We start from the raw sequence: 115343 nt of genomic DNA on the forward strand, positions 1-115343 counted from the left end.
CGGTTTATACAAATATCAGGTATATATTATCTAAGCCAAAGGAAAAACAAGAATCCCCAAAGAAAAACAGATAACAGTAAAACCAAAGGCTTCAAAACTTTATCGCAAAAATAGCTCCTTACTTTCTTTCGATCAGGAATATTTTCCACTGCGATAACACGATTCACCTTATTCGTCCTATCAAAATAGGAAGAATATAGAATCAATATATAAAAACCGAATATTTGCAAAAGAAATAGGATGGAGACTAATGGCTTTTCATATCTTTTCTGTTTCTCTTCTATTTTGAATTGCTTTAAATCAATCTCTTTTATAACCCGAATCAATGTTTTCTTTTCTTCCAATATTAAAGAATCTAGATTCTCTGAAAAAGAAGAATCTAGACTTTTTAAATTCTCATAGTACCGGACCATACTATCAATTCTATTTCTTTCTGTATTCAAAGAACTCAATTTCATACTTTCAGCAGTCATATCTATATATGATATAGAAAAAGGGAAAAGTAAGAAAGCTAAAGACAACACATTACCACTAATAACAACAAATGTTTTATTCAAGCCTCTGTTTAGTTCCTTCCAAAAAATATTTGTCAAAAAGAACACACTAAGCTGTATAATACAAGCAATACATAAAGTACGTATGGTATACCCCACTAATTGCAGCCAATTCTCCATCGCTTCTACATCTACAGTAATACCAAAGAGGGTCACCGCATAAATCAATGTTATAACCATCATTAATCTATGTTCTTTCTTTAATCCAAGTACCAGATCAAACATTCTTTCCCACATACTATCCTTATATTTTTTCGCCAAAGATACAAAGATTGCTTTAAGCACATGGTATATAATAAAAAAGTGGATAAGCCTTTTCTCATATCCACTTTTTTATTTGTTACTTGAATAAGAAGCTACTTCTTGCTATCGATTACCAATAACGGAGTATCGGTGTGGAATAACATCTTTCTCGCGATCGAAGGATTGAACATTCGGGCTAGGATATTACGGCGATATGTGCTTAGGGCTATAACATCAATTTGTTTATCACGAACAAATTTCTCGATGGCTAACAGCAAGTCACCATCGGCAAGCACCGTATGGGAAATATGGGCATGTGGATATTGTTTCTTGAAATATTCACGGACGCCTGTCAAACGAATCTCATTCCATTCATCTTTGCTGGTAGAGATATTGAATAGATGAATATTAAAATCAAAGCCTTTGATGATTTCCATGAACTCGTCGAAAGCGACCAAATCTCTCTGGTTAAACGATGTAGCGAAAGCGATATTCTTAGCGTCTCTCAAATCCGTGAAAGGAACATTCTCCGGTATCGCCAATACAGGAACCCGGTTCACCTCGATAACCTCTCCGGTCACGCTACCGATCAGATCCATATCTTTTTGGCTCTTACCTCTCGTTCCCATCACGATCAATGTCGGATGATACTCCTTGCTATAAGCGATGATCTCCTCTTCCGGCAAGCCTTCACGTAATACATAATCGTATTTTACCTTGGGTAATTCGCCAGAGGACATCTTCCGGTTGATATGCGTACAAATATTCTCCATATCGATACGGACACGTTGTAAGATATGCTGTACGGATTCCTCCTCGTTTACTTGGTAAGCTAATGTATCTCCCATCGGGATAGCAGATGGAAAATAGGGGCTGAAATAGGCGTGCATGATCATCACCTCCGCACCTACCGCATGAGCGTAATTAATTCCCAACTCACAAGCCTTGGCGGAATAATCCGAGAAATCAATCGGGATCAGAACTTTCTTGACCGCATTAACCTTCGCCTCTTCCTCCTTTGGTTCCTCAAACCACTTATTGTCTTCAATAATGCGTAAAGCATGCGGTAAATCACTCTCCTTAATACGCACACGCACTCCTGCCGAAACGACCGGCTGAATCTGGTTTACATTATGTATATAGACCTCTATGCCTTCTGTTTCGAGGATTGTCTTGAGAATCTGGGCTTTCTCGAACGTGTGGATAGCCAATGTCACTAATTTATCTTCCATACTCAATACATTTTTATAGATGAAACAATCGGGATTTATGAATTGTTGAATATAAAAAAATCCCAAAGCGTTCTTTCATTTAGCTATGGGATTTTTTATACGAATGAATTTCTCTTACGCTTTCTGTGCTTCGGCATCCTGACTCTCGGCCAGTATCTGCAAAGCACGCTCGAAAATAGTCGTATCATCTAAAACAACCAACCCTCCGTCTGGACCGGGCTCGATATGGAAACCACAACTCCGTCCATCTTGAAAATTATGTCCACCGAAATAGTTGCGAACTGTCTCAACCTTTAATCCCAACTCATCAGCGATGCGTTGTATACTTCCGTCAGGTAACGAATCTTTAATTCTTCTCAGTTCGTTAAATGTAATCGTCTTTGTCATGGCTTTCTTATTTTGAAGGTTAATACTTTTGTTTAATATTATGGCACTAACTTAGTCATTTAATAGCATTGAAACAAATTATTATTGAGAAAATCAGCTGAAAACAAATATGCTTTACGACATACTTAACGAAAATCTCTTATATTAAGCACGATACCAATTGCTCATTAAATAGAGCTATTAAAAGGATGGTCAACCAAATCGCATAGGTGATCAAACGTTTCCGGGTATCCGAGTAAATGGCCTCCGGACGTACCCAAGAATCTGCCGGAATCAATTTAGGCCTTATATAGAGGTATAACAGATATACAAGATACCCGAATAGCAGACCGGATAAAGCTCCCGGAATAATATCCGTGATAAAATGCACTCCTAAATAAATACGAGTATAGGAAGTCAAAATCGCCCAAAAGAAAATAGTCCATCCAAATAGCTTATTCCGGAAGATCAGCGCCATCAAGGTAGCGAAACCGAAAGCGTTCGCCGCATGGCTGGAGATAAATCCATACATACCTCCCCGATAACCGAACACCACCTTTACCTGATCCATAAAATCAGGGTGATGAGTCGGACGGAAACGGGTGAAGATGGGCTTACAAACATGCGAAGCGAACTGGTCGCATAGCGTGATCGTCAAGACTATGGCCAATAAGATCAACAACCACTCCTTCCAGTTCTTCTTATAGCACAATACCACCAATATAAAAAAGGCTAACGGTAGCCAAACCGCCTTGCCTGAATAGATCCACATAAAGCGATCTAAAAAAGCGGAGTCGCTACCGTTAAGCATAAAGAACGCATCACGTTCCCAAACCAATAATTGTTCTAGCATGTATCAGATTTTTTCTATGTCTTTACTAGGCATCCATCCTACGTTCCCATCCTCAAGCTCGATCTCGCTCCATTCGCCGAGCGTACTCTTCACGGTCACGTTCGTTCCCTCATGTAATACGAAAAGATCCGTACCGCTAGCGTCGGGCGAGCTTTTCACCGTAACGGTCGGGGCGAATACGATGGCATGTTTACGGTTTATCATCTCATCCTTCTGGTCGCTGGCGAATATATTGGCAAAAACAACCATGATAATAAATAGGACACCCAAATAGAAACCGATCTTCTTCAAGCGTACCCAACGGGAGAAAAAGAACAAGATCAAGCAACCGATAAACAACAGGAAGCACACGATACCTGTCTTCGCCCAAGAGTCTGCGGAACCGAGGTTCTCCACGCTCTTAAACCATTTGACCAAGAAAAAATCACCAACCGGCTCAATCTTATCGATCGTCTTCTGACGGGCCATCTGTAAATTGAAGCGAGCATCGCTATCACCCGGATCCAGCAGAAGACAACGTTCGTAGTTCAATATAGCCGGAGCGATCTTACCCGCCTTATAATAGGCATTTCCCAAATTATAATAAACGGCGGCAGACTCGCCATTGCTCTTCAAGATTCCCTCATATAGCTCGATCGCCTTCGCATAATCTTCTTTCGTATAAGCGACCTCGGCCTCCTTCAAGGCGGTATCTTGCGCATAAGCGGATCCTATCAGACATAGAGTCAATAAGAAAAACAATACCTTTCTTAAATTTATAGTCATCTTCATCTTCTTACTTTTTAATTGTATTCTCCATTTTACCAATAGCGTCTACCGTCAGCTCATACAGCTTATCCATAGCGTCTGACGCTTGGGACGGAGCGTAACGAGCGAACTCACAAGTATTCAAGATATCCATGAACTCATTCGTCAAGGATTCGTCTACACCGTATTTAGCCAATTCTGTCTCTACGTTATCCTTGGTCAGATCGGATTGCGGGATACTCAGCTTATCGCTCAAATAGCCCCACAACGCACGCAGTACCTCGTCGTAGAATTCTTCCTTCTTGTTCTCTTTCATCAGCTTGCCGGCGTTCTTCAGACGTCTAACCGCCATCTTGTTCGCCTTCTTGGTACGAACCAAGGCGATGTCGGCGTTTTCCTTCACCTGCTTACGATAAATAAAGAAGAATACGATAAACAAGATAGCCGGTACGATATAGCAAAGATAATACATAAAGGAACCGAAGAAAATACCATCACCTCCCTCGATAAAGGAGAAGCCTTTCGTCTTTAGGTAACGGATATCCTTGCCTAAGTATTTCACGCTCTCTTTATTACTGAAGTTCGATACGACCGGGGAAGAACCACTACCACCCTTGCCTTGCTCCACATGCAACTTATAAGGCTCGGACTTGATGGTCTTATAGGAACCGGACTTGATATCGAAATAGGAGAAAGCGATCGCCGGGATCTCGAAATCACCTGCGTAACGGGGTATCGCCATATATTCGATCGTCTTGCTTCCACTGACACCGGCAGTCGTGGTCTTGATGTCCATCTCTACTTTTGGGTCGTAGACATCGAAATCGTTCGGGAAAACCACTTCCGGGTTCTTCACCAACTTCACGTTTCCGTTACCCGTGATTTTCACCTTTATGGTTACAGCCTCGTCTGTCTTGACGTTGTTCGAGCTGATATTAGCCGTCATGGAGAACGTACCTACGGCACCGGAGAAAGAAGCGGGCTTACCGGAGGGCAAAGGCTTCACGTCGATAGTAACCGGAGAGGTGGTCAACACCTTGCTCACATCCCGATACGAGTCGAAGAAGCTATCGAAGATGCTACCGCCGCCCGCTTGTTGCATACGGACACGCACCACGGCATCATACTTTCCACCTTCGATCGTGATCTTACCGGAACGTTGGGGATACAGGATCACCTGACGCATCACGGCCGACTGGTAGTTACGCCCGTTGTAGTTTTCCAAGGTCAGTTGTTTCTCTTGCGGCAACTCAACCTCTTGTACCAAGAAACCCTCGAACTCCGGATATTTCAATCCCGTAATCGAGAAATTTTCCAAGGAATAGACCTTGAAAGTCACCAAGAAACCTTCTTGCTCGAACACGCTTCGTTTGGATACGTCCATCTTCACGAACAGCCGATCGTTAGAGATCGCCCCGCTCGCCGTCGTTGTCTCCGCCTCTTGCTTACCCGCCTTATCCGCCGGAAGCACCTTGATGGCCAAGCCATTCGATGTATAATTAGAGCCGTTCACCTTGATCGTTGCCGGAGCTATATTAAACGTACCTTCCTTCTTCGGCATCAAGACATACGTATACGTAACGGTTGTCTCGCTGGTACTCTTCCCGTTCACCCAGCTACTGCTATAGGAGGTGGATTGGGAGGGACCCATTAATACGTCAAAGTCTGGCATCTCCTGCACTCTCAAATCCTTGCCTTCGGCATTGACGGTGAAAGTTAAGCGAAACTGCTCTCCCATTACCACCGCTTGGGGCGCCGAGGCCTTGAAGGTCACATCCGCGGCCTTTGTCGCCACCCCAACCGTTAACATCAGGATGAATAAGAAAATTAATTTCCTCATTGTGTATCTCATTTTTTCGTTAATTATCCAGTTTACCACTCCTTCTCGGTCTTCCGGCGTTGTTGCTGTTGCATCTGCGCCTTCTTCACTTTCTCTTGAGTGTCTTTCTCGTCTTGCAGGAAGGCATCCAACATCTGCTGGGCATTGTCCTTGCTCATTTGCTCGTTGGATTGCTGTTGCTCTTGGGTCTTATCCTGTTTCTGGTCGTCTTGCGGCTGTTGTTGTTGCTGTTGCTGCTGATCGTCCTTCTGATCCTTGTTCTCCTGCTTGTCGTCGTTCTGTTGATCTTGGCTCTGATCCTGATTCTGCTGATCCGACAGCAGTTTTTGGGCCAAGGCCAAGTTATAACGGGTCTCGTCATCTTTCGGGTTCAAGCGAAGCGATTGCTTATACACCTCCACGGCCTTGCCGTAATCCTTGTTCTGCATGAAGATATTTCCCATGTTATGATACACCTCCGACAAGCGTGCCTTCCCTTCCGGCGTAGCCACCATCTTCTCCCCTTGCCCGGCGATCAATTGATATTGCTCGGCGGCCTCGGGGAACTTGCCTTGCTTGTATAGGGAGTTTCCCAGATTATAGGTTCCTTCCGTAGAGCGGGGATTCACCTCCAAGCTCTTGCGATAAGCGATCTCGGACTCGGTGTATTTCTCGCTCTCATAAAGTTTATTCCCCTCACGCACGTTCTTCCGTTCCGCTTTCTGAGCAGAGACCGCCCCGGCACTGAGCGCCAAGACCGATACCCATATCATAGATTTATATATACGTCTCATCACTTCGTCGAATTAAGAGAATAATTTTACTTTCCTAAATATACGGTTCTTACGATCCAAGGTCATGAAATCGGCGATCAAGAGGAACAAAGCTATCCAAGCGAAAATCTGGAACTGCTCGTCATACTCGGAATAGACCTTGCTATCCAGCTCCGTCTTGTTCATTTTCTCGATTTCTTTCTGAAGGGCTTTCAGGGCGGAGTTCGTATTGTCCGCACGTACGTACATACCGTTTCCGGCGGCGGCGATCTCTTGACCCATCTGCTCGTTCAGCTTCGTGATCACCACGTTTCCGTCCTTATCCTTCATATAATTATTACTTCCTTGGATGGGGATCGGAGAACCTTTCGGATCACCCATTCCCACGATGTTCACGTGGATGCCCTTCTCGGCGGCGGCTTTGGCGGCACCGATAGCGTCGTCCTCATGGTTCTCGCCGTCGGTGATCAAGATGATCGCCTTATCGGTCGTCTCGTCCGGGGTAAAGGAACGGGCGGCCAAGTTGATGGCGGCACCGATCGCCGTACCTTGCGTAGAGACCATCGACGGGTTGATAGAGGACAAGAACATCTTGGCGGAGATATAATCCGAGGTGATCGGCAACTGCGTGAAAGCGTCGCCGGCGAACACGATCAAACCTACCTTATCATTCGTAAAGCCGTCCGTCAATCGGGATAGCATCTGTTTGGCTTTATCCAAACGGTTGGGCGACACGTCCTCGGCCAACATGGAGTTGGATACGTCCAGACACACCATGATCTCTACTCCCTGACGCTTCACCGTCTCCAGTTTCGAGCCGAATTGAGGCCCCGCTATAATAAAGATAACCATGGTAATGGCTCCGAACAACAGCCAAAACTTCAGATGCTGGCGCTTGGTCGATACCTCGGGCATCAACTCGGCCAACAACGTAGGGTTACCGTATTTCTTTATCGCTTTCTTCTTCACGATCATGGCATACACGTAGAACGCCACCAATGCGGGAAGGAGAAAAAGCAAATATAAAAAGTCCGGATGCGCAAATCGAAACATAAGCCTTTTATCTTTATGGTATATTTCTCAACAATGTATTTCTCAATAAGATCTCCACCAGCAACAAGGCGAACACCAGCAAGGCCCAGTTCTTATACTCCTCCTGCTTCTTGCTGTACTCCTGTACGCTGATCTTGGTCTTCTCCATCTGGTCGATCTCGGAATAGATCTCCTTCAGGCTGGCGTTGTCCGTAGCACGGAAATATTGCCCGCCCGTGGTAGAGGCGATCTGCTTCAACGTAGCCTCGTCGATCTCTACCGGTATATTCTGGTACTGCACGCCGAAAGCGGTCTGGAACGGATACGGCGCCATGCCTTTCGTTCCGACTCCGATCGTATAGACACGCACGCCGAACGTCTTGGCGATCTCAGCGGCGGTAACCGGAGCGATCTCGCCGGCGTTGTTCGAACCATCGGTCAGAAGGATGATCACCTTCGACTTAGCGTGGCTGTCCTTGATACGGCTCACGGCATTCGCCAAGCCCAACCCGATAGCCGTTCCGTCTTGGATCATACCGCTTTGGATATCCTTGAAGAGATTCAGCAAGACCGTATGATCGGTTGTCAACGGGCATTGCGTAAAGCTCTCGGCAGAAAAGACCACGAGACCGATGTTATCGTTCGGACGGCCGTTGATGAACGACGCGGCCACATCCTTCGCCGCCTCCAAGCGGTTCGGTTTCAAGTCTTGCGCCAGCATACTCCCCGAGATATCCATCGCCAACATGATATCGATACCTTCCGTGGAAGAATTGGACCAACTATTCGTGGATTGCGGACGGGCCAAGATCACGATCAGCAACGCTACCGCTACCATACGCAACACGAAAGGCACGTGACGCAAGTACACGATCCATGATGTCGCTCCCGGCGCCTCGAACGCCTCCGACGAGGAGACCTGCAAGCTGGCCTGACTCTTGCTCAGCTTGTAGACGTACCATCCGATCATCGGAATGAGCAACAACAATAAATATAAATAATTAGGATTCGCAAATACCATCTCTTAATCCTTTAAATTAGTTGTATCGTTCGTAGATTCGGGCTCTTGCATCTCCTCCACCTTCGTCTGGTTCACGAACAAATACGCATTCATCATACTCAAATCATTCTCATCCGGCAGCGGGTTCATCTTGGCGAATTTCACGAAGTCGGCCAATTGCAGAATCTGCCTCAAGTTATCGTACACGCTCTGCGCCTCAGAGTTCTTGCGGATCAGCTCCAAGATCTCACCGGAAGTCATCTCCATGGCATTGATACCGAAACGTTCCTCGATATACTTACGCAGCGTATCCGTGATCAAGGTGTAATACTCCTTGCTTCGTCCTTGCTGCCAGAGTTTCTGTTGCTTGATCTCGTCCAGTTCCTTGATAGCCTGCTCGTGAGGCGGAAGTTTCGGCTCCTCTTTCTTGAATGGGATCAACGACTTCTTCGCACGGATCCGTTTCACGATATAGGCGATCACGCAAATCAAGAACAGGGCCAGCAAGATCCCGTAAATGATCGGATAATAATCGGCCCATACGAAAGGCGGCTTCCATACGGTCTTGATGTCGTTGAACTCCTCCGGCTTGTCCGCGTTCACGGGAATCGTGGAGACCTTCAAGGCGACTTGGTTGGAATATACGGTATCCACCCCGTCTATCACCTTCAACGGAGGTAATAGATAGAGTGACGAATCAAACGAGGTAATCAATACATCCTGCTTGATAACGAGCCGGTCGTTCTCGATCTCCGTGGAGTCCGCCTTGGAGAGATTCAACACCTCCACACCCGTCATCAAGGTATCGTTCGGGATCACGATCTGCACAGGGCGATCCTTATCCGCCGTTACCGTAAGGTGCAAGGTAGTCTGCTCTCCGATCAATATGGCGGCCGAGTCGATAGCGACATCGATCAACGGCCTTTGCGCATATGCCCTTCCCCCCACGAGGGAAGCGGCGGCGACCAGAAACAGGATACTTTTCTTTATCAATTTCATCTGCTTGCTTTAATTACGTTTGTCAAAAAGAGCAATCAATGCTTTCACATAATCATCCTCGGTACGGACAGAGACGGAGTCTACACGGCATTTCTTGAACGTATCGCTCATCTTCGCCTGCCGTTTCTCCCACCATTCCTTATAGGCCGCACGCACACCGGCGGAGGAACTGTCTATCCATTGCTCCTTCCCGGTCTCGGCGTCCTTGATCTTCATAAGGCCTACGGCGGGAAGCTCGGTCTCACGACGGTCGTACACCTGAATGGCTACCATGTCATGCTTGCGGTTGGCCACCGTCAAGGCGTCCTTGAAACCCTCCTTGTCAATAAAATCGGAGATGAGGAAAGCCGTGCAACGCTTCTTGATGGCGTTGGTCAAGTATTTCAACACTTGGCTGATATCCGTTCTTGTCTCCTCGGGATGGAAATCGATCAGCTCCCGGATGATATATAAGATATGTTTCTTTCCTTTCTGGGGCGGGATAAACTTCTCGATCTTGTCCGAGAAGAACACCACGCCGATCTTATCGTTGTTCTGTATCGCCGAGAAAGCCAAGGTAGCGGCGATCTCGGTGATCACCTCCTTCTTCATGACGTTGACGGAGCCAAAGTCACGGCTACCGGACACGTCGATCAGCAGCATCACCGTCAGCTCACGCTCCTCCTCGAACACCTTGACGTAGGGGCGGACGTAGCGGGCGGTCACGTTCCAGTCGATATCCCGGATATCATCGCCGTATTGATATTCCCTTACCTCGCTGAACGCCATACCACGGCCCTTGAAAGCCGAATGGTACTGGCCGGCGAAGATGTTACGGGAAAGACCACGGGTCTTTATCTCGATACGGCGTACCTTCTTTAATAATTCGCTTGTCTCCATTTAAGGAACTTCTACTTTATTCAAGATCTCGCTAATTACCTCCTCTGAAGTCAAGTTGTTCGCCTCGGCCTCATAACTCAAGCCGATACGATGGCGCATCACGTCGTGGCATACCGCACGGATATCCTCCGGGATCACATAGCCCCTGCGCTTGATGAAAGCGTACGCACGGGCGGCCAACGCCAAGTTGATAGACGCACGAGGGGAAGCGCCGAAAGAGATCATGCTCGCCAAGTTCGGCAAACCAGCCTCAGCCGGGAAACGGGTAGCGAAGACGATATCCACGATGTAACGCTCGATCTTCTCGTCCAAATAAACCTCACGAACCACGTTACGGGCGTCGAGGATCTCCTCTTTCGTTAAGATCGGCTTGATCTCCGGACGTTCTCCGGATATATTCTGGCGTATGATCAGTTTCTCCTCCTCCTTCTTCGGGTAATTGATGATCACCTTCAACATGAAACGGTCTACCTGCGCCTCAGGCAACGGGTACGTACCCTCCTGCTCGATCGGGTTCTGGGTAGCCATTACCAAGAAAGGCTTCGGCAACTTGTAGGTATGCTCGCTGATCGTGACCTGACGCTCCTGCATGGCCTCCAACAAGGCACTCTGTACTTTCGCCGGGGCACGGTTGATCTCGTCCGCTAACACAAAATTAGCGAAGATCGGGCCTTGCTTTACCTGGAACTCTTCGCTTTTCTGACTGTAAATCATCGTACCGATCACATCGGCCGGAAGTAAGTCCGGGGTGAACTGGATTCGGCTGTATTTAGCGTCGATCAACGACGACAATGTTTTAATGGCAAGTGTCTTAGCCAAACCCGGCACACCTTCCAACAGGATATGTCCGTCCGAAAGCAAACCGATCAACAAGGATTCAACCAAATGCTTTTGTCCGACGATTACTTTGTCCATACCCATCGTAATCATGTTCACAAACGAGCTTTTACTTTCAATTCGCTCATTCAACTCACGAATGTCTACTGTCTGACTCATAAGATTTATTCTATTATATTGTTATTATATTGTCCCAATTTTACGTTGATTTTTTAGGATGCACAAAATTAGAAATGTTAAATTCGTATCCTTCACTTTTGCAGTTAAATAATACTAACCAACACTTCCTCGTTTTGTTTTATTTTACTTAAAAAAGGGGGATTTCTCTTACTCCCCGGCAAGTATCTCTGTTTGTAGGGCGGCGGCTTTCTCCCGCGACTCACGGCTCTTGGCATCGATGCCATACGATTCCGGTGCGGGTATCTCGATCACGGTACCGATCGGGACGTTGTTCGGGTCTTTTATAACAGCCTTATTATGTTGGTAAATATACACCCAGAATAATTTATTGCCATAATATTCCAAGGCGATCACGGTGAGGCGGTCGCCATGCTTGATCTTCACCTGCCCCAATGGTTTTGGCGCCGGTTCCACATAAGGCTCCGGTTCCGTATGCGGGGTCTTCTCCGCTACCGAGTCCGGATGAAGCATCCAAGCTGATTCTTGAACCGTGTCCTTGGCCGTATTCTTGGCTTCCGTTATCACCTCTTCTTGGGCAGGCGCCGGTTTCCAATTATTTCTTCCCAGATAGAAGAATACAGAGATTACGATTATCAAAAAGGCGACGATCATTAATACCCCCTTTTCCTCCGGTTTCCTACGGGCTTGCTCTTCCGGTCTCTCTGGTATGGGAGATGGCTCCGCGGGCGGTTCCGGTTCCAATCCACGTTCCGGTTCAGATACCGATGACGGCTCCGGATCAAACGCTTGCTCTGGCTCAGGCAATGGTTCAGGTTCAGGTTCTAGTATCGGTTCGGGCTTCTCTTTGGGCTGAGTATTTGCCAAAGGGATTTCCTTATCCGGCATTACCTCCTCCACGGACTCGTCTTCCGTTTCCTTCTCCTCTACGGACTCATCCATGTCCGAGAAATCCACGTTCTCGTTGATCTCTGTCGTCTCAAAGATAGAGAAAGGCTTGTTTACCTGTTCCCGCAGGTCTTTATCCGGCAGGAAAGAGAATTTATAATGTTCGGGGATCAAGAAACGTTCACCGGTATTCACGTGGATACTCTCCCGCTTCTCCACAGAGATAATCTTGAAAGTACCCAAGCCCTTTACTTTTACGATCTTATCCGTATAGACCCCTTCGGATACCACCGAGATAAAATCTCTCAAGAAACGCTCTACCTCTCCTCTGTCCTTGCCGGTACGCTCCGATAATAAACCGGCTAAATCTTGTATATTCAGCCGGTTATTCATGATCACCCAATTCCTTTAAACGATTCTTCACGGTCGTTCCGGGCTTGAACACGGGAACTAATTTAGGGGGAACCAGATATCGCTTCCCGTTCGCCGGATTCACGGAAATACGTTCCGCTTTCTTTTTCACCTCGAACTGGCCGAAGCCTTGCAGATAGATCGTATCGTTATCCACTAATTTCGAACTTACGACGGAACTGAGCGCAGAAAGCATGTCGGATACCTCCTTCGAGGTCCAATCCATGCGATTCGCCAATTCCGTTATAAGTTCCTTGTTTTTCATATCTAATTCCATAACAGTTCGTGCTGCTATATTAGTTATTTTTTCGTTAACCGACAAATATATTGACAGTTTTTACATCAATTCAACACTTTACCATACAGATCAAACGCTTGTGCGTCAATCACCTTTACTTGGTAAAAGCTACCCGGACTCAAGGGAGTATCCTTGGAAATCAATATTTCCGGATCTACCTCGGGCGAGTCATATTGCGTACGTCCCACGTAGAAATCCTCCTCCTCCCGGTCTACGATCACTCGGAAGGTCTGCCCTACTTTCGAGGCGTTCACGTCGGCGGAGATGCCTTCTTGCACACGCATCAAGTAATCCAGTCGGTCTTGCTTCACCTCCTGCGGGATCTCGTCTTTATAATGCTGATAGGCATAGGTACCCTCCTCATGGCTATAGGCGAAAGCGCCCATACGCTCGAAGCGGATATCTTTCACGAAGCGGATCAACTCCTCGAAATCCTGTTCCGTCTCGCCGGGATGACCCACCATCAAGGTGGTGCGTAGATGGATGCCCGGCACTTCCCGGCGCATACGCTCCAGCAGCTCATACGTCTCGGCCTTCGTGATATTGCGGCGCATCATCCTCAACATCGGGTCGCTGATATGCTGGAGGGCGATGTCCATATACTTGCAAACGTTATCACGCTCACGCATCACCGGCAACAGGTCATAGGGGAAATGAGACGGATACCCGTAATGCAAACGAATCCACTCCACGCCCGGGATGTCGGATACCCGCTCCACCAGTTCCGGCAAGGCCATTCGCTTATAGCGATCGAGGCCATAAAACGTAAGATCTTGGGCGATCATCTGGAATTCTTTTACGCCTTGCGCCACCAAGCCACGAACCTCGTCTACGATCTCGTCCATCGGACGGGATTGATAAGCCCCGGTTATGATCGGGATCGAGCAGTAAGAACAAGTACGGTTGCATCCCTCCCCGATCTTCACGTAAGCGTAGTGCCTCGGGGTGGTGAGCACACGCTCGGTAGCCAGCTCTTGATGGTACGACTTGCCCAGATCGGAGATCAACTCCATCCAATTGAATTTCCCGTAGAAACGATCTACCTCGGGAAGTTCCTTCTCCAGATCTTTCAAGAAACGTTCCGACAAGCAGCCCATCACGAAGAGCTTCCCGATCCGTCCTTTTTGTTTTTGTTCGCCCAGCTCGAGGATCATATTGATAGATTCCTCTTGGGCGTCGCCGATGAAACCACAGGTATTCACCACCACGATCTCGCCATTGATCTTATGGGGATCATGCTCTACCGTATAGCCATTGGCAACGAATTGGCGCATAAGTTGCTCCGAGTCCACTAGGTTTTTCGAACACCCCAGCGTAATAATATCTACTTTATTTTTTCTCATTCTCCAAATAACGAATTGACAAACTCACGTTTGCGGAATACTTGCAAATCCTCCATCCCCTCGCCGAGTCCGATATATTTCACGGGGATACGGAAATGGTCGGAGATACCGATCACGACACCCCCCTTGGCTGTACCGTCCAGTTTGGTCACGGCCAAGGCGTTCACCTCGGTGGCGGCGGTAAATTGTTTCGCTTGCTCGAAAGCGTTCTGCCCGGTAGAGCCGTCCAATACCAACAAGATCTCGTGGGGGGCGTCCGGGATCACCTTCTTCATCACGTTCTTAATCTTGGTAAGCTCGTTCATCAAGTTGATCTTGTTATGCAGACGTCCGGCGGTATCGATAATCACCACGTCGGCATCGTTCGCCTTAGCGGAGCTCAGCGTATCGAAAGCCACGGAAGCGGGGTCCGAGCCCATGTTCTGCTTCACGATAGGTACGCCTACCCGCTCGCTCCAGATCACCAGTTGCTCCACGGCGGCAGCACGGAACGTATCGGCGGCGCCCAGATAGACCTTCTTGCCGGCTTTCTTGAACTGGTAGGCCAGCTTACCGATCGTGGTCGTCTTACCCACCCCGTTCACGCCTACGACCATGATCACGTAGGGTTTCTTGCCCTCCGGAAGCGCGAATCCCTCGGCATCCTCCGTATTGTTCTCTGTCAGCAAGCTAGCGATCTCGTCACGCAGCAGGGTGGTCAATTCTTGGGTGGTGACATACTTGTCACGGGCCACACGCTTCTCGATACGGTCGATGATTTTCAACGTGGTATCTACACCGACATCCGAGGTAATCAGTACTTCCTCCAAATTATCCAACACATCGTCGTCCACCTTACTCTTACCGGCGATCGCCTTGGTAATCTTGGAGAAAACACTTTCTTTTGTCTTCGATAGACCTTTATCCAAGGTTTCCTTCTTGTCTTTACTGAAAAAGCTAAAAATACCCATATTTATTTTGTTTCTGTTTTTATTTACTTCAAATCACACTTATCAAGTAGTTTCCGGATCTCCTTAACGGACATAGACTCAATCTCGCTCTTATCATACATCGTCACAAGATAAATTGTTCCTTCATCAACGCTGACAAGTACCGTAAAAGTTATCACCCGAGCTCCCCCTCTCTTGCCCTGTGATTTCGAGTGGATGGACATCCGGACCTTACGAAGGCCACCTCCCAAATCCGTTCCCGACAAAGGGTTCTCCAGCAGTTCGTCCCTCAACCTTAGGATATCTTCTTTCAACGACTTATATCGTTTCGCCAAATATTTCACCTCCTTAGCGAAGGGCGGTAATGCCTCAATCTTATAACTCATTCAATAGATCCTCTAATGGGCGAGAGGTTATTTTTCCCGCCTTCAAGTCTTTTACGCTCTGGAAAGCCTCTTCCAGCACCTCCCGCTCGCTTCGCTTGGCAGGCGAGAAGGTCTTCTCTTTTAAGTTCCGCAAGAGCGATAAAGCCTTACGCATAAGCTCCTCATTATCCAAGATACTCATGGCTTCCTCCATGTATGTATATTTCAACTCATTCGCTGTCATGGTCATATTCCTCCCTTTGCTTGTTTTTAATCCATCCTGTTCTTATAATCCTCATAGTCGAACGTACGGTACATCACCAGCTGGTCGTCCTTGTTCCAAAGGGCCAAGGAAGGGTGCGGTATGCCGTTGAACATATTCGTCTTCACGATCGTGTAGTGGATCATATCCTCGAAAATCAGCTTGTCGCCGATCGCCAAAGGCTTATCGAACGACCAATCCCCCATATAATCACCGCTCAAACAGCTATTTCCCCCGATCCGGTAGGTAGGTTTCCCTTCCACGGCATCCGTAGCGAAACGGATAGCCGGTTTGTAGGGCATCTCCAAGCAATCCGGCATATGGCAGGTGAACGAGGCGTCGATAATCGCCGTCTTGATACCGTGGTTCTCCACGATATCCACCACGGTTGTCAGCAAGAACCCGGTCTGCCAAGCGAAGGCGCTACCCGGCTCCATGATCAACTCCAAGTTCGGATATCTCTCCTTAAAGCCTTTCAGTAAAGCGATTAAATGCTCCACGTCGTAATCCTTACGGGTCATCAAATGACCACCTCCCATATTCAGCCACTTGACGTGAGGCAGGAAACGGCCAAAACGCCTCTCCACCTCGGCCAGCGTCCGCTCCAGATCATAGGAAGTGGACTCGCACAAGGTATGGAAATGCAGCCCCTCGATACCCTCCGGCAACGTGTCTCCCAGCAAGTCGCCGGTCACCCCCATCCGGGAACCCGGAGCACAAGGATTATACAAGTCCGTCTCCACGTCCGAGTATTCCGGATTGATCCGCAACCCACAAGACACCCGGTTACCATCCGCCCGCACCATCGGATAAAAACGATGGAACTGAGAGAGCGAGTTGAACGTAACGTGACTACTGTATCTCAAGATCAACGGGAAATCAGCCTCCGTATAAGCCGGGGAATAGGTATGCGCCGGACTTCCCATTTCCTCGAAGGCCAACTGGGCCTCAAATTTAGAACTTGCTGTCGAAAAAGGAATGTACTCACGTACGATCGGGAACGCTTTCCATAAAGCGAAAGCCTTAAAAGCCAATATGATATTCACTCCCGCACGTTCTTTTACGCTCTTGATCAAGGACAGGTTGTTTCTCAGTAATTTCTCCTCCATCACATAGCAAGGCGAGGGTATCTTGTTGATGTCTATCATGCTGTATCTCAATATTTCATATTAACATGCAAATATAAGAAAAACATTCTGATATTACAACTATTATCGGGGTAATTCATTGAATATGTCGCAGAAAAAAGACAGTTGTGTTAACTTGCGAATACTACTGTGTTCGTAGACAAATACTATAGTACTTGGGCACAAGCACTATAGTATTTCTGGGTTCTTTTCATTCTCTTTTTAATCGAAAAAAAAGAAAGGAGGCATCTTGCCTCTATTCTTTATATTTTTATTATAATATCTATTTATATCTTATATGATGCGAAAGTGAGTTCGAAAGCCCATTCGAAAATAAACCTTTCCTTTTCTGCCAATCATTAAAATCCAACGACTTAGCTTCAAAAAGCAGTGTTCGATTCGGCATTCGAAAATGAATTCGAGCAAAAACGCACTTAGCCTAACACGCTGAGTTTGGCAAACTTAAGCAAAAGTCGCCTTTCTCCGAAATTCTTGAAGGCGACCGTCACTTTCGCATCACCTCCCTCACCTTCCATCGAGACGATCTCGCCATCGCCGAAACGGTCGTGATTGACCTTCTGGCCCACCCTCAAAACAGAGGCATCCGTGGCCGGAGCCGCCGAAAAGGACGATTCCATCGTGTTTTTTAACTTCGTAAGATGCCCTTGACGCTGTGCCGCTTGCTTCACCGGCGACACGAAATCATCCTCAACCGCCCTTGGTTGCCGGAATGGAGAGGCAAAAGCCGGGCGCCCGTAGCGTTCACGGGCCGAGGCGAATGCATCTGAAGCGCCGGCATCCGAAGGCATATCCAGATACTTAGCGTCTATATCCTTCAAGAAACGGCTGGGCGTACACATATCCGTCTTCCCGTTACGATAGCGGCTCTTCGCATAGCTCAATACGCAATTTTGCTCCGCACGGGTAATCGCCACGTAGAACAAACGACGCTCCTCCTCTACCGCTCTCGGGTTATCTTTCGATAGGGACGAGGGGAATAGGTCTTCCTCCAAGCCTACCACGAAAACATTCGTGAATTCCAATCCCTTGGCGGCATGTACGGTCATCATCGTGACCTTATCGGAGTTTTCCTCTTTATCGTTATCTTGATCGGTGAGCAAGGATACCTCCGCCAAAAAGTCGGACATGGCGACTTGCTCCATGCCCTCCTCACGCCGGATCTCGCAAAACTCGGCGATACCTTTCAGCAACTCCTGCAAGTTCTCTTGCTTGCTCACGCCCTCTACGGAACGGTCTTGAAACAGGTCGGAAACGATGCCGCTACGCTTCACCACCAAGGTAGCCAATTCCTCTGCGGAGAGTTTTTTATTCTCTTCAATGAAAACTTCAATCAAACTACGGAAATCGCTCAGTTTCTTAGCTGTACCGTTATTTATCGGTAGCGAATATTCTAAGGGGGCTTGAAGCACGGTCCATAGACTTACCCCGTATTCGGTAGCGGCACCGACAAGCTTACCTACCGTCGTATCCCCGATTCCCCGGGTGGGATAATTGATGATTCGCTTCAAGGCCTCCTCGTCGTGCGGGTTCACGATCAGGCGGAAGTAAGAGATCACGTCCTTGATCTCTTTCCGCTGGTAAAAAGACAAACCGCCGTAAATCTTGTAAGGGATGCCCCGCTTTCGCAACGCCTCTTCCAAGATACGGGACTGGGCGTTGGTACGATACAGGATAGCGAAATCGGCATACGAGAATTTCCCTAATATCCCGTGCATCTCGTTGATTCGGGCGGCTACGGTGTAGCCCTCCTCATAATCGGAGTACGAGGTGAAAACACTCACCTTGTTGCCCGCCTCCTTCTCGGAATAGACCGTTTTGGGTATCTGACGTGTATTCTTGTCGATCAAGCTATTGGCGGCGTTCACGATATTCTGGGTGGAACGGTAATTCCGTTCCAGCTTGAAGATACGGCAACCGGTATAAAGATTCTTGAATTGCAGGATATTATCTATATTAGCGCCTCGGAAAGAATAGATGCTCTGGGCGTCATCCCCTACCACGCAGATATGGCCGTGTCTCTCGCAAAGCCGTTGCACGATCAAGTGTTGGGCGAAGTTCGTATCTTGATACTCATCCACCAATACATACCGGAAGAAGTTCCGGTATTTCTCCAAGACGGCCGGATGATCCCGGAACAGGATATTGGTTTGCAGCAACAAGTCGTCGAAATCCATGGCTCCCGCTTGCAGGCAACGGCTCTGGTAACGTTTGTAGATTTCCCGGAGCAAGGGGACCTTGGCATTCATATCGCTTTCCACGAGCTCTTTATTTTGCTCGTAGGCCGTATAAGTTATCAAGGAGTTCTTCGCGTTGGAGATCCGGCTCTGCACCATTCCTAGGCGGTACACCTTATCGTCCAATTGCATTTCCTTGATGATGGATTTCAGTAAGCTCTTGGAATCAGTGGCGTCATAAATCGTGAAATTGGAAGGATAACCGATATGCTCCGCCTCGTTCCGTAAAATACGGGAGAAGATGGAATGGAACGTTCCCATCCATAGCCGACGGGCCGTTTGGTCACCGGTGATGGCCGCAATACGCTCTTTCATCTCCCGGGCCGCCTTATTGGTAAAGGTCAGCGCCAAGATACTATAGGGAGGCAATCCCAATTGCAGTAAATAAGCGATCTTATAGGTCAGTACCCTTGTCTTACCGGAGCCAGCCCCGGCCACGACCAAGGATGGCCCCTCATTGTAAACCACCGCTTCCCGCTGGCTCTCATTCAGTTGATTCAAATACTCTTCCACATTCATCCGTTTTAGGGATACAAAATTAGGGAAAATAAGCGATTCCACATAAAAAAGTTGGGCAGGTCGCCGATAATATATACATTTGCCTACATATAATCAGTAGTATTAACCAAAACAAGGGACTATGGGAAATTGGGAGAGACAACAGACAATGAGGAAAGAACGGGACAAGGTCCGAAGGGAGACTTTAGGGAAGTTCTTTTTTGACTTGGCTAAATTAATGTTTACGACGATGGTATTAGGAGAAATGCTCCTATTAGCAAAAGACATCGGCGACATTAATAATTGGGGTATGTTAAATATAGGGATTTTAGGTACTTACCTATTAGCCCGAGTTGGAAATAGAATATTAAAATAATATGATCATGATAAAAGATTTAAATGGATTGACAGTGTTGATGCTCGTTGTTACCATTTTAGCCGCTATCTTCTTAGCTTGGCTTTACACAAAGCCCGGCAAGAAATGGTTGGATGAGTTATGATACCGTAGGTGGTGTGCCATATTGTGGATCATGGCACACCATCTTCTTTATTTAGCGTCCAACAGATCATCATTCCTTATGCTCCTCCCCGCCTTCTTCACGCTCGCTTTTAAATCACCGATCCGGTAGCTAATGGCGATGCCGAAACCACGGCTAAACATACGCTCGGTCTGCCGGATATGAAAGTCCGGATATCGCTCGTTAATCTGTATCGTCTTATGATCTCCCAGAAAATCTTGCGCCCGCAGCGTACAAGTCAATTTATCCTTCAAGAAGCTCTTTACCACACTCAAGCCGTAAAAATAAAAGCCGTACGAGTCCATCCCCACATTCGGCTCGGAACGCACGTATCCACCCGACAGGACAAAACGCCACCCGTACTTAAACTTCTGCGAGAAATCGACAAAAGCAGAGCCACAAAAGCCGGAATTACGCACATCCGTATCGTAAACCTCATTCCCCTCCTGCGCCCGTAAATCCAGATAATGCAACATGCTGTTCAGCGACACGCTTGTCCGGGGCGAAGGATTATAGCTTAGATAAAGGTTTCCTCCCGCTGCTTTCACGTCCACGAGATTATCATACGTACTATTCACCACATTCGCCGAATCAATGAACAGATACTCATCAATCACCCCTTTTCCCAAGGTGCAGAGCACGGAAGCCTGCACATTCAATTTCGTTCCGTAATAACTGTATGACGCCGAAAGACGATGATGTTTCTCCGATACCAATCCCGGATTTCCATACGAGATAGAGGTCCCAGACACGAACACCGTAGGATTCAAATAGCTGATATTCGGGCGACGTAAACGTAAGTTGTAAGCCAAGCGAAACAAATTCCGGTCGTCCAAGCGGAAAGCGGAGGTCCAAGAAGGAACCCAATCCGTTACACGATAATTAAAATCCTTGCCTTCGCCTTGTTTATAAGTCACGTCCTGCCAAGTATGTTCCATACGAATGCCCGGGTTCAAGCTCCATTTACCATACTTAAATCCATATCCCGCATAGGCGGAGCCTATATTCTGCACATGCCGATATTCCACCAAAGGTTGTAAATCAGCGGGTAACCAGACACCCTCACCCAACTCCTTTACCTCCGAAGTAGCGTGGCTCGTACTGTTACGCCGAATCAGCTTCAAACCGCCCTCGATGGAATGCGTACTTGTAAAAGGATTCACGTAATCAAGCTGGGCCGTATGCTCATGGGTGCGGGCATGACTGATTTGCCGGGTATAATCGGCCTCCAGTTGGGGTAACGAGACATTGCCCATCTTGTCCTTATCATGAAACACGCTATAAATATCGTTCGGGATATAATCGTACTGATAGGAAAGCGTTAGCATCTCTTCCTTATTTCGTTTGAATAAACGCTGATAATCCGCTTTTAAGGAGGCACTACCCCATTCGTTCTTCTTACTCATATCCTCGTTATAAGCATAGATTTCTTCCCCCTCTTTATCAAACCTGCTATAATGGCTATTCCAAATAGAGTTGCTGTTTCCGATATTCAAGTTTCCGGACAAGGAGATCAAATTCAATGTATCGATCTCGAAACTGCCTTCCAGACTTCCATAATGGGCCGGATATTTCACGTCTACGTCCGAGAGCATCCGGAGCTTCGCACCGTCTCCCGACTGAGTACGGAGATAATCCGACTCGCTCTCGGACGATTGTTGGCTAAACGTATAATTTCCGGAAAGCGATAATCGGCCATATTTCAGCGTAGCGAAACCACCGACACTCTTAAATAAGTTCATCACCGTAGTGTTTATACTCGCGTTATATCCCTCGAACTCCGCTCCTTTCGTCACGATATTCAAGATTCCGCTGACACCCTCCGCATCGTAACGGGCACCGGGATCTGTTATCACCTCCACTTTCTTGATCATGCTGGCGGGGATACTACGCAAGACCTCCTTGGGATTATTGGAGAACATATTCGAGGGACGCCCGTTCATATAAATCTTAAAACTGGATTGTCCGTTTACCTTCACGTTATCCTCGCCATCCACGGTCACTAGAGGGACTTTCCGCAACATCTCCAGCAAGGTATAGGTTCGGGAATCCGGGTCCTCGGCGATACTGTAAGTAGTCTTATCCGCCTCTGCCTTTATCAAGGGTTTCACGGCGACAATGTTTATCTCGGGCAAGTCCTCGTTCAAATACAATGAATCGGGAGAGACGAGTTGGGCAGTCAACGTCGAGTTCCAGTTTCCCACAAGCCCTATCAAGGCCATCATCATCAGAAATCTTTTCATATCCGTATCTTATTTGATTTGTTTTCGGGCAAAAGTAGAGGCAACAGACAACAACAACGTAAATAATCGCCGGATAAGTAGCTGACATTTCCATGACATTTCCATGACATCCGGTCATTTAGCAGGATTTAGGTCTATTTCATCCCGAATCCTATCGAAAAGGATACTTTCCTTCTATAATATTTAGTACCTTCGAGCGTTCTTTTTATGTTAATTCTAATCTAGCGAATAATGAATACACGACTATCGGCCAATCTATCCGTTTTGGGTACCTCCTTAATGCTGATCCTCTCGTTCAGCTTCGGTTTCCATAGTTATACGGAAGCCAAGAAAACGATCGTGACAGACTTGAATCAAGCGTTGCAACAAACGATCCTGCAAAACTCCCACCTATGGATGAGCCAAGATTCCATACGCACCTATGCCAATCTATCCAAGCTTTTCGGCAATCCGGTATCCATAGAAAGTTATAACAAGGACTTTTCCGACGCATTGAGTTATACGCCCGACAAGAAGAAAACGGGAATCGTGATCCACGTACTCAATAAAGATCCTCAAACCGAAAACGCTCCCGCTAATACCAACAAGAAACTCAACGAATATTATATCGCCAGCGATACGATTATCTGGGCATCATCCATAGCGAACAGCCCCAATACTGCCACGGATCATATCGGGATCTCATTCCAAGGGTACGCCAATTGCTCCACCCTTGCGGTTATCGGGCTATCGGACAAATCTTTGCCCGGCCTATTCCTCGGGCTTGCCTTTTTATCCGCTACCCTGCCCCTATTGCTTAAACGTTATAGAAAGGAGTTGATAATGCCTCAGCCTATCCATCCGGGAAAGACCATCTCTTTCGGTAATTTGAACCTTTCTTGCGAGACCGCCTCCTTCTATAAGGAGAATGAGGAGAAACTAAAACTCACCCCTCAGCAATATGCCTTGATGGAGATGTTTTTCCTATCGCCTACGCATATCTTGAACCGCTCGGATATCTGCGAAAGTTTATGGCCGGGAAAGATCAACGCCGACGAGACCTTGAACACCTTGATCCGAAGGCTACGGCCTTTAGTGGAGGAAAACAGTAACCTAAAGATCACGACAGACAGAGGACGAGCTTATGCGCTTGAAATAAAAAAGAGCGACCATCTCTGATCGCTCTTTCCTTTTTATCTAGATAGAATTAATATCTTCCACCATCCCGGTTAGAACCATAACCGCCACCTCTGTTAGAGCCATAGCCACCGCCTCTGTTGGAACCGTAACCGCCACCTCTGTTGTTATTGAAACGACCACCTCTGTCGCCTCTATCCTCTCTAGGTCTGGCTTCTGTTATATTGATGACTTTGCCGTCATAACTTGCTTGGTTTAACTCCTCGATAGCCTTTTTAGCTAGCTCATCATCGCTCAGCTCAACGAAACCGAAGCCTCTTGAACGGCCGGTTTCTCTATCCATAATAACTTTTGCTGAAGTAATCTCACCGTAATCAGCAAATAACTGTCTTAAGTCCTCATCAGAGATGTTGTAACTTAGATTTGAAATGTAAAGATTCATTTTGTAAACTTTAATTAAATGGTTAATTGAGCTGAGTATGTCGACTAAAAAAGTTTACCTAACAAATCAAGTTGTGAGCAAATACTTTCTAATACAAACTTAAATCAATCTCAAATATGCTGCGAATGTAATGGTTTTATTCGAGCATACAACTATAAATCCAATAAATTTCGAAAAAATATAAGGGCGGGGTCTGCCCGCCCCCCACGAAATTAGAATACGGTAACTTCTTGTCCCGCGGTATTCGCACGGATTAAATAATCGTACATCGCCTCGCAATACACCGGAGGCAGGTAGAAGCGGCCCGGGTAGACTGCGCAAAGATTGATCTTCACGGTCACTTGACTGCCTGCCGGCAGACGGTCTATATAACTATAAACACGGTCGTCACGAATATCCTGATAATTCACTCCGGCGCTCAAGCTGTCCGTAGCGGACTCATTCAAGAAACGGGTATTCAGTATTTCCCATCCGGCAGGGAAGATCTCCGATAATACCAAATTATTATATCCCCGGGCCGAAGGGTTCTTTACCGTAACCACGGCGGAGAAATTCGTACCTTGCTCCAATTGGGCGACATTGACCGGACGTCCGTTCAAGTCCACATAGCTAACCGCCAACGAGACACCGTTCGCATACGCTTTTTCCTCTCCCTGCTCCGGTATTCCCTCGGTTATGATACGGGCGAAGAGCGTAGATTTACCCGTGTTCTTCAACTCGACGCTCGCCGAGGTCCCCGCCTTATCCAATAAGGTCTCGGACCATATATTCTTATCCGTTTTCACCTGTCCATCCTTTCCGCCACAAGCGTACGTGAAATCCATGACCCCGTCTACCCGATATTTAGCTAGGTAGTCCGACAAGGCAACTAAAGCGAATGCCGTAGATTGTGTGCTCAACCAATCATCCGAAGAAAGCTGTTTGGACAACTCTTCCACCAAAGTAGCGGCCTCCTTGCCTTTATCCAACAAGCAAAGCGTCATTAACTGGATGGATTGATCCCGGACATCACTGCCGAACGTCTCGTCATACTCGGAATAACCGGAAGGAAGAGCCGTCGTCTTACTGATCAGGTCTTGAGCGACATCCTCACGGCCGACCAAGGCATAGGCGGAAGCTAGCGACCAGCGACTCATGGAGGCCAAGTCTTTCATCTCTTTCAAGCGGTTCATGGCACCCATCTCCGGCGACCCGGCCAAAGCCAATACATACAGGCGATAGGCTTGGGTAGTCTCTTCCGAATCCATATAATAAGAGGTAGCCGGCTTCCAATTACGGGCTACCCGGCGTAGATTATTCAATACGCTTTGTTTCATGGCCTCGGGAACCAAGTAGCCTTTCTTCGAGGCTTCCAGCAAGAAATGAGTAGCGTAAACCGTACCCCAGCCATTGCTGCTCGTTCCACCCGGCCAATAGGCGAAAGCCCCATCTACGGTCTGGTAAGAGCGCAGACGGCGGATCACCTCTTTCACGGCCTCCTCCGTGGATTTCGCCTGTTGAGGGGTCAAATCCGTAAACGAGGAGATATAAAGCTGCGGGAATCCTTTCGAGGTGATCTGTTCCAGACATCCGTGAGGATAACCCAACAAATAAGATAGACGTGAGGATAAGTTCACGGGGGCGATATCCGACACTTCCAAAGTCAACTGGTTCGTACCCGTGGCACCCGGCATCGCAACCGTCTCTTTCCAAGACTTGCCGGCCTCCAAGGTAGCGGCGGTAACTTTCACTTGCGGGCGGCGTACCGTACGGATCTCCAGTTCCGTCTCATAAACGGATTTATCCCCTTTACCCGTAGCGGTTATCGTTACCTTCCCGATACCCGGGTTCTTCTTCACCCGGATACGGAACGAGGCTTGCTGATCCCCTTTCCGCTCGAAGCTCAAGCTCCTCGTCGCCTCGCCGACCACTTCCATATTCGAGCTGCAAGCGATAGATACATTCACGGCCCCTACGCCATCCTCGGTAGCGAATACCGTAGCGGGTACTACCATCTCCTCGCCCACGCCGATCACCCGGGGCAAGGTTCCTAGCAGCATTACGGGCTTACGTACCATCACGCTCTTATCGGCATGTCCATAAGCCTCCCCGTTTCCGGCTACCACCATGATCTTGACACGCCCGTTATAATTCGGCATCTGATAGGTATGCCGGGCGGTCTTCCCCTTCTTCAGCAAGAACGGGCCGTCAAATCGCACCACGGGCTTGAAGCGGTTCACGATCGCTTTCGGGCCTTTGTTCAGCGCATCGTCGCCGCCGATACTGAACAATTGCTCGATACGGCCGCCGTAAGCGCCAACCACGTAGTTATACAAATCCCATGTATTCACGCCCAACGCTTCCCGGGCGTTAAACGCCTTCCAAGGCTCCGGCGTACGGAAACGGGTCAGGTCCAGCAAGCCCTCGTCCACGACCGCCAGCGTGTAAGCCATCTCCTTTCCATTCTTCTCGGAGACGGAGACGGTATAAGAGGCATCCGGTTTCAACTCGGCGGGAGATTGGATAACCGGAGTCAGATGGCTCTCCGGAGAAGTTACCGTGAACGGGACCACGCCATACAAGCGGATCGGCAAATCGTTCTTCGTGATGCCATGAGGCTGCAAAAGGGTGATATAGACGTAAGCGTTCGGCTGCATATCTTTCGTCACATCCAGTCTCACGGTCGTTTGTTTATCCTCGCACGTATGTTCCGTCAAGGAAAGGACACGCACGCCGTTCTCTATACTGATAATCGCACGGCTTCCTTTCGTAGAGGGGAAGGTGACTACCATCTTCTCGCCGGGCGTATAACTATCCTTATCGGTCTTGAAACTAAGCATCGTGGCGGACTCGCTGCCATCGGTGTTACGTCGGCCCTCGTTATAAGGCCAGTCGAAATAACTCATCACTCCCGTAGAGTGCTTACTCTCCTTATCTTTCACGGAGATGAAATACGTTCCCCACTCCTTATCCGGGAAAGAGAGCTGGAACGTACCCCGGCCGTCCCCATCCGTACGGACGGTAAATGTCTTTACCGGCTTATTGTAGGAATCCGATACGTAATTGGCCAGACCGCTACTGTTGGAATCCCACCACCAATACCAATAGACCTTATATACTTTCACGTCTAATTCCGTATTCGCTTGCGGTTTCCCTAAATAATCAACAGAAGCGACCTCGTAGGTATAATTGGCTCCGGTATTTAGTTGTTCCTTATCTTTCTGCGGAGATTTGATACCGGCATACCGGCGATAAGGCGAGTAAAGCATCCGGTCCGCGTCGATACTGAAATCTCCGGATTCCTCATAGACCCGGGTCACTAGGTTTGCCAGCAACATTCCGGGAGCGGTAGAACCCAGCTCGAAGCGGGCTTGTACCGTGGCATCGCCCCGCTCATTGGTAACGCCGGAGATCAGCTTGCTCTCTTCCGTATTAAATACACGGGAAGGATCGTCGAAATAGAAACCCTTATAGCCCTCGAAGGTAGTCGGGGTAGCGATAAAGGTTCCTTGTATATCATATTTCAAGTTACGGGCGATAGCTCCTTGCAGCCATTCCACATGCAGGCGGGCATCCATAGGCTCACCACGCAACAAGGTCTTCTCCGGCATGGATAAGGCGATCTTCAGGCGGTTTGGCTTGATGGACTCGATGCGTAAGCGCTTCGAGAAAGAGACACCACCCACTTGTACCTTCACGTTCCAAGCGCCTGTAGGAGCGTCCGCCTCGGTAACGAAATCGAAGACATAAAGCCCCAGCTCGCCACGGGTCTGCGTCTTACGGGCATACATTTGCCCTAACGGGTTGTACAGCTCCATCACCACCGGATGCTCTGCCGGCAATTGCTTCGCCCGGTCGTTCAGCATAAAACCCAGATGCAACGTATCACCCGGACGCCATACGCCCCGCTCACCATAGATAAAGCCCTTGATCCCTTTCTGGACGACCTCGCCCGATACATCGAACGAACTGAGCGAGAGAGCCGATCCGTTATCCACCCGCAGATAGGAACGTTGGGTTCCCTGTGAGGCGATCAGGTAGAACGGACGTCCCGAGGAGAGATCCAGCCGTACCTGCCCCTTGTCATCGGTCGTGCCCGAGGCCAACGCTTGGTGTTGGTAATTATAGGCGGTAACCGTAACTCCTCGCTCCGGCTCCGTATTCTGTATATTATGCACCAACACGGTCATATCATTATCCTGCCCCATCAAGGCGACCAGTCCCAAATTGGTAGCCAAGATATTCTTTCCCTCTACCTTATTAAAGTAATAACTATCCGAGCAAGGATCGTTCCATTCTTTCCAATTATAACTAGACCAATCGTATTGACGGTAATAATACGCTCCCTCGTCAAAACGGGCGGACTCTTCCTTGAAACGGATCTCGTCCGAGGCCAAGATCTGCTCCTTCGAGATCTTCACCGTATCATTCCCGCAAGGATAGGCCGACAAAGGCCGGTCAAACGAAAGCTCCAGACGGTAGATAGCGCCCGGTTCCGGCTCGATCAACCGCTTTAAATCGACCGCAAACGTATTCCACCGGGACAGGTCAAGACCCTCCTCATCCAAGAAGATCGTCTTACGGGCGATCAAGCGTCCGACACGCATCAGCTCCCCGGACTCATCCAAGTTGTTCGATTGCAGGAACTGACCGATATTCTGCTCCAATATCTTGATAACGCTCACCGTAACCCCTCGCAAATAAATCGCTTGGAAAGGAACGGATAATTGCGTGGATTGCGGGATGATCACTCCTTTCCCGATAAAACGGACACCGGGTTTCTGCTCATCTAGGATTATTTGACGCACGACAGCCTCTTTCAGGTTCAAGCCGCTCTTGCTGCGGATGCCTTGGTTCAGGTGGATATTCATCACGCCCTTTTGCCACAAATCGGCATCCGGATATAGGCGTAGCTTGTTTCCGTCCACGGTTACGGTCTCCGACGTATTCTCGGCGATAAAGGCCAAGCCTCTCATATCTTGGCCCACATCCAATAACTTCGTGAAAGCGACCTCCACGTAACGCTCCGGCTCGGACACATACGTCACGTCGTACACCGAGAAATCATTCTGATCCGGAACGCTCACTGTCACGACATCGGCCTTTTCCACGCCTAGTTTATTAGAAGATACGGAAAGCTTGAGTGTCCGTTCCCCCTCCATCCCGGCGGAGACATTGAATAAGGTCACCTCATGTTTCTTTCCATCCGGGCTGTGTTGCCAAGTAGCGTCTACCTTCTCCGAGAAATCCACCAACGACTCCACGGTCTCCGGAGATTCCTTATCCGGCGTGAAAAGCACGGCGGTCAGATCGTACCCATTCTCGTTTTTCTTGTTGATATCCATCGATTCCAGATTCCCCCGAAGGGCTAAAGGGAGCGTGGTAAAACCAAAAGCGAACCACTTATCCTTACCTTCCGCCTCAAACCATTCGGACAAATCGGCGTTCACCTGATAAGAGGTGTTTCGCTCAAAGCCTTTCTCCGGCTTGAATACCAACGTCCGGTTATTCTCGAAAGCCCATTTCCCCGGCACATCGGGCTTGAGGCGCACGAGTTTCCCCAATCGGTCCGCCTTTAATCGATCCGCCGGGATCTCTTGATTAAAGATCAGGTAAACGGGAGAATACCGGGAAATCTTCCCGGTAGTAAACGCCTCTACATTCGGATTATAAGGGGGGAGATCTTGATCCGTGGAGCTTGTCGTATGACAACTTGTCAAGATAGACAAGAGACAAAGTACGCAGAATAAACCGATAGACCGTATCATACACATGAATGTTTAAATGGTTAATCCACAAATGTACATAAATAGAAGGATTTCTCTCCTATACTTTCAGACAAACTGATAATTTTCGTACATTTGTCTTAAATATGGAGCGACCAGTATGCCACCAAAGAAGTACAGGAGTCGCTAAACAAGAGGAAAGAAAAGTATATGGCGAAGAAATTCGAAATTCGAAATAGCACGGCGGAATTCCTTATCTTCATGCTAGAAGGTAAGGAAGATGGCATACAGGTAATGTATCATAACGAAACCATCTGGTGCACGCAGAAAGCGATGTCTACCCTGTTTGACTGCTCTACAGACAATATCGGATTACACCTAAAGAACATCTTTACATCCGGTGAATTACGGAAAGATTCAACTACCGAGTTTTTCTCGGTAGTTCAAATCGAGGGCGGACGGCAAGTATCCCGAAAAACATTGTTTTATAACCTTGATGCGATCATTTCTGTCGGTTATCGTGTAAACAGCGTTCGTGCTACACAATTTCGCCAATGGTGCACATCGGTCATCCGTCAATTCGCTATCCGTGGTTATGTGATAGACAAGAAGCGTATGGAGAACGGCTCTTTCATCGGTGAAGATTATTTTGAACATCTACTAGCCGAGATACGGGAGATACGGTTAAGCGAGCGTCACTTTTACCAAAAGTTGACCGATATCTATGCTACCGCTATTGACTATAATCGTGACGCACCAACCACCCGCCTCTTTTTCCAAAAGGTACAAAATAAGATACATTATGCCGTACACGGTCATACCGCCGCCGAGTTAATCGTGAACCGAGCCAACTCGGAAAAAGAACATATGGGACTGATCACATGGGAAAATGCGCCTAAAGGGAAGATCGTAAAAACAGATGTGGCCATTGCCAAGAACTACCTTAACGAGATGGAGTTGGACGACATGGGACATTTAGTCAACGCAGTTCTGGATATGGCAGAGCGCATGGCTAAACGACATATACCCATGACCATGGAAGACTGGGCAAAACGTATCGACCTGATACTCGAAGCCGGAGGTAATGACTTATTGACCAACGCCGGCAAGGTGACAGCCGAATTAGCCAAAGCTTTCGCAGAAGCCGAGTTCGAGAAGTATCGGGTCATTCAAGACCGTCTCTTCCAATCGGATTTTGACCGTTTCGATAGCGAGACCTTGTTCCCGACAGATTTCAATCCCGATAATACATAAATAGCAACATCATGACCAAGAAACTACACAAGGAAATCCCCATCGACTACGCCGTCTGCCAGCAACAAGATTGCCCTCGGGCCGGAAAGTGCCTGCACCAGATCGCCTACCAACCGCTCATCGAACAACCGGCAACCGTATTACGGCTGCTGAACCCCACCCTCTGTACCCGGGATGGGGCTTGCCCCTACTTCCGAGACTCCGCTCCCGTCACCTACGCACGGGGTTTCACCGGAATACAGAGCCGGATGTTCCCGGCGCAATACCAGCAATTCATGTCGATACTCATGTCCCATTTCGGACGTAACCCCTACTTCGAGCGGCGAAGGGGCGAATTTCCACTCTCACCTAAAGAGCAAAGGATCGTGCTAAACGCCTTGCGAAGGGTCGGAGTGACGGAAGAGCTAAGGTTCGATCATTATGAGGAGAGTGTCAATTGGTATGATTGAGGCAGTACTCTTTATAAAGTACCGCAATACTCAGCCGGACAGTACCGCAGTACTTCTTAAGGAGTACCGCAGTACTTTGCGCACAGTACTACAGTACTTCCTACGGAGTACTGGCAGATGCCTCAGCCATCTATCCAAGTCGCTACTACCGAGGCCGGGACGAGTGCCATGGCGCCTCCTCGCATCCCTCTTGGGGATCGGCGTGACGGCGTGGTGTATCCTGTATGGCATCGTGCCCCGGCAATTATTTCCCGCCCCCTGCTCTACCTTATTATATTCGGCCGAGGGCGAGCTTTTAGGCGCACGTATCGCACCGGACGGGCAATGGCGTTTCCCGGCGGCGGATAGCTTGCCTGATAAATTCGTGGATTGCTTGCTCACGTATGAGGATAAACGGTTCTTTTACCATCCCGGTATAGACCCCGCCGCCATCTTCCGGGCGATCCGCTTGAACGGGAAAGCGGGGCGTGTGGTGAGCGGAGGAAGTACCTTGACCATGCAATTGGCACGCATAGCGAGAGGGAACCAAAACCGGACCTTCTACGAGAAAACGATCGAGATGTGCTGGGCGCTCTTTCTAGAAACCACCTATAGCAAACAAGAGATACTGAACCTCTATGCCTCGCACGCTCCCTTCGGGGGAAACGTAATCGGGCTGGAGACCGCCGCATGGCGTTATTTCGGGCGAAGCGCCTCCGAGCTATCGTGGGCCGAGAGCGCTACGCTGGCCGTCCTTCCCAACTCCCCCGCCTTGATCCACCCCGGGAGAAACCGGAAACAACTGAAGGAGAAGCGGGATCGCTTATTGGCTTCCCTTCAAAAGAAAGGTATATTGGAAGAGACTGAATACGAACTGGCCTGCATGGAGCCACTTCCCGAAGCCCCTCTCCCTTTACCTAATGATGCCCCGCACCTGTTAGAAAGACTGGCCGCGGAACAACCGGGGCAACGCATCCAAACCTCCGTCCGCCAAGCCCTGCAACGGCAGACACAGGCCCTCGTAAACCGTTATGCCCGTGAATACAGTTCCAACCATATCCATAATCTGGCGGCGATCGTAGCGGACGTGGAGACCGGGGAGGTATTGGCCTACGCCGGAAACGCTACCTATCCGGCCGACGAGCGGCGAGGGAACCAAGTGGACATCATCACCTCGCCCCGCAGCACGGGAAGTATTCTCAAGCCCTTCCTGTATGCCGGTATGCTGCACGACGGGCTGTTGCTCCCCTCCATGCTGGTATCGGACGTGCCCTTGAATATAAACGGCTTCTCCCCCCATAATTACAACAAGACATTCTACGGGGCGGTACCGGCCCATGTAGCCATAGAGCGCTCCTTGAACGTGCCCTTGGTACGTATGCTCTCCCAGTATAATACCGGACGCTTTATGTCTTTACTGAAATCGTGGGGAATGACTACCTTACGTTTCTCCGAGGAACATTACGGGGCCTCCTTGATCTTGGGAGGGGCCGAGGGAACCTTATGGGATCTTTCCGGTATGTATGCCTCCATGTCTCGTGTGCTTAAACATTACCGTACTTACAACGGACGCTATAATCCCGCGGATATCCATCCGCTGACTCCCTTTCCGGCGGAGAGGAAGGAACCCATCCGTTCCCTTACCGATAGCCGGCTCACCGATAAGGCTCTCCTTTCCTCCGCGGCCCTGTGGTACACGTTCGAGGCGATGTCCGCACTGAACCGTCCCGAGGAAGAGGCCGACTGGCAACAATTCGAGTCGATGAAACGGATCGCATGGAAGACCGGGACGAGTTACGGGGGACGAGACGCTTGGGCGATCGGCATGACTCCCCGCTACGTCGTCGGCGTATGGGCAGGTAACGCTTCCGGCGAGGGCCGTCCGGGACTTACGGGTGTCGGCAACGCCGCCCCGGTCCTTTTCGATCTCTTTTCCCTATTGCCCGGTGGCGAATGGTTCGACCTGCCCTATGATGAGACGCTTCCCATGGCGATCTGCCGGAACAGCGGACATAAAGCCTCGCCCTACTGCGAGCAAACGGACACCTTATACATGCCGCTGTCCGGCAATAACACGGGGATTTGCCCCTACCATAAGCTCGTGCATCTATCGGCGGACGGACGGTACAGGGTCAATAGTTCCTGCGAGTCTGTCGACCGGATGATCAGCCGCCCGTGGTTCGTGCTTCCTCCCGCGCAGGAGTATTACTACCGCAACTATCACATCGATTATATCCCGCTCCCTCCGGTAAAACCCGGCTGCGGGCAAGACCTGAACCGCCAGATCGAACTGATCTATCCCGAGCATAACGCCATTCTCTACCTTCCGAAAGGCTTCTCCGGAAAGTCCGAGAAATTTATCTTCAAGGCCGCCCACGCCCGCCGTGACGCTACGATTTACTGGCATCTGGACGAAAGCTATCTGGGAGAGACCACCGAGAATCACCAGATCAGTTGCTCCGTGAGCCAAGGAAAACATCTCCTTACCCTCATCGACAACGAGGGGAACCAGAAGAAAATACAATTCGAGGTCAAGTAAAGCATCCGTTAAGCCTTGACCTTGCCCCAAACAGCCAATTTGCCTCCCTTGACAAGGAAACAGCCTTTCCCTTCCTCATCAATCGTCACGGTATCTTTTACCGAGCCTGTGATCTCATGCCATACCTCGCCTTTCCGGTTCTCCCCCACAGACATTGTTTTCTCTCCATCTTCCCCGTTCGAGATAACCACCGCCAAGCCCGAATCAGCATGTCCCGGATCTCCCAAGCGTACGAAACCGATCGTGTTCGGATGATCAAAATAATCCACCTCTTCCCCGTACGCATATTCTTTCCGGGTACGCAATAGCATATCCAATACCTTACGATGGGGAGATTTCTTCCCTTTTACGCCATAATAATCCCCATAAAAGATACACGGATACCCTTTCTTCATCAACAGGATCAAACCGTAGGCGGAAGGTTTGAACCAATCCTTCACCTGCGACTCCAAAGAACTGTTTTTCTGGGAATCATGGTTATCCACGAAGGTGACGGCTTGATCCGGGCATATCTCGACCAAGGTCCCTTTTAATAGATCGCGTAAATCATAGTCACGACCTTTCTCGGAAGCCTCATTCAAGTTATAATGTAAGGCTACGTCAAACAAATCCACGTTATATTCTACTTGCGACAGGTAAGCCTCCAACGATTCGGTATCGTTTTTCCAATATTCCCCGACAGCGTAGAAGCCCTCTCCCCGATCCGCTCTCACCGCCTCCAGAAAATGCTTGATAAACTGGTCGTTCATATGCTTGATCGCATCGAGTCGCATACCGTCCAAGTTTAGTTCGTTCGATACCCAGATCCCCCATTCCTGCATCTCACGCACGACTTCAGGGTTATCGAAATCCAGATCGGCGAACATGAGATAGTCGTAATTTCCATTCTCATCATCGACTCCCTCACTCCAATGTTTTCCCTCTCCCAGAATCTGGAATATACCTTCCTTCTTGCGGGACACATCATAGTCCGTCCCGGAGAAATGAAACCAATGCCATTTAAAATTAGAATACATATTGCCACGCCCCGGGAAGTCGAAGCCGGTCCATCCCTCTATCTCATGGGGTTCGCTGGTAGCGTTTTCCCGTTGCCCAGGATCTACCTCTTGCGCCATAAACCACTCGGTATAATCGGCTCCCGCCTTATGGTTCATCACGGCATCCAGATATACGCCAATCTGGTTCCGGTGAAGTTCCTCGATCATTTCTTGAAGTTCCTGTTTAGTTCCATACTTGGTGCGTATGGTCCCTTTTTGGTCGAACTCCCCCAAATCATATAGATCATAGGTTCCATACCCCTCGTCCGCTTGCTCATGGCCTTTGTAAGCGGGTGGAATCCATACGGCGCTGATCCCGATCTCATGTAAATGCGAGGCGTCATCCTTCAGCCGTTTCCACAGCATTCCATCGTTCGGCAGATTCCATTCGAAATACTGCATCATTACTCCATTTTCCATATGTTTCTTCTATTTGTTGATAAAACAACACTTCCTAAGCGTCATAAGTTGCTGAAACTAACCACCACATCCTTTTGTTATAGTAAAAAACTAAAGAATAATAAGATGGATTCAAAGCATGTTACAGAGAGTACGTCCGGTCAAGAGGACATTCAAAAGACTTGGTGGAAAGAAGCGATTATATACCAAATCTATCCCCGTAGCTTTCAAGACAGCGATGGCGACGGAATCGGTGACTTAAACGGTATCACCTCCCGCTTGGATTATATACAAAGCTTGGGTGTGGATATCATCTGGTTAAACCCGATCTTTCTCTCTCCCAACGATGATAATGGTTACGACATCAGCGACTATCGGGAAATCATGCGGGAATTCGGTACGATGGAAGATTTCGACCGCCTCCTGAAAGAGATTCATAAACGGGAGATGCGACTGGTACTGGACTTGGTAGTAAACCATACCAGCGACGAGCATCCTTGGTTCGAGGAAGCCCGTAAATCCAGACATAATCCCTATTATAATTATTACCATTGGTGGCCGGCCGAGAAAGGTGAGCCTCCCTTGCGCCTCAGCTATTTCGACGAGGAAGGCAACGCTTGGACGTATAACAAGTCAACCGACTCGTATTACCTGCATTATTTCTCCCGGAAACAACCCGACTTAAATTGGGAGAACCCGGAGGTACACCAAGAGATTTTCGATATGATGCGCTTCTGGTTCGATAAAGGGATAGACGGTTTTCGCATGGATTCCATCTCTCTTATCGCCAAAGATCCCTCATTCCCTCTCATAGATTCCAAGAAATATCCGGATATATTTTCTTTCTATGCCAAAGAGCCTCGCCTGCACCTCTATCTTCACGAGATGAATCGGCAGGTATTAAGCAAATACGATTGTATGAGTGTTGGAGAAGGTTCGGCCGTGATGGTAGATGATGTCGCTAAATTTGTCGATCCGGCCCGGGAAGAGTTGAATATGCTTTATCATTTCGACGCCGCCCGCATCCGGAATACAACCCTACCGGACAATCCGGAATCCGGTATAGACTATAGCTTGATCGCCCTAAAGAAGATGTTTACGGAATGGGATAAGGCGGTAGATAAGGGTTGGCCCTCGATCTACTTGGGTAATCATGACCAGCCCCGTATGGTCAGTCGCTTTGGTAGCGATAAGGATGAGTTCAGGGCCTTGTCCGCCAAGATGCTTATTACTTTTCTGCTTACGATGAGAGGAACGCCTTATTGGTTCGCCGGGGACGAGATAGGTATGCGTAACATTCGGTTCGACCATATCGAGGATTATAACGATATCGATACGATCAACCGCTATAAGAAAGCGAAAGCAGAGGGTAAAGATCCGCAGGCGGTATTGGACGAACAGAAAGAGACCGGACGAGACAACGCCCGCACTCCTTTCCAATGGGATCGCTCGCCGGAAGCGGGATTTACGGCAGGAACCCCTTGGTTAAAGGTAAATCCGGATTATACTTGGATAAACGTAGCGGACGAAGAAAAAGATCCGACCTCCATACTTAATTATTTTAAGAAAGTAGTCAGCTTCCGTAAGGAGAATCCGAGTTTGATTTATGGCAGTTATCATTTGCTGGATGCGGAGAATCCCCAATCCTATACCTTCTTACGCAAGACTGGGGCCGACACTTATCTGATTATGCTCAATTTCTCCCCCAAGGCGGCAATCTCCACTCCGGGGATAGATATGAGTAACGCACACGTCCTATTGGACAATTACGGGGACCGAAGTCATATGGCGCCTCAAAAAGATATCACGCTCCGTCCTTTCGAAGCGATTGTCTTTCAATTGAACCATCCCGTCTATGAATCCTTCATAGATTCGCTAGATCTTTTGGAATGATTCGTTAAAAAGAGGTACAAAACGCAACCAAAGACTTTTCGGATGTGTTTAAATACAAAGCATCAGAACTTTTTAATAAAATATAAAACTATTCGTTATGGGATTTATTTGGTCTATTATCATCGGTATCGTAGCCGGTTATCTGGCTGGTAAGATTATGCGTGGAGGAGGTTTCGGGGTCATTGTTAATTTGATCCTAGGTATTATTGGAGGTGTATTGGGTGGCTGGGTATTCAGTTTACTAGGCATATCGGCCGGTGGTATCTTAGGGAGCTTGATAACCTCTACGGTCGGAGCTATTTTGTTATTATGGATCGGCTCGCTATTCAACAAATCCAAAGAGGTTTAAGAAGGCGTGCTCAATTATCAAATCATATATTACATGGCAACAAGATCTCACGAAACTTTAGTTACGGCATAATATAATGTAAAAGGCAGTCCTTGCCGGACTGCCTTTTTATTTAGATCGTTTCCACTTTTTCTTTAGGTAAAACCCATTTCAATACCAGATAACCGCAAAGACCGGATATAAACGATCCCGTGAATACACCCAGCTTCGCCTGATTCAAGAGATCGGCACCCGCCGCCGTACTGCCGTCAAAGGAAAGATTCGCTATAAACAAAGCGACCGTGAAACCGATTCCTCCCAACATGGATACTCCAAATAAATTACGCTTGCTCATGCCTGTAGGCATGGAGGCAAATGGCGTACACGCGAACAAGTAAGAGAAAGAGAATATACCTAATGTCTTTCCTACAAATAGGCCCACGAACACCGCCAACGGTACATTAACTAATGTCTGGGGTTGGATATCCCCGAATGTCACACCGGCATTCACGAAAGCGAATAAAGGAAGTATCACATAGTTTACCAAAGGATGCAACTTATCAGCGATGGTCTGCAACGGACTGATCGTTTTATCCGCCAACGTATGGATGTTATTCAATACCTGAATTTGTGTAGGCGTAAGCACTTCCGCTTTACGGGACTGACGAACCTCGGTATAGTCCAGCATATTCAAATACCCGGTCATATCACACGTGAAATCATCTAGCTTAACAACCGGACGGGCTGGAACCGTAAAGGCGATCAACACGCCGGCGATTGTCGGATGGATTCCTGACTCCAGAAATAGCAGCCAAACGATAAAGCCACCGATATAGAAAAACAATCGGTTATGTACCCGGAACTTTCCTCCCACATACAACAAAGCGAGGACTATCAGGGATATCAACAAAGGCTCGAAAGCGATATGCCCGCTATAAAACAGGGCGATAATTATGATACCTCCAATATCATCCACCACAGCCAAGGCGGTCAAGAAGATACGCATGCTCAACGGCACCCGCTTCCCCAACAAGCCCAATACGGCCAAGGCGAAAGCGATATCCGTAGCCATCGGAATAGCCGCCCCGTTTACCTCGGGAGGCGTATTACATACTAACATATAAAATAAGACCGGCACGATCATTCCACCACAGGCGGCGATAATAGGCAATAGCGCCTTCCGCACGGAACTCAACTCACCGATCAATACCTCTTGCTTGATCTCCAGACCGATCACGAAAAAGAAAACCGCCATAAGGGCGTCGTTCACGAAAGCCAGCATAGACATGGTCTCGCCATGATGCGCGAAGAAGTTAAACTGCCCGGCTTGCAGATCGATTGGAAAAGCTAATAACTGGTGATACCTATCTGCCCAAGGCGAATTGGCCAAGACCATAGCGATGATGGTAGCGGCAAACAATAAAAGACTAGCGTTCGGCTTCTGTATAGCGAAGCGACGCAACGGTTTAAGGATAACATTAATCGTACGGTCCATAAATAATAAGTTAGATGAAGGTCTTCAACAATTGATCGTACTATGACTATTCCCTTTCCCTCCCAAGAGGGAAACGGGATATCATCTTGAAATACCTTCAAGTGTTTTTTCTATTAATTGACAGCTTTGGCTTTTCCTGCTTGCTCCAGGTTATAAGCGCTGCGTGTGAGTTTCTCTACCCAGATGACAAAGATACCAGTTAAAATTAAATTAAACACAATAGTTAACACAGAAATTATCAACATAGGGCCACCTAATCCATATCCCAAGGCTATGAAAATAACGCCGGCTCCTACCTCTCCACGGGTAAACATACCGATAGACAGCGCCAAACGCTCCCGTTTCATCCGGTCACGGTAGAAAAACAAAGGAAATAGTTTACCGATATTGGATAAGAATGAGACGATTACGACGTGTAAAGCGATCATCGACCATGACATCATCGGCTGGGAACCTGTCACCGTAGTTACTTCCGCCGCTTGCTGAGCAAAATCCACACCCATAAACACCGGCATGCTCACTCCGACAAGGAACATAAAGAGATAAGAGATAAAATCGGACACTTGGTGCTCGATCTTGGTATCGATATGCTTATGCCGCATGATCATACCTACGACAAACGCAGGTAAAAGTACCTCGATATGGATGCTAGCCTCCTCCCCGTACATATGTTTCGATACCAGATAAATCACTTGCGTGATACCAAACGTCACGACGGCATAGAACAAGATGGCTTTCCAGTCTTGACGTACATTATAATATCCCATTTTCTTCCAGCCCAGGATCAAGAGCAATACCACAACCAGAATAATGACTCCCAATTGCCAGCGCAAGCCGATCATCATGATTTGCAACGGGATCATCAACAGGATCGTATCCAAGTCGTCGAAGATCGCCAATACCTGTACTTTCTTATATACCCAAGAGGCTTTTAGCCCGGCGGCGGCCAACATCGTAAACAAGATACCCGCCGAAGTAGGCGCGGCGAACCGGCTTAGCAACAGGTTCTCCTTCCAAGCGTCCCAACTTCCCCATAAATCACCCGGAAGCAAGACAAACATATAATATAAAGCCACGAATATCCACGGAAACGCAGCCGTAGCCATCGCTATGAAATAATCTTCGGTATAAGACTTCCACCGGGTCTTATCAATCTCGAACTCACGCCCCACATTAATCATGATAAACGCAAGGCAAATAAACAAAAACGTATTAGAGATCGTCTTTACCAGCGAATACTGTTCCCCCACCATAGCGGGAAGCATTTGCGACACGACCAAACCCAACACTAGAAAAAGAGAGAATAAAAGAACTTTTTTCATTCAGATAAAACTATATTAATATTTACACAATAAAATGCAGGGGCAGGGTTCCTCATGAGCCTTGTCTCTACAAAAAACAATTGAAAATTGAATTAGTTGATCGCTTGCTACTCTTTTAGATAAGCGGTCTCAACCTTTAACAAACGATTTTTGAGGCGTTCAGCCTCTCCTTTACGGATACGAAGCGTCATCTCGCAATCCATCTCGAACTTCTGTGAGATGATAGCGGGGTTATCCTCTTTTACGATACGCATGATCCCGTTCAGGTATGGGTATTCGAAAACGACCGTGATGTCCTCGTCTACCGTACGTTCCTCGATCTCGGCGGCGGCGATAGCCTCGGCGGCGGCCGTGCGATAAGCGACGATCAGCCCACTGGTTCCTAACTCGATTCCACCAAAGTAACGTACTACGACAATCAATAAATCGGTCAGCTCATTCGAGTTGATCTGTCCGAGGATCGGTTTCCCGGCCGTGGAAGAAGGCTCCCCGTCATCGTTGGCCCGGAACGTCTGCCGCTCTGGACCTAACATATACGCCCAGCATACATGGCGGGCATCATAATATTGTTTACGGTATTTCTCCAGTTGCTCCTTCACCTCTTCCACCGTACGCACGGGGATAGCATACGAGATAAAGCGGCTGCGCTTCTCGGTATAATATCCCTCGGCTACTTGCTTGATGGTCTTGTAACTGTCGTCTGCCATAAATCAATCCGGTATTTTAGTGTTAGACACTTCCTCCCGGTACGCCCGGAAATCTTTCATGATCTCTTCGATCTCCTCGATGAAATAAGGATCTTTCACCTTATTCCTCACCTCCTCATAATAGGTCTCTATGGCAGCCAACGCACATACGTCCTGCCCTCTCAGCACGAAGTAAGGTTCCTCCTTCTCCACGCACTGCTTGATCATTTGTATAGGATTCTTCATTTTTTCTTATTTGCTATATCTAACTCTTCTTTCAAGAACGGAGCCGTAAACCCGACGCCACTCTTCGCTAAAGCCTCCGGAGTCCCGGTGAAAAGGACGTTACCTCCACGGCGACCGCCCTCGGGGCCCATATCGATCAAGTAATCGGCGCTTTTGATAACATCGAGGTTATGTTCGATAACGATGATCGTGTTGCCTTTATCCACCAACTTGTTCAATACCCCCAGCAAGACCCGGATATCCTCGAAGTGCAGACCGGTGGTAGGTTCATCCAATACATAAAGCGTCTTTCCCGTATCCCGCTTCGCCAGCTCGGTAGCCAGCTTGACACGTTGGCTCTCGCCACCGGATAAGGTAGTAGAGGGTTGCCCCAACTTGATATATCCCAGACCTACATCCTGCAGGACCTTGATCTTGGATAAGATAGTCGGGATATTCTCGAAGAACTCCACTGCCATATTAATCGTCATATCCAAGATATCCGCAATTGATTTCCCACGAAAACGAACCTCTAGGGTTTCCCGGTTATATCGCTTGCCGTGACAATCCTCGCAAGGCACCAGCACGTCCGGAAGGAAATTCATCTCGATCGTCTTATAGCCATTTCCCTTACAGGTCTCGCACCGTCCGCCCGATACGTTAAAAGAGAAACGTCCCGGTTTATACCCTCTCACCTTCGATTCCGGAAGTTCCACGAACAGATTCCGGATATCCGAGAATACCCCCGTATAGGTAGCCGGGTTGCTCCGGGGGGAACGACCGATCGGAGATTGATCCACATTCACGATCTTATCGACATGCTCGATTCCCTCGATGGCGTCGTATGCCAAGGGGTCTTCCAGCGAGCGATAGAAATGCTGGCTCAAGATCGGTTGCAGCGTGCGGTTTATCAAGGTAGACTTTCCGCTACCCGACACACCCGTGACGCAAATAAGAGTACCCAAGGGGAAAGACACGTCCACATGCTTCAGGTTATTGCCGCTGGCTCCCTTGATCGTAATAAACTGCCCGTTGCCTTTCCGACGCTCGGCAGGAACGGCTATCTCCGTGTTTCCATTCAGATAGGAAGAGGTCAAGGTATCTACACGCAGCATCTCCTTGGGCGTTCCCTCAAAGACGACCTCACCCCCCAGACGACCCGCTTTAGGCCCCATATCCACCACGTAATCGGCACTCAGCATCATATCCTTATCATGCTCCACGACGATCACGGAGTTTCCCGTATCACGCAATTGCTTCAAGGAGTTAATCAGACGGACGTTGTCCCGCTGGTGCAAACCGATACTCGGCTCATCCAATATATAAAGTACGTTCACCAATTGGCTTCCGATCTGGGTAGCCAAACGGATACGCTGGCTCTCGCCACCGGACAAGGTAGCGGAACCCCGGTTCATGGAAAGATAATCCAATCCCACATCCAGCAAGAAGCGCAGGCGGGAGCGTATCTCCTTCAATATCTCCGTAGCGATCCGAAGCTGTTTCGGGTCCAGCTTCTCCTCGATACCCTCCAGCCACTCGTATAATTCCGAGATATCCATGGCCGACAACTCGGCGATATTCTTTCCCGCTATCCGGTAGCTCAACGCCTCCTTATTCAACCGCCAGCCGTTACATTCCGGACAAGTGGCCATCTTGATGAATTGTCCCGCCCATTTCTGCGCCGAGGCGGATGCCTCGCTCTCCTGTTGCATCAAGATATACTTGGCGACTCCCTCATACGACAAGAAATAGTTAGACGATCCTAACGAGTCATTCTTGATCTGCAACCGCTCGTCCGTACCGTTCATGATCTCGTCCATCGCCTCCTCGGGAATATCCCGTATAGGCGTCTTGATCGTCACGCCATGCTTTTGGCAAAGCGCCTCGATCTGCCAGAATATCAACGAATTCTTATATTTACCCAAAGCGACGATGCCACCGCTATATATACTTAAGGATGGATCGGGAACGATCTTGTCCATATCCAACAAATTGACCTGTCCTAAGCCTTTACATTTCGGACACGCTCCTTGAGGGGAGTTGAACGAGAAATTATGCGGAGCCGGCTCACTGTAAGACAATCCAGTCACCGGGTCCATCAAGCGACGACTATAATGGCGAACCTCGTTAGTCTCGGCATCCAGTATCAGCACAAGGCCATCGCCTTGCTTCATGGCGATCTTCAAGCTCTCTTTCAAACGACGCTCGTCTGCCTTGGAGACAATCATCTTATCGATCACCACCTCGATGCTGTGCATCTTATAACGATCCAGCTTCATCCCATGGAAGATCTCTTTCAACTCGCCATCGACACGGACGTTCAGATATCCTTTTTTACGTATCTGCTCGAAAAGTTCCTTATAGTGCCCCTTACGATTACGGACCAACGGAGCCAAGAGATACGTTTTTTTCCCGTTGTACTCATCCAAGATCAGCCGTAAGACTTGATCCTCGGTATATTTCACCATCTTCTCCCCGCTCAAATAGGAATAGGCCTCTCCCGCCCTAGCGTAAAGCAAACGGAAAAAGTCATAGATCTCGGTAGTCGTACCGACGGTGGAACGAGGATTCTTATTGGTTGTCTTTTGCTCAATGGAGATAACCGGACTCAGACCCGTTATCTTATCCACATCGGGTCTCTCCATATTCCCTAAGAAATTCCGGGCGTAAGCCGAGAATGTCTCCACATACCGCCTTTGTCCCTCAGCGAAAATCGTATCGAACGCCAATGATGACTTGCCGCTACCACTCATGCCGGTAATCACCGTCAACTTATTCCTCGGAATCTCTACATCTATATTCTTCAGATTATGAACACGTGCGCCAAGTATGGATATGCGCCCGCCTTCCAATGCCTGCTTATCTTTTATCATCTTTTACCTATCTGGTTTTAGGGGCCGTAAAGATACGAAAAAAACAGAAGCCAATCAAACTTTCCAGCAAATCATAGTGTAATCTCAGCCACTTCCTTCCGCCTATTTACTCCCTTTGTCCTTCACCTCTGGCTGGGGAGAAGGAGCCTGTATGTTCTCATAAAACCTCTTTTTCTCCTCGTTACTTTTTTGGACAAGGCTTGTCACATATACCGTAAATATTGGAAACATCATCATGCCCAAAGCAGCCAATACGACTGAGAGGACTCGTCCCGTAACCGTAATAGCGGATATGTTAGAGCCAACCGTCGTCACATCCATAAACGCCCACCATAGAGCGTCCCCATAATTAGCCACCAACGGGTTCACCTTATGCTCCAAGACAAAAAATATAAGACTTGAGAAATAAACCGTGGCCAACAACATCGTCAAGTAAGAAACAAACAAGCCGGATGCCTTATTATACGATAACCATCCCACCACGATCGCCAACGCATACCCGCCCCGTACCAAAGGAACGAAACGTAAGAAATAACTAAGCTCGGGTGAGGTGATAATATGATAATATTCTATTATATTTTGGTAAGGGATCGCTACGAGCAAGAAAATAAAGTGCGTTCGCAAATAACGTAATTTATCTTTCGATAGGAAAAGTTCCAAAACAAAATCGAAAAGAAAAAACAAACAGATCCATAATTGAATCTTCTTATAAGAAGTTTGCGTGTAAAAGGGAATATTCTTAAATGTATCGATGGAGATACTGATAACCAAGAACAGCGACAACAATAGTATAATGATATGTAACACACCATATACCCCCTTCTTTCTCAATGCGAAATCAAATACGGCCATTTTCATAAGCGTTACTATTTATTTAATTATAATCCTTTTCATTTTGGTTTATGACAACAAACCTCATATACCATTTGTTTAAACAGCGAAATGTGTTAATTAACCAAGTTTTACGTAGCAAAAACAAAACATCTTCTTTGATTCGCTGTTATAAACTCAGACTTAAACGAGAGAAGTAATTCTCATTTTTAAAACATAAATCTATGGCAAATATCAACAAGACAGTAAAGCTAGGTGTGTTTACCCTAGCAATCATGAACGTGACGGCAGTAGTATCTTTACGCGGACTGCCAGCAGAAGCCGTATACGGACTAAGTTCGGCTTTCTATTACTTATTCGCGGCAATCGTATTCTTAATCCCGACCTCTTTGGTGGCAGCGGAATTAGCGGCAATGTTCCAAGACAAACAAGGTGGTGTATTCCGTTGGGTAGGTGAGGCCTATGGAAAACGTCTAGGCTTTCTGGCTATCTGGGTTCAATGGATTGAAAGTACGATCTGGTATCCGACAGTATTAACTTTTGGAGCCGTATCCATCGCCTTCATCGGTATGGATCATCCCGAAGATATGCTGCTGGCGAATAACAAATACTACACGTTAGCGATCGTGTTAATTATTTATTGGCTGGCTACATTTATCTCACTAAAGGGATTGAGTTGGGTTGGAAAAGTAGCGAAAATTGGAGGTATGGTAGGTACTATCATCCCGGCGGCGTTACTCATCATTTTAGGTATCGTATATCTAGCGACTGGCGGGCATTCCAATATGGATTTCCACAGTAACTTCTTCCCCGACTTCAGTAAATTCGACAACTTAGTCTTAGCCGCAAGTATCTTCCTTTTTTACGCAGGTATGGAAATGGGCGGTATTCACGTGAAAGACGTTGACAATCCTTCTAAAAACTATCCGAAAGCTGTATTTATCGGTGCCTTGATCACCGTTGTAATCTTCGTACTAGGAACTTTTGCGTTGGGTATTATTATCCCAGAGAAAGACATCAATCTTACGCAAAGTTTATTAGTGGGATTCGACAATTACTTCAAGTACATTCATGCCTCATGGTTATCCCCAATTATCGCTATCGCTTTGGCATTTGGCGTATTAGCAGGAGTATTGACATGGGTCGCTGGTCCTTCCAAAGGTATATTCGCAGTTGGTAAAGCAGGTTATCTGCCCCCGTTCTTCCAGAAGACCAATAAGATCGGCGTACAGAAAAACATCCTTTATATCCAAGGAGCGGCTGTTACACTTCTTAGCTTATTATTCGTGGTAATGCCATCCGTACAAAGCTTTTATCAGATCTTATCACAGCTTACGGTGATCTTATATTTAATAATGTATATGTTGATGTTCTCCGGAGCGATCGCATTACGTTATAAGATGAAAAAGGCAGGTCGTCCTTTCCGTATCGGAAAAGGTGGCAATGGCTTGATGTGGTTGATCGGAGGTTTAGGATTCTGTGGTTCCTTATTAGCGTTCGTATTAAGTTTCATTCCTCCTAGCCAGATTTCTACAGGAAATAATACGGTTTGGTTCGCCGTTCTCTTCATCGGTGTAATTGTTGTCGTTGCGGCACCGTTTATTATCTATGCGTCTAAGAAAGCATCTTGGGTAGATCCGAACACTGAATTCGAACCGTTCCATTGGGAAGTAAAAAATGACGTATCCGAGACGAATACGACAAAAGCATAACACACATTCATCTCGATAATTACCTAGTCCGGGCTGCGAAAATATTGCAGCTCGGACTTTTTCGTAAAAATAGCACAGAATATTTACGTTTTATTATGTGTATTATAAAAATGTAATTATCTTTGCGATAGTATTCATAAAATAAAATATCAAAAGAACTATGGCACGTACAGTAGATTATTCAAAAAAGGCAGAGAAAATCAAAGAGCAAGTAGATGAATTAGTACAAGAATTAATGGCTGCTAAATCGGCTCCGGTAGTCTCCAAAAGAAGTTTAAAAGTAGCTGACATCAATTTCGAGAACGAGGATGTTAATACATTAATGCAAATACAAGCTCGCCTCGCTCGCGTTATCTTGGAGAAGAGCAAATAAGAAAAAACTCTGCTAAGGTTTTAATAAAAGCGCCTTTCCCGTCTTTAAGGATGTTTCGGGAAAGGCACTTTATTTTTCAGGTCTCGTGCGAACTTTCAAAGAAAAAGCTTATCTTTGAAAACCTAATCAATAACATGTATGGAACTAACACTCCCAACGAAAGTTAATGTGACACATCCCATCATGCTAGACACGAAGATATTAGTCGTGATCGGAGCGAACGGTGCGGGAAAAAGCTCTTTTGGCAGAGATTTATTGGAGAGATATGCGGGTCAAGCGAAAAGAATATCCGGTATACATGCCTTATTCATCAGCGATGACGAATCTAAATTATCGGCCTCCAATGAATTCGCACGTTTACAGTCTATGATCAAAGAACGACTGTTCATGCCACGTATTTCTGAATACGAGAAACTGATTTTGCAACTCCAGAGCGAGGAGTTCGAGGCGGCAGTCAATTTCAAGGAAGCCTGCAAGACTAATAACGAAGTAGATCCTCCGATCACCAAGATAGATATTATACAAGCGATCTGGGAAAAGATGTTTCCGCATAATCGTCTGATACGAAAGTCGGGATTTATCGAGCTTGTATCCACGGGGCGTGATTCAAATTCCTACACCGCCGGACGCATGAGCGATAGCGAGAAACTGGTGTTCTACTTGATTGGGGCCGCATTATGCGCATGCCCGAACGCCTTGCTCGTGATCGAAGAGCCGGAAACCCTTCTCCACAACTCCATAAAGAACCAGCTTTGGGACGAGATTGAGGCGATACGTCCGGACTGTACGTTTGTTTATCTCACACATGACATTGATTTCGCCACCTCCCGCTCCGACAGCAAACGGATCTGGATTCGTTCTTACGATGCGGATCATTCCGTATGGGATTACGAGTTGATCGAGAGTAATGAAAGTTTCCCGGAAGAAGTATATATGGAAATACTTGGCAGCCGGAAACCGATCTTGTTTATCGAAGGGACCGACACGAACAGTATCGACAGCAAGCTTTACCCCTTCATATTCCCCGATTATTTGGTGAAACCGATGGGTGGTTGCCAAAAAGTAATCGAGACAACCAAAGCGTTCGGCCAACTGAAAGACTTCCATACATTAGATAGCAAAGGTATCGTAGATCGTGATAGGCGTACGCAAGGAGAAATAAACTATCTACGGGAACAACATATTTATGTACCGGACGTAGCGGAAGTGGAGAACCTATTGATGATAGAGGATGTGATCAAGACGGTCGCCAAACGGTTGATGAAAGATCCGGACGATGTTTTCAAGCAAGTGAAAGAAAACGTAGTACGTCTTTTCCAAAAAGAACTGGATTCGCAAGTAATCCTTCATGCCAAACATCAAGTCCGTAAAAAACTGGAGACTACCGTTGATCGCAAGATAACGACGGTGGAGCAATTAACCGAACATGTAGAGAGTATCCGTCTGAACATCCATGCGGAAGAAATATACAAAAACATAAAAGAAGAGTTCGAGTCTTATATAGAAACGGAGAACTACAAAAGCATCCTCCGTGTTTATAATCAAAAAGGGATGTTACCACAGAGCCGCCTATGCGCGATCTGCGGTATCAGTAACAAAGAGAGTTATTTAAACCTGATTCTCTCCATATTAAAGGAAAACAAGGAGGATGCGGAAGCGATACGAAAGGCTATCAAACATTCATTGGGCACATAAAAAGTTTCTAAAAATGCGGGGAAAGTCCATAAAAAATTGTTCTTTTGCAAACTGTTTTATAACATTAATGGGCCAAAGCCCTATATATTAATTGTCATATGCGTACACCTACACTTCAATATCTTTACTTGCAAAAGCCGGTAACCATGATGGTAGTAATCTGTATTATATCTGTGTTACCTTGGATTGGCCTCGGCGACTTTTCCACCAAAGGGGAACCTCGGGAAGCGGCCGTAGCGATCTCCATGCTCGAGACAGGTAATTGGGTCTTGCCACAATCTTACGCGAACGAGTTCGCTTTTAAGCCACCGATGGCGCATTGGTTAATGGCTGCTTTCTCCTATCCACAGGGATATGTTTCCGAGTTCACCTCCCGCTTGCCATCGGCTTTAGCCTTTATTACCTTGATCGGGTTCGTATTGGTCTTTTTCGGTAAACGAATCGTAAAGTTTCAGGAGGCATTCATAGCGACCCTCCTATTGGTCACCTGCGTAGAGATACATCGGGCGGCCATGACGACTCGGGTGGATATGTTGCTCACTACTTTCATCGTCATAGGGCTTTTCCAGCTATATCGATGGGAAGATAAATTAGAGCTGAAAGGACTTCCCATATTCATACCTTTATTATTAGGATGCGCCGTTCTGACCAAAGGACCGGTAGGCGTAGTATTGCCCCTATTCGTATTCGGCATTTATCTATTAATGTTAGGTCAATACAGTTATCTCACCATATTCAAGACTTTATTATATGCGGGAATTTCCTCTTTATTCCTACCGATGTTGTGGTATACCGCTGCATGGAAGCAGGGTGGAGATGAGTTCCTTAATGTCGTATTAGCGGAGAATTTCGCTCGTTTCTTACACCTAAACACTCCTGAAATTTCCTATGATCTGGGGCATGAGAATGGTGTTTGGTACAATTTCATGACGTTGGCGGCAGGCTTTATACCTTGGACTATTTTCTTTTTCTTCTCTTTATTCGGGCTGAAACTTAGTAAGCCTGAGCAACCTATTAAAGAGATCTTAAAGAATACGTGGAAACGTATCCGCTCCATGGAAAAAGTTCGTTTATTTAGTTTGGTTGCTTTAGTCGGCATCCTTTTCTTCTATTCGATCCCTTCCAGTAAACGAAGCGTATATTTAATGCCGGCTTATCCGTTCATTGCCTTGTTCTTGGCTCAGTATGCCTTATATATTACAGAATACCGTACGAAAGTAACTCGGGTATTCGCTGCCTTTTTAGCTTCCGTAGTAAGTGTCGTCATGATAGCGATCTTGCTTACGGTATTCAGTATTATTGATCCTGTTGGTATCGTCGGTCAATATACACAAAACGCATCGACCTTGGACATGGTACAAATGGTATCAAAAGTATTAGTTCACCCCAGTACGCTTACGATCTGTATTATCTTCATAAATCTATTGATATTAGGAACGGTCTATTACCAGATGTTCAAGAAAATAAATATCAAGATTCTCTACGCTACGATAGCCTTGACATTCTCGGTTAATTTATTAATTGATGGTGTCATTATGAGAGGTATTCGTGAAGGGGATTCTTGCCGTGTTTTCGCTGAACGTATCCTGAAAGAATATCCATTGAATAAAAAGAATGTATATGTCGTAAATAACCTTCGGATTTATCGGAATCTGTACGGGTTAAACTTCTATATGGGAAATATCTTCCATGACTTCGATAAAGAAACACCCGCCAAAGGTTATTTCCTGATCGGAGAAAATGAGATGGAAAAGGTACTTTCCACATACGGGGATAAATATACCTTCCGTACACTGACTAAGTCAGATCAAACGTTCAGCGAGCTAAAACAAAAAATCGTGCTTAGCGAGTTCGAGTTGAAATAGAAATGTAATATCTAATAGTATACCATGAATAGTTCCTATATTTCCCCTTTCGCCAAGCCGGTCTACATCATGTTGAAACCGGTTGGTTCTGTTTGTAATTTGGCATGCGAGTATTGTTATTACCTTGAGAAAAGTAAGTTCTATCCGGACGTGAAGAATCACATCATGACGGATCAGATACTCGAGAAGTTCATCAAGGAATACATGGAATGCCAAACCATGCAAGAAGTCTTGTTTACATGGCATGGAGGCGAGACGCTGATGCGGCCGATCAGCTTCTATAAAAAAGCCTTGGAGTTGCAGCGTAAGTATGCGGGAGGACGGCAAATAGATAACTGTATCCAAACCAATGGTACCCTATTGAATGATGAGTGGTGCCAATTTTTCAAGGAAAATAATTTCTTGGTGGGTGTATCTATCGATGGCCCGCAAGAGTTCCACGACGAATACCGTAGGAACCGGCAGGGACTCCCCTCTTTCTATAAAGTGATGAAGGGAATCGAGTTGCTGAAAAAACATGGGGTAGAATATAACGCCATGGCCGTCGTGAATGATTATAACGTGGATTATCCGCTGGAATTCTATAATTTCTTCAAGGAACTGGATTGCCGTTTCATCCAATTCGCCCCGATCGTGGAGCGTATCGGCCGGCACAAGGAAGGTACCAAGCTATCTTCTCCCGAGGAACAAGACGCTGCGATCGAGCTAGCTTCGTTCTCGGTAGATAGCGAGAAATGGGGGGATTTCCTTTGCGCCTTGTTCGACGAGTGGCTGAAAGAGGATGTCGGCAAGTTCTACATCCAATTATTCGATTCCACCTTGGCGAACTGGGTAGGCGAGCAACCCGGGGTCTGCTCCTTGGCCCGCCATTGCGGTCACGCCGGGGTAATGGAGTTCAATGGCGACGTATATGCTTGCGACCATTTCGTATTCCCGGAATACAAACTCGGGAATATCCAAACAAAGACATTAACGGAGATGATGTACAGTCCGGTACAACAAAAGTTTGGAACGGATAAAGAAGATAAGCTCCCTACGCAATGCAAGGAATGCGAATATCTTTTCGCTTGCCATGGGGAATGCCCGAAAAACCGGTTCCTCCATACGCCGAATGGAGAGCCGGGACTAAATTATCTATGTAAGGGATACAAGAAATTCTTCAAGCACGTAGCTCCTTACATGGATTTTATGAAAAAAGAGTTATTGAATCAACGTCCACCCGCAAACGTGATGGATTGGGCTAAACAACAACAACATGAATATTAACAGACGTGATTTCATTAAAACAGGAAGTATGGTTATGCTTGGAACATTAGCGGCTCCTTCCCTACTAGGAAGTTGCACCGGTAGTGAGAGTGATAAAGCAGCCGGTATTTCATTCGCCATGAATTATTTCAAGGTGAGTGAGGGGGATTTGAGGAAAGTATTGGCGGCAGCCTTGGAGAAAGGCGGGGATTATGCCGATTTGTTTTTTGAGCATTCATACAGGAACAACGTAGGGTTGCAGGATGGTGCCGTAAACCGTGCCTCATCTAACATCGATTTTGGGATGGGCGTACGTGTTTTGTCCGGCGACCAAACGGGATATGCCTACGTGGAGAACGTCAGCTTGGACGAGATGCTAAAGGCGGCTCGTACGGCCGCACGGATCGCCACCGGATCAGCGAATACCGCTCCTATCAACTTAACGGAAGAAAAGCATACGAACAATTTCTATAGCGTACAAACACCTTGGGACGAGATAGCCATTAATGACAAGATGCCTTTCTTGCAGAAACTGAACGATCAGATCTTCGCCAAGGACAAGCGGGTCACCAAGGTGATGGCCTCTTTGGGAGACACGACCTCTCATATCTTATTTTGTAACTCGGAAGGGCAGATTTATTACGATTATCGCCCGATGAGCGCCTTGAGCGCCGTCTGCATCATGGAGGATAACGGGAAGATCGAGAACTCGTACGCCGCACGGGCTTTTCGTATGGGAGCGGAATTCCTGACGGACGACCTGATCGACGAGCTTGCCCAAGAGGCGGTGGATAAGACCTCTATCTTATTTCAGGCGATCAAGCCAAAAGGCGGGGAAATGCCCGTTGTCATGGGTGCCGGTGGCTCTGGCATCTTATTGCACGAGGCGATCGGCCATGCTTTCGAGGCAGATTTCAACCGTAAGAACACCTCTATTTTCTCTGATCAACTGAACAAGAAAGTTTGCAACGAGCATATCAACGTGGTGGACGACGGCACGATTCCTTTCAACCGGGGCTCGGTCAATATCGATGACGAGGGTGTGGACGGACAAAAAACCTATATCGTACGGGAGGGAGTCTTGACCAGTTATCTGCACGATCGTATCAGCGCGAAACATTACGGCATCCCCTCTACGGGCAATGGCCGCCGGGAGTCTTTCCGTCAGATGCCTATCCCCCGTATGCGTGCCACTTATATGGAAGCGGGCAACGTGACGGAAGAGGAGATCATCTCTACCGTAAAGAAAGGTATCTATGCCGCCAACTTCACGAACGGGCAGGTACAGATCGGCGCGGGCGATTTTACCTTCTTCGTGAAGGATGGTTACTTGATCGAGAACGGCAAGCTTACCCAACCTATCAAGGATATCAATATCATCGGTAACGGCCCGAAAGCGTTGGCGGATATCACGATGGTGGGTAATAATTATAAAATGGATAACGGCACATGGACCTGCGGTAAGGATGGACAGTCTTGCCCGGTAACCTGCGGTATGCCGTCGGCCTTAGTCAGCAAACTTACAGTAGGAGGAGAAAACTAATATGATAACAAACGAAAATAAGAAATTGGCTCAATGGGCCATGGAATATGCCTTGAAGAATGGTTGCCAATCTTCACGTGTCACGCTTTACAATGGTTCCAGCAGTTCGTTTGAGATACGGGATATGAAAATAGACCGTCTGCAACAGGCATCCGAGAACAGCATGGTGGTTCATTTGTTCGTGGACGGCCGTTACGGCTCCTACTCTACCAATCGCTTGGATAAGAAAGAGCTGGAGAAGTTCATCAAGGATGGTATCGCCGCCACTCGTTTCCTCGCCGAGGACAAGGCTCGCACGCTGCCGGACGCTTCCTTGTATTATAAAGGTGGGGCGGCGGACTTGCGATTGGTCGACCCGAATTTCGACTCCGTGCAACCGGACGACAAGGTAGCGTTGGCCATGAGCGTCTGTGAGGAAATCATGGGCAAGGACGACCGGATCATCTCCGCCAACGCTTCCTACAGCGACGAGAAGGACTTTAAGTACATGGTAGCCAGCAACGGTTTCGAAGGCGAGGCTTCTGGTTCCTCTTATGGCTTGGTGGGGAGTGTCAGCATCCGTGGGGAGGGTGACGCCCGTCCCGAGTCTTATTGGTACGACTCTTCCTTGTATTATGACGAGCTGGTGAAGACCGGTATCGGTACGAAAGCGCTGGAACGGGTGCTTCGAAAACTGGGACAGCGGAAAGTGGCGTCCGGTAAATATACCATGATCGTGGATAACATGAACTCCAGTCGTCTGCTTTCTCCAGTAATCGGAGCCATTTACGGTTCCTCCATCCAGCAAAAGAACTCTTTCTTGTTGGATAAGATCGACCAAAAGGTAGCGAGCGACAAGATGACCTTGATAGATGAGCCTCATTTGGTAAAGGCTTCCGGCGCACGTTATTTCGATAGCGAGGGTGTTGCCACGAAACGTCTTCCGGTATTCGAGCAGGGTATATTGAAAACGTATTATATCGATACGTATTCCGCCAACAAGATGGGCATGGAACAAACGATCGGCTCTCCCTCGATTCTTACCATGCGGAATGGTGATAAGGATCTGGACGGATTGATCGCCTCTATCGACAAAGGTATATTGGTGACCGGCTTCAACGGTGGAAACTGCAATAGCACGACCGGCGATTTCTCGTATGGCGTGGAAGGTTTCTTGATCGAGAGAGGCAAGCTATCCCAACCGATCTCCGAGATGAACGCCACGGGTAATATGCTCTCCCTATGGAGTAACCTAGCGGAAGTCGGAAACGACCCCCGCCTATCCTCCAGCTGGCGAATCCCTTCCTTGCTTTTCAATGGGGTTGATTTTAGCGGATTATAAATACAAGAAACAACATCCGGAAGAACAAGAATAAAAGAAGCCGGAACCGCTAAACACAGTTCCGGCTTCTTTATTTTTCCTTACACCAAATTATAGATCGCTATAAAATGGCAAACCGTTCCCCCGAGAACGAATAAATGCCATGCGGAATGCATATATTTATATTTATCCAGAAAGAAGAAAATCGTTCCTAAGGAATAGAACAAGCCTCCTCCGATCAACCAATATAAGACATACATCGAATCCGTACGCTGGAAAACATCGATCAAAGGTTTGAAAGCGATAATCACCACCCAGCTCATCAGCAGATAACAAACCGTTTTCAGATTATCCTTTTTCTTCATCCGACGGAAACTAAACCATACGCCGATAACCGCGGCCAGCCAAACCGTAATAAATAATCCCCAGCCCCAGAAACCCTCGTCGCGGAGAGCCACCAAGGTAAATGGCGTATAAGTACCCGCGATATGCAAATAAATAGCGCTATGATCCCAACGGCGCAACTGGCATTTTCGCTTGGGATCGGAAGCGGCGTGGTAAAAGGTAGATGTCACATACGAGGAAGTCATGCACAACGCATAAACGGCGAAACTACCGATCACCCACGGATCACCTGTACGAATCCCGGCGATCATCAAGACGACAATCGCCGTTAAGCCGAACAACATGCCCGCGCCATGCGTAAGCACATTCGCTACTTCCTCACCATGAGTCTGTCTTTGTTTTCTCATCCATCCGATCGCTACGACTACAAGGCGCTGGCCTTGAAACCGGCCTCCGATACGGCTGAAAGAATGGTCTCCGCCGGAAGATCGGTTGTTATAGTCAATGTTTTATCCGGGGATTTCAAGTCGATCGACCATGCGTCCTCTTTTACTAATTTATTCAACTTAGCACCGATAGCCGCCACGCATCCGCCACATTTAGCGTTTGTCTTAAATTTTAATGTTGCCATATCTCTATTTATTATTTAAAGTTTACTCCATTTCAACCGTAAGCTATTTAATACCACCGACACGGAACTGAAAGCCATCGCGGCGCTAGCCAACATCGGGTTCAGTAACAGTCCGTTCACCGGGAATAAGACACCCGCCGCCAATGGGATTCCGATCAAATTATAGATAAATGCCCAGAATAAATTCTGATGGATCGAGCGAACCGTACGTTTCGACAAGCGGATCGCATCCGGCAATAACATCAAATCCGAAGTAATCAACGTGACCATCGCCACATCCATGGCGATATCCGTTCCCTTACCCATCGCAATGCTCACATCCGCACGGGCTAAAGCTTGCGAGTCGTTGATACCATCCCCAACCATAGCCACTTTCCTTCCGGCGGCTTGCAAGGAACGGATATACTCCTCCTTATCGCTCGGCAAGACATCCGCCTTATAATGACGGATATCCAGCATGGCCGCAACAGTCTCGGCAGTCCGTTTCCCATCGCCGGTCAATAAATGAACCTCGATACCCATTTCTTTCAAGGCCTCTACCGCCTCTCCCGACGTAGGTTTCAACCGATCCGAAATAGCCATGACCGCAAGCAATTCCGATTCCCAACCGTAATAAACGATACTCTTGCCATCCTCTTCCCACCGGATGATTTCCCGCCCAGCCTCGGGCGGAACCATCGCCTTGAAGGTTTCCAAAAAGCCTTTGCTTCCTACCCAATACGTCACGCCATGTACCTGCATTTGGATACCACGCCCCGTTACGCTCTCGAAACTATCAGCGTCGATCTCCGCAGCCTCCGTTCCTTTCAACCATGAGAGGATAGCGGACGCCAAAGGATGCTCAGACTTCATCTCGGCGGTATAAAGGATATCCAGCATATCCCGGCTCGCCTCCGATATCCAGAAAGAGTCTGTCACCTCGGGCACGCCCTCGGTCAAGGTCCCGGTCTTATCCAGCACGACGGTATCCACCTTACAAAGGTTTTCCAAGGCAAAAGCGTCTTTGATCAATATATGATGCTCGGCGCCTTTACCCATCCCGACCATCAAGGCAGTTGGCGTAGCAAGTCCCAACGCGCAAGGGCAAGCGATCACCAATACCGATACCGCCGATAAGAGAGCGTACGAGAAGTACCCGCTTCCTCCTACTACCAGCCAGACGATAAAAGTGAGTATCGCCAATCCGACAACGATCGGTACAAATATACCACTTATTTTATCAACGATACGCTGCACGGGTGCCTTACTTCCTTGAGCGGCTTGTACCATCTGTACGATTTGCGATAATACGGTAGCGCTCCCCACCCCGGTCGCCTCCATCAAGAAAGCGCCCTTTTGGTTGATCGTCCCGGCCAAGACCCGGTCACCTTGTGATTTCACGACAGGGATCGGCTCGCCACTCAACATGCTCTCATCCACGGAAGAGGAACCTTGAGACACCGTGCCGTCCACCGGGATCTTCTCACCGGGACGGACACTGACAAGATCTCCCACCCGCAAGAACGAGATAGAGACCTCTTCCTCCTGTCCATCCCGCACACGACGGGCGGTTTTAGGCTGCAATCCCATCAAGCTCTTGATAGCGGAAGAAGTGCTGTTCTTCGCCCGCTCCTCCAGAAGTTTACCCAACAGAACGAACGCTATGATCACGCCGGATGCCTCATAATAAACATGCGGCTCCAATCCTTTCTCATACCAGAACCGCGGATATACGGTATTGAAGAAACTGAACAGGAAAGCGATCGAGGTACTCAACGCCACCAACGTATCCATATTGGCGCTACCGTGCAACGCATGGCGCACGCCGTTCACGTAGAACGACCGCCCGAACACGATCATAATCACCAAGGCCAGCGCCATCATGATCCAGTTACCGCCGGGCGTATGCATAAACACCATTCCCAGCAGGGCCAGCGGAATGGAAAGTACCCACGCCCCGATCGTATTCCGGCGTAGCTTCCGGTAATGCTCTCGTGCCATCTCTTCCTGTACCGCCGTCGGATCCTCTACCTCCACGACCAAATCGTATCCGGCCTCCTGCACGGCCTCTCTCATTTTCTGAGGAGTAATCAAGGATGGATGGTATTTGACGGAAAGCGTATTCGCCGCGAAATTCACCGATGCCTCCTCCACGCCGGGAAGTCCCTTCACCGTATTCTCTACGTTATTGGCACATACGGCACAACTCATCTCGAGAACCGGTAGTATAATTGTCTCCAAATCTTTCATAGATCGTATCACCTGTTTAGTTATATATAAATGAATAACAAAGATACGATAAATATGATTGCAACCAGATTGCAAACTTTACGAAACAGTATTTACGTACGTTAAGAAACCTAGGAACTTAATAGATTTATTTGAGAAATATGACTATTATTTAACAGGGAAATACCCGACATTTGTAACGATTTTCAAACCAATTACTAAAACTTAATAACAATATGATTCTAGACTCACTTGAGAACTCTAAGCGGATCGAATGTATCCATCCGCTGTTTAAGCAGGCTTTTGACTATGTTAAGTCTACTGATTTTTCAAAAATGGAAGATGGTAAATACGATATAGCGGACGCTGGTTTCACGGTTAGCATCGCCAGCCTCTTCGGAAAGGAGAAGTCGGAAGCGGCCATCGAGACCCACAAGAAATTTATCGATATCCAATTCCCCTTATTGGGCGTAGAGAAAATCGGATGGAAACCGGGAGATCAATTACTAGAGGAGTCCGTTCCATACAACGAGGAGCAAGATATCGCCTTTTATATCGACAAACCTACCGCCTATACGAAAATCTATCCCGGACAATTCGCCATTTATTTCCCGGAAGACGGGCACGCCCCGGGTATCGGCCAAGGGAATATCCGGAAGGTGGTTATCAAGATCCCGGTCCAATAGTATCGAATACCCTATTTGTTCCGCAAGAATAACCAGCTGAATACTTATATATTCTATATCGGATCTACTTCTATTCTACAAACCACGGCGTGGTCTTTGTAAACCACGCCATGATCTGTAAAGACCACGCCGTGGTTTATAGGATTCACGACGAGAATCAAGGAATAGATACAGATACGATTATCTTTATTCATAAGAAGATTTCCCTATTCAACCGTATATTCGCATATATGCGTTTGTAATACTTTATTCACCTCAAATCCACTTAAATCTCGTAAATTCTTGTTACCTTTGATGCCCGGTACAAAATAAAAGTAATACAAAGGAAGATGATTTCAGAAGAATTGAAGAACGACCTAAAGATAAAATGGGATCGGATGAGAGATGGTATGGCGAAGATGGATATGGATGCCTGTTTGCTTACCGTAGATGTAAATCTTTATTATACGACAGGACAAATCTATAGTGGTTATTTTTATTTGCCGGTAGACGGTGAGCCGTGGTTCCTAATCAAGCGACCGAACGGGCTTTCAGGACATCAAGTGGAATACATCCGTAAGCCGGAAGACATCCCACCCTTATTTGCGGAACGAGGGATTAAGATGCCCAAAAAGCTCTTGTTAGAGGCAGATGAGTTGACTTATAATGAATACATCCGTTTAGATAAGGTATTCCAACCGGAGGAGGCCGGTAACGCCACCGCTTTCATGCGAAACCTTCGCCGGGTAAAAACCCCTTGGGAGATCGGGCAATTCCGTATCGCCGCCCGCAAGCACGAGGCTACTTATAGCGAGATCCCGGAATGCTTCCGTCCCGGTATGACAGACTTGGAGTTTCAGTACGAGATCGAGAAACGTATGCGCAAGAACGGCTCGATCGGTCTTTTCCGTGCTTTCGGAGCCAATATGGATATCTATATGGGTAGTATTCTCGCCGGGGAAAACGCCGAGACCCCATCCCCTTTTGATTTCGCTTTGGGCGGAGGCGGCATAGACGCTTCTTGTCCGCTAGGCGCTAACGGTACTTTATTAAAAGAAGGTACCGCTATCATGGTGGATATGGCCGGCAATTATACGGCTTATATGACGGACATGACCCGTGTCTTCTCCGTAGGCCGCCTGACGGAGGAAGCTTATCGGGCGCATCAAGTGGCCCTTACGATACAGCAGGAGGTAGAAAACGCTACCCGTCCGGGAACCGCTTGTTCGGATTTATATAATATAGCGGCGAATATCGCTAAGAAAGAAGGTCTTTCGGCTAACTTTATGGGAACCGAGCAACAGGCTAAATTCGTAGGACATGGCATCGGTATACAGATCAATGAGCTACCCGTGCTTACCCCGCGCTCGAAAGAGGAGCTTTTACCGAATATGGTGTTCGCCTTGGAGCCCAAATTCGTGATCCCGGGTGTCGGTGCCGTGGGTATCGAGAACAGTTTCCTTGTAACGGAGACGGGCGTGGAGAAGTTGACACGGTTCAACGAGGAGATCATCCCACTTGGAAATTAAGATTTAATAGAAGAACTTGTTATACATTATTAAATTAAAGCACATGAAAAAAACATTAGCTTTTCTACTTTTGCTGGCTATTATCATTATGCCGGCCAATGCCATGGAAAAGGAGAACGTGAAGCCTGTCAAGAACGTGATTCTCTTAATCCCGGACGGAACCTCATTGGCGACTATCTCTATCGCCCGTTGGTTGCAATGGTACCAAGATCCCAGCAAACCGAAATTGAACATCGACCCGTATTTGTGCGGAACGGTGCGTACGCATTCTTCTAACGCCCCTATCGGCGACTCCGCTCCTACTACATCATGCTACATGACCGGACAGCCGAGCCGTACGGGTTATGTATCCACTTACCCGGAGAACGACGGTGATAACGATATCTACCCGACCGACCCGGCCCGTGCCTTCCAACCGCTTACCACCGTATTGGAGGCTGGCAAGATGTTGCAGGGCAAAGCTACAGGATTGGTTTTCACTTGCGAATTCCCGCACGCTACCCCGGCGGACTGCTCCGCTCATAGCTACAACCGTGGTAAATACGACTGGATCGCTCCGCAGATGGTTCATAATGATATCAATGTCGTTATCGGTGGCGGAGTGTCTATCCTTACGAAGGATATGGAAGATTATCTATTGGCGAACGGGTATGGCGTATATAGAAACGACCTGCAAGGTATGCGTGCCGACAATAACCAGAAGATGTGGGCTTTATATGGCGATAAGGAAATGGCTTACGATATCGACCGCAATCCGGAAGAGCAACCTTCTATCGAGGAAATGACTCGTAAGGCGATCGACAAATTATCCAAGAACCCGAATGGCTTCTTCTTAATGGTAGAAGGCAGTAAGGTAGACTGGGCCGCTCATGGAAATGACCCGGTAGGTATGGCTACCGATTTCTTGGCATTCGATCGTGCCTGCGGTGCCGCATTGGAGTTCGCACGCAATAATGGCGAGACTGCCGTTGTCATCGTACCCGACCACGGAAACAGCGGTATCAGCTTAGGTAGAAGAGATTGTAAAGGTTACGATAAATTGACGAAAGACCAATTGTTCCACCAATTCTCCCTGTATAAATTGACAGCCGAGGGTTTCGCCAACAAGGTAAACAGCGTTCCTAACTCAGAAGTGCAAAATGTATTCCGCACCTACGCCGGCTTCGAGCTGACTCCGGAAGAGATGAACGCGTTGAACAATTGCAAGGATTATAAGAATAGCCCGATACCGGAAGACCAACGCAAACCGGAAGATAATTCCTCCATGTACAGTGGCTCGTTAACCGGATTGATGGCGCATATCATCACTTCCCGCACTTGCTTCGGTTTCACGACTGGCGGCCATACGGGCGAGGAAGTATTCCTAGCCGCTTACCATCCGCAAGGAACCTTACCCCTAGGTATGAATACGAACATCGAGCTGAATGAGTACTTATGCAATTTGTTCGGATTGACACACGAAAACTTGGAAGATCTTACAAACAAGAACTTCGCACGCCACACGGACGTATTCGAGGATTACACTTGCGAGATCGTCCCTGCCGCCGACGAGAAAGGTTCTCCAACCTTGATCGTTAAGAACAAGAAAGATAAGAAAAAACAGCTAACGATCACCCCGTTCTCCAATATCGTGAAGTCCGGGAAGAAAGGCCAAGATGAGATACGGTTAAACTCTGTCGTCGTTTATGTCGATAAAAATAACACGTTCTATCTTCCGGCAAGTCTAGTTGATTTCTTAAAATAAAATATAAAGCGGAGGCCCTTCGGTCTCCGCTTTTTTTATACATTCGCGTACATAAGACAGAATATACACAACCTATGAAAAGTAAAAGTTTAGTTTCTATCGATCAATGTTCCAAAGAGGACATTCTTCGTATTCTGGATAACGCAAGGAAGTTTGAGGAGAATCCGAACCGGAAATTACTGGAAGGCAAAGTCGCCGCCACCCTGTTCTTCGAGCCCTCTACACGTACGAGACTGAGTTTCGAGACAGCCGTAAACCGTTTAGGTGGACGGGTGATCGGTTTCTCGGACGCTTCCACGACTAGTTCCTCCAAGGGCGAGACCTTGAAAGATACGATCTTGATGGTAAGCAATTACGTGGACTTGATCATTATGAGACATCATCTGGAAGGAGCCGCCCGCTATGCTTCCGAGGTGACGGATGTCCCTATCATCAACGCTGGTGACGGGGCGAACCAACATCCCTCGCAAACCATGCTGGACCTGTATTCCATCCGCAAGACACAAGGCAAGCTGGATAACCTCACCATCACGATGGTCGGCGATTTGAAGTATGGCCGTACGGTTCACTCCTTGATCGTGGGAATGTCTCACTTCCATCCGACCTTCCACTTCGTCGCACCGAACGAGCTGCGCATGCCGGACGAGCAAAAGAACTTCTGCGACAAGCACGGACTCAAATACGAGGAGCATACCGATTTCACGGAAGATATCATCAACCAGACGGATATCCTTTATATGACCCGTGTACAACGTGAGCGTTTCACAGACTTGGAAGAGTATGAGCGGGTAAAGAACGTGTATATCCTGCGTAACGACATGCTGAGAAACAGCCGTGAGAACCTGCGTATCTTACATCCGCTACCCCGTGTGAATGAGATAGCTTACGATGTAGATGACAATCCAAAGGCTTATTACATCCAGCAGGCACGCAACGGGCTGTTCGCACGCCAAGCTATCATTTGCGAAGTTTTAGGTATATCTATCGACGAATAAAAACGAAGTTTTATGTCAGCAGAAAAGAAAAAAGAGTTGCAGGTAGCCGCTTTAGAGAACGGTACCGCCATAGACCATATTCCTCCCAGCCAATTATTCAAGGTAGCCTCTTTACTGGGACTGGAGAAAATGAACAATACGATCACGATCGGCAATAATTTCCATAGCAACAAGATGGGATGCAAGGGTATGATCAAGATCGCCGACAAGTTTTTCGAGGAGGACGAGATCAACCGTATCGCCATGATCGCCCCGAATATTATTTTGAACATTATCCGTGATTATGAGGTTGTAGAGAAGAAGACGGTTACTTTACCCGACGAGCTGATTGGCTTGGTCAAATGTAACAATCCGAAATGTATCACCAATAATGAGCCGATGCTTTCCCGCTTCCACGTGATCGACAAGGAGAAGGGAACCATTAAATGTCATTATTGCGAACGTAAGATTAATAAAGAAGACATAATCATTAGATAATTGAAAATTAAGAATTGAGAATTGAGAATTAGCTTTACGGAATCTTTAATTCTCAATTCTCAACTTTCAATTATAAAAACGCAGTTTTTATTATGAAGCACGATTGGAAACCGGGAACCATGATCTATCCATTGCCTGCCGTAATGGTGAGTTGTGGGAATGAGCCTTCCGAGTACAATATAATAACAGTCGCATGGGTCGGTACGATTTGTACGAATCCGGCGATGTGCTATATATCCGTACGTCCGGAACGATTCTCTTATCCGATCTTGAAGAAGAATATGGAATTCGTCATCAACTTGACGAATCGTGAGCTGGCCTACGCCACGGATTGGTGCGGGGTAAACTCCGGGAAAGACCATCATAAATTCGAGGAGATGAAGCTCACTCCCGGAAAAGCGACTGTCGTTAACGCTCCTACGATAGACGAGTCTCCGCTTTGTATCGAATGCCGGGTAAAAGAGGTAATCGCTCTCGGAAGTCATGATATGTTTATCGCTGATGTCGTAAACGTACAGGCCGACAACCGATATCTAGACCCAGAAACAGGGGCTTTTGATATGCAGAAAGCGGATCTTTTGGCTTACTCGCATGGTAAGTATTACGGGTTAGGTGAATTTGTCGGTAAATTCGGCTGGTCCGTGAAAAAGAAAAAATAACGGTATGAAAAAAGTCTACCTTATAGGAGCGTTGCTATCTTTCGGTCTGTTAGCAGAAGCCCAGAGCTTCATGCGTTTCGAGGACAAAGCATTCAACTTTGGAGCCAAAGTAGGATTCAACGCCACTTTCCCAGTCATAAACTCCCTTTCCATCAATGGGAAGGAAGCGGAGAATATAGACATCGAATATAAGGTAGGTTATCTGGCCGCGGTCTTTTGCCGGGTCAATATCGAACGGTTCTTCCTCCAGCCTAGTTTCTCATGGCATCGTTCTGAGGGAAATATCCGTTTTTCCATACCTCAAAGTTTGCCGGAAAATAATATGATGTCCAATACATCGGCAACTACCGACCTCTTGATGATGAAAACCAGTTCCTTAGAGGTTCCCATAATGGTAGGCTATAACCTAGTGAAGAAAGGGCCTTACGGACTTAGCCTTATGGTCGGCCCCAAATTAAAATACAACTATAAGATCGCCTATACGGTAGAGTCTTCCACCACGCACGTAGAATACGTGAATGACAACACCCCGTTCGGAGTCAATATCGCTACGGGCGTAGGGGTTAGCATCGGACGGCTATTCTTCGACTTTGTCTATGAGTTCGGATTGAATCAAGTGGAATCCGATTTCGAGAAAGTCAACAACCCGGTTCCCGAGATTAATTATGATATCAATATTGACAAGCGAACGAACGTGATGAGTATCTCACTCGGCGTACTCTTCTAAAAAGACATTTTACCCATTTTTCAAGTACTTGACCAAAACCTTATCGATCCGGGCGCCATCCATATCTACGATCTCGAACTCAAAGTCCAGCCACTTTAATTTCTCACCCGTCTTCGGTACACGTTCCAATATCTCTAGGATCAAGCCGCTCAAGGTATTATAATCATGCTCGGCATACAAATCCTCCATGTCGAAATATTCCAAGAAATCATAGAAAGAATATTGGCCGTCCACCAACCAAGTACCATCCTCACGTTGTATGATCTCGGACTCCTCTCCGACTTCCGGTACTTGCCCGATCAAGCCTTCCATGATATCCTTCAAGGTTACGATACCTTGAATGCCTCCGAACTCATCCGTAACGAGTCCATATTTCACGTGTGTCTGCTTGAAAGATTCCAAGGCGTTATATACGCTCTGGTTCTCGGGAACGAACTGTGCCGGGCGAAGTACTTGGTTGATCGAGAAATCCGGTTGGTCGATCCTTCCGAACAAATCTTTCAGATAAACGACTCCTACTATATTATCGAACTTCTCCGAAGCCACGGGATATATATTAAATAAGTTCTCCTCCACTTTCTCCCGAATCTTCTCCGTACTATCCGTCACATCCAGCCAAACCAGCTCGCTACGATGCGTCATGATAGAACCCACGTTACGGTCTCCCAGATTAAAGACCCGCTCTACGATGTCCTGCTCTACCTCTTGCACCTCGCCACCGTCGAAGCCCTCTTTCACGATCGCCTTGATTTCTTCCTCTGTTACCCTATTTTCCTCTTTCGTATCCACGCCCGTCATCTTCACAGCCAACGCCGTACTCTTTGAAAGTAGCCAAACAAAAGGAGAAGATATCAAGGAAAGAAAATTCATGGGTTTAGCAACTAACATAGAGACCTTCTCGGCACACCCCATGCCGATCCGCTTCGGTACCAACTCTCCGAATATAAGTGTAAGATACGTCACGATAATAACGATCGTCGTTTTAGCGATCCCCAACGCATACGGTTCTAGGGCCGGTATTTGCGCTATTATAACAGCGAAATTATGAGCTAACGCCTCGCCAGAGTACAAACCGGTCAAGATACCGATCAAGGTAATTCCGATCTGGATGGTTGAGAGAAACTTATCCGGCTCATTTGCCAGCTTCAAAGCAGTGCCCGCAGATTTATTACCACGTTTCGCTTCGGTTTCCAACCTAGCCTTCCGGGCCGAGACCAAAGCGATTTCCGACATCGCAAGAATTCCATTCAGTAAGATAAGGCCAATAATAATGACTATTTCCATTAATTAATTTATAGTTTGATTATGCTGCGAAGATATATAAATACTTTAATATATAAAACAAGACACCTAAGTGTCTGCGCTTACATTTAACTAAAAAACCTTACGAATCCCTTGCGGTTTCAAAAGAAAGGCGTACTTTTGCATGACAAATACAAAGTGTGATTAGAAATGCTCGATAAAATTAAGGCTCTGCTTCATGAAGTAGAGAATATGAAAGCGGCAAATGCCGAGGAACTAGAAGCTTTACGTATAAAGTATCTCAGCAAAAAAGGCGAGATATCGGCGTTGATGAATGATTTCCGTAATGTGGCGGCTGATCAAAAACGTGAGGTTGGTAAATACTTGAACGAACTGAAGGAAACAACCCAGAGCAAGATCAACGAATTAAAAGAAAGCTTTGAGAATGTACAGACCGCAAACGATGATATTGATTTGACTCGTACGGCTTACCCGATCGAACTAGGCACTCGTCATCCTCTATCACTTGTAAAGAAAGAAATTTGCGATATATTCGGACGGTTAGGATTCAGCATCGCTGAGGGACCGGAAATCGAGGACGACTGGCATGTCTTCTCTTCCTTGAATTTCGCCGAGGACCATCCTGCCCGCGATATGCAAGATACGTTCTTTATCCAGCATAACCCGGATGTATTGCTTCGCACACATACTTCTTCCGTACAGACCCGAGTAATGGAAAAGCAAGAACCGCCTATCCGTATCATCTGTCCGGGACGTGTATATCGTAATGAGGCTATCTCCTATCGTGCTCACTGTTTCTTCCATCAAGTAGAAGCGTTATATGTAGATAAGAACGTCTCATTCGCCGACTTGAAACAAGCCTTGTTGTTCTTCGCCAAGGAAATGTTCAGTCCGGATACAAAAATTCGCTTGCGTCCTTCTTACTTCCCGTTCACGGAGCCATCCGCCGAGATGGACATCTCCTGCAACATTTGTGGAGGTAAGGGTTGCCCCTTCTGTAAAGGAACCGGTTGGGTAGAGATCCTCGGTTGCGGTATGGTAGACCCGAACGTGCTTGAGAACTGCGGTATCGATAGCAAGGTTTATTCAGGCTACGCATTGGGAATGGGTATCGAGCGTATTACCAATTTGAAATACCAAGTAAAAGACTTACGCATGTTCTCGGAAAACGATGTTCGTTTCTTGAGACAGTTTGAGTCGGCCAATTAAATTGAAAACCTAAATCATTTACCATCTCCCCGGGCCTTAACCTAGCCCGGGGGAAACACACTAGGTTAATTATGATAAAGGTTTTTCTTTTAATAATAGGAGGAGCTATCGGATCTGCGCTACGGTTCGGAGTTTCCACGTGGGTGCAACGATCGATGCTTTACTCCTTTCCTTTTGGTATCTTGTCGGTCAATGTGATCGGCTCCTTTTTAATCGGCTTCTGCTGGAGTATAGCGAAAGCCCATAATTTTTCTATCAATACAAGAGCTTTCCTATTCACTGGTCTTTTCGGTGGTTTCACGACTTTCTCTTCTTTCGCTCTCGACACGATGGTACTTATGCGTACCGGAGAATACAAGATGGCACTACTCAATGTACTTGCCAGTAATATCCTTGGTTTGATAGCGGTCTTCCTTGGGATCATACTTGGGAAGAATATCATTACAATGATCAAGTAAATAAATAAAAAAACACGGCACAAGTCAGTCATGACAAGGCCGTGTTATATCGAATAAAGCTGTTTCCAAATTATCTATTTACTAACCTCAAGAATACTTTCTTAGAAAAATAAGAAGGTAAAAACAGAATAAAGAAATACAGATACGAAGCCATCGGGGAGTATCCGAGAACCGTTCTATAAACACTTACATTATACTTCATAAGAGCCCCCTTATTCCTTGAGATCGAATTCGAGTGAATCCGGTAAATCGCCAACGGCTCTTTCAAGCCGTAAGCGACCTCACAACGCCTGAGTATGGTAAGCCATAACCCCCAATCTTGCCGTTTACGTAATTCCGGCATAAATACTTTTCCCACTTTCTCCGTATCATAAACTGCGGTCAGACAGCCAATTCTATTATTACACCGCATAGAGAAATAGGTCTCCCTTCTTTTTCCGATAACAATGCTGGAAATCTTGCTACTCTCGTCGCAAGTCATATACGAGGTATAAGATAAGGCACAATCCTTCTCTCGCATAAAAGCCAACTGTTTCTCCAGCTTTTCCGGGCACCATCGATCATCACTATCGCAAAAAGCGATAAATCGTCCTTTGGCCTCCGAGATAGAGCGATTCCTACAAACACCCGCCCCACAATTCTTTTCTAACCGGAACAACTTAATACGGGAATCCTTTTGAATATACCGCTCTATGATCTCAACAGAACGATCCGTAGAGCAATCGTCAGTAATCAACAGTTCCCAATTAAGATAAGTCTGCGAAAGAATCGACTCAATGGTTCCCGCTATAAAAGACGAAGAATTATAAGAAGGAGTAATAATGGAGACCAAACCGAAATTATCCATAACTATTTTCCGATACATTCATAGGTAAAGCCTAGCTCACCCAATTCCTTCGCATCATAGATATTGCGACCATCCAGCAGCAAAGGTTGCCTCATCACTTTCTTGATCACGGCCCAACTTGGCAAGCGAAACTGTTTCCACTCGGTCAACAACAACAATGCGTCTGCATCGATTACCGCCTCATACATATCCTTCGCGTAAACAACCCGATCAGCAACTCTACGTTTGCACTCGCCTATCGCCACAGGATCAAACACCTTGACCACGGCACCCGCTTTCCGTAAAAGATCAATCATCACCAAAGAGGTAGCCTCACGCATATCATCCGTCTCCGGCTTGAAAGACAAGCCCCAGAGAGCGATCGTTCTCCCCTCCAAAGAGTCAAAATGTTTTCTAAGCTTCGTATAAAGGATCGTCTTCTGACGTTCATTCACCTCCTCCACGGCCTTTAGCACTCCCATCGGATAGCCATTCTTTTCCGCCGTCTTGATAAGAGCCTTCACATCCTTCGGAAAGCAACTGCCTCCATAGCCACATCCCGGATACAAGAATTTATTACCGATTCGACTGTCCGAACCGATCCCCTTCCGGACCATATTCACGTCAGCGCCAACCAACTCGCAAAGATTCGCTATATCATTCATGAACGAGATACGAGTAGCCAACATGGAATTTGCCGCATACTTAATCATCTCCGCCGAGGGAATATCCGTAAAGATCACCCGGAAATTATTCAGGAGAAACGGACGATAGAGCTTGCTCATCATCTCCTTCGCCCTCTCCGACTCCACACCGACCACTACCCGGTCCGGACTCATGAAATCCTTGATGGCCGCACCCTCCTTCAAGAACTCCGGATTCGAGGCCACATCAAAGGGGATATCCATCCCACGTTTACTCAACTCCTCTTGAATCGCAGCCTTTACCTTCCGTGCCGTACCCACGGGAACCGTACTCTTGGTTACCAATACCGTATATTTCTTAATATATTGGCCAAACGTACGAGCGACCTCCAACACATAACGCAGGTCGGCGCTACCATCCTCGTCCGGTGGCGTACCCACGGCGCTAAAAACGATATCCACGTTATCCAGACAAGAGGCCAGATCCGTCGTAAAATGAAGTCTGCCTTCCTTGGAATTACGCAATACCATCTCTTCCAACCCCGGCTCATAAATCGGGATATTCCCCTCCAACAAGCCATTTATTTTCTCCCGGTTGACATCCACGCAAGTGACATCAACCCCCATCTCGGCAAAACAAGTCCCGGACACCAGGCCTACGTAGCCGGTGCCGATAATTGCGATATTCATAAGTTATAAGATTATATATTTCAGGAAATCTATAGAGAAGTCAAGTTTTGGTATACGTATATTACGCATATCAAGCCAAATGATATGCGATATTCAATTGTTAGATTCATAGTTCTATGCCATCCAATTCCACATTCTTGAAAAAAGGAGTACCTTTACGTTTCATCCATTCAGTAAAGGTATATAACTTAGTGCTAAAATATTCGCCAAATTGCCATCCTAGGTCGATTAAAGGATAGGCATAGGTATCAAAATCCGCAGAGGTTATCTTTTCCTTGTCCAACAATATTAGAATATCCCAATCCGATTCATCATGGACATCTCCACGGGCTTGCGAACCAAACAAAAAAACCTTTGTTCCAGCTGGCATCACTTGCTTTATCAAAGCCCTAAGAGAATATAATATATCGTCCTTCCTCATTGTTGTACAAAATAAACATATTATCATACGATCGATCATATTGATTTACAGCCATCGCACGATAGTTACCACCACAAATATACTTACTTTTAGCTAGGCCACAAATATTCTTCTTGATTTTTATCATATAAGACACCTTGCCTACATAGCCGGTACCGACAATGGCATTATATACAACCCCCGTTTTCCAGTACGAGGCGAATCAAAGCATAGGTACTTTCCAGAAGGGGATACTTTGGGATGTAAATCGCAAGCTATATGGCATTTAAAATCTTTCGTTTGAAACTCTTTGGGAGAATAGATACTTAGCAACAAATCCGCACTTTGAGTATTGATATCAGCCTTATAGATTTTTGCCATCCTATATTTATCCGGATAAGTATCCGCCACAAAAGACGTATCCGAGATAAAGGACTGATGACCATCCGAATTCAACACATCCCCTGCTATTATTTGATAATGATCTACATCTTTCATGTCATACAATACATGACAACTGTTACCATTTATAATGCAAGACGCTATCAATTGATTCCTGTTATTCCATACATAATGAGAACCGGACTCTTGAGTAGGTAAGGTAATAAGTCGCCGATCACGCAAATCATAAATCATGATCTTGGTATGCCGCCTCATATAATCCCCATCGGTTGGTATTTTCCGGTATAAGAAAGAAAGATACCGACCGTCTTTCGAGAACTCCGAATGGGTTACAAAATGCATATACCCCTGCCTATAGGATTCATCTTCCATCTGTGCCAACTCAGACAAAGAGATAAGCAACTCTGAAGTATTCTCCTTTAAATCCACCAAGAACAAACCGCTATCTTTAGGTGCCGGATCATCCAATTTCCCTCCATCCCGATAAGGATAACCATACCCGGGCATACAACGCTCCAAGCGCTCATAACTAAAAGAAGAGGCCAAAGATCTTTGCTCATCTTGATAGACCGCATCAATCGAGCAGTCTATTACTTGGTATTCCCCTGTCGATAAATCATGAATCTTAGACACAAGCCGATTCGCTATCGCCGTATTATAAATCATCCGGTTCTTATCCAACCATTGCAGCCTGCATCCTTTATGATAATTCCATGCGTAAGAGGTATCCACCCTATGAAAGTCCTTTATAGAGCCTTGTTCCAAATCAAAATATCCGACATCCAGTCCTTCCGTGGGTAAAGGCATACGCAAATCCAACCTATTTTGATTCGCCAATAGCTTGGTCTCATCAAAAGAAAAAGGCGTGACATCGTGAAATCCGAAAAAGAAGCCTTCCCGATATTGATAGGGAGAGGCGAAATACTCCTTCTTCCTTGGCAGCAAATCAAATATGCCTTGATACATATTCCGCACGAACTGCTTTAAGGCTGGATTTTTACGGACGAGGTTATAGATGGTAGATTCTAGTTTATTCATAAATCAACATGATTATTTTTTCAATTCAGAGACAACTGCCTTAAACTTCCCTGCTTTTGTACGGGGAATCTCATCCACATACTCAAATTTTACCTTTATGGTAGGGCTTATCCATTGAGATATATTTACCAACAATTTCTTCTCCGTAGCCACACTATAGGAATTCCTTCTCACAATACGTAAAATCATTTCACCAAATACTTTTTGGACTACTTGACACTCCTTCACCTCCGACGTATCTTTGAAAATATAATCTAGACGCTGAATGTGAAGCCCCTCTGGTGTAACTATATAGTCTTCATTGCGACCAACAATATCTTCTATAATTTGGCTATGTAATCCACATCCACATTCCCGGTCGGAGAACACTGCCGTATCCCCATTTTGATAACGAATAAAAGGCATACCAAGATTAGCGAACCCGGTAGCCAAAATCTCACCCTGCATCCCACTCTCTGTAGGAACAGCTTGATCCAATTCCATATGACCAATCTCGAAATCCTCGTGATAAACCGAGTGGATACAATGGGTAGCGATAGCGGCTTGCTCAGAAAAACTATACAACTCATGGATTTGGACACCTTTAAAAACAGCCTGTAAGATATTTTTCTGATTCTCGTATAACTTCTCGGCACCCGTGAATATGTGTTTAGGAGGAAAATCCAAAGCCGTACCCACATTCATCAACTCATTCGCAAATGTGGTCATAATAGATGGATAGCCTATGAACATCTCTATACGTTTCAGATTAATCCAATTTACGATATCCCGAATCTTCTGTTCATTCAACTGATGCATATTTATGAAATAACGGTTCAAGGCTCTATCATATCTCCAAAAGGGAGGTCTCGAAGTTGAAATAGGAACAATAGGACGACCGGAGAAATTTATACAAGCTTTTCCGAGATCAAAGCCAAATCTATTTTTATATCTTTGGTCTACCGCCCAATAATAGGCTGCACTATATTTAGTCCAATAGAAGTCCAACGCTTTTCCCGTTGAGCCACTAGTATTAAATAGAATAAGATCTTTTTGAGGAATATTATTGGCAACCAAGCCAAGCCAATTCTCTCGAATTTCCTCTTTCGTCAGAATCGGGAACTTTTGCAAGTCTCCTAATTGTTTAAAATCAGAAGGAGATAAACCAGCATTAGCATATTTCTTTCGATAATAAGGACAGTGATTATAGGCCTGTTCCAATATCTTAAAAATATGTTCTTCTTTGTAAGAACGAATCTGTTCTTTTGACCAACCCTGGGTTGAGTTCAAGAAATCCAATATCTTATAAAAGTCATCGTTGAAACGCTGTCTCTTTAGTTTGTAGCCGTGAAGAGAGACTGCGATATTTTGAAGCCAATAAGGGAGGGAAGAGTAAATAGATATAGTGTTCATTTGTCATTTGTCTTTTGATAATTAGGTAACTCGATATACCCCTTCCAGCCAAAATAAGGAACAAAATCAAAATGCTCCTTCTCTCTCAGTTCATCCAAGCTACCCCTCCAATCTTTAATATCACTAACTATATTTATAGTTTGTGGGTCAATTTCAGATATAGGCATTTCATGCTTTGAGAAAGCCTCATATACCACAGGTAATTTTCTCCAGTCAAAACCCATCAATGTCGTAGCCACAGTATCTACACTAGCGGGATCCTCTCCCGATATATAGACACCACATTCCTTTGGATCTCCTTGCATCGGACCAGCTCCTTCCATGGCAATAACACCATCTATAACTGAATAATAACGTTTTTTTGTTTTCCGAAACGTACCATCCGGATTCCCATATATCAGACAACGATTCAAATCCAGCGTCATTCGCCAAGTGGTATCATTCCCATACCAGTTCCCACTCCGGATTGTATTGCGCGTAGCGCCAAATACCTTCTCCCCCTCTGCACGAAGTATTTGAGCCATCTTAATTCCTATAAATGGAATATTGATTATTATCCTTTTTACGAACTTGGATCCCCATGTCTCGAACTGTCGTTTAAATGATGTATCAGGATAATCATCACCTCCATGTTTAGGAGATCCCCATGTGTGATGGGGCAAATAATTCTTATCAGCCGTTATCCCCACAAAATTCTTAATGCTTAAAGTAACACCTGTTTTTTTATGTGTTTTCATCTTCGGCAAAGAAATCACCACATCTGCCATAATAGGAGTAGCGCAAAGTAAATACTCTTGTATTGTTCCCTGATGATGTTTATTCAACTCCTCATAATTGGAGTCTGCTCCAAAATAATTACCTTCTCCCTTATGCCCATAAAACAAACTGTTCTTTTCTAAATTAAAAAGAACTGTTCCATTTGGGTCACCGGCCAATTTCTTTTTATGCGTGATAATCCCTTTCTCACTTGTCCACTCTTCATTCCGCAAATCAATTATTCGTACCGGCACTCCATACTTAGAGGTACAATCCGAAGCTATTTTTGTTAAGCCTATTTTTTTATCAATCTGCTCAAAAGAGGAATCGGTTTGAGGAGCGTCACAAATATAGACTTCTCCCTTTCCTCCTAATTTCTCACATACATAATTCGCTACATACCGAATCAACTCCGGAGATGTAACAACACATTTCCATTCATTTTTATCCGTTTCTTTTCCCTCTTTCACCAAATTTGGCTTCAATACCACCCGATCTCCCGGACGGATATCCATAAAATCAAGATAAGGAAATTGTTCATTTACATATACGTTCATATTCATTACGAATTAATATTCATCTACACAAGGATTGATACAATTGATTGTAACGATTCCCCATAACGGATACATCATATTTTTCACTCCGTTGTTTACATTTTTCAGAAACACTTTTATAGAATAATTGATCTTCCATCAACAGCCTTATTTTAGCCGCTAAATCTTTCTCATTATGAGGCTCAAAAAGAAGTCCTGCACCTTCTACTATATTCGACAGACCTTCCACATCCGAAGCGATAACAGGTTTTCCCGCAGCCATACCTTCTACTGCCGCTAAACCAAAACCTTCAAAATTGGATGACATAACAACAATATCTGATGCCTTCAAGATAGAAATAGCATCCTCCCTTACACTCAAAAATAAAATTCGTTTCGATAGATTGTAATATTGAGCAAGTTTTTGATACTCATCTAACAAGGGGCCATCTCCGACAAACAGAACATAAAAATCATCTGGTAAAAGAGCTAAAGCCTTTATAAGAGTCTTTTGATCTTTTTGTGGATAAAACCGACCTATTTGGACTATCAATTTTGCTTGAGAGGAAAGATTCAATTGTTCTCGGCCAATAATCTCACATTGCCGAATATTTTTTACATTAACACCATTGTTAATCACAAAAAACTGATACTTATTCCCTAGATACGATTTAAAAAATAGAGAAACTCCCTCTGAAATAGCAACAATTGCATCATATTTAGAATAAATAAATCTCTCTATAGGCTTCAATATCTTAAAAGACTGCCTATTGTTAAACGTACTATGTTCTGTCAATACCAATTTACAAGAAGCTGAAGAGAAATACTTTGCTAATGCCACCCAATAAAGAGCGGGAAACAGATGCACATGAACAATATCAAACTCTTTAATTATCTTTCTTAATTGAAAAAAGAATTTAGGATTATATAAAGAGTACCTTCTATTCTCTAAATAAATAACCTCACATCCCAACTTCTTTAAATCCTTTTCGTAAGAAGGAGACATTATAGACAAAGAAACAACCGTCACTAAGTTACCATGAGTAATTTGATAATCTACTAAATCTTTTACGATCTTTGCGGCACCATTTCCCCGCCACAATTGAGGGATAACATGAAGGATTCTCATTTTTAATTTTCTCTTTCTAGTTTAGCATACAAATCCATATAGCACTTCACGATAACAGGTAATTTAAATCGCTCAATATTTTCAAGTCCTCTCTTGATGAGATCATCACGATAATGATGATTTTTAATAAGTTTCATGACTCCATTCCTTATACTCTCTATACTATATGGATCCACCAACAAAGCAGCATCACCTGCTATTTCTTTCATAGGTTCCAAATCGGAAGTGAACACCACTCTCCCGACTGCTTGCCCTTCTATAATAGGCATTCCAAAGCCCTCATATAATGAAGGAAAAGAAACTATGTCACAATTCATATATTCATCTAATATTTCTTGATTAGACAAATCACACTTATAGACATATCTAATAGAATAAAAACGAAGCATATCCTCTATATCTTTTCTATATTTTCCCACAATATGCAATTCACAATTAATTCCTTTTAATGCAGGTATCAATCGTTCTAGATTTTTATTTTCAGCAGTTCCTATATGTAGAATAATCGGACAACCCTCATTAAATAGTTTAAATTTATAGTTATAATTTGTATCTAATGGATTATATATGATATGTATCTTATCTTTAAAACGAGGAAAATACGAAATAAGCTTCTCTCTCACCTCATTTGATATGCAAGTCACGTACGAAGCCTTTCTCATGGGAAGATAAAACCAAAGCCATTTAAAGATCATTTTTTTCAGCCCATGTTCAAAATCAAGAAATCTCGTATCATGAATGGTTAATACGACCTTTCCCTTACATAAAAGGATCGCATAATGCGTATCTCCCGTCAAATGAGTAATGCTATTACATAATCTTTTTACATAAAGAATGTTACGCAATAAATTACTAACACAAACTCTCGCATAGGGTAAGAAAATATTCTTAACAAGGACATTCTCCTTACGCAATCCGCTTTCCACAGTATTGAACACATGTTCTATACTATAATTTAAACCGGATTTTCTATAAACAAAAAATACATCTTTCATTAAAAACAAAATTGATAGGGAATAAATGGATTATAGCGACCGACTGAGTAATAATCAATACCTTTATAAAGCATACCAATAAAATAAACAAAGATCATTATTAGCATTATTATTTTTACACCTTTACCTTTATAACCATAAACCACATAAGAGACAATGAATACCTCATATATTGTGAAGTAGTTAGTACCTCTTGACACGATTATCTGAAAATCAGTTCCATTGAATATTGTATAAATAAGCAAAGATAAAAAGTAAAGGTTAAAGGAAAGCAACAATAACCCTTCTCGTTCTTTCTTCAATAGAGGATACGCAAGAAACAACCAAAGTGATTTCCGTGCTATTCCTAAAAAAGAAGCATTTACGCCTGTAGATTCTATTTCAGTATAGCCCATCAATCGTGTATCATCCCCTGATACATATGGTACTATCTCCCCAAAATATTTATCTATTACATCAAAGACAGATAGTCCGATACAAACAACCAGTAAAAGAACATAATATTTAGTCTTCAACTTGCTGTTCAAAAAATAAGCGACAGCAAATATCAATATAGACAAATGAAACGGGCAAGCCAATAATATAGACAAATAAAAAAAAATCCATTGACGGTTCAATATAAACCGAATACTATAAATACTGATAGCCAATGAGATCAATTGACGATTCATCCCTAATACGGGCAATAATGTGCAATAAAGACAAAAAAGAGTAAGTAAGGGATCTGGCGAATATTTCCTTATAGTGGGAAAGATTAATCCCCACACGATCACCGCTTCACAAAGCAAGAATACGTTATAATCTATCGTAAGTCCCCTTATCAGCTGATTAAACAAAACATATCCCGGCTCGAACTGTTCCCATTCATCCCATAAGCAATTTAAAAAGAACCGATAATAGTTTCCCCAATCCGTTCCCGTCTCCCACCGAAGGCCATCATGTAATACAAACAGGAAAAAAATGAATGTAAATAAAATATATCCAATCTTACGATTTGCCTTAAAATCGAGCCAAGAGCAACTATAAAGGAACAGTACCATAAATATATAGACAGCCATACTTGTCAAATTTTAGCTGCCTCATTCAATACATATTCAACCAAACTATCATAACTATAATGTTCCACAAAATGATTGTATATTAAGTTTGACAAGTCATATCTATCTTGTGAGTGATCTAGGTAATAGTTTATCTTTTCCACCGCATCGTCAATTGTCCGAAATGATACGAGCTCCGGATCTATCGGTAGAAGATCTTTCAATATCGGACGATAATCACACAGCTGGAAAGCACCGGATCCATTAATCTCAAAGAACTTATTATTCACAGATTCAATTTCCGCATAATGCAAATTATTAAATACGATCTTAGCTCCATATAATATACGAGCTTTTTCCTCTCCTACTATATATTTCCCTTGGAAACAATCATCTAGCTCTGAAGAGAAATAGGCTCCTTTTTTACCGTACAAAGCCAAGTGTACTCCTCGTTTTTTCAAGATAGAAAGCATTCTAGTCCGATATGGGTACATATTACCAAACGCCAGTACATCTATATTCTCTTCCTGTTCGCATGTCAATTTATCTCGCTTAGGCCGTTTATGGATACGTGTATTAAATGCCTCATTATACAACCTAACATTCAACTTCATGTTATCCCGCATGAATCTCATCATATAAGGATCTTTAGTAAAATAGAGGTCATAAGGTTCTACAAATAATTGCAGACGTTCAAGAGTTGTTAGTTGATCTGGATTTATATGGATAATATGGATTCTATTAAGCTTTATTATACGTACTAATTCCGGATGGATAAACCGATAAACCCCTATCACCAGATCCGGATCACGACGAAGAACACTATCAAGTACCCTATTAAACACACTCCGATCATAAGTTTCCGAGTATCTTCTGGCTAATGTATCAAATGTACGTAACCACTTATTAGTACTAACAGAAGAAGAGTAAATATCCACAATCGAACACGAATGCCCCTGTTGATTGAATGTTTCATTCAAGTTATATTCCAAAGAATCAAACGATTTCGATCCAACAATTACTATTTTCATATTTAGATAATTTTATACATACAAATATTTATTGTATTATCCTATAAACAACTTCTTTAAAGAATCGATATATACTTCTTAATTGAACATTAATATGTGTTTTATATATATAAATAATCATTTGCTTAAAAAATAACAATAGATCGATCTTTATAAGAGCTAAAACAAACCATAATGTATAATTATAATATTCTATTTTATTTATATCATAAAGAAAATCATTCACTTTATATCCAACCTTTATTCTTGATAAAAGATATTCCTTATTTAGAGAATACTGAAGAGATCCATATCTTACATTTCTTATATATACAATATAGTTGCAGATATCAATTTCTTTTGCTACATAGCCAACATTAACACTAAACCAAACATCATTTGAAGCGACAACTTCCTCAAATTTAATACTATACCTTTCTATCATACTAACTTTTACCATTTTTGCCCATGGCGAATAGCACCTATATCTTAAAGTATCACTTCTTTTCTTATAAAGGTCTTCTTCTAGATTAGTAACACACAACCCATCTTCTAAATCTTCTCCTGTTATTAAATCTATCGTTTTATATGGAATGTAAATTACGTCCATTACAGAATTCTCATAATCATCAAATAATCTATTTACATTTTCAGAAAAATAATCATCTGCATCAGAGAATAGCAACCATTTACCTTTTACATATTTTATACCTGTATTTCGGGCATATCCTGCACCTTTTCCTTCTTTTGTAAAAATAACTTCAACATTAGATCTATTTAAACCAGGAAACTTATCAAAATCTACAATATTAGGATCACTATTATCATCTACTACAATAATCTGTACATCCTCTCTATTGGGAATCGAATCCAAGCAACGTTGAAGTAAATTAGGAATATTTTTATGTGGAATAATTATTGAGTAATTTATCATTACATTAAAAAATTAAATTAATAAAAAACAGTAGCATTTATATTCTCTTTTTGAATCCCAACAGCTCTAAGCACCAATTCCTATAAATCAGCGTTACAAAGCAAAAAAACTCTACCGAAACGACCATCACCGTCATCGTATAAAGATTTACGTGTTGTGTAAGTAAAAGCAAAGTGATTCCTGTCATAAAAAATAAGCAATTATTCACCATCACACGCATATAAATAGCCGAATATCCAAACGGAACGAGGCGATTTCCTCCCATAAAACTATTGAAGGAAACTAAGATCACAGAAATACCCAGTAATCGTATAATAACAGAAGTCTCCTCCATATATTGCCCGATAAAAAGATACACAATCCAATCACTACAAAGACACACACATATATATGCCAAAAGCACAGCTCCTGCGACCAAAAACATCACACGATTAACAAATCTAATATTACGTTCACGAGCTATCCTTGGGAAAACTGCTTGTGCCATCATTGAAATAGGGAGCTTCAAACATTGTATCACCTTATCAGCCATATCATAGATAGATACTTCTGACATACCAAGAATAGAACCTATCACTAATTTGTTTATATTCACGTAGATTTGAGTAGATAAACCCGAAACAAACAATGGAAGACTCTCCTTATAAGCTAATTTCAAATCTCTTATTGATATTATTGACAACCTTATCTTCTCTTTTCCTAATACGATATATAAAGATAGGCTACCTGCCAATATAGTGCCAATACCATTCAAGAGCGGCACCAACAAATAATCCTCCTGATTATGGATAAACAAGAATATAGCGACCACGAACAGCAAACGGGCCGACAAGTTTACGATCGCAATATATTTCATCTTCTCAATTCCTTGGAAGAACCAAATAGGTAACAAAAGCTCATTAAATGTCAATAAAAAAGTAAGGGCATAGACCCAATAATGATCCTTAAAAAACGGGACTATACTTATAACCGAAAAATATACGATCAAACAAATCAACCAAAGGATAAACTTACACAAATAAGTGGATGATACAATCTGAGATAGCCTCTCCTTATTCCCTTTATAAACCGCTACATTCTTCGCTCCGGACATATTAAATCCAAAGTTTATAACCAATGATACATAAGCTATAATCGTTTGAGCGAATACGATCACTCCATACAAATCCAAACCTATGATCCGTAATAAATAAGGATAGGTCAATAATGGGAATAAGATCGTAAAAACTTGCAATATGCTCAAGTAGGAAAAATTAGCCAGTACGGTCTTATTCCTACTCAGTTTCTCTCGTAAAGACATGATTTGTAAAGTGAATCTGTAGGTATACAAATATAAGAGTGAGTTCCATTTGGAACCTACCTATATTTAGATATTCAAATTTTATCGGTTATTCCTATTATCGTTTTATAGCTGCGGCTCTTTCATATAACGTGATCCACCTTTAGCGTTTTCAATTGATCTTCCACCCCTCGATCGTCCTCTTCTCCGTACTGAAATTAATCCCCACCTTCACCACTGGCAGGCCGTAAAGTGCGAAACGTTCGGGGTAATCCTTCAAATTGATTTGCTCCATGGCAGCCTCGGCGCTTTGGTCCAATTTCAGCTCGATCACGTAAAGCGTGGAAGGTGTGCGGAGCACCATGTCCACACGGCCTTGCGGCGTACGGACCTCCACATCGACATAATTACCGATCAGCGTGAAAATGACATAGAGCAATTGCTGGTAATGGCCTTCGTAATGCGTGTTATCGCAATAGGGGATCGTGGAGAGATAGGTGCGCATCAAGCGCAACGCACCATCCATGTCACCGTTGTAGATCATCTCCGCCATTTCCGCCACCATCGTATTCAACTCGGCAGGACGTTGCACATAGTTGGGCAACAGGCTGCGCATCAAGCCGATCCGGACCTCTTTATTCGGGATATCGAGCTTATAAAGACCGGAAAACGCCGAGTAGCCCTTGATCGTGATATAACCGCTTTGATAAAGTAATGGCGTGATGCTCGTCATCCGTTCCGTTGGTGCGTCAAAATCAGCCGCCACACATTTACGATTACCTATTTCTTGCGGGATCACGTGGTACTTACGCAGCATCTCGACCAAGTAGGTCGGCGTACCGCTACCGAACCAGTAGGAGTCGATCCGGCCATCGGCCAATGCGTTCAACAAACCGAACGGATTGTATATATCGGGCGACGGCCACGTGAAATGATAACCGTCGTAATTCTGTTTCAAGACTTCCAAAGCCTCTTCCGGAGTAACGCCGAGGTTGCCGGCCAAACGGTCGATGCCCTCACCCATCTGTTCTCGCATCTCCTCTTCCGTGATACCGCAGATCGATCCATACTCGGGGAGCATACTGATATTCTTGATATTATTCAGCTCGCTGAAGATACTCAACTGGGAAAATTTCGTGATGCCGGTCAGGAAGACGAAACGCAGGTAGGGGTCGCATGCCTTCAGTGGGCTGTAGAAATTGCGCATCACGTTGCGCAACACGGGCAGATTCTTCTCCTCATGCACCACATCCAGCAAAGGAGCGTCGTACTCATCGATCAAGACAACCACCTTTTGCCCGGTCTGCTCGAAGGCACGTTTGATAAGACTCTCCAAGCGGTCATTCACCATAAGCGCATTCTCATCACGCCCATAAACGGACTCCCACTCTGACAAACGACGCCCCAAATAATGTTCCAAGCCCTCCCGATCCAGGTGCTTGCCGAGGCTCATATCGAAATGAAGCACCGGATAACTCGTCCATTCCTTCTCCAATTTCTCGATAGCCAAGCCCTCGAACAGCTCCTTCCGGCCCTCAAAATAGCTGCGGAGCGTGGAGGTCAGCAAGGACTTACCGAAGCGACGAGGACGGCTCAAGAAGATATAACTCGACGCTCCATGCGTCATACGGTACACCAACTCAGTCTTGTCCACGTACACATAATTACCCTCCCGTAATTTCGAGAATGTCTGGATACCTATAGGATATAATCGTCGTTGCTCCATAGCCGTGAAGATTTATGATTTTATACTACAAATATAACACATTTCCGGCAAACCATCAACCATCAACCATCAATCACAAATCCCCCCTCTCTTTCTCCACCCTCTCCCGCACCCTCCCCGATAGCGGATAACTCTGTTCCAGTATCCGGCTGCGGGAAGATCGGAGTTCATTTCGCTCGGGCTCACGCTCCTTCTCCGGGAAATGGAAGGACACCAAGTGGAGGAAGGTGGCGTAGACACGGTCTAGTGATTCCAGCCGCAGACTACCATCCGGATGGCTTGGACTCAACTTCGACAGTGTGTGGCGGCTGATACCCAAGAACACGGAAGCGTCTCGCACGGAGGACAGACCCCAACGATCCAAGATGAGGTATACCTCGAAGGACGCCACACGAATCCAAGGGTTCAGATCCGAGCTTTGCGGTTCGATCATTACGTCTCAAGGGGGAAATCTCTCCATGGTGAAACGCTAAAACCTTGAAGAAACATTAAAATAGGTTATAATACTCTTAAATTGGCGCACCCATGAGTGCGCCACCCACAAATTCAAAGGCTATATCTTTACCTGCGATCCGAAGCGAAAGCCTTGGATCATCATTGTTTAAACCTTATTAAAAACAAACACAATGGAAGAATCCATCATGTCTTTTTACAACGCTCCGATTACCAATCAAGTGCCAAACGGAGTGGTCAGTATCATCCAATTGCATGCCTACGTCAGCACCAATGAATGGCTACGGGAACGGACGGACCGCACACGTGTCGCACTGGACGACGAGAAACGGTTCAGGCAGTTGAAGCAAAGCCTGCTGCCCTATGTCACGCCCGCCGGGGTATTCTCCTACCGAAAGGAGGACCGGTTGCTTTTTCCCTCGGGTGAACTGGTTATCGATATCGATCATCTCGCCTCGCCCAAGGAGGCTTGTACGTGGCGAGACACGCTGTTCGCCGATGAGCGGCTACGCCCCGACCTCGCCTTCATCAGCCCCAGTAACACAGGCGTAAAGCTCTTCGTGCCTTATCGTTTGTCCGTTACCGCCACGATCGAGTGGGCCTTCGACGAGGCACGACGATCGGCTTGGGAATACCTTGAGTGGAGATACGGACTGAAAGCCGATACCTCAAACGCCGACCTGTCAAGGGCTTGCTTCCTCTGCCACGACTCTTCAGCCAAGCTGAGAAATCGTGGCAATTGAAAATTGAGAATTGAAAATTGAAAATTATATATTACCATGAACACTATTCAAGATTTAGAGCGGCTCGTGGCCGCTATCGAGAAACAGGGGGCGAACGTCGCTCCCACCTATCAAGAGTATATGCCGCTGGCCTTCGCTATCGCCAACGATTGCGGCGAGGCGGGACGGTCGTTGTTCCATCGCATCTGCCGTATCTCGGAAAAGTATGTGTCCGACGAGGCGGACAGACTCTTCGACCACGCCCTCAAAGGGGGTAACGGGCGAAACGGAATCGGGTCTGTCTATCACTGGGCAGAGACCGCTGGCGTGAAACTCGACAAACAACTGGCCGGTACCGCCCGGAGCTACGCCGGGAAACAACCCGAAACTTGCGAACTTGCAAACTTGCAGCCCTCTCATCCTCTCACACACACCTGCGCACATGAGGCGTACATTAATATGCCCGTCTTCGGAAACTATGATTGGCCCCCTTTCTTGAACCAGCTCATCGACTGCGGTGACTCCCCGGCGCAACGGGATATCCTGCTGCTAGGTGCCGTCACCGTACTAGGCGCTACCCTCAACAAGCACTTGCGCATACTCTACGGACGTAAATACCATTATCCCTGCCTGCAAACCTTCATCGTGGCACCTCCCGCCTCGGGAAAAGGGGCGCTCACTTGGGTACGCCACCTAGCCGAACCGATCCACGAGGCAATGATGGAGGAATTCAAATCCCTACGCAAGGAATACCGGCTGGAGAAGGCACGCTGGGGTTCCCTAGGCAAGGAGCGGGCGAAAACCCCTGAGCCGGAAGAGCCAAGGCCTAAGATGTTCCTGATCGCCGGCGATAATTCCGGAACGGGCGTATTGGAGAATCTGATAGAGGCGGACGGCGTGGGGCTGATCTGCGAGACTGAGGCGGATACCGTCAGCACTGCTATCGGCACGGATTACGGCCATTGGAGCGATACCTTGCGCAAATGCTACGATCATGACCGACTAGCCTTTAACCGGCGTATGAATCATGAGTATCTGGAATGTATGAAATCTTTTCTCAGTGTCTTGTTAAGCGGGACACCGGCACAGGTGAAACCGCTCATTCCCTCGGCCGAGAACGGATTGTTCTCACGCCAGATGTTTTACTATATGCCCTCCATCACCGAATGGGTAAACCAGTTCGACCTGTCCGATGAGGATTATGATTCCCGGTTCACCGGATGGGGCAAACAGTGGAAGACGTTCATCGAGTGGCTCGGCGCTTCCGTGAATCTCATTCAGCTCAAGCTGTCCGAAGAGCAAAAAATCCGTTTCAACGAACGTTTCGCACAACTTTTCGGCCATGCGGGTTTCACGCATGGGGGAGCCATGAGAAGCACCGTGGCACGTATCGCCATCAACATCTGCCGAATCCTAAGCGTGGTGGCCCTGCTACGAGCCACGGAAAAACTCCTCCCGCCACACAAAACAATTTTCAATTCTCAATTCTCCATTTTCAAATGCCCCGGTCTCTCCCCTTCCGATGACATACCGGAAGAGAATGTCCGAGACGGTATCGTACCGAAACTGGACCTGACAGCGACAGAGGCTGATTTCGAGGCCGTGCTCAACCTCACCGAGCCTCTTTACCGGCACGCTTGCCATATCCTGTCTATCCTGCCCGCTACCGACGTGCAACAACGGGAACCTACTCCTCAAGAGGCGCTATTCGATGCCCTCCCCCTCGCCTTCAACCGCCAAGAGGCGCTTCATGAGGCAAAGAGGATCGGCATGGGTACCGATACCCTAGATTCTCACTTACGGCGTATGCTGGAAAAGGGCGTGATCCAAAAGAACGCACGGGGTGAATATATATTCACGGCCAAACAACGCCAGACACCCCAATCCCCTTTATAATGTACATGTATGTGTGTGAGGTATGGAACCGACCGCAAGTTTGCAAGTTCGCAAGTTTCATTTTCCCAGATTCATAATCCATAAACAATAAATCAAATGTCCTTACCATTAAGAAAGTCCGCATTGGCAGCATCCTATTTCCCGGAACTGGCCTCCCATCAAGCCTGTAACCGTCTACGCCGCTGGATCATCCGATGCACGGAGCTGTACGACAAGCTGCGGGAGACAGGCTACCGTCCCGAGCAACGTATATTCACGCCACGACAGGTGGGGTTGATCATCCACTACCTCGGAGAACCGTAAATTAGTTGACAGGTGACAAGTGACAGTTGCGCACGGCGGTGAATTAACTGCCACTTGTCAACTATCAACTAGAACGCCCATCCAAGGCTCCTTATAATGCCCATTCAAAGAGGCTTACAATGCCTATCCAAAGAACCTTACGATGGGCAGCGTAGTCCGGCGGCCATTGGTTACCATTATTCATTGTTAATTATTCATTATTCATTCCCTAAGGTATCACCCGGCATCACCGCCCCTTACGGCGGAACCTATCTTTGTAACGTTGATCAACAAACAATTAATTTTCTATTATCAACTTTTAATTTTCTATTACCATGCCACAAGCATTTCAAGCACGAAAGTTTTTTATCCCCAAGACGGATCCCAAGCAGGAGGTGTACAAGCCGGTTCCCTATTATTTCGGTACCCTGTCCACGCAAGACGCGGCCGATCAGATCGCCGAGGAGTCGTCGCTCACGAAGGGTGACGTATTGAACGTGTTGGACCGCTACCAGCGGTATGTCATCAAGAACCTGCAGAAAGGCTACAAGGTGGAGCTGCTGGGGTTCGGAACCGTCTATAACCGCTTCGTCACGGAGAAGGGGGTAGCGACCGCCCCCGAGGTCAAGGCTACGCACATAAGGACTATCGTGCCGGGATTCTCGCCTTCCTATACCATACTGAACGGAGCACGACGGTACTCGCTGCTGGGCGAGAAGACTTCGTTGCTCAAGGTGACGATACTCGGGACGCCGGTGGAGGAAGGGGGCGGTTCCGATTCTGAGTCGCCTGATGAGATCTGATGTGTCACTTTTGGCTTGACCCAAAAGTAACCAAAAGGTCAAGGCTGACGCTGACGGGCTACTTCGAGACCTACGCTCGCTGTCGCATCCCAACTCGCTACGCTCAAACAGGGATGCTCCGGGCGCTCGCTACGGTCTCTTCGCTTGACGCCCGTCCGCTGAGGCCGTCCGAAGGAAAGCGAAGCTTTCCTCTTATATCAGCCGGGATTCCTAATTCATAACTCATAATTTAAAATTCATAATTCATGAAAAAGTCCGTATGGAGTACCATTATCAAAGTGATCATCGCCGTAGCTACCGCCATCGCGGGAGCACTTGGCATCCAATCCTGTATTCTCTAATTTTCAATTTTCAATTATCAATTTTCAATTATCATGGGTAAGGCTTATTGTTTCTACCAGAATTACAGGGAGGTCAGACTCCTTGTAATTCATTGCTCGGCCACACGATATGACAGGGATTTTCCTGTGGAGGCGCTCCGTTCATCGCACAAGGCACGGGGATTCGCCGATATCGGCTATCATTTCTATATCACACGGGACGGGAAATTACACCGCTGCCGGCCGGTCAACCAGATCGGGGCGCACGCAGCCGGATGGAACGACAAAAGTATCGGTATATGTTACGAGGGAGGACTCGACGAACAGGGCCGTCCGGCCGATACCCGGACCTACGCCCAGCGCTGTACCTTGATGGATCTGCTACGGCAATTACGAAGGGACTACCCGGAGGCACGTATTCTAGGGCATTACCAGCTTAGCCCCTATATAAAGAAGTCTTGCCCTTGCTTTGACGCAAGGAAGGAGTATGAAACCTTATGAAAGCCATACTATGCCTCCACAAAAAATAGTCGTCATTCATCTATTGGATATAAATTATTCTTTACTAATTCATAGAAGGCTTGAACTAAAACATTACGTTTCGAATTATTTTTATTTAAATAAATAGAAACGTAAAGCAGGTAATCATCTATTTGGGTGGAAGCATCGTATTTTATGATGCTTCCATCATTATAAACAGAATACCATTTAGAGAACAACAATCTGCGCTTTTTTTCTTTGCCATCTAAATTATCACAAACCATTATCATCGCATGGTCGTTCCTTGAGAAGAATATCCGTAATAACGAGACTATGGTCATCGCTATACGATTATCTATCGAATGAGGTCTATCCGACTCCGGCTCTATATTAAAAGTATAGACATTATCAAATGTCGGATGGTATATTGAAAAATCTATAAAATAAGCATGATAAACAATGCCATGCTTAGTCTTAAATGAATAATTCCAATCACTTTCCTCTACTATATCATAAGGGAGTGGCAAACTTGATTCCACGTTGTCGTGCTATTTCTTTTATATCACCTCCCTTTTGAATACATTCTCGAATAATTCGTTTGTCTTCCAATATCTTTTGAAAGACAGACACTGGTCTCATTTCTTTTTTTTTGTTATCCATAGAGGTTTCGTTTTTTATGTTATTAGGCAAAGATAGCTATATTATCTTACAAACAAAGTTTTACCACAAGATATTACAGAAATATCAGAATTTCTTACCGAACGCTATATTCAAGAAGGTCTTCACCAATATCTTGAAATCGAACAGCCAAGAGCGATGCTCCAGATAGAACAGGTCGTAACGCAAGCGGCGGAGCATCTTATCGACCGTGTCCGTATACCCATTGTAGAGCGTGGCGTAAGAGGTCACCCCCGGACGGATCTGGTAGAGGTAACGGTAACGGGGATCACGCTCCATGATCTGGTCGATATAGAACTGGCGCTCCGGACGGGGACCGATAAAGGACATGTCGCCCACAAAAACATTCCATAACTGGGGCAACTCGTCCAAGTGATGTACCCGAAGGAATTTTCCGACACGGGTCATCCGGGGATCTGCCCCACCCTTGTAAAGGGCCGGACCGAATTTCTCAGCGTCCAGACGCATACTACGGAACTTATAGATGTTGAACGGGCGACCGAAACGACCGATACGCTCTTGCCTAAAGATCGCCGGGCCTCCATCCTCCCGTTTTACGGCGATATAACAAAGTAAAAACAGCGGGGAGAATACGATCAAGGCCAAAAACGCCAGCGCACAATCCCCTATACGTTTTACATTACGTTGGAACATACCCATCCCATCCGGGATGAATCGCTCCGGTTCCGCTCCCTCACTTTTTCCGAATGGTGTAGTTTTCTTTTTTTCAGCACTCATACTCTCTCACTTAATAAAGGTAGTCCCTCCACCTCGCCGGCGTGCCATTCACGGTAGTCTGCCAAGGAAAATCCGGGGACGGTCAATAGCTTGTAATCCGACTCGTCTCTTCTCAAGATATGTTTGCGGGCGTACGAGCGGAGCGAGCGATCCGTAACGGACACCATCACGATCGGGAACGGGTAGGCGTACAGGCGCAACGGCATGGTCTCGCTATCCGGAAATGCACGATACAACTGATAGGCCGAACACTCAAAAGCCACCCAGTAAGCCCCCGTACAATACAGGTGTATTGAGTTTTGGTTCGCACGCTCACGATCCATGATCTCTGTCAAATGCTCACGCAACAGGTTCATCAACCGGAGGCCGGAAGGAACCTCGCACGTCTCTCTCTCTTTTCTCATATCTTTCATTTATCGCTATGCGCAATTTTTACTTATCAACTGATCCCGTGTCCGAGCCAACGGTCGTAATCACGTAAACGACGTATCAACACGGACTTGCTCTTCTTGGGCAAGGCCTCCTCCATCCAAGGATCAACCAACTCGTGCGCCATGCGCTGATAGAGGCTGCTGTCCGTACAGCCGTACAGCGTGACCAGCAACAAGGCACGGGATTGCCCCGCTTTTATCACTGGGAGCATGCTGCGCATCGTGGAGCGCAAACGATCGAACTCATCCGACTCGCCCAAAAGCAGATAGGCAGGAAGGAGCAAAGAGTAAAGCTTGCAACGGATCACGTCGGTCTCAGCACGGAGAGAGGCGTAGCCACGCAGGACCTCACGGGCCAGACAGGCATCCTCCTCCACTACGCTGCCGGACGAATGGTAACGCCCCAAGGCATCGTGCAAGCCTTCCGACAGACGGTCGTTGTCCAAATGGGTATAGACGTGCTTGCCCCCCGTGTTCAACTCGATCAACTCATACTCCCCAGCTCTCACCTCGAACAAGGGAACCCACATGCAATCGAGGATACGCACCATCACGTCCTTATGGCCACCGCCCGGCTGTACCACCACCTCCGCCTCCATGTCGGCAAACGGGCCGGAGGTGATACGCACACGGTCGCCTTTCAACAGGTGGCCGCTATCAGGCACGTACACCGGAAGCTCGTTGGAGTAAGACGCCGCGACCCAACGTAAGGTCTCCATCTCACGATCCGAGAGGTAGGGAAAGTAAGACTGTCCACCCGAGGAAACCCGGGGTAGGAAATTGTACAGGGGAAGCGTACGCTTCAGACTAAAGATCTCGTTCTCCGAGGCGTGGATGAACACGTAGTTGTACAGCAGGGGCCGTTTCGTGTTGACCATCTTGCCGCCCACCTTCCTCGCCTCGACATACGAGGGGGAGAAATACTCGAACAAGGCCTCCCCACGACGCTCGCGGCGGGAAAGCTCAACGTCCAGTCCCTTCGAGGGGCTGATCTTGTCACGCCCGCCACCGGCGGTAGGAAGCGTGAGCACGTACCAGCGGACAGCCTCTTGATCACGTCGCTTACGAACATGCGCCATGAACCTATCCGAGCACTTGCCTGTCAATATATCCATCTCTATGATTATCTTTTCTAGTGGTTATCCCATGGCCCGAAAACAGACCCCATGGCAATTCAGAGCCCTACCAAGAATCATTTATATCATCTTGATAAACAGCGTTTTATATTTTCAAATATGGCATTACTGAAAATTACCATCTCTCGAAATCTTAGGCTACTTGGAGAGTAGCGTAAAAAGGTAGGAGAATGGTTATTACCCGGTTGTAGAGACGGGGCATGCCCCGTCTCCCACCGTCTGGGAGTAATTTTAAATACCATTTTGAAGGGATGAGACGGGGCACGCCCCATCTCTACAGGGATACACACAGGTTATGAGACATGGCGGAATGATACCGAAAACAAGGAGTCGTTTCGCCCGCATCACCGTGTCTATACGTCTAGGAAAAAATGGAAAAATCAAAGAATAGAGAGGGTCAAACACCAATAATGAACAAACAAGCGGATCTATTCGCTTGTTTTTAGCTATTTTTTATTACATTTGCGCCGTGAAAGAATACGCTACTCTCCAAGTAGCCTCACCCCGCTTGAGATTCATAATTATAGACACCGCCAAAGCAGGCGCTATTAACCTCCGTCATTTTCCCTAAAGAGAAACTCCTTAAATAAATTTGTGTTGTCTTAATAGATTTATGCCCCAATAGTTCGCTGATCATTTCAATCGGGACATTTTGTTCTTTTAATGTCATGGCAAAAGAATGGCGAATCGTATAAGAGGTGACATCCGAGGTAATTCCCGCAAATTCTTTCAACGCTTTTAAATTCCGGTTAAATCGAAATAGTGCCGCATTGTATTCGAGGTATTCCTCACGCCCCTCTCTGGTGCCACTCAGAAAGGGAAATAAATATCCGGAATCTCGCACTTTCTCTCCTGACAATTCCTTATACATTGTCTCGGCTGTCTCCAAGATCTCCAGTCTCATCGGTGTCCCGGTCTTCTGACGGTTGTAATCTAATATACCGTTTTTGATATTACCGGTCTTCAAGTGAGCAAAGTCAACGAAAGACATACCCCCAAACAGAAACATCAAGCAAAGCGCCAACTGTGTCTTTCTCTGCTTCCCATCCTCCACCGGGACTGTCATCAGACGGTGTAAATCCTCGATAGGCAAGGACTTCTTACGCTTACTTTCCACACCCGTAAAAATCCCCTTGAATAAAGTGGGAATAAATTCCGCCTTACCGTTCTCCACCGCTTTGTTATAGATACAACGCAAACGCCGCATATAAGTGGAAATCGTATTGCGCATACAGCCGTTCTCCAATAAATAAGCCTCGTACCGGCGAAGATTATCCTTATTAATAGCCGAGTAAGCTATACAGTCGGTTCCGCTATACCTTATAAAGGAGTTCAATGCGTCTTGATAACTCTTAGCCGAGGAATATCGCTTTTCTCGATTCAACTGGGCTATATACTCCCTCATACCTTCTACAAATCCTTTCTCATCCATATCCCTATTTTAAATACTGTTTTGTAAATGAATGAACAAATGTATTTAAAAAGAGATCCCCTTTACCCTATCTCACGAATGAGAATAGTAAAGGGGGAAGACTAAAGTTATTTCTTCAATTTTATCTCGATAACACCATTACGACCTTTCTCTCCAAATTTAGCGATCGCCTCGTTTCCTTTGTACACATTCATAGACGCAATACGATCGGGATTCAAATTGTCCATCCTCTCTTTAGATGATTCCACTCCATCGATGTAAACAATACCGGAGAAAGAGGATTTTACCTTTGATGCCTCCTTAGCAGCCTTCTCATTGATATCTATGGCTTTCATGGCCTCCTCTATGGTTCGATTGATCTCCGGTTGGATCTTCTCCATTTCGGCGGCAATAGTCTCATCTATCTTGGCTGCCTCTATCGCCGCTTGCACAGCCTTGTCGATCTCAGCTTGGTGTTTCGCCATTTCCGCAGAAACTATCTCGTCGATATTCGCCGCTTTCACAGCCTCTTCAACCGCCTTGTCAATCTCCGGCTGGTATTTCTCCATCACGGCCGAGACCTTTTCCGGTATCGCTTGCATATCTTTTTCAGAAACGACCGAATCCCTTGCGAGGGTCTCAACCTCTACATTTCTTTTAGGCTCTTTTTTTTCCTGAACCGGAATAATTTCGCTAATTTTGACACTCGAAATCTTCTCCAATTCGTGAGAGATTTCCGGACGGGCAAAGGCTACCACCGTTAAGGCTGCCAACGGGAGTACATACAGATACTTCAACCGTGCCCATGGACTTGATTTTTGTTTTAACATCATAGCTATTCGCTTTTTAAGTGAACTGTGATTAAAGCTGTTGGCCATAGAAGTGAAGCGCTGTGCACCAACAGCTTTTTTGATTAATAATAATTGATATCTTTTTGCGTCGACGCCTTGATTTAATACGCTCTCGTCGGCCTCGTATTCATGGATATTTTGTAATTCCTGCCTCAACAACCAGACAGATGGGTTGAACCAATGGAACAGGATACAAATCTCGGAGATCAGCAGATCAATGGAATGACGGGCTTTTATATGCGCCATCTCATGCGTCATGATCTCTATCCCACTTTCCTCAAAATCCTTCCGGCTTATTACGATCGTTCGCATCCAACTGAACGGGACGACTGGTTGGTCCGTAAGAATCAGATGGATTCCGTCCACCAGCTTCGGTGTACCTTGTCTCATCAACCGAAACAAGGCATAAAATGAATATGCGAATTGACAAAGCGTTAATATCCCTCCAATTATATAGGCTATCACCATAACTCGTAACCATACAGGTTGGCTAGCGGATTCTGCCGACGTTCTCATGGAAACCGCCGCTAGCAAATTCTCCAAATCCATGACCGGACGCTGAATGGCCGTCGCTTCCTCCAAAGTAATCTCACAAAATGGGATGATAACCGAAAGCATGATCAAGCTTAATAAAGCGATCCGGTTGAAACGATGGAAGGTATCACGGCTCAACAATAGCTTATAAAACAGATAAAATATCGTCAAGCACACGGATGATTTAAGGATATATACAAAGAAGATTCCCATATTCGTTCTTATTTACGATTCCCTTGTTCTACATCATCTATTAGTTTTCGCAGATCATCCACAGAGATATCCTCTTCCTTGATCAGCGTAGAGACAACCCCCAGATAAGAATTATTGAAATACTTAGCGATCACATTTTTCAACGTACCGTTGCTATACTCCTTTTCTGTTAAGACCGCATAATATTGATAGCTATTCCCGAAATTCTTATGGGCGAGGAAACCTTTCTCCTCCAAGCCTCGGACAATCGTAGAAAGGGTATTGAAATGAGGTTTAGGCTCCTCGTAATATTCAAGTAGCTCCTTCACGAACAATGGGCCTTTCTGCCAGAACCAGCCCATGATTTCTTCTTCTTTCGCCGTAAGTCGTTTCATAACCTTATCTTGTTTGCGACAAAGTAACTAAAACTTTTAGTTACCAAACTAATTCGTATAGTTAATAAACTAAAAGAGATAGTTTATTCATTGATCCAATCAAAAAAGCCGCCCCGGGAATGTCCGGGACGGCCTTTATTATATCCAGATGTTTGAATGATTAGGCGACAGGAATCGTTCCGCCAATCAAGATCACAACCAATAAGGCCAAGATAGCGTATAACTCAGGGAATACGGCCATTACCATCGTAGCACCGAATACGTTGTGTCCGGCACCAACACCAGCGATACCATTCGCGCAAACTTGAGCTTGGCGGATTGAAGAGTAAAAACCAGCGAAACCTAACACTAAACCAGCGCCGAAAACAGCCGTAGCGGCCAACATGGAAATATCAGCGACCAAGAACTTCTGCATCATAAAGTAGCCCACGAATCCATACAAACCCTGTGAAGAAGGCAACGCACTTAAAGCGATGTACGTACCCAGAGCATCCGGATTTTTCTTCATCGCACCTACCACCGCATTACCTGCGATCGTAACACCATAACTACTGCCGATAAAAGTTAAACCTGTCATCAACGCAATACCTACATAAGCTAATAAAATTGGTTCCATAATAAAATGTGTTTTTAAATTATTCTTTTATTGTTTTATTTTCTCGTTTAATTGTTATGCTTTTCTGAATGGCTCATAAGCCTTACCTCCACCTTCGAACTCTGCGTTCTTGTAATATTCCACGAAGATCAAACGAAGCGGGTGTACCAAGGAGCTGATCGTACAAAGAGCGATATTGATGGAGTGACCCACTAACAAGATCAACAACATACAGATCGCACGTGCCACGATATTCATACCGTCTGTCATCGTAACCGCCAACGTATTAAATACGCCACCCAAGATGGAACCGGTCAGACCGATAGCGAACAAACGAATGTATGATAACGTATCCCCCAGCAATCCGGAGGCCATATTGTACGTGTTCCAAAGTCCGGTACCAAAGTTCAAGAATACGTTCTTGCCCGGTGTATTGTACAGATAAGCGACAACCAGACCCAAGATGGCGATTCCGTAACATACCATAACGACAGCGTTCGGCAAGTGAACGTTCAACATTGGAAGTCCGAACGCCAATGCCAAGGATATGATCACGAACACCCAAGCGAACGGAGCGATACTGTGTTTCGTTCCTTTCTGTATCTTGATCTTGTAAGCAGCGACACATTTACCGAATATGATCTGTACCAAACCGATGACAATAGAGAATGTCATCAAGTTGTCGCTATTCACAAAGTAGTTCTTGATCTTTGACAAAGCCGGGATATCCGCCAAGGCCACTCCGAAGAAAGATCCCGTACAAGTACCCACCAATAAGGCGGCGAAACCTAAATACTGGAACAAGGTCAAATAAGGTTTGAAGTCCGGGTTCACCTTCTTCTTCAAGATCGTACAAGCGATCATGACCAACAAACCGTATCCGCCATCGCCGAAACAAAGTCCGAAGAACAGCATAAAGAACGGGGCGAACAACGGGGTCGGATCAAGTTCACCGTAATTAGGCAAGGAGAACATCTTCGTGATAGGCTCGTACAGCTTACTGAATTTATTATTCCGTAACTTGATAGGCACCTTATCCCCATCCTCGATCTCTAATTGCTGGAAGAAATAACCTTGCTTATCCAGCTCGTGCTCCAAGGCCGGAGCGTTTTCCGTCGGCACCCAACCTTCCAACAACATGAGCTTATCACCCGCTTGCCGGTCTGTCTGCACTAACGCATTAGAAAGATTAAACTCGTCCTGCAGGTTCTTATCGAATTCCTCCAACGTTTTATAATCCTCCACGGCACGATGTTTCAGCTCATCCTCCACATTCTGGATATCCTTGGTACGTTGATCCAGACGAGCACGCAACTTCGCCAATCCTTGAACCGGCATCTTCGGACGTTCAGCGTCTATATCGATCAAGGTACCTTCCTTGGTAATCGTGATAAAATACGTCACCGATTGGAAGTTATTGATCAGAATGGCGTTATACAGCACACCCCATTCCGGCTCGTACTTAGCGGTAGGACAGGTAAAGAACGTAACATCGTATCCCGCTCTTTTCAGACGGTTGATATTCTGATAACTGAACTCACCCCATATTTCCATATAAGCCAGATCCTTCTCGATCGATTGCTTGGAAGCGATCAATTGCGCTTTCTTATCTTGCAATTCCTCTATCTTACGCACCAACTTCAAGCCTTCCTCTTTCGTCAACTCACGGGCCGGGGCAAACTTAACGTCTTTCTCCGCCGCATGGAGGTTCTTAAAGTAACGCATCAGCGTATTGATCTGTTTACGCTCAGCCAGAAGCTCTTGCAACCTCTCGTTATCCATCACGGAGTTTGTCTCCTTGATATGGACGACACCTAAGTCACGAAGCATAGAAAGGAACGTATCATACTCCTTATGGTACACCATAAAGGCATATTTACTCATCTTTACTATCATACCTCGGCCTCCTCTTTTTCTTCTTTTGCCTTACGTTTCTCCTGATTGGCTCTCATGATCTTCTGTGAGGACTTAGAAAGACTCTCCTCGTCTTCCATAAACCGTTTCACCTTACGGATCGCATCCTTATAACCCGGAATCTGTACCTTCTCAAACAGGTTCACCTTCTGAGTGGTCTTTTTCCTAGCATGCTCCAACAACTCCAGCTTCATGCCCGAGAACTCCGCCTCGATACCGGTACGAGCCAGCTTTTTCAGCAACTCGATACCATCCGTATACCATGCGGGGGCATTAAAGAGACTATAGTGTCCGATCTCGAACTTGATCTCGTCCAATAACGGGACGATCACGCCGGCGATCTTCTTCGTGGAGAGTGTAACGTCCTTCACGGAGATCAGCTCCGGATTGAACTCGTTCCACAAAGCCACCATATTCTCGTAACTCTGAATCTCTCGTTCTAGCTGAAGTTCCAATTTATTCACTTCGTCCTTGGTCCGCTTCACCTCGATACGCAGGGCGCTCTCCTTGCTCTTGATCGTAGGCAGGGAGCGTTCACGCATCTTCAGTTGCTTTTCCAATTGCTGAAGAGAGGTTTTATTATATTGAAACTTTATTGCCATGTTTATTTAATTTACTTCCAGTACTTATCAACCAATCCTTGTTTGATATTTACCTCTTCCGGGCTGAAATATCTAGCGAACAATCCCCAAGCTACGTCCAGCATCTCCGTCGTATCCAAGTTTACGTCGATAGCCAACAGCTTAGAAGAATAATCCTTGGCGAAAGACAAGGTACGGTTGTCGTAGTCGGTCAAGTCGAAACCATTCTCCAGCTTGGTCTTAGCGTTGGCGGCATCGGCATACAAACGTACGGCGGCGTTCATTACCTGTGGATGATCCTCACGGGTCTTCTTTCCGGTTACCAGCTGTTTCAAACGAGACAAGCTTCGGAACGGATCGACGATGACCTTACCCACATCGCTATCACGACGCAAATACAACTGACCTTCCGTGATATAACCCGTATTATCAGGTACGGCATGCGTGATATCACCACCGGATAAGGTCGTTACGGCGATAATCGTGATGGAACCTCCCGCCGGGAATTGAACGGCTTTCTCGTAAATCTTCGCCAAATCCGAATACAAGGAACCCGGCATAGAGTCCTTAGACGGGATCTGGTCCATACGGTTTGATACGATCGCCAAGGCATCGGCGTAGTTGGTCATATCGGTAAGCAATACCAAGACCTTCTCGTTCTTCTCCACGGCGAAATACTCAGCGGCGCTCAACGCCATATCCGGGATCAAGATACGCTCTACGGACGGGTCCTCGGTCGTGTTGATAAAACTAACGATACGGTCTAGGGCACCGGCGTTACTAAATGTATTCTTAAAGAACAGGTAGTCGTCGTTCGTCATACCCATACCTCCCAAGATAATCTTATCGGACTTCGCACGCAAGGCTACCATCGCCATAACTTGGTTGAAAGGCTGGTCGGGATCGGCGAAGAACGGGATCTTCTGACCGGTTACCAAGGTATTATTCAAGTCGATACCGGCAATACCCGTAGCGATTAATTCAGAGGGTTGTTTACGACGTACCGGGTTCACGGACGGACCACCGATCTCGACCTCACGTCCCTCGGGGATCGGGCCGCCATCGATAGGCTCGCCATAAGCGTTGAAGAAACGTCCGGCTAACTGGTCACCTACTTTCAAGGAAGGGGCCTTCCCCATGAATACCACCTCGGCATTCGTACGGATACCTTCCGTTCCGGAGAATACCTGCAACGTCACCTCGTCGCCGATAATCTTTACCACCTGAGCCAGCTTTCCGTCTACAGAGGCCAACTCATCATACCCAACTCCCGTTGCTTTCAGCGAACAGGTAGCTTTTGTGATCTGGGTAATCTTCGTATATATTTTTTGAAATGCTTTTGTTGCCATAACTCTTTTAATTTTCGATTCTCTCCTTCAAAAGTTCATCCAGTTCCGTATTAAACTTCTTGAATTGGTCACTCTCATATTCCGAATAGTTCATCTGCTTAAAGATGTTGATCATCTTCTTAAAGTAGTCCATAACCTCAAGGAAGTTATCAAACTTAAACTCTGAACGGCAAACATTTACGACTCTATCCAGCATGAATTCCTGACGTTGCAACGGAGTAACCGCATCGATGGCATCGAAAGCATCCTGTTGCAAGATCACGAAGTCGATCAACTCGGACTTCCAGAATGTAACGTGATACTCGACAGGCACACCATCATCACCCAAGATATTGATTTGCTCGGAGATCTCCTTACCACGCAACATACGGGTCTTGATCTCGTTTACTTTCTCGATCCATTCCGGGGAGATATGTTTAGCGATGTATTCCTGAAACTCTGGATACTCGATATACTTGGAATAACTCTCGATCGGGTTTACAGCCGGATAACGTTTACGGTCGGCACGCTCCTGCTCCAAAGCATAGAAACAACGGGCCACCTTCTTCGTATTCTCGGTCACCGGCTCCTTCAAGTTACCACCGGCTGGCGATACCGTACCGATGAAAGTGACGGAGCCTGTAGCGTTGTTATTCAAATGAACGAATCCCGCACGAGCGTAGAAGTTCGCCACGATAGCGGACAAGTCCATCGGGAAGGCATCCGGTCCGGGCAACTCCTCCAAACGGTTGGACATCTCACGCAAAGCCTGTGCCCAGCGGGAAGTAGAGTCGGCCATCAACAGAACCTTCAAGCCCATGCTGCGATAATACTCGGCGATGGTCATCGCCGTATATACGGATGCCTCACGAGCGGCTACCGGCATGTTGGATGTATTGGCGATAATGATCGTACGTTCCATCAATTTACGTCCCGTATGCGGGTCTACCAATTCCGGGAACTCCGTAAATACCTCCACTACTTCATTCGCACGCTCACCGCAGGCGGCGATAATCACGATATCCGCTTCCGCTTGTTTAGAGATAGCGTGCTGAAGCACCGTCTTGCCCGTACCGAACGGACCGGGGATAAATCCGGTACCACCCTCAACGATCGGGTTCACGGTATCGATCGTACGAACGCCCGTCTCCAGCAATTTGAATGGACGGGGCTTTTCCTTATAACAAGTGATAGCTTTCTTTACCGGCCATTTCTGGATCATCGTCACGTTTACGTCCGTGCCATTTTCGTCCGTAAGGATAGCCATCGTATCATTGATGGTATATTGTCCGGCTGGAACCACCGATTTCACAGTATAAGATCCCTCGAACTTAAAGGGGACCATAATCTTATGAGGTTGGAAATTCTCGTCCACCTCTCCCAGCCAATCACCGGCGCTCACGGTATCGCCCGCTTTAGCCAGAGGCTTGAAATCCCACTTCTTATCATTGTCCAACGCAAACGTATAATCGCCACGTTTCAAGAATACACCTTCCATCTTGTCCAAGTCATTCTGTAAACCGTCATAGTTGCGGGACAACATACCCGGACCCAGCGTAACTTCCAACATATGCCCTTGGAATTCAGCCTCGTCACCGACACGCATACCACGTGTGCTCTCAAATACTTGTACAAAGGCATTCTTACCTATCACCTTGATTACTTCCGACATCAGCTTCACGCCTCCGACAGAAATGTAACAGATCTCATTCTGAGAAACCGGACCATCCACCTCTACGGTTACTAGGTTGGATACGATTCCTTTTACAATTCCTTTCGTAGCCATAATTTATTTTATATTGTTTCTTTTAAATTCTTCCAACGCATTCTCACTACCCATCTTCATGGCGCCTACCAATTCACGGAAAGTCTTCTCGCCTCTCGCCTTATCCAAGGTTACCCAGCGCTCTATCATCTCCAATTTCAATAAATAAGCGAATACACTCTCTATGTCGAACGTCTTGAAGAAGGTATTATCGTCCAGCCATTTCCATTTCAAAAGATCGATTTTCTTCTCACGAACGATCAGATCGGTCTCTTCGGCGATGCGTTGTAACTCTGGCAAATATTCCACGGAATCGCCCAAGCCGAAATCACGGGCGTTCGACGTACGGATATTTTCCGCTATCTCATTATGCCCCACGATATAATTGGCCTTATCAAATCCATATTTACGGCAAGTGATCGCAGTAAGAACATTGTTGATATTCAAGTTAAGCTCGAACCAATCGGCCACGAACTTATTCCCACATTTCATGGCATATTCATAATATAACGCAGCCAAGCGGTCTTCCCATGATATATATTCTTTCTCACTTTTGGTGTCCTTAGCCTCTTCGGCTAGATACAGTTTAAAAAAGTCCACGAAATAAGGCGGGAGATTATCATTTTTGGGAATTTTTTCCTCATCCTTCAACGCTTTATATAAAGTATTGAACTCATCATACGTTATTCTTCCTCTTTGATCCGGATCGGAGTCCGGTCTTTTAGCGTGAGCCAGCAGATTTATATTATCATATTTCAAATAAAATAAATCAATCAGCTTTTTATCCTTAGAAGATAGCATATCCTCTATTTCCGTCCGGAACTCACAGACCGAATAGGCTAGTTTACTATCATCCAACGCTATGTTAGGAAGTCCGGAGATTAAGTAGTAATACTTACTCATATCAGAACAGCATTTCTACTAATTGCGGACGCAAGAACTCTTTAAAGAACTCGATGAACTCGTCTTCGCCAAACGTCACTTTATAAGACCCATCCGCCGGGATAATAGAGAAAGACGCTTTCTTTCCGCTTACCTTCTCGATCTTATACCCTTTCTCTAGCAAGCCTTTGGCATTGGCCTCAAAATACGCCTTCAAGCCATCGGAATCAGAAGCTTGGATAGTCAAGAACTCATTAGCGGGCCAGCTTTTCACAAGCTCAAGGATCACTTTCTGCATATAGGCGGGATCCATCAACGCCGCTTTCACATTCGAACTAGCGATATCACCAGTGATAAGGTTTGTCACCTCGCTCTTTAATGCCTCGACAGACTGGGTGGCGAACAATTTCAATTCGGCTTCCGTATTCTTCTTCAACTCGGCAGCTTGTTTCTCAGCAGCCGCTACGATACGTTTCGCTTCCGCTTCCGCATCTTTAAGAATCGTATCCTTTTGAGCATTGGCCTCGGCGATTATACGCCCCGCTTCTTCGTTCCCCTTCTCTACACCTTCCTTGTAGATCTTGTCTGTTAGTTCCTGAATCTTTGTATCCATTTCCTATTATGTATTTGAATTGTATTTTTCAATAGTAAACGCCCACAAAGTTATTATTTTTCGCGGATTAACATCAAAATAAGTGTGAAATCAAGCTAAAAAATAACACTAGTCAAGTAAAATTCTATTTACATTCGTCTATATTGTATTTTTGTTCGTCTATTTGTATCTTTGTGAGTCAAAATACAAAATTAACATGTTTACGATTAGAAAAGCGACTATTGATGATCGTTCTCTTATTCATGATCTTGCCTCACGCATTTGGGAGAACACGTATGGAAAGATACTTTCTAAAGAGCAATTGGATTATATGTTCGATATGATGTACGCTCCGGATAACATTCTTAAACAAATGGAAGAGTTACATCATCAATATTTTATTATATTGGCGGACGATATGCCGGCAGGCTATTTATCCATAGAGAAAACAGGTGAAAACACGTACAATTTTCAAAAGATCTATTCCCTACCGGAAATGCATGGCACGGGAATCGGGCGTTTTATCATCGAACAAGGTATTAATTATTTGAAGGAGGTACATACCGGGCCTTTCACTATAGAATTATACGTAAACCGTTACAATCCCGCCATAGGCTTCTACAGACATATGGGATTACGGGAAATAGGCACACGGGACCATCATATAGGAAACGGCTATTTCATGAACGATTATATCATGAGCATGGAAGTGGAGAATAAATAGACAGTCATCCCCTATTCATATATTTATATATAGAATAGGGGATGATGATTGTCAACGGGTCTTCCCTCTTTTCGGATTACGAGGTTTCTCTAGGATTCGTACACTACTAACTTTTACAGAGTAAATAACAGCGATCCTATCATTCTTCGGATTCTCAATCGCAAGTTGAGAGTTCCAGATTTTCTTTTCTTGTTTTTTATCCATAACGCTACAATTTAATAGTTCATATTTAATAAGTCAAACCTTGACTGTCTTTTTCTCTTTTCCTTCCGCTATCTCAACCAGATAAACCCCGGCGCAAATACAGATAATGGCGAACGTCTGTGTCCAACTGAAACGGTCTTGCCCGATCAATAGGGATGTAATCGTTGCCACGATCAAGATCAGATAGCCATAAATAGCCACCAACGTAGTTTTCAAATACTTCAATCCGATAGGAATCAACAGATAACTAATTACCGTAGGGAAAATAAGCACAAACATCAATACGGCAAAAGGCCACCAATGAAATGGCTCCGAGAATAAAGGAGCATGAAAGCCCTCTATCGGCAAAATCAATAGACTGGAAAAAGCGGCGCCCGTGAATGTATATCGAAGCATCGTCATCGTCCCTACTTTTTGTAAGATCCGCTGGCTTAATACCAGATACACGGCATAAAACACGGAGCTAGCCAGACATAGCATATTTCCATTAAAAGCGTCCGCCGCTAAATCGTCGCTTTGCTGGGTCAAGATGCAAACCAAGGCCCCAGATAAACCAATCAAGATACCGAGTATTTTCATCCAAGTAGCCTTTTCCTTATAAAAGAATACCATAATCAAAAATACCCAGATCGGTTGCAAGCTCGTGAAAATAGAACTCGAGACCGGCGTTGTCTTGCTAAGCCCCACTAAATAAAGAAACATAAAACCATAGATACCGATAGCGCCTAGTAAGAATAGCCACACCTTATCTTTCGTCGTAGAAACCTCCGGTTTCATAAACCAGCCGATCACCCAAAACGCCACGGCCGCAAACACGCATCGGAAAGAAGCGCCCGTCAACGGGCTCATCCATAAGGGAAGCAAGTATTTCAAGGCGTTCATATTCAATCCACTGAAAGTTTTTGAGACCACCATGCTAATATTAGCTTCTGTTTTCTTATTTTTCACTGTCTATCATTTTTTAGTTTTATATTCGTAAATCAAATTTTATCGTTGAAAAGGAACGAGTCTCGTTTTACATAAGCCCAGATCGTAGCGACCAGCGCAATACAGAGGTTAAAAATAAACGCGAATTGCTGGCTCTTGACATGGAGTATAGACTGGAAGAAATCGATAATAAACGGACAAAGTAATATCGCCAAATAATTCATCGCCATCACGAAAGCTAATGCCAATGTAACTTTCTCAGGAATGGCCGTACGAGTCGTTTTATCATAAGCGATTGGCTGGATAACACCATATCCAAAACCGATAAAAATACATCCCAATCCAATTAGCCATTCCGTACGAGATATCAAAATCAAGGCCATCCCTAAAGCGATCGCCAATAGACTGACAAATTTTGTCTTTTGCTTAAATAAATCAACGATCTGATTCAAGATAAAACCGGGAGCCATAATAGCCAAGAAAAACAATGAAATCATTAATCCGGAATTACCGCTTGTAAACTTATATTCCTTCATTAAAAACGGTAAGTTAAAGCTGACTATAATCACTAAATACGTAGCCAATCCATAAAAACACATGATTTGTACCAGATGCTTTATATCCACACCATATTTACCCGGAACCGTGACGGGATCTGCCGCAACAGGGGCTTTCACTTCTGATTTCGATACGATCGCCGGCTCATTCTCCATACTCCTTTTCAAGTATACGGAAAGTACGATGGAAATCAAGGGCAATAGATAAACGGCAAACGGTAAATGCCAATTCACCTCCGCCAGATATCCCGTTAAGATCGTGGCTAATACCAACGTTACATTTGTAATAGCAGAACTTAAACCAAATTGCTTCGTCCGGTATTTCCCGATAAAGAAACGAGAAATCAAACCGGTCGATAAGGGTACGATCAAGCCAGATCCGATTCCCATTAAGGCGCTCACCGCTATCAACTGCCACATCTTATTAGAGAGTAAGTATAGAATACCACTTAGGGCAAAGATCACTAAGCCTAATTGCAATAGACGTATCTCATTTACTTTCTCCGTTAATTTACCCGACAATATAATAAATGGAATTATCAATAACGATGGCAAAGAGGAAAGCATCTGAATATCCAGTTCCGTAGAATGAGGAAAAATAACGGAAAGTTTCCCTAATATCGGAGAAACCGCTAAACCCGGTAATGCATTTAAAGCGGAGATAGACCATATCCCTACCAGAGTTATAAGGGGAATTGTGCCCCGGCCTGTCTGTATTCTCATAAAGATTTAGTTTTACGTTTTTATCTAATCAAAACAAACATTTTATGTGAAAGTTCATTATTTTCGCTCTTTCCAAGAGGACTGGACTTGTATCGCTAATAAACCCCAAATAATGTAAATCCAAAAAACATTCCAATCCATAATCTGTTTTGGCATAAACGCTCAGTGGAAGCAGTATTCCATTGACTCAAATCATTTTATTAACAAAAAAACTAAAGAAAAATGAAAGACTCAAATTTCAGAAATGGCGATGCCAAAACAGCGATTTTTGGCTCAGAAGTGATGTTGACACCCTCTCCAGTAGATAAGATTCCTGATGGCCCTACAACCCCGGAGATCGCTTATCAAATGGTTAAAGACGAGACTTTCGCACAAACACAGCCTCGCTTGAACCTAGCTACATTCGTTACTACGTATATGGACGAGTACGCGACAAAATTGATGAACGAAGCTATCAACATCAACTATATTGACGAAACAGAGTATCCGAGAATCGCTGTTATGAACGCCAAATGTATTAATATCATGGCGAGTCTTTGGAATTCTCCCGAGCAAGAAAAATGGAAAACCGGAGCCTTGGCTATCGGTTCTTCAGAGGCTTGTATGCTAGGTGGTGTAGCCGCTTGGTTACGTTGGCGCAAAAAGAGACAAGCACAAGGTAAACCAACTGACAAGCCTAATTTCGTGATCTCTACTGGCTTCCAAGTCGTATGGGAGAAATTCGCCCAGCTATGGCAAATCGAAATGCGTGAAGTTCCCTTGACTTTAGACAAGACGACACTTGATCCGGAAGAAGCGCTTAAGATGTGTGACGAGAACACGATTTGTATCGTTCCTATCCAAGGTGTAACATGGACAGGACTGAACGATGACGTAGAAGCCTTGGACAAAGCGCTCGACGCATACAATGCCAAGACCGGTTATGATATACCTATCCACGTAGATGCCGCCAGCGGTGGTTTTATCCTTCCGTTCTTAAGCCCGGAGACAAAATGGGACTTCCGTTTGAAATGGGTTCTTTCTATCAGCACATCCGGACATAAATTCGGATTGGTTTACCCGGGATTGGGTTGGGTTGTTTGGAAAGACAAGAAATATTTGCCGGAAGAAATGGCATTCAGCGTAAACTATCTTGGAGCGAATATCACTCAGGTTGGTTTGAACTTCTCTCGTCCTGCCGCACAAATCCTCGGACAATACTATCAGTTTATCCGTCTCGGATTCGAGGGCTACAAACAAATCCAATATAACAGTATGGAAATCACGAAATACATCCACCAAGAAATCGGTAAGATGGCCCCATTCGTTAATTACAGCAACGAGGTTGTGAATCCATTGTTTATTTGGTACATGAAACCGGATTACGCTAAGAACGCCAAATGGACACTTTACGATTTGCAAGATAAATTGCAACAAAGCGGTTGGATGGTTCCAGCGTATACACTACCGAAGAAGCTGGATAACTACGTGGTTATGCGTGTCGTAGTTCGTCAAGGTTTCAGCCGTGATATGGCCGATATGTTATTAGGTGATATCAAGAACGCTGTAGCTGCATTGGAGAAACTTGAATATCCGACTCCTACTCGCATCGCTCAAGACAAGAACGTTCCGGTTAAGGGTAAGGTATTTACTCACACCGCAATGAGCAACGCTAAGAAATAAAAACAAAATTCATCAAGGCGTGCATGAAAGGGCTATCAGTGTTTTCATACACGCCTTCTTTAATCCAATTCATATATGGACAAAAAAATAACGATCGCCCAAATTAAGGAAGTAGCTCAACAGGCTTACGATCTTTACAAGACAAATACGGATGGTAAGAATGCCGATTACATTCCTTATCTGGCGAATATCAATAAAAATCTATTCGGAATCAGTATTTGCCTTTTAAACGGACAAACCATCGAGGTGGGAGATTCCGAATATCGTTTCGGCATTGAATCCGTATCGAAAGTACACACCGCTATCTTGGTACTGCGCCAATACGGAGCGAAAGAATTATTGGAAAAGATTGGTGCCGACGCTACCGGATTGCCATTTAACTCCATCATCGCTATCTTATTGGAAAACGACCATCCTTCTACCCCATTGGTAAATGCCGGCGCTATCACGGCTTGTAGTATGGTGAAGCCTGTCGGTGATTCCAAACAGAAGTGGGATGCTATCGTAGCCAATATCACGGATTTATGCGGAAGCGCACCGCAGTTGATCGACGAACTCTACAAATCCGAGTCCGCAACGAACTTCAATAACCGCTCCATCGCTTGGTTGCTAAAGAATTACAATCGCATTTATGACGATCCGGATATGTCTTTGGATCTGTATACCCGTCAATGTTCTTTGGGTATCACGGCTAAGCAACTATCTGTCGCTGCCGCTACGGTCGCAAATTTAGGTCTTAATCCTGTGACAAAGAAACAAGTATTCAATGCAGAGTTATCTCCGAAGATCACTTCCATGATCTCTACCGTAGGTTTTTATGAACACACCGGTGATTGGTTGTACACTTCCGGTATTCCCGCAAAAACTGGTGTAGGCGGTGGTGTCATGGGTGTACTTCCCGGACAATTCGGTATTTCCGCATTCGCTCCTCCTATTGACCAAGCTGGTAACTCTGTAAAGGCACAGCTTGCTATTAAGTATGTAATGAATAAACTCGGATTGAACGTGTTCAACGGTCACCGTGTGACGATCGTTGACTAATAGACTGAATCAGTCTAAACGAGAAGTAGTATAGAAAAAGTGTTTCATTACGATGGGCAGTTATACCATCTAAATGAAACACTTTATTTTTTGTATCAATAAAAATCGGATCAATTCTCCGACACGACCCAAGCCGAATCGTATACTTCCGTATTCGGGGTCTTATAATACATATCCTTTTCTTGAGGAATGCTTAATTTATAGGTCTTCCCACCTGTCACCAACTTACGATCACGAAGCCAAGGATTAAAACGTTTCAAGTCCGCATAAGTGATCCCATGCTCTTTAGCGAAGGCCGACAGATTCTGTATATCTTGGCTTACAGCCACGTCTACGGTAGGGATCGGCTTATACAGGTCACGGGCACGAAGCACAAAACCGTACTTCGACGGATTCTCGAAAATTTGTTTGATCGCCATGATTCGATAAATATAACGGGTAGTCTCCTCCACCAGCCAGAGATCAAAGGAGGAATCCGCATCTTGTTTGACCAGCTCACCGGATATACGTCCCATGCCGCCATTATAAGAAGCGGCTACCGCCGCCCAATCTCCATATTTCTTATAGGCGGCCTTCAAATAGCGGCAAGCCGCCCCGGTCGCTTTCTCCACATGGCAACGCTCATCGACCGTCGGGGTGATTGTCAAACCATACTCCCTTGCCGTGCCCTCCAGTAATTGCCACATCCCGACAGCACGAGCCGGAGAGGATACACGGGGGTCCAAATGGCTTTCTATCACCGCTAGATATTTGAAATCATCGGGAATGCCGTTCGCCTTCAAGATCGGCTCGATCACCGGGAAATAACGGTTTGCCCGCTTGATCAGAAGCATCGTCGTAGAATGGAAATAAGTAAAGCTACTCAATTCACGGTCATAGGCTTCCCGCATATCATAGCGGGTAATATCGATTAGTTTCCCACAAAAAGGAACCGAGGACGGAACATCCGGCGACAGGGTCATGGATGAGACAACCGGACGGCTCTCTATCACTTTTTCCACGTCATTCGAACCCATCGAGATACATGCGGTCAAGCAAACGACGCCTCCACATAAAAAACTAGCTAAATTATTCTTGGATATTCTCATTTTCATCTTGAATTGTTTTAGGTCTAAGAATGTTTATATCGCCTTTTTCCTTGTACTTAATACCATCGGAACCTTCGGCTTCTATCACATAAAAATACACACCCGGCTGAACGTATTTACCACCTTTCTTACCATCCCATCCTTGGGCCGGATCTGTCCAGTAATACATCTGTAGGCCCCAGCGATTAAATATCCATGCCTTAAATTTCACCAACGACTTATAGGCAACCCGGAACTCATCATTAATTCCGGGCGTGGTACCCGGGGAGAATGCGTTCGGTATCATCAGATAAGACTCCGAGATATCAATCTGAACCTCATCTTCCGTGCTGCAAGTAGTGCTTTGGTCGCTTACTTCCAACTTGATGATAAAAGTCCCGGATTGGTTGAACGTATAATCCACTTCCTCACCCGTAAAACGAACAACCGGATTATCTTCTTCCCCTTGCCGATAGATTTTCCAATTAAACAGGGCGGCTGTCGGCGTATTCGCGATAGCCGAGAATTGAACAGTGGCGGGAGCGCAATAACCGCTCTTCGTCGTATTCATATTCGGGGCCTCTTGCTCAATCAGCAACGTGTCTATATGAGCATCTACCGCAGCGGCCTGATATTCATCGATACAAAGCGTGACCTCCTTTCCAAAATGACGAGCGAAATAATCGCCTTTCACACAGATCTCCGTATCACACCAAGGAGCGGGAATGGATTTACCGAACAAATTGCCCTCGATGACCGCCGTCTCTTGTTTAGAGGTATATTCTTTTTTATCCGAATTATATTCCAATGTATTATAAATAACATCAAATTGGCGAGGCAGTTCACGTCTTGTTCCCGTATTCGGCCAATAATAATAAATAGGTTGGATCGTACCTGTCCCAGCCAAGACCAATCCGCTACATGGATCGCTATTATCGGAGACATGCAGGTTGGATATGTTTAAGGTGTACTTGCTGTAATCAACGATCCAGACGTAACGAGATACGGCTCCTTCCTCGACAAAATAGCCATATCCCTCCTCTACATTCCGAATGGTGGAAGTAGTTCCATTTTGGGTGGAAGCGACTTTCTCAGCCTCCAATCGTTTGGTTTTATAACGGTACCATTGATGCGAAGAAGAAGATGAAGTATAACTAATCGTCACATTATCCATTCCATACACCAAGTAGACCTCAAGCCGCTCGGCGGAATCGCCGGAACTCTGCGATGCTTTCATCGGACTACCACTTCCTCCCGTGACCACATATTGGGCATACGAGACAGCCACTACAAACACAAAACTTAGCGATAACAGTATCTTTCTTAATTCCTTCTTTAGCATATATAGTCTAAAAATTACGGTTCCAAAATTAGGGAAATAAAAAGACATACGTAGCATGATAAGCAAAATTCACTATCTTTGTCACAAAATACTCCGAACAGCAAATGAACAAGATTAGTATATACGCATTGACGTTCTTTTTAAGTTTATCGAGCGTAACCGTTTATTCCCAAAAGAATAATAAGCAAGTTATTTTTACTAACGAACAAGGGAGCGATATATTTTATCATACCATCGAACGCGGACAAACCGTATACGCCATAGCGACCATGTATGGCGTAAGCGTAGAGGATATTTATCGGTTGAATCCGGAAAGTAAAGAAGGGATCAAGGCCGGTTCTACGTTAAGAATCCCGCAGAAGGACTCCGCTATCGCACCTTCCGGCAAAGCAGATAACTATACATACCATACGATCCAGCCGAAAGAGACCTTGTACTCTTTATCCATTAAATATTCAGTGCCCGCCACGGATATTATCGCCGCCAATCCGGGTCTCTCCACATCGACCTTTACGATTGGCAAGAATATCCGGATCCCGCCGACACGACTGGAAACCTTGCCTACTACGGAAAAAAAGACCGTACAGAAGGAAATGGAATATACCATACAGAAAAAAGAGACCATGTACCGTATCTGCCGGAAGTTCGATATTTCCAGCGTGGAGCTTTTAAGACTCAACCCCGAGCTGAAAAACGGAGTGAAAGCGGGCATGGTTATCAAGATACCGGTAGCCAGTGAAGAAGTGATCACCCAAAACATGAGACAGCCGGAAGAGCGTGAGGTGAACGCCCTCCTCTCTACTCCTAAAGATATAAAGAAGGTGAACCGTATCCAAGTCGCCTTATTGTTGCCGTTCATGACGAACGAGACAACGCAATCATCCGCAACCTCCCGTTTCGTGGAATATTACGAGGGATTGCTATTGGCGGTCGACAGCTTGCGAAATATGGGAACCTCTATCGAGCTATCGGTATATGATACTGGAAACGGTACGAAGAAAGTCAAGGAGATATTGAAAGAAGATGCGTTATCAAACGCTAATTTGATCATTGGCGCCGTACAGAACGACCAAATCGGATTGATCGCTGATTTTGCCCAAAAGCATAATATCAAATACGTGATCCCTTTCACCTCCAAGAATGATGATGTCTTGTCAAACGCGAATGTTTATCAAGTAAACACACCTCATTCCTATTTATACTCCAAGGCGGCACAAGCCGGATGCGATTTATTCTCGGATTACAATATCATACTTGTCAATATAAAGGATAAAGAAGAAAAGCCGGAATTTATCAAAGCCTTCAAGACGGAGATGCAGCAACGCGATATCCCGTTCAAGGAAGTAACTTATAAAGGGGATACTTTCGCCACGGATATAGAGGCAGCCATGGTAAGGGACAAGCGGAATGTGGTATTGCCAACCTCCGCCTCCTTAGATGCGGTGAATAAGATCAAGGCACCGCTCCGTATGCTTTCCGAGTTGAAAGAGGAGGAGAAAGAGCCTTATATGGTCAACCTATTCGGTTATCCGGAATGGCAGACCTATACAAGAGAGTGTCTGGAGGACTTCTACGCATTGAACACCTATATCTATAGTAATTTTTATGCGGACAACTTATCTCCGGAAGTCCATAGCTTTTATTCCGATTATAAAAACTGGTATAGCAAGAATTTAATCAACACATTCCCGAAATATGGAATCCTAGGCTTTGACACGGGTATGTATTTCCTAGGCGCCATCAATAAATATGGCTCGAACTTCGAGAATAATTTAGACAAGATCCATTATAAGAGCATCCAGACCGGATTCGATTTCCATAGAGTAAATAATTGGGGCGGTTTTATCAATACGAACTTGTTTATTGTACATTACAAGAATGATTATACGGTAACCCGCAGTGAGGTAAGATAATTGATATGATGACGAAAAAGATATTTGTAGCGATATTTCTGTGCATGGCAAGCTTATCGATTTGCTATGCGCAGAAAAGTACTTTTAAGCAAGAGCTTGCGGTTGGAGCGTCCTTCGGATTAAATTTCTCTAGCGTAAGTTTTGCCCCAAAAGTCCCTACGAAGATGAAACTTGGGTTTAACGGGGGAGCGACGATACGTTGGAATACGGAACCCAATTTAGGCATACAGGCGGAATTGAACTTTACCCAACATGGATGGGAAGAGAAGTTTGAGGAGAAACCTCAATATAAATATAGCCGTACGGTAAACTATATGGAGCTTCCGTTCTTGACGCACATCCATTTCGGAAGCAAGCGAGTGCGTGTATTCGTCAATCTAGGGCCTAAAATCGGTTATGCGCTGAGCGAAAGTACGGAGTCGAACCTTAATGGCGAGAACCCGAACGCGAACCGTCCGGACGAACAACATACAATGGAAGTCCAAAAGAAGTTCGATTGGGGGCTTTGCGGCGGACCGGGAATCGAGCTCCGCACCGGAATAGGCTCTTTCCTGTTGGAAGGTCGTTATTACTATGCGCTGGGCGATATGTTCAATAGCCGTAAAGGAGACACTTTCTCTAAATCTTCCAGCCAAATAATATCCGCGAAACTAACCTATCTGATTCCCATCTTTAGTAAATAAAGGGGATGGACTCGTGATATCGTAACAATCAATTGAAGATCTGTGCCGCAAGTAATCCCACTCACGGGATAAGAACGGTGGATAATATAGCCAAGCACCGGACGATCTGATCTTTTCACGAATGTGAAGAGATCTTTTCACGCTCGTGATACGATCGTTTCACCCTTGTGAAAAGATCATTTCACATCCGTGAAAAGATCTTTGGATACAGGCGTACAAGCTACTTCCGATAATACCTTTATCCAACAGGAAGGTTCTACAGTAATAAATCATGAATACAATGGGGAACGCATCTAACTATCATTATTGTTGAGGTGACCTACTATAAAAGAAAAGGCCATCCGTCACGGACAGCCAATCTCATTGTTAACCTTAAATCTAATACCATGAAAAACACAGTGCAAATATAGAGACTTTATGTTATGCAGCATAATTTTCCAACAAGAAAAGCCTACTCATTAACTTTATTTAAGATAAACATGCTATACAACATAGAATTCAGCTCTTTTTATCTCGTTTTTTCTATTAACAGCGAAATACTACCACTATAAATATTTCTTACCTTTGCATTTATAAACATAAATATGGATTAATATAAGAAATCATGCTAATTATAGGTATAGCGGGCGGGACTGGTTCCGGGAAAACTACAGTGGTAAAAAAGATCATAGAAAGTTTACCTCCCGGTGAGGTCGTATTACTCCCTCAAGATTCTTATTACAAAGATAACAGCCATGTGCCGGTAGAGAAACGTCAATATATTAATTTCGACCATCCCGACGCATTTGATTGGCCGCTCCTCTCAGAGCAAGTCACCTTGCTGAAAGAGGGGAAATGCATCGAGCAGCCGACTTATTCTTATCTTACCTGCTGCCGATTGCCCGAGACCATTCATATCGAGCCTCGTGATGTTGTCATCATCGAAGGGATCCTCGCTTTATGCGACCCTCAATTACGAGACTTGATGGACTTGAAAGTATTTGTCGATACAGATTCGGACGAACGTCTTATCCGTGTGATCCAACGGGATATGATCGAGAGAGGACGCACGGCGGAAGCGGTAATGGAACGCTATACCCGGGTACTAAAGCCTATGCACCTGCAATTTATAGAGCCTAGCAAACGATATGCCGACCTAATTATACCCGAAGGAGGAAGCAACCAGATCGCCATCAATATATTGAAAATGTTTATCGAGAACAATCTGGGGCTTCCCCATACAGAAAATCAATAAACCAATCGTTCCGACAGGGATCTCCCCAATATAAATGCGTGTACCCCGCCAATACGTTCTTGTAGCGATATAGCGGGGTATCCGTTTGACCTCCTTTCGCCGTAAAGGCTTTCGCTATCGAAGGCAGCGGGCTTTCCATAGGCACGATCCGGGAATAATGGAACTCATGCCCTCGTAGGACATCATTCTTATAGCATAAAGTCCGATACCCTAAACGTAACTTCATGTTCTCCATCGTGGCGGATTGCGGTAATACACCGGCCATTGGATAGGCAATCCCATCCGTACCGATAATCTCTTTACAGAGATACATCATCCCCCCACATTCCGCCAGCAACTTGCCCCCCACTTCCACAAAGGAATGAATCGATTCACGCATCCCGGAATTCATGCTCAACTCCGATAAATATAACTCGGGATATCCACCCGGCAAATAGACAAAATCGGCCTCCGGTAAACAATCATCCCTCAATGGACTGAAATAGGTAATCTTGCCTAGAGTAGATAAGAAATGTATATTTTCCTCATATGAGAAATTAAAAGCGGGATCACGGGCGATGGCTATATTTAAGTTTGCCTTTGAAACAGTCCTCATGACTTCCTTAACCCGAGGAACTGGCTGTCGCTCTGGCAAAGCCGTGATTGCCAACAGGCGGTCTATATCCACATGCTCCTCCACCAAGCAAGCAACCCGGTCCGCAAACTCCTCAAAGCAAAAATCCTCATCCAACGACAACCCCAAATGCCGGCTCGGGATCTCTACATCCGCACACTTCGGTAGATAGCCTAACGCTTCCACACCCGCATCCTCACACGCTTGTCTCAAGAAAGAATAATGACTCTCCGACGCCACGAAATTAAATACCGCCCCCACGACATTCAGATCTTTCCGAAAATTCCGGAAGCCATAAAGCAAGGGAGCTACCGAATAAGCCGTACTTTTAGCGTTCACCACCAATACGATCGGTATCCGCAATAAACCGGAGATCTCCGCACTACTCCCTCGCATGGCATCGTAGCCATCGAACAGCCCCATCACCCCTTCGGTCACGGCTACATCCGCATTCGAGGTATACCGGGCATATAAATCCTTGATATGCCCTTCCGACATCATGAAACCATCCAAATTCACGGAAGCGCAACCAGCCGCCATTTTATGATGACGAGTATCTATATAATCCGGCCCACACTTAAAAGGCTGCACCCGTAAAGAACGATTTCTCAAGGCACGAAGCAATCCTAAGGTAAAAGTAGTCTTCCCGCTTCCCGACGAAGCGGCACCTATTAGCAAATGAGATCTCATGTATTCTGTTTCTAATATATCTGGGAAACAAAGATATGAAACCAACTCGTAAATGTAACATAGAAATAACATAAATTCTTGTTATACTATAAATCGATCCTATTATATTCGCTGCATGAAACAAAAAGAATAAGTAGTTAGTGAAAACAAGATTAACCATATTATATAGTATTTGTTGCATATCAATGTTTCAGGGCACGACTTTTTCCCAAACAAGCACTTTTACCCACCGGAACGACAGTTCCAGTCTAGCGCCTTTATCTACTTGGGGAAGAATCCAAAGACAAACCGACAAGATAATTACCAGCAATGTTTTCCAAATGACCTATATCGGGGTACCGTTGATCGTTAGCGGTTTGATTATC

107 protein-coding genes (1 of these 107 only partly in view) are annotated in these 115343 nt (G+C 45.7%); 36 read left to right on the forward strand and 71 right to left on the reverse strand.

The window, feature by feature from the left end:
• Positions 1-26 precede the first annotated feature (26 nt).
• The 20 genes from DW033_RS00215 to DW033_RS00310 form a co-directional block, all read right to left on the reverse strand.
• Positions 27-791, reverse strand: coding sequence for a hypothetical protein (locus tag DW033_RS00215; RefSeq protein ID WP_005862631.1), 765 nt, complete (start codon positions 789-791; stop codon positions 27-29).
• A gap of 119 nt (positions 792-910) precedes the next feature.
• The gene (locus DW033_RS00220; RefSeq protein WP_005862634.1) at positions 911-2029 is read right to left on the reverse strand and encodes a universal stress protein; all 1119 of its coding nucleotides are present in this window, start codon (positions 2027-2029) and stop codon (positions 911-913) included.
• Between the two features lie 114 nt (positions 2030-2143).
• Positions 2144-2416: a hypothetical protein gene (locus DW033_RS00225; protein ID WP_005862635.1), complete on the reverse strand. Its 273-nt coding sequence runs from the start codon at positions 2414-2416 to the stop codon at positions 2144-2146.
• A 139-nt stretch (positions 2417-2555) separates the two neighbouring features.
• Entirely contained in the window at positions 2556-3248 is a 693-nt protein-coding gene (locus DW033_RS00230; RefSeq protein ID WP_008772270.1) for a phosphatase PAP2 family protein, read from the reverse strand.
• Positions 3249-3251: 3 nt separating this feature from the next.
• On the reverse strand, positions 3252-4019 hold the full coding sequence (locus tag DW033_RS00235) for a tetratricopeptide repeat protein (RefSeq protein ID WP_008779812.1): 768 nt from the start codon (positions 4017-4019) through the stop codon (positions 3252-3254).
• A 4-nt stretch (positions 4020-4023) separates the two neighbouring features.
• Complete coding sequence (locus tag DW033_RS00240; RefSeq protein WP_048927246.1) at positions 4024-5835, reverse strand: BatD family protein; 1812 nt, start codon at positions 5833-5835, stop codon at positions 4024-4026.
• 32 nt (positions 5836-5867) lie between these two features.
• Positions 5868-6608, reverse strand: coding sequence for a tetratricopeptide repeat protein (locus tag DW033_RS00245; protein ID WP_005862642.1), 741 nt, complete (start codon positions 6606-6608; stop codon positions 5868-5870).
• 12 nt (positions 6609-6620) lie between these two features.
• On the reverse strand, positions 6621-7640 hold the full coding sequence (locus DW033_RS00250) for a VWA domain-containing protein (RefSeq protein ID WP_005857235.1): 1020 nt from the start codon (positions 7638-7640) through the stop codon (positions 6621-6623).
• A 13-nt stretch (positions 7641-7653) separates the two neighbouring features.
• Positions 7654-8640 carry a VWA domain-containing protein gene (locus tag DW033_RS00255; RefSeq protein WP_005862644.1) on the reverse strand — a complete coding sequence of 329 codons (987 nt, stop codon included), beginning with the start codon at positions 8638-8640 and terminating at the stop codon, positions 7654-7656.
• A 3-nt stretch (positions 8641-8643) separates the two neighbouring features.
• The gene (locus DW033_RS00260) at positions 8644-9618 is read right to left on the reverse strand and encodes a hypothetical protein (RefSeq protein WP_044544754.1); all 975 of its coding nucleotides are present in this window, start codon (positions 9616-9618) and stop codon (positions 8644-8646) included.
• Positions 9619-9627: 9 nt separating this feature from the next.
• Positions 9628-10497: a DUF58 domain-containing protein gene (locus DW033_RS00265; RefSeq protein ID WP_048927245.1), complete on the reverse strand. Its 870-nt coding sequence runs from the start codon at positions 10495-10497 to the stop codon at positions 9628-9630.
• On the reverse strand, positions 10498-11493 hold the full coding sequence (locus DW033_RS00270; RefSeq protein ID WP_005857243.1) for a MoxR family ATPase: 996 nt from the start codon (positions 11491-11493) through the stop codon (positions 10498-10500).
• 168 nt (positions 11494-11661) lie between these two features.
• Positions 11662-12753: an HU family DNA-binding protein gene (locus DW033_RS00275; RefSeq protein WP_005857245.1), complete on the reverse strand. Its 1092-nt coding sequence runs from the start codon at positions 12751-12753 to the stop codon at positions 11662-11664.
• The gene (locus DW033_RS00280) at positions 12746-13036 is read right to left on the reverse strand and encodes an HU family DNA-binding protein (RefSeq protein WP_008778384.1); all 291 of its coding nucleotides are present in this window, start codon (positions 13034-13036) and stop codon (positions 12746-12748) included. Before DW033_RS00280 ends, DW033_RS00275 begins: the two co-directional genes overlap by 8 nt.
• Before the next feature lie 77 nt (positions 13037-13113).
• Positions 13114-14412, reverse strand: a complete 1299-nt coding sequence (gene rimO, locus DW033_RS00285; protein ID WP_122380564.1) for a 30S ribosomal protein S12 methylthiotransferase RimO — start codon at positions 14410-14412, stop codon at positions 13114-13116.
• A complete protein-coding gene (gene ftsY, locus DW033_RS00290; protein WP_005857252.1) occupies positions 14409-15362 on the reverse strand; it encodes a signal recognition particle-docking protein FtsY in 954 nt (317 codons plus the stop codon). Before ftsY ends, rimO begins: the two co-directional genes overlap by 4 nt.
• A gap of 23 nt (positions 15363-15385) precedes the next feature.
• On the reverse strand, positions 15386-15727 hold the full coding sequence (locus tag DW033_RS00295) for a type II toxin-antitoxin system RelE/ParE family toxin (protein ID WP_122382275.1): 342 nt from the start codon (positions 15725-15727) through the stop codon (positions 15386-15388).
• On the reverse strand, positions 15717-15956 hold the full coding sequence (locus DW033_RS00300; RefSeq protein WP_005857256.1) for a hypothetical protein: 240 nt from the start codon (positions 15954-15956) through the stop codon (positions 15717-15719). The genes DW033_RS00295 and DW033_RS00300 overlap by 11 nt, the downstream gene beginning before the upstream one ends.
• Before the next feature lie 20 nt (positions 15957-15976).
• Positions 15977-17116, reverse strand: a complete 1140-nt coding sequence (gene nspC, locus DW033_RS00305; RefSeq protein ID WP_122382276.1) for a carboxynorspermidine decarboxylase — start codon at positions 17114-17116, stop codon at positions 15977-15979.
• Positions 17117-17529: 413 nt separating this feature from the next.
• Entirely contained in the window at positions 17530-19869 is a 2340-nt protein-coding gene (locus tag DW033_RS00310; RefSeq protein ID WP_005862657.1) for an ATP-dependent helicase, read from the reverse strand.
• 121 nt (positions 19870-19990) lie between these two features.
• Between DW033_RS00310 and DW033_RS00315 the strand changes: the two genes are divergently transcribed.
• A complete protein-coding gene (locus DW033_RS00315; RefSeq protein ID WP_005862659.1) occupies positions 19991-20224 on the forward strand; it encodes a hypothetical protein in 234 nt (77 codons plus the stop codon).
• A 171-nt stretch (positions 20225-20395) separates the two neighbouring features.
• Here the strand turns inward: DW033_RS00315 and DW033_RS00320 are convergent, their stop codons facing one another.
• Positions 20396-22609 carry an outer membrane beta-barrel family protein gene (locus DW033_RS00320; protein WP_005862663.1) on the reverse strand — a complete coding sequence of 738 codons (2214 nt, stop codon included), beginning with the start codon at positions 22607-22609 and terminating at the stop codon, positions 20396-20398.
• Between the two features lie 231 nt (positions 22610-22840).
• Here DW033_RS00320 and DW033_RS00325 point away from each other — a divergent pair, with 231 nt between their 5' ends.
• Positions 22841-23767 carry a helix-turn-helix domain-containing protein gene (locus DW033_RS00325; protein ID WP_022192601.1) on the forward strand — a complete coding sequence of 309 codons (927 nt, stop codon included), beginning with the start codon at positions 22841-22843 and terminating at the stop codon, positions 23765-23767.
• Positions 23768-23795: 28 nt separating this feature from the next.
• On the opposite strand, the gene DW033_RS00330 is transcribed toward DW033_RS00325, so the two are convergent.
• Positions 23796-24167: an RNA-binding protein gene (locus DW033_RS00330; RefSeq protein ID WP_005862667.1), complete on the reverse strand. Its 372-nt coding sequence runs from the start codon at positions 24165-24167 to the stop codon at positions 23796-23798.
• A gap of 212 nt (positions 24168-24379) precedes the next feature.
• Positions 24380-29914, reverse strand: a complete 5535-nt coding sequence (locus DW033_RS00335; protein ID WP_122382277.1) for an alpha-2-macroglobulin — start codon at positions 29912-29914, stop codon at positions 24380-24382.
• Between the two features lie 168 nt (positions 29915-30082).
• Between DW033_RS00335 and DW033_RS00340 the strand changes: the two genes are divergently transcribed.
• Genes DW033_RS00340 through pbpC form a run of 3 tightly spaced genes read left to right on the forward strand, consistent with a single transcriptional unit; the run spans position 30083 to position 34093 of the window.
• On the forward strand, positions 30083-31126 hold the full coding sequence (locus DW033_RS00340) for a virulence RhuM family protein (RefSeq protein ID WP_048927237.1): 1044 nt from the start codon (positions 30083-30085) through the stop codon (positions 31124-31126).
• A gap of 11 nt (positions 31127-31137) precedes the next feature.
• Positions 31138-31575: a DUF6078 family protein gene (locus DW033_RS00345; protein ID WP_121961027.1), complete on the forward strand. Its 438-nt coding sequence runs from the start codon at positions 31138-31140 to the stop codon at positions 31573-31575.
• Positions 31547-34093 carry a penicillin-binding protein 1C gene (gene pbpC / locus DW033_RS00350; RefSeq protein ID WP_122382278.1) on the forward strand — a complete coding sequence of 849 codons (2547 nt, stop codon included), beginning with the start codon at positions 31547-31549 and terminating at the stop codon, positions 34091-34093. The genes DW033_RS00345 and pbpC overlap by 29 nt, the downstream gene beginning before the upstream one ends.
• Before the next feature lie 8 nt (positions 34094-34101).
• Here pbpC and DW033_RS00355 read toward each other — a convergent pair whose 3' ends face one another.
• Positions 34102-35550: an alpha-amylase gene (locus DW033_RS00355; RefSeq protein WP_122297250.1), complete on the reverse strand. Its 1449-nt coding sequence runs from the start codon at positions 35548-35550 to the stop codon at positions 34102-34104.
• Positions 35551-35655: 105 nt separating this feature from the next.
• Between DW033_RS00355 and DW033_RS00360 the strand changes: the two genes are divergently transcribed.
• Entirely contained in the window at positions 35656-37422 is a 1767-nt protein-coding gene (locus tag DW033_RS00360; protein ID WP_122382279.1) for an alpha-glucosidase, read from the forward strand.
• A gap of 97 nt (positions 37423-37519) precedes the next feature.
• Positions 37520-37771: a GlsB/YeaQ/YmgE family stress response membrane protein gene (locus DW033_RS00365; protein WP_005857281.1), complete on the forward strand. Its 252-nt coding sequence runs from the start codon at positions 37520-37522 to the stop codon at positions 37769-37771.
• Between the two features lie 112 nt (positions 37772-37883).
• On the opposite strand, the gene nhaA is transcribed toward DW033_RS00365, so the two are convergent.
• The 6 genes from nhaA to DW033_RS00395 form a co-directional block, all read right to left on the reverse strand.
• The gene (nhaA, locus tag DW033_RS00370; protein ID WP_121962303.1) at positions 37884-39245 is read right to left on the reverse strand and encodes a Na+/H+ antiporter NhaA; all 1362 of its coding nucleotides are present in this window, start codon (positions 39243-39245) and stop codon (positions 37884-37886) included.
• A gap of 113 nt (positions 39246-39358) precedes the next feature.
• Complete coding sequence (locus tag DW033_RS00375) at positions 39359-40567, reverse strand: cation:proton antiporter (protein WP_036611485.1); 1209 nt, start codon at positions 40565-40567, stop codon at positions 39359-39361.
• A gap of 107 nt (positions 40568-40674) precedes the next feature.
• Positions 40675-41274 carry a YigZ family protein gene (locus tag DW033_RS00380; protein ID WP_005857285.1) on the reverse strand — a complete coding sequence of 200 codons (600 nt, stop codon included), beginning with the start codon at positions 41272-41274 and terminating at the stop codon, positions 40675-40677.
• 3 nt (positions 41275-41277) lie between these two features.
• The gene (locus tag DW033_RS00385) at positions 41278-41499 is read right to left on the reverse strand and encodes a hypothetical protein (RefSeq protein WP_005857287.1); all 222 of its coding nucleotides are present in this window, start codon (positions 41497-41499) and stop codon (positions 41278-41280) included.
• Entirely contained in the window at positions 41496-44351 is a 2856-nt protein-coding gene (gene uvrA, locus DW033_RS00390; protein WP_121961031.1) for an excinuclease ABC subunit UvrA, read from the reverse strand. The genes DW033_RS00385 and uvrA overlap by 4 nt, the downstream gene beginning before the upstream one ends.
• Positions 44352-44453: 102 nt before the next feature.
• Positions 44454-45209, reverse strand: coding sequence for a potassium channel family protein (locus tag DW033_RS00395; protein WP_048928450.1), 756 nt, complete (start codon positions 45207-45209; stop codon positions 44454-44456).
• Between the two features lie 197 nt (positions 45210-45406).
• Here DW033_RS00395 and gadC point away from each other — a divergent pair, with 197 nt between their 5' ends.
• The 7 genes from gadC to DW033_RS00430 all read left to right on the forward strand — a co-directional run bounded on the left by gadC (position 45407) and on the right by DW033_RS00430 (position 54936).
• Entirely contained in the window at positions 45407-46894 is a 1488-nt protein-coding gene (gene gadC / locus DW033_RS00400) for a putative glutamine/gamma-aminobutyrate antiporter GadC (RefSeq protein ID WP_005857294.1), read from the forward strand.
• A 160-nt stretch (positions 46895-47054) separates the two neighbouring features.
• Positions 47055-47267: a hypothetical protein gene (locus tag DW033_RS00405; protein ID WP_005857296.1), complete on the forward strand. Its 213-nt coding sequence runs from the start codon at positions 47055-47057 to the stop codon at positions 47265-47267.
• 138 nt (positions 47268-47405) lie between these two features.
• A complete protein-coding gene (locus tag DW033_RS00410) occupies positions 47406-48962 on the forward strand; it encodes a DUF4435 domain-containing protein (protein ID WP_005862693.1) in 1557 nt (518 codons plus the stop codon).
• 98 nt (positions 48963-49060) lie between these two features.
• Complete coding sequence (locus tag DW033_RS00415; RefSeq protein WP_005862695.1) at positions 49061-50827, forward strand: glycosyltransferase family 39 protein; 1767 nt, start codon at positions 49061-49063, stop codon at positions 50825-50827.
• A 24-nt stretch (positions 50828-50851) separates the two neighbouring features.
• Positions 50852-52093, forward strand: a complete 1242-nt coding sequence (locus DW033_RS00420) for an anaerobic sulfatase-maturation protein (RefSeq protein ID WP_122297251.1) — start codon at positions 50852-50854, stop codon at positions 52091-52093.
• A complete protein-coding gene (locus DW033_RS00425; RefSeq protein ID WP_008772291.1) occupies positions 52083-53615 on the forward strand; it encodes a TldD/PmbA family protein in 1533 nt (510 codons plus the stop codon). Before DW033_RS00420 ends, DW033_RS00425 begins: the two co-directional genes overlap by 11 nt.
• A gap of 1 nt (position 53616) precedes the next feature.
• The gene (locus DW033_RS00430; RefSeq protein ID WP_005862700.1) at positions 53617-54936 is read left to right on the forward strand and encodes a TldD/PmbA family protein; all 1320 of its coding nucleotides are present in this window, start codon (positions 53617-53619) and stop codon (positions 54934-54936) included.
• An 80-nt stretch (positions 54937-55016) separates the two neighbouring features.
• On the opposite strand, the gene DW033_RS00435 is transcribed toward DW033_RS00430, so the two are convergent.
• Genes DW033_RS00435 through DW033_RS00445 form a run of 3 tightly spaced genes read right to left on the reverse strand, consistent with a single transcriptional unit; the run spans position 55017 to position 58120 of the window.
• Entirely contained in the window at positions 55017-55667 is a 651-nt protein-coding gene (locus DW033_RS00435; RefSeq protein ID WP_005857308.1) for a hemolysin III family protein, read from the reverse strand.
• A gap of 17 nt (positions 55668-55684) precedes the next feature.
• Entirely contained in the window at positions 55685-55891 is a 207-nt protein-coding gene (locus DW033_RS00440; protein ID WP_005857310.1) for a heavy-metal-associated domain-containing protein, read from the reverse strand.
• Positions 55892-55906: 15 nt separating this feature from the next.
• A complete protein-coding gene (locus DW033_RS00445; RefSeq protein WP_005857312.1) occupies positions 55907-58120 on the reverse strand; it encodes a cation-translocating P-type ATPase in 2214 nt (737 codons plus the stop codon).
• Between the two features lie 215 nt (positions 58121-58335).
• Between DW033_RS00445 and DW033_RS00450 the strand changes: the two genes are divergently transcribed.
• A complete protein-coding gene (locus tag DW033_RS00450; RefSeq protein WP_005857314.1) occupies positions 58336-58785 on the forward strand; it encodes a YhcH/YjgK/YiaL family protein in 450 nt (149 codons plus the stop codon).
• A gap of 53 nt (positions 58786-58838) precedes the next feature.
• Here DW033_RS00450 and DW033_RS24585 read toward each other — a convergent pair whose 3' ends face one another.
• Positions 58839-58979 (reverse strand): hypothetical protein, encoded by a 141-nt coding sequence (locus tag DW033_RS24585; protein WP_005857316.1) that lies wholly within the window; start codon positions 58977-58979, stop codon positions 58839-58841.
• A gap of 135 nt (positions 58980-59114) precedes the next feature.
• On the opposite strand from DW033_RS24585, the gene DW033_RS00455 reads away from it, so the two are divergent.
• The 6 genes from DW033_RS00455 (at position 59115) to DW033_RS00480 (ending at position 64895) form a co-directional block, all read left to right on the forward strand.
• Entirely contained in the window at positions 59115-60293 is a 1179-nt protein-coding gene (locus DW033_RS00455; protein WP_005862709.1) for a Xaa-Pro peptidase family protein, read from the forward strand.
• A 43-nt stretch (positions 60294-60336) separates the two neighbouring features.
• Positions 60337-62037, forward strand: a complete 1701-nt coding sequence (locus DW033_RS00460) for an alkaline phosphatase (protein ID WP_122382280.1) — start codon at positions 60337-60339, stop codon at positions 62035-62037.
• Between the two features lie 74 nt (positions 62038-62111).
• The gene (gene pyrB / locus DW033_RS00465) at positions 62112-63032 is read left to right on the forward strand and encodes an aspartate carbamoyltransferase (RefSeq protein ID WP_005857322.1); all 921 of its coding nucleotides are present in this window, start codon (positions 62112-62114) and stop codon (positions 63030-63032) included.
• Positions 63033-63044: 12 nt separating this feature from the next.
• Positions 63045-63509 carry an aspartate carbamoyltransferase regulatory subunit gene (gene pyrI, locus DW033_RS00470; RefSeq protein WP_005862713.1) on the forward strand — a complete coding sequence of 155 codons (465 nt, stop codon included), beginning with the start codon at positions 63045-63047 and terminating at the stop codon, positions 63507-63509.
• A 92-nt stretch (positions 63510-63601) separates the two neighbouring features.
• The gene (locus tag DW033_RS00475; RefSeq protein WP_122297254.1) at positions 63602-64168 is read left to right on the forward strand and encodes a flavin reductase family protein; all 567 of its coding nucleotides are present in this window, start codon (positions 63602-63604) and stop codon (positions 64166-64168) included.
• Between the two features lie 4 nt (positions 64169-64172).
• A complete protein-coding gene (locus DW033_RS00480; RefSeq protein ID WP_005857327.1) occupies positions 64173-64895 on the forward strand; it encodes a porin family protein in 723 nt (240 codons plus the stop codon).
• 9 nt (positions 64896-64904) lie between these two features.
• Here DW033_RS00480 and DW033_RS00485 read toward each other — a convergent pair whose 3' ends face one another.
• On the reverse strand, positions 64905-66179 hold the full coding sequence (locus DW033_RS00485) for a hemolysin family protein (protein ID WP_005857328.1): 1275 nt from the start codon (positions 66177-66179) through the stop codon (positions 64905-64907).
• Positions 66180-66347: 168 nt separating this feature from the next.
• On the opposite strand from DW033_RS00485, the gene pheS reads away from it, so the two are divergent.
• Positions 66348-67367, forward strand: coding sequence for a phenylalanine--tRNA ligase subunit alpha (gene pheS, locus DW033_RS00490; protein ID WP_121962298.1), 1020 nt, complete (start codon positions 66348-66350; stop codon positions 67365-67367).
• A gap of 71 nt (positions 67368-67438) precedes the next feature.
• The gene (crcB, locus tag DW033_RS00495; protein WP_122382281.1) at positions 67439-67825 is read left to right on the forward strand and encodes a fluoride efflux transporter CrcB; all 387 of its coding nucleotides are present in this window, start codon (positions 67439-67441) and stop codon (positions 67823-67825) included.
• 70 nt (positions 67826-67895) lie between these two features.
• On the opposite strand, the gene DW033_RS00500 is transcribed toward crcB, so the two are convergent.
• From DW033_RS00500 to DW033_RS00565, 14 genes are all read right to left on the reverse strand, one after another.
• A complete protein-coding gene (locus DW033_RS00500) occupies positions 67896-68672 on the reverse strand; it encodes a glycosyltransferase (RefSeq protein ID WP_122382282.1) in 777 nt (258 codons plus the stop codon).
• A gap of 2 nt (positions 68673-68674) precedes the next feature.
• A complete protein-coding gene (locus tag DW033_RS00505) occupies positions 68675-69985 on the reverse strand; it encodes a UDP-glucose/GDP-mannose dehydrogenase family protein (RefSeq protein WP_008772299.1) in 1311 nt (436 codons plus the stop codon).
• 106 nt (positions 69986-70091) lie between these two features.
• Positions 70092-70406 carry a nucleotidyltransferase domain-containing protein gene (locus DW033_RS00510; RefSeq protein WP_008778387.1) on the reverse strand — a complete coding sequence of 105 codons (315 nt, stop codon included), beginning with the start codon at positions 70404-70406 and terminating at the stop codon, positions 70092-70094.
• 141 nt (positions 70407-70547) lie between these two features.
• Positions 70548-71825, reverse strand: coding sequence for a hypothetical protein (locus DW033_RS00515; protein WP_122382283.1), 1278 nt, complete (start codon positions 71823-71825; stop codon positions 70548-70550).
• Between the two features lie 12 nt (positions 71826-71837).
• Complete coding sequence (locus DW033_RS00520; RefSeq protein ID WP_122382284.1) at positions 71838-73217, reverse strand: phenylacetate--CoA ligase family protein; 1380 nt, start codon at positions 73215-73217, stop codon at positions 71838-71840.
• Positions 73214-74530, reverse strand: a complete 1317-nt coding sequence (locus DW033_RS00525) for a DUF362 domain-containing protein (protein ID WP_122382335.1) — start codon at positions 74528-74530, stop codon at positions 73214-73216. Before DW033_RS00525 ends, DW033_RS00520 begins: the two co-directional genes overlap by 4 nt.
• Positions 74531-74549: 19 nt before the next feature.
• The gene (locus tag DW033_RS00530; protein WP_005857337.1) at positions 74550-75638 is read right to left on the reverse strand and encodes a glycosyltransferase; all 1089 of its coding nucleotides are present in this window, start codon (positions 75636-75638) and stop codon (positions 74550-74552) included.
• Positions 75639-75640: 2 nt separating this feature from the next.
• The gene (locus tag DW033_RS00535; protein ID WP_048928441.1) at positions 75641-76633 is read right to left on the reverse strand and encodes a glycosyltransferase family 1 protein; all 993 of its coding nucleotides are present in this window, start codon (positions 76631-76633) and stop codon (positions 75641-75643) included.
• Positions 76633-77691, reverse strand: coding sequence for an EpsG family protein (locus DW033_RS00540; RefSeq protein ID WP_005857339.1), 1059 nt, complete (start codon positions 77689-77691; stop codon positions 76633-76635). Before DW033_RS00540 ends, DW033_RS00535 begins: the two co-directional genes overlap by 1 nt.
• Positions 77692-77696: 5 nt before the next feature.
• Positions 77697-78701: a glycosyltransferase gene (locus DW033_RS00545; protein ID WP_048928440.1), complete on the reverse strand. Its 1005-nt coding sequence runs from the start codon at positions 78699-78701 to the stop codon at positions 77697-77699.
• 28 nt (positions 78702-78729) lie between these two features.
• Complete coding sequence (locus DW033_RS00550; protein ID WP_048928439.1) at positions 78730-79614, reverse strand: glycosyltransferase family 2 protein; 885 nt, start codon at positions 79612-79614, stop codon at positions 78730-78732.
• Positions 79615-79651: 37 nt separating this feature from the next.
• Positions 79652-80914 (reverse strand): oligosaccharide flippase family protein, encoded by a 1263-nt coding sequence (locus DW033_RS00555; protein ID WP_122382285.1) that lies wholly within the window; start codon positions 80912-80914, stop codon positions 79652-79654.
• Positions 80915-81065: 151 nt separating this feature from the next.
• Positions 81066-82619, reverse strand: coding sequence for an ATP-binding protein (locus tag DW033_RS00560; protein ID WP_005857343.1), 1554 nt, complete (start codon positions 82617-82619; stop codon positions 81066-81068).
• 73 nt (positions 82620-82692) lie between these two features.
• Positions 82693-83052, reverse strand: a complete 360-nt coding sequence (locus DW033_RS00565; protein ID WP_057329531.1) for a hypothetical protein — start codon at positions 83050-83052, stop codon at positions 82693-82695.
• A gap of 193 nt (positions 83053-83245) precedes the next feature.
• On the opposite strand from DW033_RS00565, the gene DW033_RS00570 reads away from it, so the two are divergent.
• The 4 genes from DW033_RS00570 to DW033_RS00585 all read left to right on the forward strand — a co-directional run bounded on the left by DW033_RS00570 (position 83246) and on the right by DW033_RS00585 (position 86775).
• Complete coding sequence (locus tag DW033_RS00570; protein WP_122382286.1) at positions 83246-83815, forward strand: BT4734/BF3469 family protein; 570 nt, start codon at positions 83246-83248, stop codon at positions 83813-83815.
• A gap of 36 nt (positions 83816-83851) precedes the next feature.
• Positions 83852-85690: a DUF3987 domain-containing protein gene (locus DW033_RS00575; protein ID WP_122378630.1), complete on the forward strand. Its 1839-nt coding sequence runs from the start codon at positions 83852-83854 to the stop codon at positions 85688-85690.
• A 96-nt stretch (positions 85691-85786) separates the two neighbouring features.
• Entirely contained in the window at positions 85787-85993 is a 207-nt protein-coding gene (locus DW033_RS00580; RefSeq protein ID WP_005857347.1) for a DUF4248 domain-containing protein, read from the forward strand.
• Between the two features lie 314 nt (positions 85994-86307).
• Positions 86308-86775 (forward strand): HU family DNA-binding protein, encoded by a 468-nt coding sequence (locus DW033_RS00585; protein ID WP_005857915.1) that lies wholly within the window; start codon positions 86308-86310, stop codon positions 86773-86775.
• A gap of 103 nt (positions 86776-86878) precedes the next feature.
• Here the strand turns inward: DW033_RS00585 and DW033_RS25190 are convergent, their stop codons facing one another.
• The gene (locus tag DW033_RS25190; protein WP_255406282.1) at positions 86879-87001 is read right to left on the reverse strand and encodes a hypothetical protein; all 123 of its coding nucleotides are present in this window, start codon (positions 86999-87001) and stop codon (positions 86879-86881) included.
• 19 nt (positions 87002-87020) lie between these two features.
• On the opposite strand from DW033_RS25190, the gene DW033_RS24435 reads away from it, so the two are divergent.
• Together DW033_RS24435 and DW033_RS00595 are read left to right on the forward strand one after the other, a co-directional pair.
• Positions 87021-87116 (forward strand): smalltalk protein, encoded by a 96-nt coding sequence (locus DW033_RS24435; protein WP_005855736.1) that lies wholly within the window; start codon positions 87021-87023, stop codon positions 87114-87116.
• A gap of 33 nt (positions 87117-87149) precedes the next feature.
• A complete protein-coding gene (locus tag DW033_RS00595) occupies positions 87150-87596 on the forward strand; it encodes an N-acetylmuramoyl-L-alanine amidase (protein ID WP_057326510.1) in 447 nt (148 codons plus the stop codon).
• A gap of 32 nt (positions 87597-87628) precedes the next feature.
• Here the strand turns inward: DW033_RS00595 and DW033_RS00600 are convergent, their stop codons facing one another.
• The 15 genes from DW033_RS00600 to DW033_RS00665 form a co-directional block, all read right to left on the reverse strand.
• On the reverse strand, positions 87629-88114 hold the full coding sequence (locus DW033_RS00600) for a DUF6169 family protein (protein ID WP_048928433.1): 486 nt from the start codon (positions 88112-88114) through the stop codon (positions 87629-87631).
• Positions 88086-88235 carry a hypothetical protein gene (locus tag DW033_RS24590; protein WP_005862749.1) on the reverse strand — a complete coding sequence of 50 codons (150 nt, stop codon included), beginning with the start codon at positions 88233-88235 and terminating at the stop codon, positions 88086-88088. Before DW033_RS24590 ends, DW033_RS00600 begins: the two co-directional genes overlap by 29 nt.
• A gap of 84 nt (positions 88236-88319) precedes the next feature.
• Positions 88320-88991: a sugar transferase gene (locus DW033_RS00605; RefSeq protein ID WP_005857350.1), complete on the reverse strand. Its 672-nt coding sequence runs from the start codon at positions 88989-88991 to the stop codon at positions 88320-88322.
• Positions 88988-89395: a hypothetical protein gene (locus tag DW033_RS00610; protein ID WP_122382336.1), complete on the reverse strand. Its 408-nt coding sequence runs from the start codon at positions 89393-89395 to the stop codon at positions 88988-88990. Before DW033_RS00610 ends, DW033_RS00605 begins: the two co-directional genes overlap by 4 nt.
• A 35-nt stretch (positions 89396-89430) precedes the next feature.
• Positions 89431-90537 carry a transcription termination/antitermination protein NusG gene (locus DW033_RS00615; RefSeq protein ID WP_122382287.1) on the reverse strand — a complete coding sequence of 369 codons (1107 nt, stop codon included), beginning with the start codon at positions 90535-90537 and terminating at the stop codon, positions 89431-89433.
• Between the two features lie 520 nt (positions 90538-91057).
• On the reverse strand, positions 91058-91990 hold the full coding sequence (locus tag DW033_RS00620; protein WP_005857356.1) for a site-specific integrase: 933 nt from the start codon (positions 91988-91990) through the stop codon (positions 91058-91060).
• A 107-nt stretch (positions 91991-92097) separates the two neighbouring features.
• Positions 92098-93567 (reverse strand): M56 family metallopeptidase, encoded by a 1470-nt coding sequence (locus tag DW033_RS00625; RefSeq protein ID WP_122382288.1) that lies wholly within the window; start codon positions 93565-93567, stop codon positions 92098-92100.
• Between the two features lie 8 nt (positions 93568-93575).
• The gene (locus DW033_RS00630) at positions 93576-93941 is read right to left on the reverse strand and encodes a BlaI/MecI/CopY family transcriptional regulator (protein WP_005857360.1); all 366 of its coding nucleotides are present in this window, start codon (positions 93939-93941) and stop codon (positions 93576-93578) included.
• A 160-nt stretch (positions 93942-94101) separates the two neighbouring features.
• Positions 94102-94557, reverse strand: a complete 456-nt coding sequence (locus tag DW033_RS00635) for a hypothetical protein (protein ID WP_005857362.1) — start codon at positions 94555-94557, stop codon at positions 94102-94104.
• Positions 94558-94611: 54 nt separating this feature from the next.
• A complete protein-coding gene (locus tag DW033_RS00640) occupies positions 94612-96432 on the reverse strand; it encodes a V-type ATP synthase subunit I (protein WP_122382289.1) in 1821 nt (606 codons plus the stop codon).
• Positions 96429-97052, reverse strand: coding sequence for a V-type ATP synthase subunit D (locus DW033_RS00645; protein WP_005857366.1), 624 nt, complete (start codon positions 97050-97052; stop codon positions 96429-96431). Before DW033_RS00645 ends, DW033_RS00640 begins: the two co-directional genes overlap by 4 nt.
• 11 nt (positions 97053-97063) lie before the next feature.
• Positions 97064-98380 carry a V-type ATP synthase subunit B gene (locus DW033_RS00650; protein WP_005857368.1) on the reverse strand — a complete coding sequence of 439 codons (1317 nt, stop codon included), beginning with the start codon at positions 98378-98380 and terminating at the stop codon, positions 97064-97066.
• Positions 98381-98387: 7 nt separating this feature from the next.
• A complete protein-coding gene (locus tag DW033_RS00655; RefSeq protein WP_057326508.1) occupies positions 98388-100145 on the reverse strand; it encodes a V-type ATP synthase subunit A in 1758 nt (585 codons plus the stop codon).
• A 3-nt stretch (positions 100146-100148) separates the two neighbouring features.
• On the reverse strand, positions 100149-101027 hold the full coding sequence (locus tag DW033_RS00660) for a DUF2764 domain-containing protein (RefSeq protein ID WP_005862767.1): 879 nt from the start codon (positions 101025-101027) through the stop codon (positions 100149-100151).
• Between the two features lies 1 nt (position 101028).
• On the reverse strand, positions 101029-101619 hold the full coding sequence (locus DW033_RS00665; protein WP_005857375.1) for a hypothetical protein: 591 nt from the start codon (positions 101617-101619) through the stop codon (positions 101029-101031).
• A gap of 196 nt (positions 101620-101815) precedes the next feature.
• On the opposite strand from DW033_RS00665, the gene DW033_RS00670 reads away from it, so the two are divergent.
• Complete coding sequence (locus DW033_RS00670) at positions 101816-102322, forward strand: GNAT family N-acetyltransferase (protein ID WP_005862768.1); 507 nt, start codon at positions 101816-101818, stop codon at positions 102320-102322.
• Positions 102323-102373: 51 nt separating this feature from the next.
• On the opposite strand, the gene DW033_RS24595 is transcribed toward DW033_RS00670, so the two are convergent.
• From DW033_RS24595 to DW033_RS00680, 3 genes are read right to left on the reverse strand one after another with little or no spacing between them, the layout of a single operon-like run.
• Entirely contained in the window at positions 102374-102526 is a 153-nt protein-coding gene (locus DW033_RS24595; protein WP_005857379.1) for a hypothetical protein, read from the reverse strand.
• 33 nt (positions 102527-102559) lie between these two features.
• Positions 102560-103474 (reverse strand): DMT family transporter, encoded by a 915-nt coding sequence (locus DW033_RS00675; protein WP_005857381.1) that lies wholly within the window; start codon positions 103472-103474, stop codon positions 102560-102562.
• A 32-nt stretch (positions 103475-103506) separates the two neighbouring features.
• Complete coding sequence (locus DW033_RS00680) at positions 103507-104733, reverse strand: MFS transporter (protein WP_005857383.1); 1227 nt, start codon at positions 104731-104733, stop codon at positions 103507-103509.
• A 222-nt stretch (positions 104734-104955) separates the two neighbouring features.
• Here DW033_RS00680 and DW033_RS00685 point away from each other — a divergent pair, with 222 nt between their 5' ends.
• Positions 104956-106395 carry a glutamate decarboxylase gene (locus DW033_RS00685; RefSeq protein WP_022191960.1) on the forward strand — a complete coding sequence of 480 codons (1440 nt, stop codon included), beginning with the start codon at positions 104956-104958 and terminating at the stop codon, positions 106393-106395.
• 75 nt (positions 106396-106470) lie between these two features.
• Positions 106471-107436 carry a glutaminase A gene (glsA, locus tag DW033_RS00690; RefSeq protein WP_048928428.1) on the forward strand — a complete coding sequence of 322 codons (966 nt, stop codon included), beginning with the start codon at positions 106471-106473 and terminating at the stop codon, positions 107434-107436.
• Positions 107437-107546: 110 nt separating this feature from the next.
• Here glsA and DW033_RS00695 read toward each other — a convergent pair whose 3' ends face one another.
• Both DW033_RS00695 and DW033_RS00700 read right to left on the reverse strand, forming a co-directional pair.
• On the reverse strand, positions 107547-108530 hold the full coding sequence (locus tag DW033_RS00695) for a lytic transglycosylase domain-containing protein (protein ID WP_008772325.1): 984 nt from the start codon (positions 108528-108530) through the stop codon (positions 107547-107549).
• On the reverse strand, positions 108505-109845 hold the full coding sequence (locus DW033_RS00700) for a gliding motility-associated C-terminal domain-containing protein (RefSeq protein WP_122382337.1): 1341 nt from the start codon (positions 109843-109845) through the stop codon (positions 108505-108507). The genes DW033_RS00695 and DW033_RS00700 overlap by 26 nt, the downstream gene beginning before the upstream one ends.
• A 104-nt stretch (positions 109846-109949) precedes the next feature.
• On the opposite strand from DW033_RS00700, the gene DW033_RS00705 reads away from it, so the two are divergent.
• The 3 genes from DW033_RS00705 to udk all read left to right on the forward strand — a co-directional run bounded on the left by DW033_RS00705 (position 109950) and on the right by udk (position 113675).
• Positions 109950-111758: a LysM peptidoglycan-binding domain-containing protein gene (locus DW033_RS00705; RefSeq protein ID WP_048928427.1), complete on the forward strand. Its 1809-nt coding sequence runs from the start codon at positions 109950-109952 to the stop codon at positions 111756-111758.
• Between the two features lie 8 nt (positions 111759-111766).
• Positions 111767-112441 (forward strand): porin family protein, encoded by a 675-nt coding sequence (locus tag DW033_RS00710; protein WP_048928426.1) that lies wholly within the window; start codon positions 111767-111769, stop codon positions 112439-112441.
• A gap of 604 nt (positions 112442-113045) precedes the next feature.
• Positions 113046-113675 (forward strand): uridine kinase, encoded by a 630-nt coding sequence (udk, locus tag DW033_RS00715; RefSeq protein WP_005857397.1) that lies wholly within the window; start codon positions 113046-113048, stop codon positions 113673-113675.
• On the opposite strand, the gene DW033_RS00720 is transcribed toward udk, so the two are convergent.
• Positions 113632-114978 (reverse strand): cobyrinate a,c-diamide synthase, encoded by a 1347-nt coding sequence (locus tag DW033_RS00720; protein WP_122382290.1) that lies wholly within the window; start codon positions 114976-114978, stop codon positions 113632-113634. The two genes, udk and DW033_RS00720, sit on opposite strands and share 44 nt — an antisense overlap.
• Positions 114979-115298: 320 nt before the next feature.
• Here DW033_RS00720 and DW033_RS00725 point away from each other — a divergent pair, with 320 nt between their 5' ends.
• Positions 115299-115343, forward strand: the 5' end (the start) of a protein-coding gene (locus DW033_RS00725; protein ID WP_229036829.1) for a phosphatase PAP2 family protein. Its footprint extends 1182 nt past the window's final position; 45 of the gene's 1227 nt are visible here — the first part of the coding sequence; its start codon is at positions 115299-115301; the stop codon falls past the right edge of the window.

Source organism: Parabacteroides sp. AF39-10AC, assembly GCF_003635405.1.
Taxonomy (GTDB): Bacteria; Bacteroidota; Bacteroidia; order Bacteroidales; family Tannerellaceae; genus Parabacteroides; species Parabacteroides distasonis.

What these genes read in the sequence shown, in the direction of transcription:
- DW033_RS00215 (WP_005862631.1), bottom strand. Translation starts at nt 791, where the DNA reads ATGTGGGAAAGAATGTTTGATCTGGTACTTGGATTAAAGAAAGAACAT.
- DW033_RS00220 (WP_005862634.1), bottom strand. Translation starts at nt 2,029, where the DNA reads ATGGAAGATAAATTAGTGACATTGGCTATCCACACGTTCGAGAAAGCC.
- DW033_RS00225 (WP_005862635.1), bottom strand. Translation starts at nt 2,416, where the DNA reads ATGACAAAGACGATTACATTTAACGAACTGAGAAGAATTAAAGATTCG.
- DW033_RS00230 (WP_008772270.1), bottom strand. Translation starts at nt 3,248, where the DNA reads ATGCTAGAACAATTATTGGTTTGGGAACGTGATGCGTTCTTTATGCTT.
- DW033_RS00235 (WP_008779812.1), bottom strand. Translation starts at nt 4,019, where the DNA reads ATGAAGATGACTATAAATTTAAGAAAGGTATTGTTTTTCTTATTGACT.
- DW033_RS00240 (WP_048927246.1), bottom strand. Translation starts at nt 5,835, where the DNA reads ATGAGGAAATTAATTTTCTTATTCATCCTGATGTTAACGGTTGGGGTG.
- DW033_RS00245 (WP_005862642.1), bottom strand. Translation starts at nt 6,608, where the DNA reads ATGAGACGTATATATAAATCTATGATATGGGTATCGGTCTTGGCGCTC.
- DW033_RS00250 (WP_005857235.1), bottom strand. Translation starts at nt 7,640, where the DNA reads ATGTTTCGATTTGCGCATCCGGACTTTTTATATTTGCTTTTTCTCCTT.
- DW033_RS00255 (WP_005862644.1), bottom strand. Translation starts at nt 8,640, where the DNA reads ATGGTATTTGCGAATCCTAATTATTTATATTTATTGTTGTTGCTCATT.
- DW033_RS00260 (WP_044544754.1), bottom strand. Translation starts at nt 9,618, where the DNA reads ATGAAATTGATAAAGAAAAGTATCCTGTTTCTGGTCGCCGCCGCTTCC.
- DW033_RS00265 (WP_048927245.1), bottom strand. Translation starts at nt 10,497, where the DNA reads ATGGAGACAAGCGAATTATTAAAGAAGGTACGCCGTATCGAGATAAAG.
- DW033_RS00270 (WP_005857243.1), bottom strand. Translation starts at nt 11,493, where the DNA reads ATGAGTCAGACAGTAGACATTCGTGAGTTGAATGAGCGAATTGAAAGT.
- DW033_RS00275 (WP_005857245.1), bottom strand. Translation starts at nt 12,753, where the DNA reads ATGAATAACCGGCTGAATATACAAGATTTAGCCGGTTTATTATCGGAG.
- DW033_RS00280 (WP_008778384.1), bottom strand. Translation starts at nt 13,036, where the DNA reads ATGAAAAACAAGGAACTTATAACGGAATTGGCGAATCGCATGGATTGG.
- rimO (WP_122380564.1), bottom strand. Translation starts at nt 14,412, where the DNA reads ATGAGAAAAAATAAAGTAGATATTATTACGCTGGGGTGTTCGAAAAAC.
- ftsY (WP_005857252.1), bottom strand. Translation starts at nt 15,362, where the DNA reads ATGGGTATTTTTAGCTTTTTCAGTAAAGACAAGAAGGAAACCTTGGAT.
- DW033_RS00295 (WP_122382275.1), bottom strand. Translation starts at nt 15,727, where the DNA reads ATGAGTTATAAGATTGAGGCATTACCGCCCTTCGCTAAGGAGGTGAAA.
- DW033_RS00300 (WP_005857256.1), bottom strand. Translation starts at nt 15,956, where the DNA reads ATGACCATGACAGCGAATGAGTTGAAATATACATACATGGAGGAAGCC.
- nspC (WP_122382276.1), bottom strand. Translation starts at nt 17,116, where the DNA reads ATGATAGACATCAACAAGATACCCTCGCCTTGCTATGTGATGGAGGAG.
- DW033_RS00310 (WP_005862657.1), bottom strand. Translation starts at nt 19,869, where the DNA reads ATGAATGTGGAAGAGTATTTGAATCAACTGAATGAGAGCCAGCGGGAA.
- DW033_RS00315 (WP_005862659.1), top strand. Translation starts at nt 19,991, where the DNA reads ATGGGAAATTGGGAGAGACAACAGACAATGAGGAAAGAACGGGACAAG.
- DW033_RS00320 (WP_005862663.1), bottom strand. Translation starts at nt 22,609, where the DNA reads ATGAAAAGATTTCTGATGATGATGGCCTTGATAGGGCTTGTGGGAAAC.
- DW033_RS00325 (WP_022192601.1), top strand. Translation starts at nt 22,841, where the DNA reads ATGAATACACGACTATCGGCCAATCTATCCGTTTTGGGTACCTCCTTA.
- DW033_RS00330 (WP_005862667.1), bottom strand. Translation starts at nt 24,167, where the DNA reads ATGAATCTTTACATTTCAAATCTAAGTTACAACATCTCTGATGAGGAC.
- DW033_RS00335 (WP_122382277.1), bottom strand. Translation starts at nt 29,914, where the DNA reads ATGATACGGTCTATCGGTTTATTCTGCGTACTTTGTCTCTTGTCTATC.
- DW033_RS00340 (WP_048927237.1), top strand. Translation starts at nt 30,083, where the DNA reads ATGGCGAAGAAATTCGAAATTCGAAATAGCACGGCGGAATTCCTTATC.
- DW033_RS00345 (WP_121961027.1), top strand. Translation starts at nt 31,138, where the DNA reads ATGACCAAGAAACTACACAAGGAAATCCCCATCGACTACGCCGTCTGC.
- pbpC (WP_122382278.1), top strand. Translation starts at nt 31,547, where the DNA reads ATGAGGAGAGTGTCAATTGGTATGATTGAGGCAGTACTCTTTATAAAG.
- DW033_RS00355 (WP_122297250.1), bottom strand. Translation starts at nt 35,550, where the DNA reads ATGGAAAATGGAGTAATGATGCAGTATTTCGAATGGAATCTGCCGAAC.
- DW033_RS00360 (WP_122382279.1), top strand. Translation starts at nt 35,656, where the DNA reads ATGGATTCAAAGCATGTTACAGAGAGTACGTCCGGTCAAGAGGACATT.
- DW033_RS00365 (WP_005857281.1), top strand. Translation starts at nt 37,520, where the DNA reads ATGGGATTTATTTGGTCTATTATCATCGGTATCGTAGCCGGTTATCTG.
- nhaA (WP_121962303.1), bottom strand. Translation starts at nt 39,245, where the DNA reads ATGGACCGTACGATTAATGTTATCCTTAAACCGTTGCGTCGCTTCGCT.
- DW033_RS00375 (WP_036611485.1), bottom strand. Translation starts at nt 40,567, where the DNA reads ATGAAAAAAGTTCTTTTATTCTCTCTTTTTCTAGTGTTGGGTTTGGTC.
- DW033_RS00380 (WP_005857285.1), bottom strand. Translation starts at nt 41,274, where the DNA reads ATGGCAGACGACAGTTACAAGACCATCAAGCAAGTAGCCGAGGGATAT.
- DW033_RS00385 (WP_005857287.1), bottom strand. Translation starts at nt 41,499, where the DNA reads ATGAAGAATCCTATACAAATGATCAAGCAGTGCGTGGAGAAGGAGGAA.
- uvrA (WP_121961031.1), bottom strand. Translation starts at nt 44,351, where the DNA reads ATGATAAAAGATAAGCAGGCATTGGAAGGCGGGCGCATATCCATACTT.
- DW033_RS00395 (WP_048928450.1), bottom strand. Translation starts at nt 45,209, where the DNA reads ATGAAAATGGCCGTATTTGATTTCGCATTGAGAAAGAAGGGGGTATAT.
- gadC (WP_005857294.1), top strand. Translation starts at nt 45,407, where the DNA reads ATGGCAAATATCAACAAGACAGTAAAGCTAGGTGTGTTTACCCTAGCA.
- DW033_RS00405 (WP_005857296.1), top strand. Translation starts at nt 47,055, where the DNA reads ATGGCACGTACAGTAGATTATTCAAAAAAGGCAGAGAAAATCAAAGAG.
- DW033_RS00410 (WP_005862693.1), top strand. Translation starts at nt 47,406, where the DNA reads ATGGAACTAACACTCCCAACGAAAGTTAATGTGACACATCCCATCATG.
- DW033_RS00415 (WP_005862695.1), top strand. Translation starts at nt 49,061, where the DNA reads ATGCGTACACCTACACTTCAATATCTTTACTTGCAAAAGCCGGTAACC.
- DW033_RS00420 (WP_122297251.1), top strand. Translation starts at nt 50,852, where the DNA reads ATGAATAGTTCCTATATTTCCCCTTTCGCCAAGCCGGTCTACATCATG.
- DW033_RS00425 (WP_008772291.1), top strand. Translation starts at nt 52,083, where the DNA reads ATGAATATTAACAGACGTGATTTCATTAAAACAGGAAGTATGGTTATG.
- DW033_RS00430 (WP_005862700.1), top strand. Translation starts at nt 53,617, where the DNA reads ATGATAACAAACGAAAATAAGAAATTGGCTCAATGGGCCATGGAATAT.
- DW033_RS00435 (WP_005857308.1), bottom strand. Translation starts at nt 55,667, where the DNA reads ATGAGAAAACAAAGACAGACTCATGGTGAGGAAGTAGCGAATGTGCTT.
- DW033_RS00440 (WP_005857310.1), bottom strand. Translation starts at nt 55,891, where the DNA reads ATGGCAACATTAAAATTTAAGACAAACGCTAAATGTGGCGGATGCGTG.
- DW033_RS00445 (WP_005857312.1), bottom strand. Translation starts at nt 58,120, where the DNA reads ATGAAAGATTTGGAGACAATTATACTACCGGTTCTCGAGATGAGTTGT.
- DW033_RS00450 (WP_005857314.1), top strand. Translation starts at nt 58,336, where the DNA reads ATGATTCTAGACTCACTTGAGAACTCTAAGCGGATCGAATGTATCCAT.
- DW033_RS24585 (WP_005857316.1), bottom strand. Translation starts at nt 58,979, where the DNA reads ATGAATAAAGATAATCGTATCTGTATCTATTCCTTGATTCTCGTCGTG.
- DW033_RS00455 (WP_005862709.1), top strand. Translation starts at nt 59,115, where the DNA reads ATGATTTCAGAAGAATTGAAGAACGACCTAAAGATAAAATGGGATCGG.
- DW033_RS00460 (WP_122382280.1), top strand. Translation starts at nt 60,337, where the DNA reads ATGAAAAAAACATTAGCTTTTCTACTTTTGCTGGCTATTATCATTATG.
- pyrB (WP_005857322.1), top strand. Translation starts at nt 62,112, where the DNA reads ATGAAAAGTAAAAGTTTAGTTTCTATCGATCAATGTTCCAAAGAGGAC.
- pyrI (WP_005862713.1), top strand. Translation starts at nt 63,045, where the DNA reads ATGTCAGCAGAAAAGAAAAAAGAGTTGCAGGTAGCCGCTTTAGAGAAC.
- DW033_RS00475 (WP_122297254.1), top strand. Translation starts at nt 63,602, where the DNA reads ATGAAGCACGATTGGAAACCGGGAACCATGATCTATCCATTGCCTGCC.
- DW033_RS00480 (WP_005857327.1), top strand. Translation starts at nt 64,173, where the DNA reads ATGAAAAAAGTCTACCTTATAGGAGCGTTGCTATCTTTCGGTCTGTTA.
- DW033_RS00485 (WP_005857328.1), bottom strand. Translation starts at nt 66,179, where the DNA reads ATGGAAATAGTCATTATTATTGGCCTTATCTTACTGAATGGAATTCTT.
- pheS (WP_121962298.1), top strand. Translation starts at nt 66,348, where the DNA reads ATGCTCGATAAAATTAAGGCTCTGCTTCATGAAGTAGAGAATATGAAA.
- crcB (WP_122382281.1), top strand. Translation starts at nt 67,439, where the DNA reads ATGATAAAGGTTTTTCTTTTAATAATAGGAGGAGCTATCGGATCTGCG.
- DW033_RS00500 (WP_122382282.1), bottom strand. Translation starts at nt 68,672, where the DNA reads ATGGATAATTTCGGTTTGGTCTCCATTATTACTCCTTCTTATAATTCT.
- DW033_RS00505 (WP_008772299.1), bottom strand. Translation starts at nt 69,985, where the DNA reads ATGAATATCGCAATTATCGGCACCGGCTACGTAGGCCTGGTGTCCGGG.
- DW033_RS00510 (WP_008778387.1), bottom strand. Translation starts at nt 70,406, where the DNA reads ATGAGGAAGGACGATATATTATATTCTCTTAGGGCTTTGATAAAGCAA.
- DW033_RS00515 (WP_122382283.1), bottom strand. Translation starts at nt 71,825, where the DNA reads ATGAATAAACTAGAATCTACCATCTATAACCTCGTCCGTAAAAATCCA.
- DW033_RS00520 (WP_122382284.1), bottom strand. Translation starts at nt 73,217, where the DNA reads ATGAACACTATATCTATTTACTCTTCCCTCCCTTATTGGCTTCAAAAT.
- DW033_RS00525 (WP_122382335.1), bottom strand. Translation starts at nt 74,530, where the DNA reads ATGAACGTATATGTAAATGAACAATTTCCTTATCTTGATTTTATGGAT.
- DW033_RS00530 (WP_005857337.1), bottom strand. Translation starts at nt 75,638, where the DNA reads ATGAGAATCCTTCATGTTATCCCTCAATTGTGGCGGGGAAATGGTGCC.
- DW033_RS00535 (WP_048928441.1), bottom strand. Translation starts at nt 76,633, where the DNA reads ATGAAAGATGTATTTTTTGTTTATAGAAAATCCGGTTTAAATTATAGT.
- DW033_RS00540 (WP_005857339.1), bottom strand. Translation starts at nt 77,691, where the DNA reads ATGGCTGTCTATATATTTATGGTACTGTTCCTTTATAGTTGCTCTTGG.
- DW033_RS00545 (WP_048928440.1), bottom strand. Translation starts at nt 78,701, where the DNA reads ATGAAAATAGTAATTGTTGGATCGAAATCGTTTGATTCTTTGGAATAT.
- DW033_RS00550 (WP_048928439.1), bottom strand. Translation starts at nt 79,614, where the DNA reads ATGATAAATTACTCAATAATTATTCCACATAAAAATATTCCTAATTTA.
- DW033_RS00555 (WP_122382285.1), bottom strand. Translation starts at nt 80,914, where the DNA reads ATGTCTTTACGAGAGAAACTGAGTAGGAATAAGACCGTACTGGCTAAT.
- DW033_RS00560 (WP_005857343.1), bottom strand. Translation starts at nt 82,619, where the DNA reads ATGGAGCAACGACGATTATATCCTATAGGTATCCAGACATTCTCGAAA.
- DW033_RS00565 (WP_057329531.1), bottom strand. Translation starts at nt 83,052, where the DNA reads ATGATCGAACCGCAAAGCTCGGATCTGAACCCTTGGATTCGTGTGGCG.
- DW033_RS00570 (WP_122382286.1), top strand. Translation starts at nt 83,246, where the DNA reads ATGGAAGAATCCATCATGTCTTTTTACAACGCTCCGATTACCAATCAA.
- DW033_RS00575 (WP_122378630.1), top strand. Translation starts at nt 83,852, where the DNA reads ATGAACACTATTCAAGATTTAGAGCGGCTCGTGGCCGCTATCGAGAAA.
- DW033_RS00580 (WP_005857347.1), top strand. Translation starts at nt 85,787, where the DNA reads ATGTCCTTACCATTAAGAAAGTCCGCATTGGCAGCATCCTATTTCCCG.
- DW033_RS00585 (WP_005857915.1), top strand. Translation starts at nt 86,308, where the DNA reads ATGCCACAAGCATTTCAAGCACGAAAGTTTTTTATCCCCAAGACGGAT.
- DW033_RS25190 (WP_255406282.1), bottom strand. Translation starts at nt 87,001, where the DNA reads ATGAGTTATGAATTAGGAATCCCGGCTGATATAAGAGGAAAGCTTCGC.
- DW033_RS24435 (WP_005855736.1), top strand. Translation starts at nt 87,021, where the DNA reads ATGAAAAAGTCCGTATGGAGTACCATTATCAAAGTGATCATCGCCGTA.
- DW033_RS00595 (WP_057326510.1), top strand. Translation starts at nt 87,150, where the DNA reads ATGGGTAAGGCTTATTGTTTCTACCAGAATTACAGGGAGGTCAGACTC.
- DW033_RS24590 (WP_005862749.1), bottom strand. Translation starts at nt 88,235, where the DNA reads ATGGATAACAAAAAAAAAGAAATGAGACCAGTGTCTGTCTTTCAAAAG.
- DW033_RS00605 (WP_005857350.1), bottom strand. Translation starts at nt 88,991, where the DNA reads ATGAGTGCTGAAAAAAAGAAAACTACACCATTCGGAAAAAGTGAGGGA.
- DW033_RS00610 (WP_122382336.1), bottom strand. Translation starts at nt 89,395, where the DNA reads ATGAGAAAAGAGAGAGAGACGTGCGAGGTTCCTTCCGGCCTCCGGTTG.
- DW033_RS00615 (WP_122382287.1), bottom strand. Translation starts at nt 90,537, where the DNA reads ATGGATATATTGACAGGCAAGTGCTCGGATAGGTTCATGGCGCATGTT.
- DW033_RS00620 (WP_005857356.1), bottom strand. Translation starts at nt 91,990, where the DNA reads ATGGATGAGAAAGGATTTGTAGAAGGTATGAGGGAGTATATAGCCCAG.
- DW033_RS00625 (WP_122382288.1), bottom strand. Translation starts at nt 93,567, where the DNA reads ATGGGAATCTTCTTTGTATATATCCTTAAATCATCCGTGTGCTTGACG.
- DW033_RS00630 (WP_005857360.1), bottom strand. Translation starts at nt 93,941, where the DNA reads ATGAAACGACTTACGGCGAAAGAAGAAGAAATCATGGGCTGGTTCTGG.
- DW033_RS00635 (WP_005857362.1), bottom strand. Translation starts at nt 94,557, where the DNA reads ATGGAACCAATTTTATTAGCTTATGTAGGTATTGCGTTGATGACAGGT.
- DW033_RS00640 (WP_122382289.1), bottom strand. Translation starts at nt 96,432, where the DNA reads ATGATAGTAAAGATGAGTAAATATGCCTTTATGGTGTACCATAAGGAG.
- DW033_RS00645 (WP_005857366.1), bottom strand. Translation starts at nt 97,052, where the DNA reads ATGGCAATAAAGTTTCAATATAATAAAACCTCTCTTCAGCAATTGGAA.
- DW033_RS00650 (WP_005857368.1), bottom strand. Translation starts at nt 98,380, where the DNA reads ATGGCAACAAAAGCATTTCAAAAAATATATACGAAGATTACCCAGATC.
- DW033_RS00655 (WP_057326508.1), bottom strand. Translation starts at nt 100,145, where the DNA reads ATGGCTACGAAAGGAATTGTAAAAGGAATCGTATCCAACCTAGTAACC.
- DW033_RS00660 (WP_005862767.1), bottom strand. Translation starts at nt 101,027, where the DNA reads ATGAGTAAGTATTACTACTTAATCTCCGGACTTCCTAACATAGCGTTG.
- DW033_RS00665 (WP_005857375.1), bottom strand. Translation starts at nt 101,619, where the DNA reads ATGGATACAAAGATTCAGGAACTAACAGACAAGATCTACAAGGAAGGT.
- DW033_RS00670 (WP_005862768.1), top strand. Translation starts at nt 101,816, where the DNA reads ATGTTTACGATTAGAAAAGCGACTATTGATGATCGTTCTCTTATTCAT.
- DW033_RS24595 (WP_005857379.1), bottom strand. Translation starts at nt 102,526, where the DNA reads ATGGATAAAAAACAAGAAAAGAAAATCTGGAACTCTCAACTTGCGATT.
- DW033_RS00680 (WP_005857383.1), bottom strand. Translation starts at nt 104,733, where the DNA reads ATGAGAATACAGACAGGCCGGGGCACAATTCCCCTTATAACTCTGGTA.
- DW033_RS00685 (WP_022191960.1), top strand. Translation starts at nt 104,956, where the DNA reads ATGAAAGACTCAAATTTCAGAAATGGCGATGCCAAAACAGCGATTTTT.
- glsA (WP_048928428.1), top strand. Translation starts at nt 106,471, where the DNA reads ATGGACAAAAAAATAACGATCGCCCAAATTAAGGAAGTAGCTCAACAG.
- DW033_RS00695 (WP_008772325.1), bottom strand. Translation starts at nt 108,530, where the DNA reads ATGAAAATGAGAATATCCAAGAATAATTTAGCTAGTTTTTTATGTGGA.
- DW033_RS00700 (WP_122382337.1), bottom strand. Translation starts at nt 109,845, where the DNA reads ATGCTAAAGAAGGAATTAAGAAAGATACTGTTATCGCTAAGTTTTGTG.
- DW033_RS00705 (WP_048928427.1), top strand. Translation starts at nt 109,950, where the DNA reads ATGAACAAGATTAGTATATACGCATTGACGTTCTTTTTAAGTTTATCG.
- DW033_RS00710 (WP_048928426.1), top strand. Translation starts at nt 111,767, where the DNA reads ATGACGAAAAAGATATTTGTAGCGATATTTCTGTGCATGGCAAGCTTA.
- udk (WP_005857397.1), top strand. Translation starts at nt 113,046, where the DNA reads ATGCTAATTATAGGTATAGCGGGCGGGACTGGTTCCGGGAAAACTACA.
- DW033_RS00720 (WP_122382290.1), bottom strand. Translation starts at nt 114,978, where the DNA reads ATGAGATCTCATTTGCTAATAGGTGCCGCTTCGTCGGGAAGCGGGAAG.